98 protein-coding genes and 1 riboswitch (2 of these 99 running past the window's edge) are annotated in these 115,093 nt (G+C 72.5%); of the genes, 34 read left to right on the top strand and 64 right to left on the bottom strand.

What is annotated here, in order from left to right:
- Together FH608_RS18210 and FH608_RS18205 are read left to right on the top strand one after the other, a co-directional pair.
- On the top strand, positions 1-1,195 hold the 3' portion of the coding sequence (locus tag FH608_RS18210) for a geranylgeranyl reductase family protein (protein WP_139631718.1). Its footprint begins 1,016 nt before the window's first position; only the last 1,195 of its 2,211 coding nucleotides appear in the window; its start codon lies beyond the left edge, outside the window; its stop codon occupies positions 1,193-1,195.
- Positions 1,196-1,309: 114 nt separating this feature from the next.
- On the top strand, positions 1,310-2,974 hold the full coding sequence (locus tag FH608_RS18205; protein WP_193318483.1) for a glycosyltransferase family 2 protein: 1,665 nt from the start codon (positions 1,310-1,312) through the stop codon (positions 2,972-2,974).
- Positions 2,975-3,005: 31 nt separating this feature from the next.
- Here the strand turns inward: FH608_RS18205 and FH608_RS18200 are convergent, their stop codons facing one another.
- From FH608_RS18200 to FH608_RS18180, 5 genes are all read right to left on the bottom strand, one after another.
- The gene (locus tag FH608_RS18200) at positions 3,006-4,241 is read right to left on the bottom strand and encodes a cytochrome P450 family protein (RefSeq protein ID WP_139631717.1); all 1,236 of its coding nucleotides are present in this window, start codon (positions 4,239-4,241) and stop codon (positions 3,006-3,008) included.
- 118 nt (positions 4,242-4,359) lie between these two features.
- The gene (gene thiC / locus FH608_RS18195) at positions 4,360-5,850 is read right to left on the bottom strand and encodes a phosphomethylpyrimidine synthase ThiC (RefSeq protein WP_139631716.1); all 1,491 of its coding nucleotides are present in this window, start codon (positions 5,848-5,850) and stop codon (positions 4,360-4,362) included.
- Positions 5,843-5,955, bottom strand: a riboswitch (TPP riboswitch). Its footprint overlaps the gene before it by 8 nt.
- A 72-nt stretch (positions 5,956-6,027) precedes the next feature.
- On the bottom strand, positions 6,028-6,858 hold the full coding sequence (locus FH608_RS18190; RefSeq protein ID WP_139631715.1) for a carbohydrate deacetylase: 831 nt from the start codon (positions 6,856-6,858) through the stop codon (positions 6,028-6,030).
- Positions 6,855-8,228 carry an MFS transporter gene (locus FH608_RS18185; protein ID WP_139631714.1) on the bottom strand — a complete coding sequence of 458 codons (1,374 nt, stop codon included), beginning with the start codon at positions 8,226-8,228 and terminating at the stop codon, positions 6,855-6,857. The genes FH608_RS18190 and FH608_RS18185 overlap by 4 nt, the downstream gene beginning before the upstream one ends.
- Positions 8,229-8,379: 151 nt before the next feature.
- Positions 8,380-8,847 (bottom strand): MarR family winged helix-turn-helix transcriptional regulator, encoded by a 468-nt coding sequence (locus FH608_RS18180; RefSeq protein ID WP_139631713.1) that lies wholly within the window; start codon positions 8,845-8,847, stop codon positions 8,380-8,382.
- A gap of 80 nt (positions 8,848-8,927) precedes the next feature.
- Between FH608_RS18180 and wrbA the strand changes: the two genes are divergently transcribed.
- From wrbA to FH608_RS18165, 3 genes are all read left to right on the top strand, one after another.
- Positions 8,928-9,662 (top strand): NAD(P)H:quinone oxidoreductase, encoded by a 735-nt coding sequence (gene wrbA / locus FH608_RS18175; RefSeq protein WP_139631712.1) that lies wholly within the window; start codon positions 8,928-8,930, stop codon positions 9,660-9,662.
- Positions 9,659-11,146, top strand: a complete 1,488-nt coding sequence (locus tag FH608_RS18170) for an MFS transporter (RefSeq protein ID WP_139631711.1) — start codon at positions 9,659-9,661, stop codon at positions 11,144-11,146. The genes wrbA and FH608_RS18170 overlap by 4 nt, the downstream gene beginning before the upstream one ends.
- Before the next feature lie 77 nt (positions 11,147-11,223).
- Entirely contained in the window at positions 11,224-11,628 is a 405-nt protein-coding gene (locus tag FH608_RS18165) for a type II toxin-antitoxin system VapC family toxin (protein WP_139631710.1), read from the top strand.
- Between the two features lie 31 nt (positions 11,629-11,659).
- On the opposite strand, the gene FH608_RS18160 is transcribed toward FH608_RS18165, so the two are convergent.
- From FH608_RS18160 to FH608_RS18105, 12 genes are all read right to left on the bottom strand, one after another.
- Positions 11,660-12,004, bottom strand: a complete 345-nt coding sequence (locus tag FH608_RS18160; protein ID WP_226899654.1) for a hypothetical protein — start codon at positions 12,002-12,004, stop codon at positions 11,660-11,662.
- 38 nt (positions 12,005-12,042) lie between these two features.
- Positions 12,043-13,716, bottom strand: a complete 1,674-nt coding sequence (locus FH608_RS18155; protein WP_193318482.1) for a sodium:solute symporter family protein — start codon at positions 13,714-13,716, stop codon at positions 12,043-12,045.
- A gap of 87 nt (positions 13,717-13,803) precedes the next feature.
- Entirely contained in the window at positions 13,804-14,049 is a 246-nt protein-coding gene (locus FH608_RS18150) for a hypothetical protein (protein ID WP_139631708.1), read from the bottom strand.
- The gene (locus tag FH608_RS18145) at positions 14,046-14,837 is read right to left on the bottom strand and encodes a class I SAM-dependent methyltransferase (RefSeq protein WP_193318481.1); all 792 of its coding nucleotides are present in this window, start codon (positions 14,835-14,837) and stop codon (positions 14,046-14,048) included. The genes FH608_RS18150 and FH608_RS18145 overlap by 4 nt, the downstream gene beginning before the upstream one ends.
- A 348-nt stretch (positions 14,838-15,185) precedes the next feature.
- Positions 15,186-15,938 carry an SDR family oxidoreductase gene (locus FH608_RS18140; protein WP_139631706.1) on the bottom strand — a complete coding sequence of 251 codons (753 nt, stop codon included), beginning with the start codon at positions 15,936-15,938 and terminating at the stop codon, positions 15,186-15,188.
- Positions 15,939-16,129: 191 nt separating this feature from the next.
- Entirely contained in the window at positions 16,130-17,860 is a 1,731-nt protein-coding gene (locus FH608_RS18135) for an L-aspartate oxidase (protein ID WP_139631705.1), read from the bottom strand.
- A gap of 94 nt (positions 17,861-17,954) precedes the next feature.
- Positions 17,955-18,287 (bottom strand): WhiB family transcriptional regulator, encoded by a 333-nt coding sequence (locus FH608_RS18130; RefSeq protein ID WP_139631704.1) that lies wholly within the window; start codon positions 18,285-18,287, stop codon positions 17,955-17,957.
- A 2-nt stretch (positions 18,288-18,289) separates the two neighbouring features.
- Positions 18,290-18,568, bottom strand: a complete 279-nt coding sequence (locus FH608_RS18125) for a hypothetical protein (protein WP_139631703.1) — start codon at positions 18,566-18,568, stop codon at positions 18,290-18,292.
- Between the two features lie 146 nt (positions 18,569-18,714).
- Entirely contained in the window at positions 18,715-19,434 is a 720-nt protein-coding gene (locus FH608_RS18120) for an alpha/beta fold hydrolase (RefSeq protein WP_139631702.1), read from the bottom strand.
- A complete protein-coding gene (locus FH608_RS18115) occupies positions 19,431-20,393 on the bottom strand; it encodes an alpha/beta hydrolase (RefSeq protein ID WP_139631701.1) in 963 nt (320 codons plus the stop codon). The genes FH608_RS18120 and FH608_RS18115 overlap by 4 nt, the downstream gene beginning before the upstream one ends.
- Positions 20,394-20,606: 213 nt before the next feature.
- Positions 20,607-23,495 carry a helix-turn-helix transcriptional regulator gene (locus tag FH608_RS18110; RefSeq protein WP_226899653.1) on the bottom strand — a complete coding sequence of 963 codons (2,889 nt, stop codon included), beginning with the start codon at positions 23,493-23,495 and terminating at the stop codon, positions 20,607-20,609.
- A 110-nt stretch (positions 23,496-23,605) separates the two neighbouring features.
- A complete protein-coding gene (locus FH608_RS18105) occupies positions 23,606-26,374 on the bottom strand; it encodes a helix-turn-helix transcriptional regulator (RefSeq protein WP_139631700.1) in 2,769 nt (922 codons plus the stop codon).
- A 215-nt stretch (positions 26,375-26,589) separates the two neighbouring features.
- Here FH608_RS18105 and FH608_RS18100 point away from each other — a divergent pair, with 215 nt between their 5' ends.
- From FH608_RS18100 to FH608_RS18080, 5 genes are read left to right on the top strand one after another with little or no spacing between them, the layout of a single operon-like run.
- Positions 26,590-27,963 carry an amino acid permease gene (locus FH608_RS18100; protein WP_139631699.1) on the top strand — a complete coding sequence of 458 codons (1,374 nt, stop codon included), beginning with the start codon at positions 26,590-26,592 and terminating at the stop codon, positions 27,961-27,963.
- A complete protein-coding gene (locus tag FH608_RS18095; protein ID WP_139631698.1) occupies positions 27,960-29,216 on the top strand; it encodes an arginine deiminase in 1,257 nt (418 codons plus the stop codon). The genes FH608_RS18100 and FH608_RS18095 overlap by 4 nt, the downstream gene beginning before the upstream one ends.
- Positions 29,213-30,199: an ornithine carbamoyltransferase gene (gene argF, locus FH608_RS18090; protein WP_139631697.1), complete on the top strand. Its 987-nt coding sequence runs from the start codon at positions 29,213-29,215 to the stop codon at positions 30,197-30,199. The genes FH608_RS18095 and argF overlap by 4 nt, the downstream gene beginning before the upstream one ends.
- 1 nt (position 30,200) lies before the next feature.
- The gene (locus tag FH608_RS18085; protein WP_139631696.1) at positions 30,201-31,214 is read left to right on the top strand and encodes a carbamate kinase; all 1,014 of its coding nucleotides are present in this window, start codon (positions 30,201-30,203) and stop codon (positions 31,212-31,214) included.
- A gap of 52 nt (positions 31,215-31,266) precedes the next feature.
- Positions 31,267-31,986 (top strand): sigma factor, encoded by a 720-nt coding sequence (locus tag FH608_RS18080; protein WP_139631938.1) that lies wholly within the window; start codon positions 31,267-31,269, stop codon positions 31,984-31,986.
- Positions 31,987-31,995: 9 nt separating this feature from the next.
- Here FH608_RS18080 and yicI read toward each other — a convergent pair whose 3' ends face one another.
- From yicI to FH608_RS18060, 4 genes are all read right to left on the bottom strand, one after another.
- Positions 31,996-34,236 (bottom strand): alpha-xylosidase, encoded by a 2,241-nt coding sequence (gene yicI / locus FH608_RS18075; RefSeq protein WP_139631695.1) that lies wholly within the window; start codon positions 34,234-34,236, stop codon positions 31,996-31,998.
- A 16-nt stretch (positions 34,237-34,252) separates the two neighbouring features.
- A complete protein-coding gene (locus tag FH608_RS18070) occupies positions 34,253-35,119 on the bottom strand; it encodes a carbohydrate ABC transporter permease (protein WP_139631694.1) in 867 nt (288 codons plus the stop codon).
- Complete coding sequence (locus tag FH608_RS18065; RefSeq protein WP_139631693.1) at positions 35,116-36,051, bottom strand: carbohydrate ABC transporter permease; 936 nt, start codon at positions 36,049-36,051, stop codon at positions 35,116-35,118. The genes FH608_RS18070 and FH608_RS18065 overlap by 4 nt, the downstream gene beginning before the upstream one ends.
- A 69-nt stretch (positions 36,052-36,120) precedes the next feature.
- Entirely contained in the window at positions 36,121-37,476 is a 1,356-nt protein-coding gene (locus FH608_RS18060; RefSeq protein WP_139631692.1) for an ABC transporter substrate-binding protein, read from the bottom strand.
- Positions 37,477-37,615: 139 nt separating this feature from the next.
- Between FH608_RS18060 and FH608_RS18055 the strand changes: the two genes are divergently transcribed.
- Positions 37,616-39,316, top strand: a complete 1,701-nt coding sequence (locus tag FH608_RS18055) for a glycoside hydrolase family 43 protein (RefSeq protein ID WP_139631691.1) — start codon at positions 37,616-37,618, stop codon at positions 39,314-39,316.
- A 90-nt stretch (positions 39,317-39,406) separates the two neighbouring features.
- Here the strand turns inward: FH608_RS18055 and FH608_RS18050 are convergent, their stop codons facing one another.
- Positions 39,407-40,426: a LacI family DNA-binding transcriptional regulator gene (locus FH608_RS18050; protein ID WP_139631690.1), complete on the bottom strand. Its 1,020-nt coding sequence runs from the start codon at positions 40,424-40,426 to the stop codon at positions 39,407-39,409.
- 219 nt (positions 40,427-40,645) lie between these two features.
- Here FH608_RS18050 and FH608_RS18045 point away from each other — a divergent pair, with 219 nt between their 5' ends.
- Complete coding sequence (locus FH608_RS18045) at positions 40,646-41,647, top strand: pirin family protein (protein ID WP_139631689.1); 1,002 nt, start codon at positions 40,646-40,648, stop codon at positions 41,645-41,647.
- A 52-nt stretch (positions 41,648-41,699) separates the two neighbouring features.
- Here the strand turns inward: FH608_RS18045 and FH608_RS18040 are convergent, their stop codons facing one another.
- The 5 genes from FH608_RS18040 to FH608_RS51530 are packed head-to-tail and all read right to left on the bottom strand — an operon-like array spanning position 41,700 to position 43,601.
- A complete protein-coding gene (locus FH608_RS18040) occupies positions 41,700-42,230 on the bottom strand; it encodes a hypothetical protein (protein WP_139631688.1) in 531 nt (176 codons plus the stop codon).
- 45 nt (positions 42,231-42,275) lie between these two features.
- The gene (locus FH608_RS18035; RefSeq protein ID WP_139631687.1) at positions 42,276-42,800 is read right to left on the bottom strand and encodes a MauE/DoxX family redox-associated membrane protein; all 525 of its coding nucleotides are present in this window, start codon (positions 42,798-42,800) and stop codon (positions 42,276-42,278) included.
- A gap of 9 nt (positions 42,801-42,809) precedes the next feature.
- Positions 42,810-43,208 (bottom strand): S26 family signal peptidase, encoded by a 399-nt coding sequence (locus FH608_RS18030; RefSeq protein ID WP_226899652.1) that lies wholly within the window; start codon positions 43,206-43,208, stop codon positions 42,810-42,812.
- A 33-nt stretch (positions 43,209-43,241) separates the two neighbouring features.
- Positions 43,242-43,388 (bottom strand): hypothetical protein, encoded by a 147-nt coding sequence (locus tag FH608_RS51535; protein WP_153261918.1) that lies wholly within the window; start codon positions 43,386-43,388, stop codon positions 43,242-43,244.
- A gap of 39 nt (positions 43,389-43,427) precedes the next feature.
- Positions 43,428-43,601, bottom strand: a complete 174-nt coding sequence (locus FH608_RS51530) for a hypothetical protein (protein ID WP_153261917.1) — start codon at positions 43,599-43,601, stop codon at positions 43,428-43,430.
- 133 nt (positions 43,602-43,734) lie between these two features.
- On the opposite strand from FH608_RS51530, the gene FH608_RS18025 reads away from it, so the two are divergent.
- Complete coding sequence (locus FH608_RS18025) at positions 43,735-46,464, top strand: AfsR/SARP family transcriptional regulator (RefSeq protein ID WP_139631686.1); 2,730 nt, start codon at positions 43,735-43,737, stop codon at positions 46,462-46,464.
- Here FH608_RS18025 and FH608_RS18020 read toward each other — a convergent pair.
- On the bottom strand, positions 46,455-47,363 hold the full coding sequence (locus FH608_RS18020; protein WP_139631685.1) for a hypothetical protein: 909 nt from the start codon (positions 47,361-47,363) through the stop codon (positions 46,455-46,457). The genes FH608_RS18025 and FH608_RS18020 overlap by 10 nt on opposite strands.
- A gap of 187 nt (positions 47,364-47,550) precedes the next feature.
- Between FH608_RS18020 and FH608_RS18015 the strand changes: the two genes are divergently transcribed.
- Positions 47,551-48,768 carry a threonine synthase gene (locus FH608_RS18015; RefSeq protein ID WP_139631684.1) on the top strand — a complete coding sequence of 406 codons (1,218 nt, stop codon included), beginning with the start codon at positions 47,551-47,553 and terminating at the stop codon, positions 48,766-48,768.
- 27 nt (positions 48,769-48,795) lie between these two features.
- On the opposite strand, the gene FH608_RS18010 is transcribed toward FH608_RS18015, so the two are convergent.
- The 3 genes from FH608_RS18010 to FH608_RS18000 are packed head-to-tail and all read right to left on the bottom strand — an operon-like array spanning position 48,796 to position 51,049.
- Positions 48,796-49,032, bottom strand: a complete 237-nt coding sequence (locus FH608_RS18010) for an SPW repeat domain-containing protein (RefSeq protein ID WP_139631683.1) — start codon at positions 49,030-49,032, stop codon at positions 48,796-48,798.
- The gene (locus FH608_RS18005; RefSeq protein WP_139631682.1) at positions 49,029-49,370 is read right to left on the bottom strand and encodes a hypothetical protein; all 342 of its coding nucleotides are present in this window, start codon (positions 49,368-49,370) and stop codon (positions 49,029-49,031) included. The genes FH608_RS18010 and FH608_RS18005 overlap by 4 nt, the downstream gene beginning before the upstream one ends.
- Positions 49,367-51,049: an MDR family MFS transporter gene (locus tag FH608_RS18000; protein WP_153261913.1), complete on the bottom strand. Its 1,683-nt coding sequence runs from the start codon at positions 51,047-51,049 to the stop codon at positions 49,367-49,369. The genes FH608_RS18005 and FH608_RS18000 overlap by 4 nt, the downstream gene beginning before the upstream one ends.
- A 203-nt stretch (positions 51,050-51,252) precedes the next feature.
- Between FH608_RS18000 and FH608_RS17995 the strand changes: the two genes are divergently transcribed.
- Positions 51,253-52,035 (top strand): glycerophosphodiester phosphodiesterase, encoded by a 783-nt coding sequence (locus tag FH608_RS17995; protein ID WP_226899651.1) that lies wholly within the window; start codon positions 51,253-51,255, stop codon positions 52,033-52,035.
- Between the two features lie 12 nt (positions 52,036-52,047).
- On the opposite strand, the gene FH608_RS17990 is transcribed toward FH608_RS17995, so the two are convergent.
- The 5 genes from FH608_RS17990 to FH608_RS17970 all read right to left on the bottom strand — a co-directional run bounded on the left by FH608_RS17990 (position 52,048) and on the right by FH608_RS17970 (position 54,999).
- The gene (locus FH608_RS17990; protein ID WP_139631680.1) at positions 52,048-52,407 is read right to left on the bottom strand and encodes a PRC-barrel domain containing protein; all 360 of its coding nucleotides are present in this window, start codon (positions 52,405-52,407) and stop codon (positions 52,048-52,050) included.
- Complete coding sequence (locus tag FH608_RS51525; RefSeq protein WP_153261911.1) at positions 52,394-52,771, bottom strand: hypothetical protein; 378 nt, start codon at positions 52,769-52,771, stop codon at positions 52,394-52,396. The genes FH608_RS17990 and FH608_RS51525 overlap by 14 nt, the downstream gene beginning before the upstream one ends.
- Positions 52,768-53,997 carry an NRAMP family divalent metal transporter gene (locus FH608_RS17980; RefSeq protein ID WP_139631679.1) on the bottom strand — a complete coding sequence of 410 codons (1,230 nt, stop codon included), beginning with the start codon at positions 53,995-53,997 and terminating at the stop codon, positions 52,768-52,770. Before FH608_RS17980 ends, FH608_RS51525 begins: the two co-directional genes overlap by 4 nt.
- Positions 53,994-54,425, bottom strand: coding sequence for a hypothetical protein (locus tag FH608_RS17975; protein ID WP_139631678.1), 432 nt, complete (start codon positions 54,423-54,425; stop codon positions 53,994-53,996). The genes FH608_RS17980 and FH608_RS17975 overlap by 4 nt, the downstream gene beginning before the upstream one ends.
- A gap of 148 nt (positions 54,426-54,573) precedes the next feature.
- Complete coding sequence (locus tag FH608_RS17970; RefSeq protein WP_139631677.1) at positions 54,574-54,999, bottom strand: MarR family winged helix-turn-helix transcriptional regulator; 426 nt, start codon at positions 54,997-54,999, stop codon at positions 54,574-54,576.
- 108 nt (positions 55,000-55,107) lie between these two features.
- Here FH608_RS17970 and FH608_RS17965 point away from each other — a divergent pair, with 108 nt between their 5' ends.
- Together FH608_RS17965 and FH608_RS17960 are read left to right on the top strand one after the other, a co-directional pair.
- Positions 55,108-56,022: an MBL fold metallo-hydrolase gene (locus FH608_RS17965; protein ID WP_193318480.1), complete on the top strand. Its 915-nt coding sequence runs from the start codon at positions 55,108-55,110 to the stop codon at positions 56,020-56,022.
- 9 nt (positions 56,023-56,031) lie between these two features.
- Positions 56,032-56,838 (top strand): IclR family transcriptional regulator, encoded by an 807-nt coding sequence (locus tag FH608_RS17960; protein ID WP_139631676.1) that lies wholly within the window; start codon positions 56,032-56,034, stop codon positions 56,836-56,838.
- Positions 56,839-56,842: 4 nt separating this feature from the next.
- Here FH608_RS17960 and FH608_RS17955 read toward each other — a convergent pair whose 3' ends face one another.
- From FH608_RS17955 to FH608_RS17930, 6 genes are all read right to left on the bottom strand, one after another.
- Positions 56,843-58,474 (bottom strand): FAD-dependent monooxygenase, encoded by a 1,632-nt coding sequence (locus tag FH608_RS17955; RefSeq protein WP_139631675.1) that lies wholly within the window; start codon positions 58,472-58,474, stop codon positions 56,843-56,845.
- Positions 58,471-59,304 (bottom strand): fumarylacetoacetate hydrolase family protein, encoded by an 834-nt coding sequence (locus tag FH608_RS17950; RefSeq protein WP_139631674.1) that lies wholly within the window; start codon positions 59,302-59,304, stop codon positions 58,471-58,473. The genes FH608_RS17955 and FH608_RS17950 overlap by 4 nt, the downstream gene beginning before the upstream one ends.
- Positions 59,301-60,206 carry a dioxygenase family protein gene (locus tag FH608_RS17945; RefSeq protein ID WP_139631673.1) on the bottom strand — a complete coding sequence of 302 codons (906 nt, stop codon included), beginning with the start codon at positions 60,204-60,206 and terminating at the stop codon, positions 59,301-59,303. Before FH608_RS17945 ends, FH608_RS17950 begins: the two co-directional genes overlap by 4 nt.
- Positions 60,207-60,383: 177 nt before the next feature.
- Positions 60,384-62,396, bottom strand: a complete 2,013-nt coding sequence (locus FH608_RS17940; protein WP_139631672.1) for a GxGYxYP domain-containing protein — start codon at positions 62,394-62,396, stop codon at positions 60,384-60,386.
- Between the two features lie 151 nt (positions 62,397-62,547).
- On the bottom strand, positions 62,548-63,327 hold the full coding sequence (locus tag FH608_RS17935; RefSeq protein ID WP_226899650.1) for a sugar isomerase domain-containing protein: 780 nt from the start codon (positions 63,325-63,327) through the stop codon (positions 62,548-62,550).
- An 86-nt stretch (positions 63,328-63,413) separates the two neighbouring features.
- The gene (locus FH608_RS17930) at positions 63,414-63,986 is read right to left on the bottom strand and encodes a hypothetical protein (RefSeq protein ID WP_139631671.1); all 573 of its coding nucleotides are present in this window, start codon (positions 63,984-63,986) and stop codon (positions 63,414-63,416) included.
- A gap of 559 nt (positions 63,987-64,545) precedes the next feature.
- On the opposite strand from FH608_RS17930, the gene FH608_RS17925 reads away from it, so the two are divergent.
- The gene (locus FH608_RS17925; protein ID WP_226899649.1) at positions 64,546-65,937 is read left to right on the top strand and encodes an APC family permease; all 1,392 of its coding nucleotides are present in this window, start codon (positions 64,546-64,548) and stop codon (positions 65,935-65,937) included.
- Between the two features lie 82 nt (positions 65,938-66,019).
- Here the strand turns inward: FH608_RS17925 and FH608_RS17920 are convergent, their stop codons facing one another.
- Positions 66,020-67,441 carry a PI-PLC domain-containing protein gene (locus FH608_RS17920; RefSeq protein WP_139631670.1) on the bottom strand — a complete coding sequence of 474 codons (1,422 nt, stop codon included), beginning with the start codon at positions 67,439-67,441 and terminating at the stop codon, positions 66,020-66,022.
- Between the two features lie 218 nt (positions 67,442-67,659).
- Between FH608_RS17920 and FH608_RS17915 the strand changes: the two genes are divergently transcribed.
- Positions 67,660-69,519, top strand: a complete 1,860-nt coding sequence (locus FH608_RS17915; protein WP_193318479.1) for an adenylyl cyclase — start codon at positions 67,660-67,662, stop codon at positions 69,517-69,519.
- A 134-nt stretch (positions 69,520-69,653) separates the two neighbouring features.
- Here FH608_RS17915 and FH608_RS17910 read toward each other — a convergent pair whose 3' ends face one another.
- Together FH608_RS17910 and FH608_RS17905 are read right to left on the bottom strand one after the other, a co-directional pair.
- Positions 69,654-70,421, bottom strand: a complete 768-nt coding sequence (locus tag FH608_RS17910) for a methyltransferase domain-containing protein (RefSeq protein ID WP_139631669.1) — start codon at positions 70,419-70,421, stop codon at positions 69,654-69,656.
- A gap of 105 nt (positions 70,422-70,526) precedes the next feature.
- Positions 70,527-71,123 (bottom strand): TetR/AcrR family transcriptional regulator, encoded by a 597-nt coding sequence (locus FH608_RS17905; RefSeq protein ID WP_139631668.1) that lies wholly within the window; start codon positions 71,121-71,123, stop codon positions 70,527-70,529.
- A 113-nt stretch (positions 71,124-71,236) separates the two neighbouring features.
- Between FH608_RS17905 and FH608_RS17900 the strand changes: the two genes are divergently transcribed.
- Positions 71,237-72,439, top strand: coding sequence for a cytochrome P450 (locus FH608_RS17900; RefSeq protein ID WP_139631667.1), 1,203 nt, complete (start codon positions 71,237-71,239; stop codon positions 72,437-72,439).
- Here FH608_RS17900 and FH608_RS17895 read toward each other — a convergent pair.
- From FH608_RS17895 to FH608_RS51520, 6 genes are all read right to left on the bottom strand, one after another.
- A complete protein-coding gene (locus tag FH608_RS17895) occupies positions 72,429-72,710 on the bottom strand; it encodes an FAD-dependent monooxygenase (RefSeq protein ID WP_317135567.1) in 282 nt (93 codons plus the stop codon). The genes FH608_RS17900 and FH608_RS17895 overlap by 11 nt on opposite strands.
- A 167-nt stretch (positions 72,711-72,877) precedes the next feature.
- Positions 72,878-74,830 carry an ABC transporter ATP-binding protein gene (locus tag FH608_RS17890; protein ID WP_139631666.1) on the bottom strand — a complete coding sequence of 651 codons (1,953 nt, stop codon included), beginning with the start codon at positions 74,828-74,830 and terminating at the stop codon, positions 72,878-72,880.
- A complete protein-coding gene (locus tag FH608_RS17885; RefSeq protein ID WP_193318478.1) occupies positions 74,827-76,563 on the bottom strand; it encodes an ABC transporter ATP-binding protein in 1,737 nt (578 codons plus the stop codon). The genes FH608_RS17890 and FH608_RS17885 overlap by 4 nt, the downstream gene beginning before the upstream one ends.
- Positions 76,563-77,159 carry a TetR/AcrR family transcriptional regulator gene (locus FH608_RS17880; RefSeq protein ID WP_226899648.1) on the bottom strand — a complete coding sequence of 199 codons (597 nt, stop codon included), beginning with the start codon at positions 77,157-77,159 and terminating at the stop codon, positions 76,563-76,565. Before FH608_RS17880 ends, FH608_RS17885 begins: the two co-directional genes overlap by 1 nt.
- 80 nt (positions 77,160-77,239) lie before the next feature.
- Positions 77,240-77,590, bottom strand: coding sequence for an ArsR/SmtB family transcription factor (locus tag FH608_RS17875; protein ID WP_139631664.1), 351 nt, complete (start codon positions 77,588-77,590; stop codon positions 77,240-77,242).
- Positions 77,591-77,687: 97 nt separating this feature from the next.
- Positions 77,688-77,996, bottom strand: a complete 309-nt coding sequence (locus tag FH608_RS51520; RefSeq protein ID WP_193318477.1) for a hypothetical protein — start codon at positions 77,994-77,996, stop codon at positions 77,688-77,690.
- A gap of 25 nt (positions 77,997-78,021) precedes the next feature.
- Between FH608_RS51520 and FH608_RS17865 the strand changes: the two genes are divergently transcribed.
- From FH608_RS17865 to FH608_RS17840, 6 genes are read left to right on the top strand one after another with little or no spacing between them, the layout of a single operon-like run.
- Positions 78,022-78,504, top strand: a complete 483-nt coding sequence (locus tag FH608_RS17865; protein WP_139631662.1) for an NADH-quinone oxidoreductase subunit B family protein — start codon at positions 78,022-78,024, stop codon at positions 78,502-78,504.
- On the top strand, positions 78,501-80,510 hold the full coding sequence (locus FH608_RS17860; RefSeq protein WP_139631661.1) for a proton-conducting transporter transmembrane domain-containing protein: 2,010 nt from the start codon (positions 78,501-78,503) through the stop codon (positions 80,508-80,510). Before FH608_RS17865 ends, FH608_RS17860 begins: the two co-directional genes overlap by 4 nt.
- Positions 80,507-81,451: a respiratory chain complex I subunit 1 family protein gene (locus FH608_RS17855; RefSeq protein WP_226899647.1), complete on the top strand. Its 945-nt coding sequence runs from the start codon at positions 80,507-80,509 to the stop codon at positions 81,449-81,451. Before FH608_RS17860 ends, FH608_RS17855 begins: the two co-directional genes overlap by 4 nt.
- A gap of 39 nt (positions 81,452-81,490) precedes the next feature.
- Positions 81,491-82,150 carry a hypothetical protein gene (locus tag FH608_RS17850; RefSeq protein ID WP_139631659.1) on the top strand — a complete coding sequence of 220 codons (660 nt, stop codon included), beginning with the start codon at positions 81,491-81,493 and terminating at the stop codon, positions 82,148-82,150.
- Entirely contained in the window at positions 82,150-83,598 is a 1,449-nt protein-coding gene (locus FH608_RS17845; RefSeq protein WP_139631658.1) for a proton-conducting transporter transmembrane domain-containing protein, read from the top strand. Before FH608_RS17850 ends, FH608_RS17845 begins: the two co-directional genes overlap by 1 nt.
- Complete coding sequence (locus FH608_RS17840; RefSeq protein WP_139631657.1) at positions 83,595-85,061, top strand: hydrogenase large subunit; 1,467 nt, start codon at positions 83,595-83,597, stop codon at positions 85,059-85,061. The genes FH608_RS17845 and FH608_RS17840 overlap by 4 nt, the downstream gene beginning before the upstream one ends.
- A gap of 204 nt (positions 85,062-85,265) precedes the next feature.
- On the opposite strand, the gene FH608_RS17835 is transcribed toward FH608_RS17840, so the two are convergent.
- The 3 genes from FH608_RS17835 to FH608_RS17825 form a co-directional block, all read right to left on the bottom strand.
- Positions 85,266-88,622, bottom strand: coding sequence for a glycosyl hydrolase family 95 catalytic domain-containing protein (locus FH608_RS17835; protein ID WP_139631656.1), 3,357 nt, complete (start codon positions 88,620-88,622; stop codon positions 85,266-85,268).
- A gap of 198 nt (positions 88,623-88,820) precedes the next feature.
- Positions 88,821-91,568, bottom strand: a complete 2,748-nt coding sequence (locus tag FH608_RS17830; protein WP_139631655.1) for a heparinase II/III family protein — start codon at positions 91,566-91,568, stop codon at positions 88,821-88,823.
- Positions 91,569-91,624: 56 nt separating this feature from the next.
- Positions 91,625-92,197: an LmbU family transcriptional regulator gene (locus tag FH608_RS17825; protein ID WP_226899646.1), complete on the bottom strand. Its 573-nt coding sequence runs from the start codon at positions 92,195-92,197 to the stop codon at positions 91,625-91,627.
- A 505-nt stretch (positions 92,198-92,702) separates the two neighbouring features.
- On the opposite strand from FH608_RS17825, the gene FH608_RS17820 reads away from it, so the two are divergent.
- The 3 genes from FH608_RS17820 to FH608_RS17810 all read left to right on the top strand — a co-directional run bounded on the left by FH608_RS17820 (position 92,703) and on the right by FH608_RS17810 (position 99,603).
- On the top strand, positions 92,703-96,581 hold the full coding sequence (locus tag FH608_RS17820) for a hypothetical protein (RefSeq protein ID WP_139631654.1): 3,879 nt from the start codon (positions 92,703-92,705) through the stop codon (positions 96,579-96,581).
- 27 nt (positions 96,582-96,608) lie between these two features.
- Positions 96,609-96,848 carry a hypothetical protein gene (locus FH608_RS17815; RefSeq protein WP_139631653.1) on the top strand — a complete coding sequence of 80 codons (240 nt, stop codon included), beginning with the start codon at positions 96,609-96,611 and terminating at the stop codon, positions 96,846-96,848.
- Positions 96,849-97,044: 196 nt separating this feature from the next.
- The gene (locus tag FH608_RS17810; RefSeq protein ID WP_193318475.1) at positions 97,045-99,603 is read left to right on the top strand and encodes an FG-GAP-like repeat-containing protein; all 2,559 of its coding nucleotides are present in this window, start codon (positions 97,045-97,047) and stop codon (positions 99,601-99,603) included.
- A gap of 122 nt (positions 99,604-99,725) precedes the next feature.
- Here the strand turns inward: FH608_RS17810 and FH608_RS51515 are convergent, their stop codons facing one another.
- On the bottom strand, positions 99,726-99,893 hold the full coding sequence (locus tag FH608_RS51515) for an HIT family protein (protein ID WP_193318474.1): 168 nt from the start codon (positions 99,891-99,893) through the stop codon (positions 99,726-99,728).
- 47 nt (positions 99,894-99,940) lie between these two features.
- Here FH608_RS51515 and FH608_RS17805 point away from each other — a divergent pair, with 47 nt between their 5' ends.
- On the top strand, positions 99,941-100,921 hold the full coding sequence (locus FH608_RS17805) for a serine hydrolase domain-containing protein (protein WP_139631651.1): 981 nt from the start codon (positions 99,941-99,943) through the stop codon (positions 100,919-100,921).
- Between the two features lie 5 nt (positions 100,922-100,926).
- Here the strand turns inward: FH608_RS17805 and FH608_RS17800 are convergent, their stop codons facing one another.
- From FH608_RS17800 to FH608_RS17790, 3 genes are all read right to left on the bottom strand, one after another.
- Positions 100,927-102,273 (bottom strand): TrkH family potassium uptake protein, encoded by a 1,347-nt coding sequence (locus FH608_RS17800; protein WP_139631928.1) that lies wholly within the window; start codon positions 102,271-102,273, stop codon positions 100,927-100,929.
- Positions 102,274-102,412: 139 nt separating this feature from the next.
- A complete protein-coding gene (qcrB, locus tag FH608_RS17795) occupies positions 102,413-104,059 on the bottom strand; it encodes a cytochrome bc1 complex cytochrome b subunit (protein WP_394367686.1) in 1,647 nt (548 codons plus the stop codon).
- 95 nt (positions 104,060-104,154) lie between these two features.
- Positions 104,155-105,105 (bottom strand): DMT family transporter, encoded by a 951-nt coding sequence (locus FH608_RS17790; RefSeq protein WP_449867011.1) that lies wholly within the window; start codon positions 105,103-105,105, stop codon positions 104,155-104,157.
- A 167-nt stretch (positions 105,106-105,272) separates the two neighbouring features.
- On the opposite strand from FH608_RS17790, the gene FH608_RS17785 reads away from it, so the two are divergent.
- Positions 105,273-105,599, top strand: a complete 327-nt coding sequence (locus FH608_RS17785) for a hypothetical protein (protein WP_139631648.1) — start codon at positions 105,273-105,275, stop codon at positions 105,597-105,599.
- A gap of 5 nt (positions 105,600-105,604) precedes the next feature.
- Here the strand turns inward: FH608_RS17785 and FH608_RS17780 are convergent, their stop codons facing one another.
- The 4 genes from FH608_RS17780 to FH608_RS17765 form a co-directional block, all read right to left on the bottom strand.
- A complete protein-coding gene (locus FH608_RS17780) occupies positions 105,605-107,041 on the bottom strand; it encodes an MFS transporter (protein ID WP_139631647.1) in 1,437 nt (478 codons plus the stop codon).
- 75 nt (positions 107,042-107,116) lie between these two features.
- A complete protein-coding gene (locus tag FH608_RS17775) occupies positions 107,117-107,596 on the bottom strand; it encodes a MarR family winged helix-turn-helix transcriptional regulator (protein WP_139631646.1) in 480 nt (159 codons plus the stop codon).
- 83 nt (positions 107,597-107,679) lie between these two features.
- On the bottom strand, positions 107,680-110,451 hold the full coding sequence (locus FH608_RS17770; RefSeq protein WP_139631645.1) for an FAD-binding and (Fe-S)-binding domain-containing protein: 2,772 nt from the start codon (positions 110,449-110,451) through the stop codon (positions 107,680-107,682).
- Positions 110,452-110,594: 143 nt separating this feature from the next.
- The gene (locus FH608_RS17765) at positions 110,595-111,227 is read right to left on the bottom strand and encodes a TetR/AcrR family transcriptional regulator (RefSeq protein WP_139631644.1); all 633 of its coding nucleotides are present in this window, start codon (positions 111,225-111,227) and stop codon (positions 110,595-110,597) included.
- A gap of 129 nt (positions 111,228-111,356) precedes the next feature.
- Here FH608_RS17765 and FH608_RS17760 point away from each other — a divergent pair, with 129 nt between their 5' ends.
- Genes FH608_RS17760 through FH608_RS17750 form a run of 3 tightly spaced genes read left to right on the top strand, consistent with a single transcriptional unit; the run spans position 111,357 to position 113,981 of the window.
- Complete coding sequence (locus tag FH608_RS17760; protein ID WP_226899645.1) at positions 111,357-112,520, top strand: NAD(P)/FAD-dependent oxidoreductase; 1,164 nt, start codon at positions 111,357-111,359, stop codon at positions 112,518-112,520.
- Positions 112,521-112,557: 37 nt separating this feature from the next.
- On the top strand, positions 112,558-113,766 hold the full coding sequence (locus FH608_RS17755) for a cytochrome P450 (RefSeq protein ID WP_139631642.1): 1,209 nt from the start codon (positions 112,558-112,560) through the stop codon (positions 113,764-113,766).
- A gap of 14 nt (positions 113,767-113,780) precedes the next feature.
- Positions 113,781-113,981, top strand: a complete 201-nt coding sequence (locus tag FH608_RS17750) for a ferredoxin (RefSeq protein WP_139631641.1) — start codon at positions 113,781-113,783, stop codon at positions 113,979-113,981.
- A gap of 114 nt (positions 113,982-114,095) precedes the next feature.
- On the opposite strand, the gene FH608_RS17745 is transcribed toward FH608_RS17750, so the two are convergent.
- Both FH608_RS17745 and FH608_RS17740 read right to left on the bottom strand, forming a co-directional pair.
- Positions 114,096-114,980 carry a 2-hydroxy-3-oxopropionate reductase gene (locus FH608_RS17745; protein ID WP_139631640.1) on the bottom strand — a complete coding sequence of 295 codons (885 nt, stop codon included), beginning with the start codon at positions 114,978-114,980 and terminating at the stop codon, positions 114,096-114,098.
- On the bottom strand, positions 114,977-115,093 hold the final stretch of the coding sequence (locus FH608_RS17740) for a hydroxypyruvate isomerase family protein (protein ID WP_139631639.1). It continues 705 nt past the right edge of the window; only the last 117 of its 822 coding nucleotides appear in the window; its start codon lies off the right edge, out of view; it ends in the stop codon at positions 114,977-114,979. Before FH608_RS17740 ends, FH608_RS17745 begins: the two co-directional genes overlap by 4 nt.

Below are 115,093 nucleotides of genomic sequence, written 5' to 3'. Positions count from 1 at the left end.
CTTCCAGGGCTACTTCGAGACCGGGCAGCACGCGGCCGAGCGGCACCGCCTGGTCTGGCACGTGCTCGACGACACCTTCGACAGCGAACGCCCCATCTACGCCCTCGTCCGGCGGGCGGCGCTGGCGCCCGAGGGCATGGCGGGCTTCGGGTCGTCCGGCGTGCTGACCGACGCCCGCCCGCTCCTCGACCCGGCCGTGGGCGTGGGGGCGGAGCTGGTCGAGGTGGGCGAGCTGCTGGCCGAGACCATGCGTCCCGACTGGCCGTTCCTGACCCGGCTGCCCGCGCTGTCGTCGGGCTCGTTCCAGCTGTCGGTCAGGCCGGCGCTGATGGTGCTGCTGGCCGCCCGGTTCGGCGACTGGAGGCGTCCCGAGCTGACCTCGCTCGCGGCCGCGGTCGAGCTGGCGGGCCTGGCCGGGCTGGCGCAGTCGGGGGTGCCCGACCGGCCCTCCGACGAGGGCCGGCCGAACTGGGGCACGATGTTCGCCGTGCTCGTCTCCGACGTCATGCTCGCGCGTGCGCTGGGGCTCTGCGCGGACGGCGACCTGGTGCCGGAGCTGGCGCGGATCGTCGAGGAGGCGTGTACGTCGCGGATGCGCGAGCTGCGGGCCGGTCGCTTTCCCTCTCCCGGCGACCGGCTCGCGCTCATGGGGCGTACCGGACCTGCCGCGCTGTTCGCGGCGGCGGGCGAGCTGGGCGCCCGCGTCTCGGGCGCCGACGAGGCGGTGGCCGCCGCGCTGGGCGACGCCGGCCGGGGCCTCGGCCTCTGCCTCCAGCTCGCCGACGACGTCGCGCGGCTGCTCGGCGGCACGGACCGGCTGGGCAGGGACGCGCGGGCGGACCTGGAGGAGGAGATCACCAGCTACCCGCTGCTGCTGGCCCTGCGCGAGGACCCGGAACTGGCACGGCTGCTCGCCCGCGCGGATTCGAGCGCGGACGAGCTGGTACGGCGCTGCGCCCGCACGGGCATGGCCGCCGAGGTCGCGGAACGCGCGCGGCGCCTCGCCGATGAGGCGTCGGCCGGCCTGGCGACGCTCGCGGACGGGCCCGCGACGCGCTCGCTGGCCGCGCTGCTGACCCATGCCGCCTCGCGGGTCGAGCGGGAGGTCCTCATGGGTGCCCGTACGGGCGACGGCTCGCCCCGGGTGCCCCCGGCCCGGGTCACCACGAGAACCTTTTCTGCGGGAAAGCTGTAAAGTCTGAGCTGCGCAAATGCCGACTTTGTGAGTCAGAACACAGCTTTTTCCCAGGTAAGCGTCCTAAACTCGGCGCTCGCACAGATCCGGGCCGATACCCAGGGAGCCGCCAGCATGTCCGCCGAACCTGCCGTCGAGCGTGTGGAGGAGGCCGAGGACGGCGTGCGCCGGGTGCGCGGCAACGATTACCGCATGCTGCGTCCGCCGGAGCGGTTCACGCCCGAGCTGCGCGTCAGCGTGATCGTCCCGGCCTACGGCGCGCAGGACAAGCTGGACCTGGTGCTGCAGGCGCTGGCGCGGCAGACGTACCCGGCCGAGCTGACCGAGATCATCGTCGTGGACAACGGCAGCACGCCGCCCCTGCGGCTGCCCGAGGGCACGGCCGCCCGCCTGGTCGTGTGCGAGCAGCCGGGACGGGCCCCCGCCCGCAACGCCGGGCTCGGCGAGGCCACCGGCGACGTCATCCACTGGCTGGACTCCGACGTGGTGCTCACGCCCGGCGCGATCGAGGCGCACATGCGCTGGCACCACACCGCCCCTTACCTGTCCGTCACGGGATACATCCGCTTCACGAGCGCCCCGCTGCCCGCCGTCCTGCCGGACGACCTGGAGGCGGCGTTCGAACCGGCCCAGCCGCACGCCTGGCTGGTCGGCCTGGTGGAGCGGACGGACGGGCTCACGAACAACCCGATACGGCCGTTCAGCCTGCACGTCGGCGGCGCCACCTCCGTCAGCGCCCGCCTGGTCCGGGCCGCCGGCCCCATGGACGACGACCTGATCGTCGGCCAGGACACCGAGATGGGCTACCGGCTCTACCAGGCGGGCGCGGTGTTCGTGCCCGAGCCCCAGGCCCGCGCCTACCACCTCGGCCCGACCATGCGCATGCGCGACCAGCAGCGCATCGACCGGGTCAGCCACGCCTTCGTCGCCGACCGCATCCCCGCCTACCAGTGGCTGCGCACGCATCCGACCCGGCAGTGGAAGGTGCCGAACGTCACCGCCGTCCTGGACGGCACCGCGGGGTACGAGACCGTCCGCGCCGGCGTGGACGCGCTGCTCGCCTCGACCGTCACGGACCTGTCCGTCGTTCTGGTCGGTCCCTGGGACACCCTCGACCGCGACCGCCGCGCCCCGCTGAAGGACCCGAATCTCGACCTGGTGCTGGTGCACGGTCACTACGAGCACGAGAGCCGGGTGCACCTGGCGACCACGGAGGAGGTGCACCCGTCCGTCCCCTTCGTGCTGCGGCTGCCCCCGGGCCGGGTGCCCGGCGAGGACAGCCTGGCCAGGCTGCTGGCCCTGGCCCGCGCCGAGGGGCTCGGCCTGATCGAGGTGCTGCCGGCGGAGGCGCCCGAAGGGGCGGTCCCGGCCAGGCTCGAACGCGCCTCCTCCTTCGCCCGCGCCCGGCTCGTCGCCCGGCCCGGCGAGCCGCTCGACGACGCCGTGGCCGAGGTGTCCGGGGTGCGGCGGGTCGTCGCGGAGGAGTACGGGTTCGGCGACGAGCCGGGCGAGCTCCTCGGGCGGCGGGCCGCGTACAAGGCCAGGGTCCAGGCCCAGGCGGACGCGGCCCGGCTGGCGAAGGAGGCCGAGCGGCTGCGCGGCCAGGTCGCCAAGTGGCGGGACGAGGCGGCCCGCTGGCGCAAGAGCACCGTGGAGCTGCGCCGCGAGGTCGGCACGCTGCGCCGGCAACTGCGCGCGGCCCAGCGCCCCCAGGAGGGCGTGCGCGCCGTCCTGGCCCGCCGGATGAAGCGGGTCCTGACCGGGCGGACGCGCGGCTGACCGTTCGCCGGGCGGCACACGCCCGTGACGGTCAGGCGGCCTCGACGGGGCGCAGGCGCACGGGGAGTTCCTGGTGGCCGTTGCTGATGAGGGTGGGCACCGGCCGCAGCGTGCCGGGCGCCGCCGCGAGCGAGATGTCCGGGAAGCGCTCGAAGAGCCGGCTCAAGGCCTCCACGACCTCGAGGCGGGCCAGGGGCGCGCCGAGGCAGTAGTGCACGCCGTAGCCGAACGCCAGGTGGTCCTTGACCGCGCGGGTGACGTCGAAGGTGTCCGAGTCCGGCCCGTGCCAGTCCGGGTGGCGGTTGGCGGCCCCGTACGCGGCGAGAATGGGCTCCCCCGCGCCGATGACCTGCCCGTCGGGCAGCTTGATGTCGGTGACGGCGAAGCGCAGCGGCAGATATTTGATGGCGGGCTCGTGGCGCAGGGTCTCCTCCACCACGTCCTCCCAGGTGGCCCGGCCCGTCCGGACGAGGCGGAGCTGGTCAGGGGAGGTCAGCATCGCGAAGACGGCCTGGTCGATGACGTTGACGGTGGTCTCGTACCCGGCGTTGATCATCAGGATCAGCGTGTCGCGCAGCTCGTCGTCGGTGAAGCCGCCGCCGTCCGACTCCTCGTCGCGGGCCGCGATGAGCAGGGACGTCATGTCGTCGCCGGGACGGGCGCGCTTGGTGGCGATCAGCTGGTCGGTCCTCTCGAAGAGGCGCGCGGTGTTGGCCTGGGCCTCCTCGGGCGTCAGCGTGCTGTCGAAGACCCGGTCGACGATCTGCCGGAAATCGTCCCGCTGGTCCTCCGGCACGCCCATCAGGTGGCCGATCACGGTGATGGGCAGCGGGTAGGCGAGCCGCTCGCGCAGGTCCACCACCTGGCCGGCGGGCACCGCGGCGAGGCCGTCGAGCAGCTCGGTCACCACGGACCGGATGACCGGCCTCAGCCTGGCGATGCGGCGGGCGCCGAACGCGGGTGCCACCATCCGCCGTAACCTGCGGTGGTCGGCGCCGTACGCGGTGAGCATGCTCTGCACCTCGATCCACAGGGCGAGCGGCCACGTGCGGATCGTCTCCTTGAAGTCGGGGTAGTGCGTGCGGCCGTCCTTGGAGACGTCGGGGCCGGTGAGCATGCTCTTGAGCAGGGCGGGGTCGGAGACCGCCCAGGCGCGCAGGCCGAGGATGTCCACGGGGGTGGCCGGGCCGCGAGCCCGCAGCGCCCGGTACTCCGCGTGCCGGTCGGCGCCGGTGGGATCGATGACGAACGGGACGGGCTCGGACATGTGTCGCCTCCTTCGGGTCGCGGCAGCGCGGCGGGCGCGCGGCCACCGTGTGCGGATACACACGGTGGACCGGGCAGCCCTGGCCACATGTGACAGAAGGCCGGCTGTGACGTGGATCTCATCCGAGCGCGCGCAGGTCGTGGCTGATCCGCATGGAGCAGAACTTCGGCCCGCACATCGAGCAGAAGTGCGCCGACTTGGCGGGTTCGGCGGGCAGGGTCTCGTCGTGGTAGGACCGGGCCGTGACGGGATCGAGCGACAGGTCGAACTGGTCCTCCCAGCGGAACTCGAACCGCGCGTCCGACAGCGCGTCGTCCCACGCCTGAGCCTGCGGGTGCCCCTTGGCGAGGTCCGCCGCGTGGGCGGCGATCTTGTACGTGATCACGCCCGTCTTGACGTCGTTCCTGTCGGGCAGGCCGAGGTGCTCCTTGGGCGTGACGTAGCAGAGCATGGCGGTGCCGTACCAGCCGATCATGGCCGCGCCGATGGCCGAGGTGATGTGGTCGTAGCCGGGCGCGATGTCCGTCACCAGCGGGCCGAGCGTGTAGAACGGCGCGTCGTCGCAGAGCTCCCGCTGCAGGTCCACGTTCTCCTTGATCTTGTGCATGGGTACGTGGCCGGGGCCCTCGATCATGACCTGGACGTCGTGCGCCCGGGCGATCCCGGCCAGCTCCCCCAGCGTGCGCAGCTCGGCGAACTGGGCCTCGTCGTTGGCGTCCGCGATCGACCCGGGGCGCAGCCCGTCGCCCAGCGAGTACGACACGTCGTAGCGGGCCAGCAGCTCGCACATCTCGTCGAAGTGCTCGTACAGGAAGCTCTCGCGGCGGTGCGCCAGGCACCAGGCGGCCATGATGGAGCCGCCGCGCGAGACGATGCCCGTCTTGCGGCGGGTGGTGAGCGGCACGTGCGCCAGCCGCACCCCGGCGTGCACGGTCACGTAGTCGACGCCCTGCTCGCACTGCTCGACCAGGGTGTCGCGGTAGACCTCCCACGACAGCGCTTCGGGGCGGCCTTTCACCTTCTCCAGCGCCTGGTAGATGGGCACGGTCCCGACCGGCACCGGCGAGTTGCGGATGATCCACTCGCGGGTCTCGTGGATGTCGTCACCGGTGGACAGGTCCATGATCGTGTCGGCGCCCCAGCGGGTCGCCCAGGTCATCTTCTCGACCTCCTCCTCGATGGAGGAGGTCACGGCCGAGTTGCCGATGTTGGCGTTGATCTTCACGAGGAAGTTCCGGCCGATGATCATGGGTTCCGACTCGGGGTGGTTGACGTTCGCCGGGATGATGGCCCGGCCGGCCGCGACCTCCTGCCGCACGAACTCGGCGGTGACGCCCTCGCGCACCGCCACGAACTCCATCTCCTTGGTGATCAGCCCCTTCCTGGCGCAGGCGACCTGCGTCACCGGCTGCCCGGCCGCCCGGCGCCCGGCGATCCACGCCTCGCGCAGGTGCGGCAGGCCCCGCCGCACGTCGGTCTCCACGGCCGGGTCGGTGTACGGGCCCGAGGTGTCGTACAGGCTCACCTCCGTGCCGTCCGACAGCCTGATCCCGCGCATCGGCACCCGCAGGTCACCCGTGTAGATCTTGGAAAAGCGCGCGCCACTCATCGCGCAAACTCCCTTCGCCGGCATTACCCGGAGCAGGTTCTGGCGGTCGGCGGCTGTCAGCCGTCCTCTCAGCCCGGTCCGCACCGGGCTCCCGCGTTGGACGGCGAAGATCGTACCCCGACCGGACCTTGCCCCAAACATGGCGATTCGTTCCGGATGCGGCGCTCGTTCCCGGGCCTAGGCCCACCAGCCTCCGGCGAGCTCGACGCCCTCGCTCTCCAGGGCGCGGTGCCAGACCGGATCCCGCAGCAGCCGCGTCTCCCAGGTGCGGACGACGCCGTCAGGCCCCGTGACCGCGTCCTCGCGGGACGGGTGCAGGAACAGCTCGCTCGTGCCCTCGGGGAGGGCGGCGAGCCGGCGCAGGTAGTCGTCGCGCAGCTGCTCGTACGTGCCGAGGTCGCGTGCGGTGCGGCGGTTGGTCGCGATGGTCCGCGGGAGGGACACGCCGAGCGCGTCGGCGAGGGCGACCGCCTGCTCGTGCGCCGCGGCGAGCGGCGGCGGGAGCGGCCCGCCGAAGTACGGCTCCGGATCGCGCGGCAGGCGGAAGGCGAGGCCGTGGCGGGCGCACCACTCGAGCGCCTCGGCCAGCCACGACCTGCCGTGCAGGCCGTAGAGGGTGCCGGCGTGGGAGTCGGCCGCCACGGGCGCGGGCCCCCGCTCGCGCATCCAGCGCAGCTGCGCGTCAGCCTCGCGTACGACGTCCCGCGCCTCGCCGCGGGCTCCGAGCGCGAACGGGTCGTCGCTGAGCGTCCCGTCCGGATCGACGAGGCTCGCCGCGCCGTCGAGCGGCCGCCAGCGCGGCAGCCCGCCCTCGCTGGTGAGGGTCACGTGCAGCCGTGGTACGACGCCGAGCTTCCAGACCTGGCCCGCGGCGCGCTCGGCGTCCGGGGAGACGCAGATGAGCGTGGTGGCCGTGACATGTCCCTCGGCGAGCAGCGCGGCGATGACGTCGTTCGTGCCGGGTTCCCGGCCGAGGTCGTCGGCCGTGATCACGACGCGGCGGGTCATCGGGGGTGCTCCACGGCGGACTCCTCCACGGGGTCGGGGGGCGGTTCACTCGCCTCGGGCGGCGTCTCGATCGGCACCGAGACGAGCCGCGCCCCGATCGCGCCGATCGCCGTCAGCACGAACGGGTACACGCATAAGTAGACCCGGAACGCGAACCCCGGGTCGGCGCCGGGGTCGTCGCCCGAGTTGTAGCCGAAGAACACGCCCAGCGAGGTGAGAGCGAGCCCGGTCACGATCCCGTTGAGCCGGCCGAAGAAGCCGAACGCGGACAGGAAGAGCCCCTCGCGGTGCTCGCCGTTGCGTGCCGCGTCGGCGTCCAGCACGCGGGCGACGATGAGGTCGTTGGTCGCGAGCATGCCCGACCACCCGGCGCCGACGAGCACGCCCGCGGCGATCGCGGTGACGAGGTCCACGGCGAAGAACAGCGCCGCGAAGCCGGCGGCGAGGACCGCGAAGGCGAGCCGCCAGGTCCACAGGGCTCCGCGGCGCGCGACGACGCGCGTCCACGCCACGAGGCCGCCCGCCGAGACGAGGATGACGATGCCCTGGAGGTAGAGCGCGTTCCCGACCGGGAGCCCGAGCGAGTAGCGGACGTACAGCTGGATGCCGGAGAGCACGAGCGCCATGGCGATCCCGTAGCAGGCGCCGGTGAGCCCGACCGTCCAGAACATCGGGTTGCGCACGATCGACCACACGCTCGGCAGCAGCCGCGGCCGCTCGCGCGTGGAGTAGCGGGGGCTCTCGCGCGCGCCGAGCGCCATGAACACGATCACGACGAGGGCGACCGCGCCGTAGATGATCGCCGTGGTCCTGAAGCCCTGGGTGGACTCCTCGGTGCCGAACACCTGCGTCGTGAGCAGCGGGGTGACCGCGAGCGAGATCACCAGCGCCACGAGCTGGAAACCCTGGCGCAGGCTGTTGGCCACGGCGCGGTCGCGCTCCCGCGGGTAGAGCTCGGGGAGCAGCGCGCCGTAGTTGGCGTTGAGCATCGAGTCGAACGCCTCGCACAGGATCGCGAACACCGCGAACCAGAGCAGCAGCCCCATGCCCCGCAGCGAGGCCGGCGCGGAGAAGAACGCGATCATGCAGGCCGCCAGCATCGGCGCGCCGACCAGCAGCCACGGCCGCCGGCGGCCGAACCGGGTTCTGGTGCGGTCGGAGAGGTGGCCGAGCAGCGGGTTGTCGAGCGCGTCGATGACCGCGTAGATCGCCATGACCGCGCCGTACGCGCGTACGTCGAGCCCGAGGATGTCGACGTAGAAGAGGATCATCGATCCCTTGATCATGTTGATCGGGATGGAGGTGCCGAACATCCCGATGGCGTAGCGCCACGCGGGGGTCCGCCCGGGGGCCGTACCGGACTGGGGCACGCGATCACCTTCCCTGCTGGAGCCGGCCCGGCGCGTGGTCCGCCGTCGCGGGCATGTGCACCATTGTGAGGCTTCCTCACGCTCCGCCGGAACGGCCGTAGCCGTACTCGCCCGGGCCTTCAACGCCCGGGCGGGCTGCCGCGCGCCCGCGTCACGCGGGGGCGCGGCGGCCGTGCGAGGGGCGGGGCTGCCTGGTGTCCACGTTGCCGGCCAGGGTCCGGAGGACGCCGGGCAGGTCCCCCACGGTCTGGGCCGGCAGGCCGGTCACGGTCTCCTCCGCCAGCGTGCACCACAGCTGCTTGACCTGGTCGGCCAGCGCCCTGCCGCTGTCGGTGAGCTCGACGACGCTGGCGCGCCTGTCGGAGGGCGCGGGCGTGCGGGTGATGTGGCCGGAGGCTTCGAGCTTGCGGGTCATGAGCGTGACGCTGGGCGGCTCGCAGCCGATCGCCTCGCTGATCTGGGCCTGGATCATCGGGCCGGTCCTGGCGAGCTCCAGCAGGAGCACCTCCTGGCCGGGGTGCAGACCGAGCGGGGCCAGCAGCGCCGCGGCCCTGGCCCGGTGGCGCAGGCTCAGGAGGCGGATGGCCTGGTTGACGGCGTCGGCTTGCTCGAAGTCCACGGGCTGCTCCTTGACATATTAGTTATGTGCATAATATTTATCCGGATAACTAATCCTACACCGACATCGAGGGGTCCGACATGACCGTGAAGGTCGCCGTCATCTACTACAGCGCGACAGGCAGCGTCCACGCGCTCGCCCAGGCCGTCGCCGAGGGAGCCACCTCGGCCGGCGCCACCGTACGGCTGCGGCGGGTCGCCGAACTGGCGCCCGACAGTGACATCGCCGGGAACCCGCGGTGGCGGCGGCACGCCGACGCCACCGCGTCGATCGCCGAGGCCACGGTCGAGGACCTGGCGTGGGCGGACGCGTTCGCGTTCGGCACGCCGACCCGGTTCGGCGCGCCGGCGGCGCAGCTCAAGCAGTTCATCGACCAGGCCGTCGGGCTGTGGCGGGAGGGCGGGCTGGCCGACAAGCCGGTGACGGCCTTCACCTCGGCGTACAACCGGCACGGCGGCAACGAGGCCACGATCCTGTCGCTGGCCAACGTCTTCTACCACTGGGGGTCGCTGATCGTCCCGCCCGGTTTCACCGACCCGGCCGTGTACGCCGCCGGCGGCAACCCCTACGGCGCGTCGTTCGTGAGCGGCGAGGCACCCGGCGACGGCCCCGACGCCGCGACGCTGGAGGCGGCCCGGTACCAGGGACGGCGGCTGGCCGAGATCACGATCCAGCTGCGGGGGAACGGCCGCGTCACCGATGACGCGGCGAACGGTGCGGCCGCAACCGTCTCCCGGGCGGCGGCGGACGGCGTCAACGGAACCACCTCATCGCAGGTGGCGGAGAGCGGCCGGCTGGCGGGGAGGGCGTCATGACGGCCACCGGCACCGCGGCCCGGCGGGCCAGGCCGCACGCCGGCCCCGGCTGGATGGTCATGGCGCTCGCGTGCGCCGCCCAGTTCATGGTGATCCTGGACGCGTCCATCGTGAACGTCGCCCTGCCCTCGGTCCGCGAGGACCTCGGCTTCACCTCCACCGGCCTGGCGTGGGTGGTGAACGGCTACCTGCTCACGTTCGCTGGCCTCATGCTGCTGGGCGGGCGCGCCGCCGACCTGTTCGGCCCGCGCCGGATGCTGGCCGCGGGGCTGCTGCTGTTCTCCGCCTCCAGCCTGGCCGGCGGCCTGGCGACCGCCCCGGAGGTGCTGGTTGCGGCGCGCGTCGCGCAGGGCGTCGGAGCCGCCATGATGGCCCCGGCGACGCTGGCCGTGATCAACATCTCCTTCACCGAGCCGAAGGCGCGCGCGAAGGCGTTCGGCGCGTGGTCGGCCTCGGGCGGCGTCGGCGGGATGGCCGGCGCGGTCGCGGGCGGCGCCATCACCACCGGCCTGTCGTGGCGGTGGGTGTTCCTCATCAACGTGCCGATCGGCGCGGTGCTGATCGCGGTGGCCCTGCTGTCACTGGCCGGCGCGCGGACCGGCCGGCGGGAACCGCTCGACCTCACCGGCGCCGTCACCGGGACGGCCGGGCTCGCCGCGCTGATCTACGGGGTCATGCAGAGCGCCGATCACAGCTGGACGTCCGTGCCGGTCGCCGGTCCCGTCGTGGCGGGCCTGCTCCTGCTCGTCACCTTCACCCTGATCGAGGCGCGTTTCGCCACCCGGCCGATGGTGCCGCTGCGGCTGTTCAGGATCCGGGGGGTGGCCGCCGGCAACGGCACGCTCGTCCTGTTCGGCGGGATCACCATCGCGATGTGGTACTTCACGTCGCTCTTCCTGCAGAACGTCCTGGGCTTCAGCGCCCTCCAGGCCGGTCTCGGGCAGACACCGGCGGCCGTCACGTTCGCGGTGGTCGCGCGGTGGGCCGCCACCCTGCTGCCGCGAACCGGGGTGCGCCCGCTCATGCTGGCCGGCAGCGCCTGCTTCCTGGCCGGTTTCGGCTGGCTCGCCCAGGCCGGCGCCGGCAGCGGCTACGTCACGGGCGTGCTCGGCCCCACCCTGCTCGTCGCGGCCGGGATCGGGCTGGTCTTCCCCACCCTCATGGCCGCCGCGACCGCCGGCGTCCCCGAAGGCGACGCGGGGACCGTCGGCGGCCTCGCCAACACCGCCGGCCAGGTGGGCGGGTCTGTAGGGCTGGCGGTGCTGGCGACGGCCGCCGGCGGCCGGGCCGCGTCGGAGGCGGGCGGCGGCTCCCTGGACGCCGCGCTCGCCGCGGGCGCCAAGGCCGCATCGGAGGCCGCCGGGGCTCCCCCGGCCGCCGCCGCCCTCGCCGCCGGCTACGACCTGGTCTTCCTCATCGCGGCCGGGCTGGGCGTGGCGATCGCGGCGGCCAGCCTGCTGCTGCCGCGCCACCGACGCGACTGACGCCCCGTGCCCATCCGCGCTCGCTGCCCGCGCGTACGACCCGCGCCACGGGGGCGGTTCTGTGGAAGGGTGCTCGCATGACACGCTTCGTCATCGACGCTCCGGTGGCCATCCGGCTCGCGGCCGACCGCTCGGAGATCCCGGCGGGCCACGCACTGCTCGCCCCGACGCTGATGCGATCGCAGGCACTGGCGCTCCTGTACGGCTCCGTCCGCCGGGGCGAGACCGACGAGCGCGCGGCGAAGAAGATCCTGGACGGCATTCGCGCGCTGCGCGTCCGGCTGCTCGGCGACCGGGTGCTCCAGGCCGTCGCCTGGGAGGTGGCCGGCACGCTCGGCTGGCCGGACACGTACAAGGCGGAGTACATCGCGCTGACCCGGCTGCAGGCGGACGCGCTGGTGACGTTCGACGACGAGCTGGCCGGGGCGGCGGGCACGCTGGTCACGACCGCGTCCCTGGCCGACGTCCTCCGATCGTCATGATCCGCGAGCTCGCCAGGTGACGCCCCGGGGATCATGCCGATCCGGTGGCGTCGGTCTTCTCCGCGGGCTCCGCGGGCGCTTCGACGATCACCGGGTTCAGGCGTACGGAGACCGCGAAGGCGGCGGCGACGACCACCATGCCGAGGCCGGCCCACAGGTTGGCGTTCACGTCGCCGGTCTTGGCCCGGTCCGCCGCCGTGTCCACGACCAGACCCATGGTGATCAGCACGATGCCGTAGAAACCGATGAGCCCTCCGATGACGACGCGGATGTCGAAGGCCCCGGCCTTGCGCCTGCCGGTGGCGGGCGCCGCACCGGGCTCGCCGTCGTCCTCGCCCGCGCCGCCGTACCGGCTCCTGGTGGGTTGTTCGTTCATGTCTCGGCTCCTAACCAGCGTCAGCGAAAGAACGGTGATCAGCGGAAGATCAGGTTGAGCGCGGTGACGAGCACCAGGGAGATGCCCGCGAGCTTGACCGGCGCCCGGTACCAGGGCAGCCGGCTCGCCGACGGGTCGGTGCGCCGTGCCTTGGGCGTCTCCGAGAAGACGAGCCCGCCCAGCTCGCTCGCCGGCTTGGGCGCGGTCACCACGCTGACCAGGATGCTCACCACGATGTCGACGACGAACGCTGTTCCGGCGGACACGAACGCCGTTCCCTGCCCTGGCAGGTTGATGGCGCCCATCTCGTTCAGAACCCACACGGCGACCGCGCCCAGCGTCCCGGACACCAGTCCCACCCAGCCCGCGGTCGCGGTCATCCGCTTCCACAGGATGCCGAGGATGAAGGTGGCGAACAGCGGGGCGTTGAAGAAGCCGAACAGGGTCTGCAGGTAGGTCATCAGGTTGCCGTAGCCGGCGGCGATGAACGCGGTGCCGACGGCCAGGAGCGTCGCGCCGACCGTGGCCCAGCGGCCCACCTTCAGGTAGTAGCCGTCGGAGCGGCCCTTCTTCACGTACTGCTGCCACAGGTCGTAGCTGAAGACGGTGTTGAAGGCGGAGATGTTGGCCGCCATGCCGGCCATGAACGCGGCGAGCAGGCCCGCCAGCGCGACGCCCAGCAGCCCGTTGGGCAGCACGTCGCGCATGAGCAGGAGGATCGAGTCGTTGTACGTCACCCCCGCGGCCTGGTCGCCGGCCTTGAGCCGCCCCACCTCGGGCACCAGCACCCCGGCGATCATGCCGGGGATCACCACGACGAACGGGATGAACATCTTCGGGAACGAGGCGATGACGGGCGCGCTGCGCGCCGCCGACATGGAGTGGGTGGCCATGGCGCGCTGGACCTCGACGAAGTTCGTGGTCCAGTAACCGAAGGAGAGCACGAAGCCCAGGCCGAAGACGATGCCGATGACGGACAGGACCGGGCTGTCGAATCCGGCCAGCTCGCTGCCCGGCCACGTCTTGAGCTGCTCGGCGCCGCCGCCCACGGCCGCCCCCACCTTGGCGATCAGCCCGTCGACACCGCCGACGCGGTGCAGCCCGATGAGGGTGAGCGGCAGCAGCGCGGCGAGGATGACGAAGAACTGCAGGACCTCGTTGTAGATGGCCGCGGACAGCCCGCCGAGGGTGATGTAGCTGAGGACGATCGCGGCGGCGAGGAGCAGGGCCACCCACAGCGGCCAGCCGAGCAGGCCGTTGACCACCGTGGCCAGCAGGAAGAGGTTGATCCCCGCGATGAGCACCTGGGCGAGCGCGAAGGTGATCGCGTTCACCAGGTGGGCGCCGGGGCCGAAGCGGCGGCGCATGAACTCGGGGACGCTGCGCACCTTGGACCCGTAGTAGAAGGGCATCATCACGATGCCGAGGAAGAGCATCGCCGGGACGGCGCCGATCCAGTAGTAGTGCATGGTCGGCATGCCGTACTCGGCGCCGTTGGCCGACATGCCGATCACCTCGACGGCGCCGAGGTTGGCCGAGATGAAGGCCAGCCCGGTGATCCAGGCGGGCAGCGACCGCCCCGACAGGAAGAAGTCGAGACTGCTGGATACCCTCCGGCGCGCGGCCCATCCGACCAGCAGGACCACGGCGAAGTAGACGAAGATCAGCCCATAGTCGACGATGGTGGCGCCGATCCTCAATGGGGTGTCCACGGGGATTGTTCCTTTCCGGTCAGATGGTGCGCTGCGCCGACAGGACGCAGGCGTGGGTAAGGCGGCGCCCGCGCCGGGCACGGCTTCCTATTCGCGTCCAGCGTCGGTGTCCCGATCACCGCGACGGACGTCTTCCTCCAGCACCTCGACCGCGTCGAGCAGCCCCCGCAGGCCGACCTCCTCGCGCTCGGCGTCCGTCGGGTCGAACAGCCAGTCGGTGACCGGCAGGTTCGGATCTTCCTCCGCGTGGCTCGCCCGGGCGCGGGTCAGCTCGACCTCGACCTCGACCTCGAGCTCGTACAGCGTCTCTTCTTCGCCGTTCGGAGTGGTCATCTTTCCTCCATGCGTGGGTTGAGTGGGTGACCGGCGGGCCGGCTGACGGCGTGGACCAGCCGCACGGTGATCTGGTCGGCGGCGAACAGGCGGGTGAAGCGCTCCCCCTGGTGCGCCGCCAGCGCGTAGGCGGGGTCGGCCCGGTGGCGGGTCGCGACGACTGCGGCGACCTGCTCGGCCCGTCGCGACCAGGACAGCGGCGCCTGGCTGGTCTGCTCGGTCTGCTCGACGACCTCGAACCCGGCACCGGCGAGCAGCGCGAGGAGTTCCCGCTGCGTCGGGAAGTGGTTGCCGTCCGGGGCCGGAAGGAGCTGCGGTCCTCGGGCGACGACCACCAGGAGTCCCAGCGAGGCGCCGGGCCTGAGCACCCGGTGGATCTCGCTGAGCACCGTGGCCTTGTCCTGTACGGTGCACAGCATCCCCAGGCACCAGGCGGCGTCGGCCGAACCCGTACGGAGCGGGATCCGCCGGCCGTCCCCCGCGATGACCGGCAGTCCGAACAGCCGGGTGGCGGCCCGGCACGCGGTGGGCATCGGTTCGAGCAGGATCGGCCGGACTCCGAACCGCTCGGCCGCCCAGGCCGCCGGGCCGCCGGCTCCGGCACCCACGTCCAGCAGCCTGACTCCCGGGGACAGGTCGCACGCCTCCGCCAGCCAGGCCAGTGCGGCGGGGCTCGCGCTGCCGCGGCAGGCGGCCGGTATGGCGTGCCGCTCCCCGAGCTGCTCGACGGCGTCCGCGGTCCACCCGGCGACGTCGTCGAACTCGGCGACCATCGCCGATGCGGTCACAACAGAAACTCCTGTCCAGTCCATGGTGCTGCGCGGCCCGCCGGTCGCTCCGCGATGACCGGCCCCCGCCCAGGCCCGTCCACGACGCCCGCCGTTCCGGAGCCCAGGACCGCTCAGAGATCCGGCGTGCGCTCAGAGGTCTCGGCATGCGCTCGGAGGTCCGGAACGCACTCGGAGGCCCGGCACAGGGGACCAGGCCCGGCACAGGGGACGGAGGCTGGCGCAGGAAGCCAGGGCAGGAGCCCAGGTCCGGCGCAGGAAGCCAGGGCAGGAGACCAGGGCCGGCGCCAGGGCGGGCGAAGGGTGTGGCGGTCCTTGCGCCGCACGGAGGACCACCACTGTGCCGGCCTACTGGCCGGAGGCGGCCAGCCAGTCGCGGTAGCTGATCTTGCCGAGCGTGGCGGCGCCCTCGTCCGGCACCAGCGTGCGCTCACCGGGAACGCTGCCGAAGTAGCGCGCCTGCGGGTCGGTGACGACCTCGCGGGGGTCGTTCCAGGCGGCAAGGGCCTGGCGGAAGAACTCGTCCATCTGGTACACCTCCGGCCCGGCCACCTCGACCCGGCCGTTCAGCGGCTTCCCCGCCGCGGCGCGGCTGACGGCCTCGGCGACTTCCTCGCCGGCGATGGGCTGGAAGCGCACCGGCGCGACGTGCACCTTGCCGTCGACCATGCCGTCGTCCGCGATGCCGCGGGCGAACTCGAAGAACTGCGTCGCGTGCACGAGCGTGAACGGGATGCCGGACTTCTCGATCAGCTGCTCCTGCACGATCTTCGCCGCGAAGTAGCCGTTCTCCGGCAGCTTCTCGGTCCCCACGATCGACAGCGCGACGTGGTGGCCGACGCCGGCCTTGGCCTCGGCCGCCAGCAGGTTGCCGGTGGAGGTCTTGAAGAAGTTCATCACCGCTTCACGCTCGAACGACGGGGAGTTCGACACGTCCACCACCACGGAGGCGCCGGCCAGCACCTCGTCCAGCCCCTCGCCGGTCAGCGTGTTGACACCGGTGTTCGGGGAGGCCGGGACCGCCTCGTGCCCGTGGTCCGTCAGCTTCTTCACCACCTTCGACCCGATCAGACCGGTCCCGCCGATTACCACGATCTTCATGACGTGCCTTCCTCGTTCGCCGGGGTGCTTGGTCACCCCGGTCGCCAGCTAAGACAGGGCAGCTCCGGGCTTTGTGACAGCTGCCGCGAAATTCTTGTCGTCCAGGCCCGCGTCAAGGACGGCGAGCCTCCCGGACACCGGACGATCGGGTGGCCGCCCCCGCCGGTGACAGGAACGGGGACGGTGACGGGCTACTCGACGAGCTTCCCGTCGCTCGAGACCTCGCGCATGAGCGCCGCGATCTCGGCCGGTATCGGCGGGATGGCCTCCCGCTCCACCGCCCCCGGCCCCGACCACACGAAGTTGACCTGCAGCGCGGGGTCGAGCTCGGGGTGGTCGGAGCGGTTGTGGCAGCCGCGCGTCTCGCGCCGCTCCAGCGCCGTCTCGATCGTCGCGCGGGCGGCCAGCGCCGCCGACTTGAGGTCGAACGCGTGCGCCAGGTCCTGGAAGCCGGCGATGTCCGGGTGCACGCCGGCGTTCTCCACGCGCGCCTCCACCGCGTCGAGCTCGGCGAGTCCCTTCAGCAGGCCGTCCTCGTCGCGCACCACGCCGGCGTGCTCGGTCATGACGTCGCGCAGGGCCCGCTGCAGCGCCCGTACGTTCTCGGGGCCGTCGGCGGCGAGGAGCCCGTCGACCTCGGCCCGCGCCTCGTCGAGCGCCTCGGCCGAGCGGCGCTGGGCGTCCAGGCCCGCGGAGTACTCGGCCGCCGCCTGCCCGGTGATGCGGCCGAAGACGAGGAGTTCGATGAGGGAGTTGCCGCCGAGGCGGTTGGCGCCGTGCAGGCCGCTGGCCGCCTCGCCGATCGCGTACAGGCCGTCGACGTCCGTGCCGTGGTCCTCCGAGCGCACCCAGACCCCGCCCATCGAGTAGTGCGCGGTCGGCGCGATCTCGATCGGCTCCTTGGTGATGTCGAGCATCTGCAGTTCCAGGAGCGTCTGGTAGACGCGGGGCAGCCGCGTCATGATCGTTTTACGCGGCAGGTGCGACACGTCCAGCCAGACGCCGCCGTTCGGGGTCCCGCGGCCCTGCTTGATCTCCGTGTACGCGGCCAGCGCGACGCGGTCACGGGTGGACAGTTCCATCCGCTCCGGGTCGTACCGCGACATGAACCGCTCCCCCACCGCGTTGCGCAGGATCCCTCCCTCGCCCCGCGCCGCCTCCGAGACGAGGGTGCCGGCGGCGTTCTCCGGCGCGATGAGGCCGGACGGGTGGAACTGCACCAGTTCGGGGTCGCGGATCCGGCAGCCCGCGAGGACGGCCAGGCGGAAGGAGTCGCCGGTGTTCTCGTCGCGCCGGGAGGAGGTGCGCCGCCAGATCCGCGTGTGCCCGCCGGCGGCCAGGATCACCGCGTCGGCGTGGATGACGTAGCGGCTGCCGTCCACCATGTCGAACCCGTACGCGCCGAAGACCGCGTTGTCGCGGACGAGGATGCGCGTGACGTACACGGTGTCGAGGATGGGGACGTCGAGCTGCGCCGCCCGGTTGATCAGGGTGCGCTGGATCTCGAGCCCGGTGTAGTCACCGGCGTACGCGGTGCGCCGGTAGGTGTGGGCGCCGAAGAAGCGCTGCGAGATCCGGCCGTCCTGCTCCCGGGCGAACGGCATGCCGTAGCGTTCGAGGTCCTCGATGCCGCGCGCGGCCCCTTCGGTGACGATACGCACCGTTTCGGGGTTGGCGAGGAGGTAGCTCTCCTTGAGGGTGTCCGCGGCGTGCTGCTGCCAGCTGTCCTCGGGGTCCATCGTGGCGAGCGCCGCGTTGATGCCTCCGGCGGCGAGCGAGGTGTGGGCGTCCGCCTTCGGCCGCTTGCCCACCGCGAGGACGTCGACCCCGCGCTCGGCGAGCTCGATGGCGGCCCGCAATCCGCCTCCTCCTGTGCCGATGACCAGGACGGATGTGGCGATCCGGTGTTCCGGCGAATGCATGATGCTCCTTTGCCCGCATCGACGAAAGCCATTCCGGAAGCCAAGACCGGCCGGCGGCGCAGTTTGTGACACCCGCCCCGGTCCTGCGCCCCGGTCAGGCGGTCGCCTGGCGCAGGCGCGCGCGAATCCGGCGGCGCTCGTCCGGGGTGGTGCCGCCCCAGATGCCGTCCGGCTCGCCGGTGCGCAGGGCCCAGGCGAGGCAGGCCGGCTGTACGGGACACGTCCGGCAGATGCGCTGCGCGCGTGCCTGGTCGCCGGACCGGCTGGGGTGGTCGTCCCAGGTGAACGGGAAGAACAGCGCGGGGTCGGCGTCCCGGCAGGCGGCGCGGGCCGCCCAGCGCACGGGTGGCCGGGGGTCGTGGGTCTGCGGGGCCTCATGGGTCTGGTGGGCCCGACGCGTGCTCTGGTGGGTCTGCTGGATGGTCATGATCACCGCCTGGTGAACGATGGTGCGTGGGTCGGCAGGGGGCGCCCGCTCCCGGCGCCGGGCGGCTGGAACGAGGGGCTGCTCTCCAGCTCGGTGATCGCGGCCAGGATGCCGCGCAGCCCGACCCGCTCGCGCTCGCTCTCGGCGGGATCGAGCAGCCACTCGGTGATCGGTAAGTCACCGGTGTGCTGCGCCTGGCTCACCTCGGCCATGGCCAGCGCGAGCCCCACCACGACCTTGAGCTCGTGCAGGACGTTGTTCTCACCGGTCGGATCGCTCATCTTTCCTCCGGGGGTGCTGACGTGGATGGGGGCCCTCGCCTCACCGAGGCGAACGGGGGCGAAACGGGGGTAAGGGGTGGCGAGCGGGGGCGGCCTGCCCGGCCCGCCGCGGCACCGGAAGCGGGGCCGGGGCGGGCGCGGGAGCGTCATCCCCGCACGTGGTCGACGGCGTCGAGGACGGCGGCGGCCACGGCGTCGGGCTGCGAGGCCGCGAGCGCGTGCGAGGCGCCCGCGACCTCGCGGGTCCCGCGCGAGCCGGCGCGCTCGGCCATGAACCGGAGCGCGGCGGCCGGGATGTTGAGGTCGCGTTCCCCGTGGACGAACCAGGACGGCGTGCCGCGCCAGCCCGGCTCGTCCGCCGTCAGGGCGTCGGTCAGGGCCCGCTCGGTCACCGGCCGCTGGGTCGCCGCCATCAGCGCGGCCTCCCCGGCGTCGAGGTCGGCGCAGAACTGGTGGTGGAACTTGTCCGCGGCGATCCGGAACTCGTTCCCGCCGGTGGCGACCGGGTACGCCTCCAGCGCGGTGGCGAGCGAGCTGCCCTCGAACTTGGCGGACAGCAGGAACGCGTTCTCGCCGGTGTCAGGGGCGAAGGCGGCGACGTAGACCAGGGCGCGCACGGCCGGGTTGCCGGCCGCGGCCTGGGTGATCACCATGCCGCCGTAGGAGTGGCCGACCAGGACGACGGGCCGGCCGAGGCCGGCGATCACGTCGCGCACGTAGGCGGCGTCGCCCTCCACGCTGCGCAGCGGGTTGGCGGCGGCGACGGCGTGCAGCTGGTTGCTGTGCAGGCGCTGGATGACCCGGTTCCAGCTCGCGGACTCCGCGAAGGCGCCGTGGACCAGGACGATGGCGGGCTGCTCGCTCATGAGCGTACCTTTCCGGTGTTGAGTGCGAACGTGAGGACGTCGATGGCCTGGGCGGTGGCGGCGCGCGCGGCCCGGGTGTCGCGGAGCGGGTTGAGCATCATGAAGTCGTGCAGCGTGCCGTTGTAGCGGACGCTCGTGGTGGGCACCCCCGCCTCGGTCAGCTTGCGCGCGTACGCCTCGCCCTCGTCGCGCAGCACGTCGCTCTCGTCGACGATGACGAACGCGGGCGGCAGCCCGGCGAGGTCCTCCAGGCCGGCGCGGAGCGGCGAGGCGGTGATCTCGGCGCGCTGGGCGGGGTCGGTGGTGTAGGCGTCCCAGAACCACGCCATCGCCTTGGCGGTCAGGTACGGGCCGTCGGCGAACTCGCGGTAGCTGTCGGTGTCCTGGGCGGCGTCGGTGACCGGGTAGTACAGCGACTGGTGCACGAAACGCACGTCTCCGCGCCACTTGGCGAGGATGGTCAGCGCGGCGGTCATGTTGCCGCCCACCGAGTCGCCCGCCACGGCCAGGCGGGAGGCGTCCAGGCCCTCCTCGGCGCCGTGCCGGGTGATCCACTGGGCGGTCGCGTACGCCTGCTCGATCGCCACCGGGTAGCGCGCCTCGGGCGAGCGGTCGTACTCCACGAAGACGACCGCCGCGCTCGCCCCGACGGCGAGTTCGCGGACCAGCCGGTCGTGCGTGCCGGCGTTGCCCAGCACCCAGCCGCCGCCGTGGACGTACAGGACCGCGGGCAGCGCGCCGGAGGCCCCGGCGGGCTTGACGATCCGCACCCGCACGTCGCCGACGCCGGCCGACACCGTGATCCACTTCTCGTCCACCTCGGGCATGTCGACCGGGGCGGCCTGGAGGTCGTCGAGCACCTTGCGGGCGCCGTCGGTTCCCAGCTCGTACAGGAACGGGGGCTTGGAGGTCGCCTCGGCGAGCTCACGCGCCGCCGGCTCCAGAATGTTCATGCTCATGCAGATATCTCCTTTTCCCAGATGGTGCTCGGTCCGGACCTCGCCGACGCCCGCGTCGCGTCGTCCGCGCGGGCCTTCGGACCGGTGATGTGCTGATCGGCGGGAGACACCTCATCCCGCTACGAAGCACTCTGCCGGGAGGAGGCGCCGGTCGTACCCGGGTGACCCACGGGGCGCACCCCGGGGGGTGGCCCGGGGGTGGCCCGGGGGTGGCTACGCCCTGCTGCCGGCGCCCTGCAGCTGCCTGCGGGAGGTGACGCCGAGCTTGCCGAAGATGTTGCGCAGGTGCCATTCGACCGTGCGCGGGCTGATGAAGATCCGGGTGCCGATCTCCGGGTTGGTCAGGCCCTCGCGGACCAGCCGGACGATCTGGGCCTCCTGCGCGGTGAGCTCGCCGCTGGTCTCGACGGTGCGCCTGCGGGCCTGCTCGCCGGTGGCCAGCAGCTCGCGCTCCGCCCGCTCGGCGAACGCCTCCATGCCCATCGCGGTGAACGCTTCATGGGCGGTGCGCAGCTGCTCGCGGGCGTCGCGCTGGCGGCGCTCGCGGCGCAGCCACTCGCCGTAGACCAGGTGGGCGCGGGCCAGCTCGCCCCGGATCGCGGTACGGCCGAGCCGGTCGATCGCCTCGCGGTAGTGCGCTTCGGCGGCCGGGTCCGCGCTGACCAGGGCCCGCGAGCGCGCCTCGATGCCCCGTGCCCAGTCCGTGCCGCTCGGCCCGGTCAGCCGGCGGAGCCGGCGGAAGGCGTCGGCGGCACGCTCCGGCTCGCCGCTCCTGACGGCCGCCTCGACGTACTCCGCCAGCGCCCAGCCCACCGCGGCGCTGGTGTCCCGGTGCGGGTGATCGGCGGCGTCGGCCGCGGCGGACAGGGCGTCCTCGTACCGGCCGAGGCTGTTGCCGAGCAGCGCCTTCGTCCACCCCCCGACGATCAGCGCGCTGCCCTCGCCCCGGCGGACCGCCTCCGCGACCACCGTCTTCATCAGCCCGGCGTGGTCGGCCTCGTGGCCCCGCCAGGCGGCCACGGTCAGGGCGCCGTAGGCCGGGCACGGGATCCCGACGGCCTCCGAGACCGTCCTCACCTCCTCGACCAGCGAGGCGGCCGTGGTGAGCTCGCCCGCGAAGGCGTCCACGGCGATGCGGGTCGTCAGGGCCAGGGGCAGCGCCGTGGCCTGGTCGCTCTCCCTGGCGAGCCGGAGGTGCCGGGTGGCGAGCAGGTCCCAGGTCTCGCCGTCCCACGACGTCGCGGCCGACGTGCCGGCGAGCCAGAGCCAGTCCAGCCCCTCGTCCGAGGGGAGGTCGTCGGCCCGGAAGGCGGCCAGCGCCGGCTTGAGTCTCGGCACCCCGGCGGCGTGGCCCTCGCCGATCAGCGCGGTCAGGCCGTCCAGCAGCAGGTCCGCGGGGCGGGCGGGCCCCGCGGGCGGGGGCACGGACCGCGCGGCCTCGGCCGCTTCGAGCTGGCCGCAGCCGGTGGCTTGGGGGCCGGCGAACAGCGCGGCGCTGATCGCCTCCAGGTACGCCTCGCGGGCCAGCGGCACGTCGTGCGGTTCGAGCTGCTGGGCGGCCTTGAGCAGCAGGGCGGGGGCGTCAGCGCCGCGGTCCGTGGCGAAGGCGATCTGGGCGCGCAGCAGGTCGGCCCGGCCGCGCCGCGACCGGTCGAGCGGGCTCGCCTCCGCGATGGACAGCAGCCTCAGCGCGGCGCTGGGCGTGCCGGCGTGGTGGGCCGCACGCGCGGCGGCCAGCGCGCGCTCCTGGCGGCGGGCCGGATCGGGGGTCAGCTCGACCGCCCGCGCCAGGAACGCCGCCGCTGCCGCCAGCCCGCCCCTGGCCCGTGCCCGGTCGGCGGACCGCTCCAGCTGCGCGGCGACGTCCTCGGCCGGGCCGCGGGTGCCCTGTGCCGCGTGCCAGGCGCGGCGGTCGGGATCGGCCCGCGGATCGGTGGCCTCGGCCAGCGCCCGGTGCGCGCGGCACCGCTCCTCCGGCGAGGCCGCCCAGTACACGGCCGAACGCACCAGCGGGTGCGGGAAACGTACCTGATGGTCGATCTGCACCAGCCCGGCGGCGATGGCGGGCGTCGCGGCCTCGATGCCGACGGACAGCCGGTCGGCCGCCCGCCACAGCAGGCCCGGCTCGCCGCCCGGCTCGGCCGCCGCCACCAGCAGCAACCGCCGCGTCTGCGGCGGCAGCGCCAGGAGCCGCCGCTGGTAGACCTGCTGGATCCGGCCCGTCAGGGCGCGTGAGCCCGGCAGGCCGAACCCGCCCGCGAGGTCGATCGGGGTGCGGTCCTTCGGCAGCTCCAGCAGCGCGAGCGGGTTGCCGCGCGTTTCTGCGACGATCCGGTCGAGCACCCGCTCGTCCCACGGCCCGGGGAGCACGGAGCGCAGCAGCTCCCGCGCGGCGTCGTCCGGCAGGCCGGTCACCGCCAGCTCCGGCAGGCCGGTCACCGCCGGCTCCTGCGGGCCCGCCGGCTCCGACGCCTCGTCCGGCACCCGGGCGGCGAAGACGATCGCCACCGACTCGGCCCGCAGGCGGCGCGCCGCGAACGCCAGGGCCTGCACGGACGCCCGGTCGAGCCACTGCACGTCATCCACCAGGCACAGCAGCGGCTGGTCCCGGGCCGCCTCGGCCAGCAGGCCGAGCGTGGCCAGGCCGACGCGGAAGTGGTCGGGCACCTGATCCGCGCTCAGCCCGAAGGCCGCGTGCAGCGCGCCGCGCTGCGGCGGGGCGAGGCGCGCGAGGCCGTCGGCCATCGACGCGCACAGCTGGTGCAGCCCGGCGAAGACCAGCTCCATCTCGGGCTGCACGCCCGCGATGCGGCACACGCGGAACTCCCGTGCCCGCTCGGCCAGGTGGTCGAGCAGCGCCGTCTTGCCCACTCCGGCCTCGCCGCGCAGGACCAGCGCGCGGCTCCCACCGCGCCTGACGGCGTCGAGCAGCTCGTCGAGCTGCTCGTACTCGGCGCGACGCCCCCGCAACATCGCCGTCACCGGCCGTCGCGCCGGGGGGAGGGCGCCGCTGTTCCCCACCTCGTCGCGGGCCAGGCTGAGGCCCGCGGGGTCACGGTCCGTCTCCGGCGACAGGTCGTCCTCATGATCCGCCTCTTTCACCACGAATCGGATGTGTTCCGAGGCTTGGACCGGGCGGGCCCCCGATCTGTGACACGTTCGTGCTGGTACGGGAGGCTCCGCGGAGGGCGACCGTCACCGGTCGCGGGCGATCAGGCCGTGGCCGCCGTGCCTTTCAGCAGCGTGGTGCGGATCTGCTTGCGAGAGGCGATGCCGAGCTTCGCGAACACCTTCCTTAAATGCCATTCCACCGTGTGCGGGCTGATGAAAAGCTGGGCCCCGATCTCGGGGTTCGTCAGCCCGTCGCCTGCCAGGCGCGCGATCTGCGCCTCCTGGGCGGTCAGCGTGGTGCCCACGTCGGCCGGGCGCTTGCGGATCGTCTCGCCGGTGGCCTGGAGCTCGCGCCGGGCGCGTTCGGCGAACGCCTCGACCCCGATCTGGCTGAGCGTCTCGTAAGCGACGCCGAGCTGCTCGCGCGCGTCCACGCGGCGGTTCTCCCTGCGCAGCCACTCGCCGTAGAGCAGGCGGGCGCGGGCGTACGTGATCACGACCCTCGTACGGCCGAGCCGCTCGACCGCCTCGCGGTAGAGAGCCTCGGCGGCCGGTCCCTCGCTCACCTGGGCGCGCACGGCCGCCGACATGCCGAGCGCGTAGTCGCCGCCGGCGGACTGGGCCAGCTCGTCCAGCCGCCGGGCCACCTCGGCCGCCCGCGCCTGCCGGCCGCTCCGGGCGGCGGCCTCGACGAGCTCGACCATGGACCTGATGGCGAGGCCGAGCTCCTGCGGGTTCTCGTAGCCCTGCTCGGCGGCGACGTACGCCTCCTCGTAGCGGCCGAGGCCGTTGCAGAGCACCGCGGTCGCCCACTGGGTGGCGGTCATCACCTTGCCCTCGCCCCGCAGGACGGTGTCGCGGGTGACCGTGTCGATCGCCTGGCGCGCCGAGGCCTCGCGGCCCCTCCACGGCTCGATCACCATGGTCACGTACTGGGGGATGAAGCGGCTGCCGGTCGCCTCGCCGATCGCCGCCGCCTCGGCGGCCAGCGAGTCGGCGACGGTCAGCTCGCCGGCGAGGACCTGGGCCGACACGTGCAGGAGGATCGCCGACGGCAGCACCGACAGCGCGCCCATCTCGCGGGCCAGGTCGATCAGCCTCGCCGAGAGCGTCATGTAGGCGTCGAAGTCCCAGGTGTTGAAGGCCATGCGGCTGGCGAGCGGGAGCCAGCCGAGGCCCTCCTCCCGGGTGAGGTCCTCGGTGCGGAAGGCCGCCAGGGCCTGCCGCACCATCGGCAGGCCCGCCGCGAAATCTTCGGCGGTCATCAGGGCCAGGCCGTTCACGAGCAGATCGTCGCGGGCCGGCGGGGGTCCCGGTGGCGCGGCGAGTGCCGCCTGCGCGACGTCCAGCAGCTGGACGCCGCTCGACACGCGGCCGGCGGTGAGGGCCGCGTAGAGCGCGTCGCGGTACGTCTCGCGGGCCAGCGCGGGATCCAGCGGCTCCAGCCGTTCGGCCGCCTTGAGCAGCAGCGGCAGGGCGGTGCGGGCGCTTCTGGACGCGAGCACGATCTGGCCGCGCAGCAGGTCGGCCCGGGCGAGCTCGCGTTCGTCGAGGGGGCTGAGCTCGGCGGCGTCGAGCAGCTCCAGCGCGGCGTCGTATCCCCCGGCCTGGTGCTTGGCGCGGGCCGCGGCCAGCGCCCTGGAGCCCCGGCGGGCGGGATCGGGGGTCAGCTCGGCCGCCCGTTCCAGGAAGGCCGCGGCCGCCGCGACGCCGCCGCGCGCCTGCGCCCGGTCGGCGCAGCGCGCCAGCTCGGCGGCCACCGCCTCGTCCGGGCCGGCGGTCGCGTTGGCCAGATGCCAGGCCCGGCGCTCGGGGTCGGCCCGCGGGTCGGTCGCGTCGGCCAGCGCGCGGTGCACGCTCTGCCGGTCCTCCGGGGCCGCCACGCGGTAGGCGGCCGAGCGCACGAGGGGGTGGCGGAAGCGCACCCGGGTCCCGATGGTGATCAGGCCCACGGCCTCCGCCGGGGCCGCGGCGCCCGCGTCGATGCCCAGCAGCTCCGCTGCCCTGGTCAGCAGAGTCACATCGCCGACCGGCTCGGACGCCGCGATGAGCAGCAGCCGCTGCGTCGCGGCCGGCAGCGACCGGACGCGACGCAGGAAGCTCTGCTCGATCTGGTTCGCCAGCGGGCGCGCGTCGGGCCGCCCGAACCCGCCGGCCAGCTCCGCCGGCGTCAATCCGCGCGGCAGCTCCAGCAGCGCGAGCGGGTTGCCCTGCGCCTCGGCCACGATCCGGTCCCTGACCCGCTCGTCCAGCCGCCCGGGGGTCACGGAGTCCAGCAGGGCGCGGGCGTCGCTGTCGCTCAGCCGCCCCACCTCCAGCGTGGGCAGCCCCGTCAGCTCGGCTTCGAGGTGGGACTCGCGTACCGCGAGCACCAGCCCGATCGGCTCGGCGAGCAGGCGGCGCGCGACGAACGCGAGGGTCTGCGCGGAGACCCGGTCCAGCCACTGGGCGTCGTCGATGAGGCAGACCAGCGGCTCCTTCTCGGCCACGTCGGCGAGCAGGCTGAGCACCGCGAGCCCGACCAGGAAGCGGTCCGGCGCGCTGCCCGCGCTCAGGCCGAACGCGGTGCCGAGCGCGTCGCGCTGCGGCTCCGGCAGGCGGCCGAGGTGGTCGAGGAACGGGGCGCAGAGCTGGTGCAGCCCGCCGAAGGCCAGCTCCATCTCGGACTCCACGCCCGCCGCCCGGGCGATCCGGCAGCCGGACGCGCCGGCGCGCACGTGCTCCAGCAGCGCCGTCTTGCCGATGCCGGACTCGCCCCGCAGCACCAGGACCGAGCTGTGACCGTCCTGAACCGTCGCCACGAGCTGGTCCAGCGTCTCGCACTCGGGCTGCCGGCCGCGTAGTTGCGGACCGGGATCCCTGCTCGCCATGACATCGCCCCCGCCGACCGTGTTCGCGCAGGCCATCCGTGCCGCTGGGCGTCCGAATGGCGCTCTGTTCTGCGTAGGCACGAAGCGTACCGCACGGTTCGGTTGGTGGGCGAAGCACGTCACGGGGTCGCTTGATCCCCCTGTCACGGATGCGGGTGGCCGCGCGGTCCCAGTGGCGGAACCGATCTGATTTTTCGTGGTGAGAGAGGTGGATCATGGTGATTGCTGGTCGCCACGGCCCCCCGGCGCAGGCCGGAGCCGAGCCGGGCGAGGGCCGTTTCGGGCTCGGTACGGCGTCGGCGCTGGTGGTCGGCTCGGTCATCGGGACCGGGGTGTTCGCCCTGCCGTCGGCCCTGGCGGTGTTCGGCCCGATCTCGCTGGTGGCGTTCGTGCTGGTCACGATCGGCGCGATCGCGCTGGCGCTGACGTTCCGCGCGCTCGCGGTGCGACTGCCGGGAGCGGGCGGCCCGTACGTGTACGCCCGCGACGCGTTCGGCGAGTTCGCCGGATTCCTCATCGCCTGGAGCTACTGGATCACCGCGTGGGCGGGGAACGCGGCGATCGTCGTGGCGTGGGTGGGCTATGTCGAGGTGTTCTGGAACACCGGCCACGAGACCGGCTGGTCGATCGCCATCGCGCTGGCCGGGCTGCTGCTGCCGGCGCTGGTCAACCTGCTGGGACTGCGGAGCTTCGCCGCGTTCCAGGTCGTCACGACCGTCCTGAAGTTCGTCCCGCTGCTGTTCATGGCCACGGTCGGCCTGCTGTTCATCGACACGGCGAACTTCGGCGCGTTCAACGCGAGCGGGACGTCCTGGGTCGGCGCGATCAGCGCCGCCGGCGCCATCGCCCTGTTCAGCTACCTGGGCATCGAGACGGCGTCGGTCGCCGCGGCCCGGGTCAGGGACCCGCGGCGCAACGTCGGCCGGGCCACCGTGCTGGGCACCCTGGCCTGCGCCGGCGTCTACATCCTCGGCACCATCACCGTCTTCGGCACCGTGGCGCACGACGATCTCGTCGCCTCCACCGCCCCCTTCACCGACTCGGCCAACGCCATCTTCGGCGGCCAGTGGGCGGGGGCCACGGTCGCCGTCGCGGCCGTCGTGTCCGGTTTCGGGGCGCTGGTGGGCTGGACGCTGATCGTGGCCGAGATGCCCCGGGCGGCGGCGCGGGACGGGCTGTTCCCCGCCTCGTTCGCCCGGCAGAGCCGCGCCGGGGTCCCCGCGTACGGGATCGTCGTCTCGACCCTGCTGGCCGCGGGGCTCACCGTCGTCAGCTACACCAGCTTCGAGCAGGTGTTCACCACCGTCGTGCTGCTGTCGGTGCTCACCTCGGTCGTGCCGTACCTGCTGTCCGCCGCCGCGCAGCTGTACTGGCTGCGCACCGACGGCAGGCGGCCACGGGCCCGGCGCCTGGCCCGCGACGTCACCGTCTCGGCGCTGGCGCTCGCGTTCGGGTTCTGGGCGCTGGCCGGCAGCGGCTACCCGGCCGTCTACTACGGGACGTTCTGCCTGCTGCTCGGCGTGCCGGTGTACGTGTGGGTCAAGGCCAGGCGAGGCGTGTACGGCGAGACCCCGGCGGTGGCGCGATGACCACGAGCCAGGACGTCACCCTGAAGGTCGGCATCCATTCCGAGATCGGCCGCCTGCGCGAGGTCGTCGTGCACCGGCCAGGGGCCGAGCTGGACCGGCTGACCCCCGACAACGCCGCCCAGCTGCTGTTCGACGACGTGCTCTGGGCCGACCGGGCCCGCCGCGAGCACGACGCGTTCGCCGACGTGCTGCGGGCCCACGGCGTGCGGGTGCACCTGTTCGCCGACCTGCTGGCGCAGGCGCTCGCGACGGACGCCGGCCGCCGCTTCGCCGTTACCCGCGTGTGCACCGACCACCGGTTCGGGCCGGCCCTGGCCAGGGAACTGCGGGCGCTGTTCATGGACACCGACCCGGTCGTGCTGGCGGGCTACCTGATCGGCGGGCTCCTGAAGTCGGACGTCCGCCTGCCCGGCCGGGACAGCGTGGCCTGGCAGAGCCTCGGCGACGACGACTTCCTGCTCACCCCGCTGCCCAACACGCTGTTCCAGCGCGACAACGCGGCCTGGATCGGGCGGAGCGTCGCGGTCAACCCGATGGCCAAGCCGGCCCGCGGCCGGGAGTCGATCAACACCCGGACCGTCTACCGGCACCACCCGCTGTTCGCCGGCGCCGACTTCGTGACCGTCTACGGCGACGACGACCTCGACCACACCCCCGCCACGCTGGAGGGCGGCGACATCCACGTCATCGCCGACGGCGTGGTCATGGTCGGGATGGGCGAGCGGACCACGCCGATGGGCGTGGAGATGCTGGCCAGGCGGCTGTTCTCGGGCGGCCACGCCCGCCGCGTGCTGGCCGTCGAGCTGCCCAAGGCCCGCTCGACGATGCACCTGGACACCGTGCTGACGATGGTCGACGTCGCCACCTTCGTCGCCTACCCCTATTTCGACCAGGCCGCGACCCGGGTCTGGCTGCTCACCCCCGACGGCCGCGTCCGGCCCGGGACGGGGCTGACCATCGGGCTGCGCGAGGCGATCGAGGACGACGGCGTCCGCGTCCTCACCGCGGCCGGCGACCGGCGCGAGGCCGAGCGCGAGCAGTGGAACGACGCCGACAACTTCCTGGCGATCTCTCCCGGGGTGGTCCTCGGCTACGAGCGCAACACCGCGACCAACGCCATGCTGGCCGACCACGGCCTCGAGGTGATCCCGCTGGCCGGCGGCGAGCTCGGCCGCGGGCGCGGCGGCGCGCGCTGCATGACCTGCCCCGTCCTGCGGGAACCCGTATCCCCCTCCCCCAAGGAGCCGTCATGACCCACTCGCTGCTCACCGTCACCGACCTCGGCCGCGAGGGCTTTCGGGAGATGCTCTACCGCGCCTCGGCGCTCAAGGAGGCCAAGCGTGCCGGGCGCGAGCGCCCCACGCTGACCGGCCGCAACATCGCCCTGGTGTTCGAGAAGAACTCCACCCGCACCCGATGCGCGTTCGAGGTGGCCGCCCACGACCAGGGCGCCCACGTCACCTACCTGGGGCCGTCGGGCTCGCACCTGGGCCGTGAGGAGAGCGTCGCGGACACCGCGCGGGTGCTGGGCGCCATGTACGACGGGATCGAGTTCCGCGGGTTCGGCCAGGAGACCGTCGAGGAGCTGGCCCGGCACGCCGGCGTACCGGTCTGGAACGGGCTCACCGACGAGTGGCACCCCACCCAGATGCTCGCCGACGTCATGACCATGCGCGAGCACCACGCCGGCGACCTGGAGGCGATCAGCTGCTGCTTCACCGGCGACGGGCGCGGCAACATCGCCCGGTCGCTGCTCATCACCGGGGCCATGCTCGGCATGGACGTGCGGATCGCCGCGCCCCGGGAGCTGAGCCCGCCCGAGACGCTGGTGAAGGAGGCCGAGCGCATGGCGGCGGCCAGCGGCGCCCGGGTGACGGTCACCGACGACCTGGCGGAGGCGCTCAACGGGGCCGCGTTCGTCTACACCGACGTGTGGGTCAGTATGGGCGAGCCCGACGCCGAGTGGGACCGGCGCGTCCCGCTGCTCACGCCCTACCGGGTCACGTCGGAGGTGATGGCCGCCACGAACCGTCCCGACACGCGGTTCCTGCACTGCCTCCCGGCCGTGCACGACACCACCACCGAGCTCGGCGAGCGGATCCACCAGCGCTACGGGCTCGCCGGGGCCGAGGTCACCGACGAGGTGTTCGGCTCGGCCGCCTCCGTGGTCTTCCAGCAGGCGGAGAACCGGCTGCACACCATCAAGGCGCTGCTCGTCGCCGCGCTGGGAGAGTGACGTGCTGCTGGTCGTCGCCCTAGGGGGCAACGCCCTGCTCGAACGCGGCGAGCGCCCCGACGCGGGCGTGCAGCGGCGGCACGTGCGCGCCGCGGCCCGCGCGCTGGCGCCGCTCGCCGCCGAGCACACGCTGGTGCTCTGCCACGGCAACGGGCCGCAGATCGGGCTGCTGGCCGTCGAGAGCGAGAACGACCCGGCCCTGGCCCACCCGTTCCCGCTCGACACGCTCGGCGCCCAGACGCAGGGCATGATCGGGTACTGGCTGGCGCAGGAGCTGGGCAACGCGGGCATCGCCCGGCCGGCCGTCACGATCGTCACGCGGACCGAGGTCGGCGCGGACGACCCGGCGTTCCGCTCCCCCACGAAGTTCGTCGGCCGCGGCTACCAGGAGCTGGAGGCCCGGCGGCTGGCGCGGGAGCACGGGTGGGCCGTCGCCAGGGACGGCCTGGCCTGGCGGCGGGTCGTCGCGTCCCCGGAGCCCCGACGGGTCCTCGAGCTGCCCACCATCCGGCAGCTCGTGGCCGGCGGCACGACGGTGATCTGCGGCGGCGGGGGCGGCGTGCCCGTCCTCGCCCGGGACGGCGGGCGCTTCGAGGGCGCGCAGGCCGTGGTCGACAAGGACCTCACGGCGGCGCTGCTGGCGATCGAGCTGGGGGCCGACCGGCTCGTGGTGCTCACCGACGTGGACGCCGTACGGCGCGACTTCGGCACCCCTCAGGAGCGGCCGCTGTCCACGGTGGACGCCGACGAGCTGCGCGCCATGCGCTTCCCGGCCGGGTCGATGGGGCCGAAGGTCGACGCCTGCGTCAGGTTCGTCACGGCGACCGGGCGACCGGCGGCGATCGGGGCGCTGCGGGACGCTCCCGCGGTGCTCGCCGCCAGGGCCGGGACGACCGTCACGGCGCCACCCGGGCCAGGGACACCCCGGGCCCCTGGGGTGCCGGCGACCCGGGGACCAGGGTACGGGCCACGCATTTCCCAGGGCGCGATGGAGGGGTCGGCGGAGCGACCGTAATGCCAGGTGGCATCGCCGGATGCCGGGGGTGAACGGAGCCAAGACCGTGACCATGAATGTGCTGGAACCGTACGGGGACCATACGACGCCGACCAGTCCGACGGACGACCGGTCGGCGGGCGAGTTGGACGCGGCCTCGGTGTTCGTCACCACTAGGCCCCGGCTCTTCTCCATCGCGCTCCGCGTCCTGGAGGACGTGGGCGAGGCCGAGGACGTGGTGCAGGAGGCGTGGCTGCGCTGGGCCCGCGCCGACCGCTCCGACGTCCTCAGCCCGCCCGCGTTCCTCGCGCTGACCACCACCAGGCTCGCGATCAACGTCACGCAGTCCGCCCGGAGGCGCCGCGAGACGTCCGCCGGCCCCTGGCTGCCCGAGACGGTCGACCGCGCCATCGGGCCCGAGACGGCGGCCGAGCAGCACGACGCGGTGGACGCGGCGGTACGGCTGCTGCTGGAGAGGCTGACGCCCGCCGAACGCGCCGCGTACATGCTCCGCAAGGCGTTCGACTACCCGTACCGGCGGATCTCCGAGATCCTGCACCTGGGCACGGACCACACGCGGCAGCTCGTGCGGCGCGCCCACGAGCGCCTGGCCACCGAGCGGCGCCGGCCGGTGGACACCGCCGCGCACCGGCGCCTCGTGCGGACCTTCCTCGCGGCGGCGGAGACCGGCGACCTCGCCGAGCTGGAGGAGCTCCTCGCCGCCGACGTCGCCAGGTCCGCCTCGGGCCGCCGGCGCCCGTCCTGCGATCAGCCGATGTCACGGACCGCCTGACCTGATCGGTCAGGCGAGCTCGTACGTCCAGCCCGAGGCGCTGGAGGAGATCGACACCTCGCCGCCGGAGCGCCTGACGGTGAACACCGCGGGCCCGCCGGGGCCCGTGACGGTGAGCGCGGTCTCGCCGTCCGCGCCCGGGTACACGCGCAGGGTCAGGCCGTCGAGGTGGTCGTAGTCGGGCCGGTCGTCCCGGGCGCCGATGGGCAGCACGGCGCCCTCGCGCACGTAGATCGGCATCGAGGTGTAGCCGTGCCGCTCGGTGCGCCAGCGCCCGCCCGCGACGCGCTCGCCCGTCAGGTAGTTCGTCCACGTGCCCTCGGGCAGGTAGACCTCGACCGTGCCGTCAGGGGTGAGGACGGGGGCGACGAGCAGGTCGGGGCCGAGCATGTACTGGGTGTCGAGGTAGGTGGCGTTGCGGTCGCCGGGGAACTCCATCGCCATGGGCCGCATGACGGGCGTCCCGGTCCGGTGCGCCTCGACGCCCGCCTGGAACAGGTACGGCATCAGGCGGAGCTTGAGCTTGGTGAACAGCCGGGTCACCTCGACCGCCTCCTCGTCGAAGGCCCAGGGCACCCGGTAGGAGGACGAGCCGTGCAGCCGCGAGTGGGAGGACATCAGCCCGAAGGCGACCCAGCGCTTGAAGACGCCGGGGTCCGGGGTGCCCTCGAAGCCGCCGATGTCGTGGCTCCAGAACGAGAAGCCGGAGAAGGCCGCCGACAGGCCGCCGCGCAGCACCTCCGCCATGGACTCGTAGGACGACCCGCAGTCGCCGCCCCAGTGCACGGGCAGCCGCTGGCCGCCGGCGGTCGCCGACCGCGCGAACAGCACCGCCTCGCCCCGGCCGCGCCGCTCCTCCAGCACCTCGAACACGGCCGCGTTGTAGAGGTGGGTGTAGAGGTTGTGCATCCGTTCGGGCGCGGACCCGTCGAAGTAGGCGACGTCGAGCGGGACGCGCTCGCCGAAGTCCGTCTTGAACGCGTCCACCCCCTGGTCCAGCAGGGCGCGCAGCTTCGACTGGAACCACCGGGTCGCGTCCGGGTTCGTGAAGTCGACCAGCCCCATGCCGGCCTGCCACAGGTCCCACTGCCAGACCGGCCCGTCCGGCCGCCTGAGGAGGAAGCCCCGCTCGGCGGCCTCGGCGAACAGCGGCGAGCGCTGGCCGATGTACGGGTTGATCCACACGCAGACGCGCAGATCCCTGGCGTGCAGGCGGGCCAGCATGCCCTCGGGGTCGGGGAAGACGCGCGGGTCCCACTGGAAGTCGCACCAGTTGAACTCGCGCATCCAGAAGCAGTCGAAGTGGAAGACCGACAGCGGCAGGTCGCGCTCGGCCATGCCGTCGATGAACGCGGTCACCGTCCGCTCGTCGTAGTCGGTGGTGAACGAGGTCGACAGCCACAGGCCGTACGACCACGCGGGCAGGCGGGCCGGGCGGCCGGTGAGCGCGGTGTAGCGTTCGAGGATCTGCTTGGGGGACGGCCCGTAGATCACGAAGTATTCGAGGCTCTCCCCGGCGACCGAGAACTGGACCCGCTGGACCGCCTCCGACCCGACCTCGAACGACACGTGGCCGGGGTGGTTGACGAAGACGCCGTAGCCGCGGTTGGTCAGGTAGAAGGGCACGTTCTTGTACGCCTGCTCGGAGGAGGTCCCGCCGTCGGCGTTCCAGATCTCCACCGTCTGGCCGTTCTTGACCAGCGGTCCGAAGCGCTCGCCCAGCCCGTAGACCACCTCCCCCACGCCGAGCGCGAGCTGCTGGGCGAGGTGGACGGGCGACCGCTCGGTTCCGGCCGGCCCCTGGTCGACCTGCGCGTCGGCGGCGAGCCGGAAGTACCCGATGGACTTGTGGCCGCTGGAGGTCAGCGGGCGGCCGTCGCCGTGAAAGGACAGGTTCCACGGCGCTCCGGGCGCGACGGTCGCGCTCAGCGAGCCGCTGGTGAGCGTCGTCCCGTTCGCGCCGTCCGCCTTGACGGCGCCGTGGCCGTCCTCGGCGCCGACCAGCTCGAAACCGCGCTCCTCGCCGCCGCCCACGTGGTGGTCGACACGGACGCGGATCACGTTCTCCAGCGGCGACGACAGCTTGAGCGAGAGCACGGGCCGGTTGAGCGTGTCGCCCCGGCGCCGGATGACGGCGGTCGGCGCGGTGACGCCGATCTCGCCCTCCCCGGTGACGACGTCGTACGCCTCGGCCGCGTACAGCGCGGTGACGCCGGGACGCAGCTGCCAGAGCCCGTCGGTGAACTTCATTCGGTGCGGATCCCTTTCAGGCTTTGAGCCCGCCGGCGAGCAGGTCGGCGCGCCAGAAGCGCTGCAGGACCAGCACGAGGACGATCAGCGGGATGACGGAGACGGCCGAGCCCATGATGACCAGCGGGTACAGGTCGGCGTCCCCCGCCCCCTTGCCCAGGAACGTGTACAGGCCGAGGGTGATCGGATATTTGTCCTGGTCGGAGAGCATGATGAAGGGCAGCAGGAAGTTGTTCCAGATGCCGACGAACTGCAGCAGGAAGACCGTGACCAGCCCCTGCGTCATCATGGGCAGCACGATGCTGCCGAAGATGCGGACCTCGCCGGCGCCGTCCAGGCGGGCCGCCTCCAGGGTGCTCTGCGGCACGGCCGCGGCCGCGAAGACCCGGCACAGGAAGATGCCGAACGGGTTGATGATCACCGGCAGCAGCACCGACCAGTGGGTTCCGGCCAGGCCGACGGCGGCCAGCAGGAGATACTGCGGGACGGCCAGCACGATGCCGGGCACGAGCACGCCGGCCAGGATCACCGAGAAGAGGACCTGGCGCCCGCGGAAGCGGAACTTGGCCAGGGCGTAGCCGGCCATGGCCGACACCAGGGTCGACAGGACCGCGCCGAGGCCGGCGTACAGGAGCGAGTTGAGCCCCCACTGCCAGAACTGGCCGCCGCCGTAGGCGCCGAGGTTCGCGAGGTTGTCGAACAGGCCGCTGCCGGGCGCGAAGGAGAACGTGGTGAACAGCTCGCGCGGGGACTTGGACGACGCGATGACCACCCAGGCCACGGGGGTCAGGCAGTACAGCGCGCCGAGCAGCAGCACGATCAGCGCCAGCCGCGGCCGGGGCCGGGCGTCCGGGCGGCGGCGGTGATGGGCGGCGGCGGTCATGCGTTGTCCCCGAAGGTCCGGCGCTGGAAGAAGCGCAGCAGGAGCAGCGAGATGACGAGGATGCCCAGGGCCAGCACGACGGAGGCGGCGGCGGCCCCGCCCAGGTTGTCGTTCATGAACGCCTCCTGGTAGATCTTCATCAGCGGCACCCAGGTGGCGCTGATGGTGTTCGACATCGGGCGCAGCGTGGCGGGCTCGCTGTAGAGCTGCAGGGTGCCGATCACGGAGAACAGGCCGGTGAGCACGAGCGCCGGGGCGACCAGCGGGATCTTGATCCGCCAGGCGATCTGCAGCTCGCTTGCCCCGTCGATGCGCGCGGCCTCGTAGATGGAGGCGGGGATGGCCCGCAGCGACGTGAAGATGATGATCATGTTGAAGCCGACGCCCGACCACAGCGCGATGTTGGCCAGCGAGAAGTAGAGGGCGGGGAAGCCGAAGAAGTCCAGCGGCCCCGCGCCGAGCCGCTCGGCCAGGTAGGTGATCGGGCTGGTGCTGGGCAGGTAGAGGAAGCCCCACAGGAGGCTGGCGATCACGCCGGGCACCGCGTACGGCAGGAAGATCGCCGTACGGGCGAACCCGCGCGCCCGCACCCTCGGGGTGTCGAGCAGCAGCGCGAACAGCAACGCCAGGCCCAGCACGCTGGGGATGGCGATGACGCCGTAGAGCAGGACCCGGCCGAGCCCGGCGACGTACCCGGGGTCGGTCAGGGCGCTGAGGTAGTTGTCGAGGCCGACGAAGGTCTGTACGCGCCGCCCGAACGCGCCCCCGCCCTCGATGCGGAAGCCGCGGAAGCTCAGGTAGATCGCGTACCCGATCGGGATGATCAGGAACAGGGTGAACAGGACGATCGCGGGCGTGGCGAACAGCCACGGGGTGGCGACGGCGCGGACGCGCGTTCGCCTTCCGGAGGATGGGGCGGAGGTGGCGGGCATGAGCGGTCCAGGGATCGAGTCGAGGGGCCGGCGAGGCGGCGGCCCGGCCGGTGGCCGGGCCCGCGGCGCCTACTTGGCGACGGTGTAGCCGGCCTTCTCCAGGTCGGCGACCACGGCCTGCTGCGTGGCCTTGTACACCTCGCGGAAGGAGGTCCTGTCGAGCGCGGCCTTGTTGAGCGCGTCGCCGAACGCGGTCTGCGCCACGTTCACGTTGGGCCCCCAGGTCACGGGGATGGTGGTGTTCTTGATCACCTGATCGGTGATCGTGTAGAAGTCCTTCTGCTGCGGCATGAGCTGCGGCGGCTCGTGCGACAGGGTCGCCTGGCGGCCGGCGTTGCCGCCGGGGAAGAGGTCGAGGGAGAGCAGCAGCTTGGAGCCCTCGTCGGAGGCGCCGAGCCAGGCGGCGAAGGCGGCGGCCTCCTTGGGGTGCTTCGACTTGGCCGGCACCAGGTACGTGGAGCCGCCCATGAACGGGACCGCGGGGTCGCCGGGCGTCCACTGCGGCAGCGGCGCCGACTCCCACTTGCCGGCGGTGTCGGGCGCCACCGAGTACAGGACGCTGGGCGCCCACGCGGCGGCGGCCCAGCTGAGGATCTCACCCTTGTTGACCTTGGCGTTCCACTCGGGCGTGAGCAGCGGCTCGACCTTGACGAGGTCCCGCTTCACGAGGTCCTCCCAGTAGTCGGCGGTCTTGAGCGAGGCCTCGCTGTCGATGCCGACCTTCCACGCCTTGCCGTCGTTGCTCCACCACTGCGCGCCGGCCTGGGCGGCCTGCGCGGCGAAGAACTCGAACTCCCGCGCGGCGAAGCTGGCGATGTAGGCGTCGGGGTTCTTCTCGCGGATCTTCTCGGCCGCCTCGGCGTACTCCGCCCAGGTGGTGGGGACCTTGACGCCGTACTTGTCGAACAGGTCCTTGCGGTAGGTGAGCATCATCGGCCCGATGTCCTGCGGCACGCCGTACACCTGGTCGTTGAACGTGGTCAGCGCCCAGATGTTGGGATCGACGTTGCCCTTGACGGACGCCACGTCGGCGGTGATCTCCTTGACGGCGCCCGAGACCACCAGGGCGGGCAGGCCGCGGTACTCCACCTGCACCACGTCGGGGGTGTCGCCCGCCTTGTCGGCGGCCAGCAGCTTGGAGGAGGTGTCGGCGGTCCCGCCGACCTCCGAGAGCTTGACGGTGACGTTCGGGTGCTCCTGGTGGTACTTGTCGACGATCGCCTTGGCCTCCGGGTCGCTCCCCTTGAGGCTCCAGGTCCAGAACTCCAGCGTGACCGGCCCGCCGGCGGTCGCGGTGTCCGCGGAGGGGGTGTCCTCGGACGAGCAGGCGGCCAGGGACGCCGCCAGGGTCAGCGCCAGTACGGCGGCGCTCGCCGCGCCCCGGCGCCGGCGGCGTCGGGGCGGGGGGAAGGTCGGTGGGGTCATGACGATCTCCTCGGCAAGGTGGTGCAGGGTCGGCGGGTATGCCGGGTCGTGCGCTGGGATCTAACCTGATGTTAACGTTGTCATGCTGTCAAGCCCCTAGCTTGTCACAGAGCCGACACGACCTTTGGAGCCCGCCCCCGTGCCCACCTTCCGCAACCCGGTCCTGCCCGGCTGCCATCCGGACCCGTCGGTGTGCCGGGTCGGCGAGGACTTCTACCTGGTCACCTCGTCCTTTGCCTACCATCCGGGCATCCCGCTCTTCCACAGCCGTGACCTGGTGCGATGGACCCAGCTCACGCACGTGCTGGACCGGCCGGGGCTCCCGCTCGACGGGCTCGACACCTCCGACGGCATCTGGGCGCCGACCATCCGCCACCACGACGGCACGTTCTACGTGGTCTCCACGCTCGCCAGGAACCGGCGGGGCGAGCTCACGTTCGTCGTCACCGCCGACGACCCGGCCGGGCCGTGGTCGGACCCCGTTCCGCTGGAGGCCGAAGGCATCGATCCGTCGCTCTTCTTCGACGACGACGGCCGCTGCTGGCTCACCGCCTGCCGCGACGCGCCCGAAGACGGGCCCGGGGAGCTGTGGATGCGGGAGCTCGACCTGGACCGGCTCAAGCTCGTCGGCCCCACCCACGTGCTGTGGCGCGGCGCCGTACGCGGGGCGTGGGTGGAGGCGCCGCACCTGTACAAGCGGGACGGCGTCTACCACCTGATCGCGGCGGAGGGCGGGACCGAGAGCAACCACAGCGTCACCGCGGCCCGCGCCGGCGCCGTCACCGGCCCCTACGTCACCGACCCGCGCAGCCCTCTGCTCACGCACCGGCACCGCGACCCGGGCGAGCCCATCCAGAACGTCGGGCACGTCGACCTGGTGGACACTCCTGACGGCGAGACCTGGGCGGTCGCGCTCGGGGTGCGGCCGATCGAGGGCACCCACACGCTGGGCCGGGAGGTCTTCCTGGTCCCCGTCACGTGGAGCGCCCGGGGACCCGTCTTCGCCCCGGAGTCTGGCGGCGTCCGCCTGTCGGAACGCCTCCCGTCGATCGCCTCGGAACACCCGGTCTCCTCCGGACCGCCGGTCACCTCGGAACTCCCGATCTCCTCCGGACCGCCGATCGCCCCCGAACCTGCGCTCGCCTCGGAGCTGCCGGTCGCCTCCGGACCGCCAGTCGCTCCCGGACCGCCGATCACCCCCGAACCGTCGAACACCTCCGAGTGGCCGGACGACTCCGGGACCGCAGGGCGGACGAGCTTCGACCCGCCGGGCCTGGAGTGGCACAGCCTGCGCGGCCCGGTCGGGGATCGCGTCCGTCCCTCCTCCTCAGGGACGGGGCTCACCATCGACCTGGGTCCCGAGCCGCTCAGCTCCACCGGCGTGCCGTCCTTCGTCGCACGCCGCCAGCAGCACGTCCGCTTCCACGCGCGGGCCCGGATCGCCTTCGCCGCAACGCACCCGTCGGAGGAGGCCGGGCTGGCCGTCTTCCAGAACCAGGACCACCACGCCACGCTCGCCCTCACCGTGGACGCGGACGGGAGGCCGCAGGTCGTGCTGACGGTGCGGGAGGCGGGCACGAGCACCCGTCTGGCGTCCGCGCCGGTGACGGGCGGCGAGGCGGTGCTGCTGGCGGTCGAGGCCGACGAGACCGGGTACGCCTTCCGCTGCTCGGACGGCACCCAATGGATCAGCCTGGGCACCATAGAGCGGAGCTTGTTCAGCAGCGAGCGGGCGGGCGGGTTCGTGGGGGTCCGGCTGGGCCTCTACGGCACGAGCAACGGCCGGCCCAGCGAGGGCCGCGCCCACGTCCACTGGTTCGACTACGACCCCGCCTGCTGACCTCCGCCCGCCGGGGCGGTGCCCGCGCAGCCTCGCGAGCAGGGCGTGGCCCTGCCCGTCACGCCCGCGAGCAGGGCGATGCGGAGCCCGTCACGCCCGCGAGCGCGGCGGTGCGGTGCTGCGGCGGACCACGAGCTCGGGGGCGATCCGCTCGCTGGAGGCGGGCTCGCCCCGCAGCATCCCCAGCAACTGCTCGACCGAGCGAGCCCCCAGGCTCACGAAGTCCTGCCGGACCGTGGTGAGCGCGGGCACCAGGTAGGCCGCCCCGGCGATGTCGTCGAACCCGACGAGCGAGACGTCCCCGGGCACCTTGACGCCGAGCTCGGCGAAGGCCGCCAGCACCCCCATGGCCATCTGGTCGTTGCCGGCGAAGATCGCCGTCGGCAGCTCGCGGTCACGCCGGGTGGTGAGGTAGTGCGCCAGCCGGTAGCCGCTGTTGCCGGTGAAGTCGCCCTCGAGCTCCTCCCCGTGGGCGTCGGGCACGCCGGCCATCGCGGCCTGCCAGCCCTTGACGCGGGCGCGGGCGTCGAACGTCCGCAGCGCCCCCGTCAGGTGGACGATGTGCCGGTGCCCCAGCTCCAGCAGGTGGTCTACGGCCAGGCGCGCGCCGTACTCCTGGTCGAGCTCCACGAACCCCAGATCGGGGTTGGGCACGTTGCCGGACATGACGACCGTCATGGGCACGCCGGTGACGATGCCGGCCAGGGCGTCCACCACCATCGGCCGGTCGCCGATGACGGCTATGCCCTCGACCGCCTGGTCGGTGAGCCGCTGCAGCGTCTCGGCCAGGTCCCTGGTCGTGCCGCCCTGCCAGCTCGCCAGGTTGGCCCAGTATCCGGCGCGCTGCGCCGCGGTCTGCACGCCGCGCAGGATGCGCGCCAGCTCGTACAGCTCGTCACCGGCGAGCACCACGCCGATCGTGGAGGATCGGCGGCTCTTGAGGGCGCGGGCAACGCTGTTACGGCGGTAGCCGAGCTTCTCGATGGCGGCCTCGACGCGCGCCCGCGTCTCCGGCCGGACCGAAGGGTGGTCGTTGAGAACGCGGGACACGGTGACGTGCGAGACGCCGGCTTCGCGCGCCACATCCACCATGCCTGGTGCCCGGTTCATGCCCTTCGCTTCCCAGCCGCCACCGCGGCGAACCCGCCTGCCGGTGCATCTCGATGGTCCCACGCCGGCCGGCGCTCAGGAAGCGAGCGCCCGCGCGGCAGACAGATCGTATCCGCTCATGACGGTGCGAGCGGAAGGCCGCGTTCGGGAGGGGGCCCTGCGTCACCCGGTGCCCGACTCGTTGATGATGTAACTGGATTGCGAGGGGAGAGGGTCTCGATGAGCAACGTGGAAGCCGAGCCGGTCGAAATGAGGAGCGGGGAGCCGGTGGACGGGGTCCGGCCCGCGGAGGCCTCCCCGGTCGACGTGCTCACGGCGCGGAACGTACCGCTGGGCGGCCCCCGGGCGATGTCCGTACGGCGGACGCTGCCGCAGCGGGCCAGGACGCTGATCGGTGCCTGGTGCTTCGCCGATCACTACGGCCCGGACGACGTCGCCCGCACGGGCGGCATGAACGTCGCCCCGCACCCGCACACCGGCCTGCAGACGGTGAGCTGGCTGTTCACCGGCGAGATCGAGCACCGCGACAGCCTCGGCAGCCACGCCTTCGTCCGGCCCGGCGAGCTGAACCTCATGACGGGCGGCCGCGGCATCAGCCACTCGGAGGTGTCCACCGCGCGCACCACCGTCCTGCACGGCGTCCAGCTGTGGGTGGCGCTGCCCGGCGAGCACCGTGACGCCGGGCGCGACTTCCAGCACTACGTGCCCGAGCCCGTGCGGATCGACGGGGCGGAGATCAGGGTGTTCCTGGGCTCGCTCGCCGGAGCCGCCTCCCCGGTGCGGACCTTCACGCCGCTGCTGGGTGCCGAGATCGTCCTCGGACCGCGTACGGAGATCGCGCTCGCCGTGGACCCCGCCTTCGAGCACGGCGTGCTCCTGGACAGCGGGCACGTCCGCGTGGCCGGCGCCCCGCTGCGCCCGGCGGAACTCGGCTATGTGCGGCCCGGCCTCGACACTCTGGAGCTCGCGAACGACTCCGACGGCCCGGCTCGGGCGCTCCTGCTCGGCGGCACGCCGTTCGAGGAGGAGATCGTGATGTGGTGGAACTTCATCGGCCGCACGCATGAGGACATCGTCCGGGCGCGGGCGGACTGGGAGGCCGCCTCCGACCGCTTCGGCGCCGTGGAGGGCTATCCGGGTGACCGCCTCGCCGCGCCCGCCCTGCCCAACGCCACCATCAAGCCCCGCGGGAACCCCCCGCGTCCCGCCCCGCCGCTATGACACCGCACGAACCGATCGAGGCCGCCGGGCCCGGTGGGTTGTCCCGGTCGCCTCAGCCGCCGGGCCCGGTGGGCTGGATCGGGGCGCCGTCGCCGTTCTCGGGCAGGTCGCCGCGCTCGACCGGGCTCGGCGGAGGGGCGGGCGTCCCGTCGCCGACGGCCGGCCGGGCGCCCTCCGCCGCCTTCTTCAGTACGGCCCGGTCCACCTGCCCGGCCGGGCAGATCAGCCGCACGTAGTGGTCGGGCCGCACCGCGGCGTACTCCTGCCGGCCCTCGTGCTCGGTGTACCAGCCGTCGCCGTCCCGCTCGCACGTGCCGGCGCACGTGTACGGCCCGCGATCGACCCGCATCTCGACCTGCTTGCCGTCGGGAGCGGTGTAGACGGCGCCGAACCCCTCCTCGTTGACCCCGCCCACCGACTGCTCGGCCAGCTCGTATCCGGGCAGGTCCACCACGTAGATGAGGTCGGGCGCCACGCCCTGCCGGGTGGCCTGGTCGATCACGGCCTGGCTCAGCGCCGAGCCGGAGCCGCAGCCGGACAGCACGACCAGGGCCAGCAGCGCGAGCAACGAACGTAGGGACATGCGCCCAGTGTGCCGCGCGCAGGCGTCATCCAGGTCACGCTGAGCTCAGGGCGTCCTGACCAGCGCCACCAGGTCGTCCCACCGCGCCATGAGCAGCCCGAGAACGGCTCCGAAGACCCCGGCGACCGCGCTGAGCGCCAGGTCGAAGGAGCCGTTGACGAGGGATCCCGCCAGGCCGAGCAGGGCCGCCGCGAGCAGGATCGCGTTGCGTACCAGGTGCGGGACGCCGATCGGCGTCCTGGAGGGGCCGAAGCAGTGGCACGGCACCGCGGCGCCCCTGCGGGTGACCGCGCGGATGGCCAGGGCGAAGCAGCCGAGCAGCCCCGCCGCCAGCGCGAATCCCGCCGTCCCCGCCCAGCGCAGCGGAACGAGGACGAGGACGATCACCGCGGTCTCCGCCACGGTGACGGCCACGGCGGCCGCCGGCACGGCCGCCTTGTCGATCACGGCCATCTCCCTGATCGACTCGACGAACCCGTCCCAGGCTCCGCGGCCGGAGACCTTGCCCGCCAGCGCGAGCGCGAACAGCGTGGCCAGCAGCAGCCTGCCGGCCACCTCGACGTACTGCATGATCGGCCCCTATTCGACGCGTGGAGGCACGGACCCGATGACCGCCACCACGGAGGAGGCGGGCAGCAGGCCGAAGTGCCGGGAGTCCATGCTGCGGTGCGGGTTGTCGCCGAGGACGGCGATCCAGCCCTCGGGGACGAGACCGTCGCCCAGCACGGCGGGCAGCGGCTCGCCTCCGCAGGCGGCCAGCCGCTTGACCAGCAGCGACGGGTCGGCGCCGGGATTGCGCACGACCACGACGTCGCCGGTCGCGCCGGCGGCGCGCCGGGCCAGCAGCCGCTGTCCCGCGTGCAGCGTCGGTTCCATGCTGACGCCCACGACCGTGACCGCGACGAACCGCCTGCGCAGCCACACCAGCGCGGCGACCGTGCCGGCCACGCCCAGCGCGATCCCCATCACGTATCTCATCCGGCGCCCCTCGTACGGGTGAGGGCGGTCCGCTCAGCCACGCGCGGCCGCCGGCCCGCCGTCCGGGCCGTCCGCCCCGACCGGCTCGCGCACCTCGACACCCTCCGGGGCCGTCTCGCTGGGCTGGAGCGCGTGGACCATCACGACCTCCTCGTCGCGAGGACGGAGGGCTGGGTCCACGCCGGGAGCCCAGCCCGTGACCATGTCAGCGTCCGGCGCCTAGCAGGGCGACCAGCCGTTGCACCTGGTGCCGCTGGTGTAGGTGCAGCACCTGCGGACGTAGCACACGTGGTCTTCCTGCTTGTAGTAGTCCGTGCAGCTGTACGCCGCCGCCTTCACCTGGGGAACCAGCCGTGCGACGAGACGGTCACCGAGCTTGTGGAACACCTGCATGAAAGTCCTCGCTTCTGAGAAACGATCCCTGTCCCCCGCAGCCTGACCCGGACGTCTCAGTGATTTCTCAGTGCTTTCTCAATACGCTGACAAACCGGGAGGAGCCAGCCTCTTTTCATTAGGCTTGAGGATCATGATGATTCGGTTGCTCGGACCTGTGGAGCTGGAGCGCGCGGATCAGACCAGACCTGTACGGCCCCCGCAGGCCGCGCTCGCCCTCGCCGCGCTCGCCTGGGAGGCCGGCCGGGTCGTTCCCGTCGAGACGCTGCTGGCCCGGATCTGGGGCGAGCGGATCCCGTCCGGCGCCCGGAACACGCTGTACACGCTCATCACCCACCTCCGCCGTGACGTGCTCGGCGACGACGGCGACGTGCTGCACCGGACCGGCGGCTACCTGCTCGACGTGGACGAGTCCGCCGTGGACCTGGCGCGGTTCCGGCACCTCGCCGAGCGGGCGGCTGCCGCGGAGGATCCCGGGCCGCCGCTGAGCGAGGCGCTGGCCCTGTGGCGCGGCGACCCGCTGACGGGGCTGCCGGGCGAATGGGCCGAGCGGGCCCGGCGGCGCCTGTGCGACGAGCGCAAGGAGATCGTGCTGCGCTGGGCGCGTACGGTGACCGCCGGCGACCCGGCGGCCGCGGTGGCGGCGCTGTCGCCGCTGGCGGAGGATTATCCGCTGGACGAGCTGGTGGCCGCCGCCCTGATCGAGGCGCTCCACGCGTGGGGGCGCACGGCCGAGGCGCTGGCCTGCTTCGCCGGCGTGCGCCGCACGCTCGCCGAGGAGCTGGGCGTCGAACCCGGTACGGCGCTGCGCCGCGTCCATCGCATGCTGCTGCGGGACGGCGAGACGGCCGAGCCCGAGCGCCCGGTCCCCGCGCAGCTGCCCGGCCACCTCGAATGCTTCGTCGGCCGCAAGGCCGAGCTGGACCGGCTGGCCGCCACCGCCGCCGTCTGCGTGATCTCGGGACCACCGGGAGTGGGCAAGTCCTCGCTGGCGCTGCACTGGGCCCACCAGCACCGCGACGACTTCCCCGGCGGGCAGCTCCACGCCCACCTCGGCACCCTCGACCCCGCCGACGGCTCCGCGGTGCTGCCCCGCTTCCTCGGCGCGCTCGGCGTCGCGGAGACGCGGATACCGTCGGGGGTGGAGGCGCAGGTCGGGCTCTACCGCAGCCTGCTGGCCGGTCGGCGGGTGCTCGTCATGCTGGACGACGCGCGCGGCGCCGACCAGGTCGCCCCGCTCCTGGCCACCGCGCCCGGCTGCCTGACGATGATCACCAGCCGCACCGAGCTGCCGTCGCTGTCGGTCACCGCGGGCGCGTCCCTGCTGCACCTGGACGTCCTCTCCGGCCAGGACGCCCACCGCCTGCTGGCCGCCAGGGTCGGCGAGACGCGCCTGGCGGCCGACCCCGAGGCCGCCGAGCTGATCATCGACAGGTGCGGCCGCCTGCCGCTGGCCCTGTCGATCGTGGCGGCGCGGATGGTACGGCGGGCCGACCTGCCGCTCGCCGGGATCGCCGCCGACCTGGAACGGGCGGAGACGGATCTGGAGCCGTTCGCCGACACCGACCCCGCGATCGACCTGCGCGTCGTGTTCGGCCGCTCCTACCGCGACCTGCCCGACGAGGCGGCCCGGCTCTTCCGCCGTCTCGGCAGGCAGGCCGGCCCGGACCTCCCGCTGCGCGCGGTCGCGAGCCTGGCCGCCCTGCCCGTGGAGCGCACGCGGAAGCTGATCGACCACCTCGACCGCGCCAACCTCGTCGAGCTGTCGTCCCTGTCCGCCCTCTCCCCCCACAGCCGCCTGGGCCTGCACGACCTGCTCCGCGCGTACGCCGCCGAGCAGGCCCGCGCCACCGACAGCCGCACTGTCCGGCGGGCCGCCACACGTCGCCTGCTGGACTACTACGTGCACTCGGCCTGCGCGGCCAGCGCCGCCTGCTACCCCCACCGCGAGCGCGTCAAGCCGGACCGGCGCGCCCGTGGCGTCACCGTGGAGCGCTTCGCCGGGCGGGCGGAGGCCCTGCGCTGGTACGCCGCCGAGTCGGTGGCGCTGCCCGCGATGGTGGCGGAGGCGGCCGAGGCCGGGCTGGACCGGCACGCCTGGCACCTGGCCTGGGGGTTCGCCGAGTTCATGCAGCGCACCGGCCCCTGGGAGGAGATCCTGCGCGTCCAGGCGGTGGCACTGGACGCCGCCACGCGGCTCGGCGACCGCGTCGCGCAGGCCTGCTGCCACAGCGGCCTCGCACGCGCCGGCGCCAAGCTCGGTCACGACCAGGAGGCGGTCGCGCACTTCGACCGGGCCATCGAGCTCCACCGCGACCTCGACGAACCCGTCCTGGAGGCGCACCTGCACCTCGGGCTGACCGTCCCGGTCAGCCGGGTGCGGCCCGGCGAGGAGCTCGGCCACGCGCTGCGCGCCCTGGAGCTCTTCCAGCAGGGCGGCGACGCCATCGGCGAGGCGCGGGCGCTGAACAACGCCGGCTGGTGGCGGGCCCAGATCGGGGAGTACGGCCAGGCGCTCGCCGACTGCACGCACGCGCAGCGCCTCCTGGCCGACCTCGGCTACGCCCAGGGCGAGGGGCACGCCTGGGACAGCATCGCGTACGTGCTGGACGCCATGGGGGACCACGCGCGGGCGGTGACCTGCTACGAGCGGGCCGCCGAGCTGTTCAAGGAGTGCGGCGACCCGTACCCCGCCGCGGAGACGCTGGTCCGGCTCGGACGGACGCACGCCGCGGCGGGGAACACGGCGGCCGCGCTGGACGCCTGGGAGCGGGCCGCGCAGTGCTACGACGCGCTCGGGGACACGAAGGCGCAGGCCGTACGCGCCCGGCGCGCGGCCTTGAGCGACCCTGCTCAGGGGTAGCCATGTCGCGCGAGCGTCCTGCGGTAGTGCCGCAGCACGGCCAGCAGGATCGCGACGCCCGCGACCACGGCCAGCCCGTGCTCGGCCAGGGCCACCGCACGATACTCGTACGGCCGGTACACCCCGGGCAGCACCAGCCACGCCAGCTTCCACGCCCCCCACGCGAACAGCGACCCGGAGGCGACGAAACCGGCGGACACGGGCAGCCACAGCGGCACCCGCCGGCCGCTCCCGCGGCTGAGCACCCACCCGCTCCAGCACGCCAGCGCCGCGCACAGCGCGTTGTTGCCGGCGAGCAGCCGCGCGTTGGTGTCCCACCCCGCCGCGCCCGCCAGGTCCAGCCCGGCCGTACCGCCCGCCGCCCAGAACGACCACAGCACGGCCAGCGCCGCCGCCGGGACCAGGAGCCAGCCGCGGCCGGGCCCGGCATCGCGCGGGTCCACCCGCCCCGCGAACGCCCGCGGCCACCGCTCCGCCAGGTAGAGCGGCAGGGCCACGACCAGCCCCACCGCCATCCCGGCGAACCCGATCGTGATGAACACCCCCTCCCACGCCGGCCTGGCCGCGTCGTCAGCCCCCTGGCCGGGCTGGAGCAGGGTGCTGAGCAGCATGTACGGCAGCAGGGACACGAGGAAGCCGCTGCCGAGCCAGGCGGCGGCCAGCACCAGCCGGCCCGGCAGCCGCAGCCCCCACCGCTGCCCCAGGGCCAGCCCGAGGGCGATCCCGGTCAGGGCCATGACGACCGTGACCAGGTTGAGCATCACCCAGCCGGTGGTGCCGTCACGGACCTCCAGCACGACCCATACGATCTTGACCAGCAGGTAGAGCGCCATCGACCCCGCAGCCGCGAAGGCGGCCGCGCGGCGCAGCACGGTGCGGTTGTTGACATCGGCAGGCATACCCCCGAGCCTCCCGCCCCCGCCCCTGCCCGCACCTCCCCGCCAAGTGGGATGCCCCTCCCCCGCCAGGGGGAGGCGGCCGCCCGCAGGCCGGAAGTGCTGGGCGCATAACGTACGAACTGCGGGCGAAACGGCGGAGGTCGGGGAGTCCGCGGTGAAGGCCGGTGCCGGACGTAAGGGAGCCTGCGTGAGTTTCAGCCATTTGTCCCACCTGGAATGCGGCCGTTGCGGAGCCGTGCACGACAGCGAGCGGCCGCAGAACCTCTGCGTGACCTGCGGTTCGCCGCTGCTCGCCCGCTACGACCTCGCCGCGGTCCGTTCCGCGCTGAGCCCGGACGACCTCGCCCGGCGCTCGCCCGACCTGTGGCGCTACCACGAGCTGCTGCCGGTCCGCGACCCGCGGGCGGTGACGACGCTCGGCGAGGGGATGACGCCGTTGCTGCCGATGGCGCGCTACGGCGAGCGCATCGGCCTGCCCCGGCTGCTGATGAAGGACGAGGGGCTGATCCCCACCGGCTCGTTCAAGGCCCGGGGCGCCGCGGTCGGCGTGTCGCGGGCGGCCGAGCTGGGGGTCAAGCGGCTGGCGATGCCGACCAACGGCAATGCCGGCGCCGCCTGGTCGCTCTACGGCGCCCGGGCCGGGCTGACCGCCACGATCGTCATGCCCGTGGACGCGCCGGAGATCACCCGGCGGGAGTGCGTCGCGTCGGGCACGGACCTCTACCTGGTCGACGGCCTGATCAGTGACGCGGGCCGGATCGTCGGGGAGCTGGTCGCGGCTTCGGACGGCGCGGTGTTCGACGCCTCGACGCTGAAGGAGCCGTACCGGATCGAGGGCAAGAAGACCATGGGCATCGAGATCGCCGAGCAGCTCGGCTGGCGGACGCCCGACGTGATCCTCTACCCGACCGGCGGCGGCGTGGGCCTGATCGGGATCCACAAGGCCCTGGACGAGCTGCGCCAGCTGGGCTGGATCTCGGGCCCGCCGCCGCGGCTGGTCGCGGTCCAGGCGGAGGGGTGCGCGCCGATCGTGCGGGCGTTCGAGCGGGGCGAGCGGGAGAGCCGGCCTTGGGACGGAGCCCGTACGGTGGCGTTCGGCATCAACGTGCCCAAGCCGCTCGGCGACTTCCTCATCCTCCAGGCGCTGGCCGAGACGTCGGGGACCGCGGTCGCGGTCACCGACGCCGAGCTGCTGGCCGAGCTGCGGGAGGTCGCGACGCTGGAGGGCGCCTTCGTCTGCCCGGAGGGCGCGGCGGCCTTCGCCGCGGCCCGCAAGCTGCGCGCGTCGGGCTGGATCGGCGCGGACGAGCAGGTGGTGGTGCTGAACACCGGCGCGGGCCTGAAGTATCCGGGCACGGTCCCGGTGGACGCGCCGGTCCTGCCGGTGGACGCCCACCTCACCTGACCGACGGCGAAGGGCCGAGCGGCTGTCTCAGGGCTCGTCGCCGCCCGGCGAGCCGCGGTAGAGGTCGGCGACCTGCCCGGCCAGGGCGGTGAAGAAGCCGGCGAAGCCCAGGACGGCCAGCGCCGCGCCGACGATCACGTCGTTGGTGGTGGCGGCCGTCCACGGCGCGCTCACCGGCTGCTGCCCGGTGACGAAGGGCGCGGCGACCAGCCAGGCGCCGGCCAGGAAGACGAGCGCCAGGCCGGCCATGCCGAGTTTCCTCACGCCCGCACCTCCCCTTGTCCGGCCTGGTCGGCGGCGAGCGCGGCGACCAGGGGCTTGAGCAGGGCGTGCAGCTCCTCGACCGAGGGCACGGCCGGGTGCTCGGGAGCGGCGGGCGGGCGGCGCGGGGCCAGCACCCCGTCGTCGCGCAGCCGGGCGCGCCAGGAGGCGGCCCAGGCCGCTGCCGTGACGAGGGCGATCAGGCAGACGCCCGCTCCCGTCGCGAGGTCGATCGTACGGGGATCGCCCTCGTGACCCAGCGCGAACGGGGCCAGCAATAACCACCCTCCGGCGACCAGCGCGGCGGCCGAGGTGACGAGTCCGGCGAGGTGACGGATCATGGGTTTCCTTTCGACTGGATGGCGGCCAGCAGCAGCCTGCCGGCCAGCGGCCGGAGCACCTGGCGCGCGGCGCTCCTCGCCCGCGCGCGCTCGTCGCCCGCCTGTTCCGCCGGGACGAGCGCGGAGGCGGCGGCGACGAGCCGGGGCGAGGCGTCGCGCTCGATGCGTTCGGCCAGCCAGGTGAGCGCCACCCCGGCCAGGGCCAGGACGAGCGGCGGCAGCGGTGGTTCGGCGGCGCCGCGCAGCGGGACCTCGCGCAGCACGAGCGCCAGCAGCAGGCTGAGCACGGCGAACGGCACGGCCCACAGGTAGACCGCCTGCACGGCGTCGGTGAACGCCTCCAGCAGGCGGTGCAGCTCCGCGGGCGGGATCCGTTCCAGCACCGCGGGGTCCGCGGGCACGGTGCGCACCCCGGCGCTTTCGAGCGAGCGCGCCTGCACGGTGCCGAACAGGGCGGTGCCCATCGCGCCGCCCAGCGTGCGGAAGAACGCGATCGCGCTGGAGGCGACGCCGATGTCGCCCCGGCGTACGGCGTTCTGGGCGACGATCAGCGGGACCTGGATGAACAGGCCCATCCCCAGCCCGACCACCACGGTGCAGGCCAGGAGGACCGGCATGGAGGTGTCGGCCTCGACCCGGCTCAGCAGCCAGAGCCCGGCCGCCAGCACCGTGGCACCCGCGATGGGGTGGATCTTGTAGCGCCCGGTGCGGGACACGAGCCGGCCGGAGAAGGTGGAGGCGACGATGATGCCGATGGTGAGAGGGACCAGGGCGAGGCCGGAGCCGGTGGCGCTCTCGCCCTTGACGATCTGCAGGTAGCCGGGCAGGTAGACGACGGCGCCGAACATGGCGACGCCGCTCAGCAGGGCCAGGCCGGAGGAGACGGCGACCAGCGGGTCGCCCATCAGCCGCGGCGGCAGGATCGGCTCCGACGCCCGATGCTCCCAGGCCACGAACGCGGCGGCCAGCACCAGCCCGGCCCCCGCGAGGCCGGCGATCTGCGGCGAGGCCCAGTCGTAGGTCTGGCCTCCCCACACGGTGACGAGGAGCACGCAGCAGACGGCCGCGACGAGCAGCGCCGCGCCGAGGTAGTCGATGCGGTGCGACAGCCGCCGGGCCGGCACGCGCAGCGCGACGGCGATGACCGCCATGGCGACCACCCCGAGGGGGAGGTTGATCCAGAAGATCCAGCGCCAGCTCGCGTGATCGGTGAAGAACCCGCCCACCAGCGGCCCGGCGACGCTGGCCAGGCCGAAGACGCCGCCGAACATGCCCTGGTAGCGGCCGATCTCCCGGGGCGGCACCACGTCGGCGATGACCGCCATGGCCAGCGCCATCAGCCCGCCCCCGCCCAGCCCCTGCACCCCGCGGAAGGCGATCAGCTGGGCCATGTCCTGGGCGACGCCGCAGAGCACCGAACCGACCAGGAAGATGACGATCGCGCTCAGGAAGATCCGCTTGCGGCCGTAGAGGTCGGAGAGCTTCCCGTAGAGCGGGGTGCCCGCCGTCGAGGCCAGCAGGTACGCGGTGACCACCCACGACAGGTGGTCGATGCCGCCCAGCTCGCCGACGATGCGCGGCAGCGCGGTGGCCACGATCATCTGGTCCAGCGCCGCGAGCAGCATGGCGAGCACCAGGCCCGTCATCACCAGACGGACCTGACCCCTGGTCAAGCTCACCGGACCCCTCCCCTTACGACTACGTAAGTCTCCCATGACGACTACGCACAGCGACGAAGACCTTACGGAGAGATGCGGGGCGATGCAGGGAGAACCCACATATTGGAGCTCCGATCAACCCAACCGGCCGCGAGCGCTCGCGTGCGGGGCCCGGACGAGATGTGGCACAGTACGGTGCAAACAAGATCGGAAGGTATTACACCGTGACAGTTCCCCTCGCCGCGTTGATGCTGACCTCCTTACTCGCCGCCCCCTCCGCCGCCCTTCCCGCGTGCCCGCAGATCTTCGCGCACGGCGGCTACCCCACCGGCGCCAACGCGTGGGAGCGGGACCAGGTGCGCCAGCCCAACAACCCCAAGGCCATCCGCCAGTACAAGTCCTGGGGCGCGTCCGGGGTCGAGGCCGACCTGCAGCTCACCAAGAACGGCACCAAGGCCGTCATGTGGCACAACACCTCGACCTGGGGGTTGACAGGGACGAAGAAGCCCGTCACGGAGATCTGGTGGGCGGCCGGCTCCACCGCGCTCAAGGGCCGGACCATCACGCGCGGCCCGTTCAAGGGCGAGACCGTCCACACCTTCCGCGAGTGGCTGGCCGCGATGAAGTCGGCCGGCATGGTGGGGCTGGTCGAGATCAAGACGGAGGCGCGGCAGTCGCTGCTCAGCTCCACTGCCTCGATCAGGACGCGGGCGTGGGCCGAGGTGCTCGACCCCGTCAAGGAGCGCTACCGGTCGCAGGAGATCATCCTGTACTCCCACGACAGCGCGATCGCCGCCGAGCTGCGGAAGCGGGTCAGCGCCGCCGGCATGACGCGGGTGCTGAGCGGCGGTCCCATCTGGCCCGAGGTCACCAAGTGGGAGGAGCCGCCTCCCTCGTGGAAGCTGAACGAGAACGCGTGGAAGTCGGCGCTCCAGAGCGGCGCCAAGCGGGTGGCCACCGACTACACGTCCCAGTTCAGCACCTGGCTCAAGGGCAGGTGCCAGTGACCGGAGGCGGGATCACGGGCCGCCTTCCCGGTAAAGCCAGCTGACGGCCGGCAGCCGGTCCTTCGTCACCCGGAGCACGATGTCCTGGCCGTCGATGCCGCCGACCTGCTCCCAGGTGACGTAGCGGGTGTTCCGGTGCAGGGCCCGCAGCACCTTCCTGACCAGCCAGGGGCCCTTGACGGCCGGGCCGCGCTCGTACCCGAACAGCCGCCCGGTGTGGCGGGTCACGACGATGAGCCCGGCCACCCGGAAGGCGTGCTGGACCTGCCGGAGCATCGGCCCGTCCTGGACCAGCCGCACGTCGGCGACCTGCCCGACGACCTCGCCGGCGCTGTCGACGACGGGCCGGGCGATGAGGTCACTCATTCTCATGCCGGGCTCCCGGGATGGGTTCGACGAGGTGGGTGCGGACCCAGTGCTCGAGGGCGGGCGGTTCGAGGTCGCCGCCGACGTGCACCGCGCCGGCGATGCGGCTGACGTGCTCCATGGGGATGCGCGGCGGCGCCGTGGCGCCGAGCAGCCGCGCCGCGCCCGCCATGAGCCTGCCGAGCACCCCGCCCACGCGTGGCCCGAGCGCGAGCGGGCCCATCAGGATCGCGGTGACGTACGGGCGGCCGTCGTCGTCGAGGGCCAGCTCCAGGTCGTCCACCTTGCACACGAGGCGGCCGTCGCGGGCGCGCACCACCTGCCGGTCGAGCAGGTGCAGCTGGGCGTGCACGACGCGGGCCGCGGTCATTGGCCCGCCTTCGTGGCCAGCATGAGCGGGATGGCCGCGATCGACACGACGATAAGAAGGATCATGAAAGCCGTCCCCAGGGTGTTGGAGAACCTGCCGTTGACCTTGTCCTGCATGTAGTCGCGATCGTTGGCGATCAGGAGGACCGGCAGGTACGTCAGCGGCAGCGCCGCCGCCGCGAACACCAGCGAGTACTCCGTCACCATGATCGGATCGATGGTGGTCAGGACGAGCGCGGTCGCCACGATCACCACCACGAGGATCGTGGCGTGGAAGCGGGCCGCCTCGCGCGGGCGTACGAACTTGCCCCACTGCCAGCCGAAGTACTGGCTCAGGCTGTAGCCGGACGACAGCGCGACCTCCAGGGTCGCGCCGAAGGTGGCCGCGAAGACGCCCAGGATCACCAGGGCGAGCCCCACCTGCCCGGCCCCGAGCGCGACGGGCAGCACCATCTGGCCCAGGCTGTCCACCTGCACGTGCGCCGGCAGGAACACCGTGGCCGCGCACGCGGCGATGGCCAGCGACAGCAGCCCGCCGAGCGGGAAGCCGACCAGGACGTTCGCCCGCGCGACCGACAGGTCACGACGGGTCCACTTCTCCTCCACGCCGCCGGAGGAGAAGAAGAACACCTCGTACGGCGTCATCGCCCCGCCCAGCAGCGCGATCGCGTAGTAGAAGTAGGTCGGCAGCCCCTCGTCCCGAGGCGGCGCGGGGCGGGTGGCCTGCTCCCACAGCTGCCCCCAGTCCGGGCCCAGCTGCCATAAAGCGACGATGAAGATCACCAGGGCCAGCCCGGCCAGCCCGAAGACCCGCTCCAGCGTCTCGAACTTCACCCGCCACATCACCAGCCAGGCCGCGAACGCCACGGCCGGCACCCACACCAGGTAGTCGACGCCGGTCGCCAGCTCCAGGGCCAGCGCCGCGCCGCCGATCTCGGCCGCCACCGTCAGCGCCAGGATGAGGAACGACGCGCCCAGGTTCACCAGGCCGGCCCTGGGGCCGAGCCGCTCGCGCACCAGGTCGAACACGGCGCGCCGGGACACCGCCGCGATCCGGCCCGACATCTCCGCGAACACGCAGATGCCGAGCACGCCCAGCAGCACCACCCACGCCAGCGACATCCCGAACCGCGAGCCCACCAGGGCGTTGGCGACGAGGTCCCCGATGTCCACGAACCCGCCGATGGCGGTCAGGATGCCCAGCGTGATGCCCAGGAACTTCTTCATCCGTGCTCTTCCTGGAACCGCCGCAGGGTCCGGCCCAGGCCGGCCAGCTCGCGTACCGCGCCGGCCGGATCCGCCACCCGGTCGCGCCTGACCTCCGTCAGCAGCCCGGCCACCGCCTTCTCGGCCCGCTCGGTGACCTCCAGCAGCCGCTCCCCCAGCCGCCGCGCCCGCTCCGACGGCGGCTGCACCCCGCCGAACTGGTCGTTGACGCCCTGCACCTGCTCGGCCGCGCCGGTCAGCAGCACTTTCAGGTACGGCCGGGTCAGCCGCCCGTCACCGCCGACCGCCAGCCGTACGGCCTCGACCGCCGAGCCGACCGCCTCCGCCGACTCGGCCGCCTTCAGCTCGTAGTCGCGGTCGTTCCACGCCGGGCTGGAGCATCCCGCCACCAGCGCCACGGCCAGCCCGGCCGCCCATCGTCGCCTCATGTGCGCCGCCGCAGCAGCACGTACGCGAGGCCGCCGAGTAAGGCGAGATACTGCGCCCAAGCCACCAGCAGGACAAGCCCTTCGTCCATCATGACCATGAACTGCCCGGGCCGGACGCGGTCAGTCGCCCGTGGCGGGGCGGGAGCGGTCAGGGGGTGACGGCGCGGGACAGGAGCCGCTGCAGGAGGCCCTGCTCCTCGGAGGAGAGCGGGGCCAGCGGGGAGTCCTCGGAGAGCAGGGTGAGGAGGCGTTCGCGCTGCTCGGCGCCCTTGGCGGTCAGGACGAGCTGCTTGGCGCGGCGGCTGGTGGGGTGGGGGTGGCGTTCGAGGTAGCCCTGCTCTTCCAGGCGGTCGGCGACGAAGGTGGCGTTGGACGGCTCGCAGCTCATCCGCTCGGCGAGCTCGCGCAGGGTCATGGGACGGGACAGCTCGCGGAGCGCGACGCCCTGCGACGCCGTGAGACCGAGGGTGGCCGCGCGGACCCGGAGGTGCGCCTCGATCTGCTTGGCCAGGCCGTTGACCAGGCCGCAGAGCTGCCGGTCGGCCTGAGCCTGCGTCTCGCGCTCGTCGATCATGCCTCCATTCTACTCCAGCTCGAACATTTGCAATTAGAATGATTGCAGTTGTAATGTCCTGCCGGTGCCGCCGGACCGGCGGCGTCCCCTGAGTGCGAGGCAGGCATCGTGACCACTGATTTCGACCGCGCGCGGCTGAGCCGCGCGCCGCTCGCCCGTTCGCTCCGGCTGGGCGACCTGACCGTCACCTACGTCCCGGACGGGCTCGTACGGCTCAAGCCGCGCGGCTGGCTTCCCGCCGCCACCGCCGCCGACTGGGCCGCCCACCGCGAGCACCTCGACGAGGACGGCTTCCTGGTCGCCGGCATCGGCGGGCTGCTCGTGGAGCGCGGCGACCGCGCCCTCCTGATCGACACCGGTTTCGGGCCCGAGTCCCTTCCCGACGACCCGGCCAACCCCTTCATCGGCCGGTTGTACGGCGGCGACCTGCTCGACAACCTGCGGCTGCTCGGCCGGGAGCCACGCCGGATCGAGACCGTCGCCATCACCCACCTGCACACCGACCACCTGGGCTGGGCCTGGAGCCCCGCGCCCGGCACCGGCGCACCGCCGTTCGCGCACGCCGCCCACGTCGTCGCGGCGCCCGAATGGGAACGGCGTGACCTGGCCGTCGAGGGCGGGGCGAGCGAGGAACGCCTGGCCGTCTTCGCGCCCCGGGTGCGTACGGCCGAGGACGGCGAGGAGATCTTCCCCGGCGTCCGGGTCTCGTACGCGGCCGGGCACACCATCGGCCACACCACCTACGTCATCACCGGCGGCGATCGGCGGCTCATCGCGTTCGGCGACGCCCTGCACGCCCCGATCCAGGTCGGCCGTCCCGAATGGTCCTGCGGAATCGACCACGACCCCGCCGAGTCCGCCGTGCACCGCCGCCGCCTGGTGGAGGAGCTGGGCCGGCCCGGCACCATCGGCTACGGCAACCACTTCGCCGACGTGGTCTTCGGCCACGCCGAGCCGGGCCCCGGCGGCCGGTTCCGCTGGGTCCCCGTCGCCTCCCAGGTGCCCGCGGGCCTTTCGGCATAATGCCGATCGATGAAACGCGAGCTCGGTGCCCAGGCAGGTCCGGCGGCGCGGGGGCGGCGTCCCGCGCACGGTGAGCCGGTCGTGGATCGCGCGCTGTCCCTGCTCGCCGTCTTCGACGAGCACCGGCGCTGGCTCACCCTCGGCGAGCTGAGCCGGCTCAGCGGCATCCCGACGAGCTCGGCGTTGCGGCTGGCCTCGCGCCTGGTGGCGTGGGGCGCGCTGGAGCGCGCGGAGGACGGGCGCTACTGCGTGGGGCTGCGCCTGCTGGAGGTCGCCTCGCTGGCCCCGCGCGGTCACGGGCTGCGGCAGGTGGCGCTGCCGTACATGACCGACCTCGCGTCCGTGACGCGGCAGCACGTGCTGCTCGGCGTGCGTGACGGGCTGCGGGCGACGCTGGTGGAGCGGCTGTCCGGGCACGCGGCGACCCCGGTGGCCTACCGCATCGGCGGGCACGTGCCGCTGCACTCCACGGGGATCGGCTGGGTGCTGCTGGCGTTCGCGCCCCAGGACGTACAGGAGGAGCTGCTGTCCCGGCCCGTCAACCGCGAGCCGGACAACCGGCCCATCGCACCGGCGGCGTTGCGGCGCGCGCTGGCGACGGTCCGGAGGGAGCGGCTGGCGATCTTCCGCCGCCGGGACGCCGAGCCGCTGGTGTCGGTGGCCGCCCCGATCTGCGGGGCGGGCGACGAGGTCGTGGCCGCCGTGAGCGTGCTGCTGCCCGAGCGGGCCGCCCAGCCGCGCCGCCTGGCGCTGGCGGTGCAGACGGCGGCCCAGGGCATCTCCCGCGAACTGGGCGCGACCCCGACCCCGGTGTGACCCCTCAGCGTCCTGCCGCGGCCCGGCCGGGCTCGGACCGTGCCGGTTCGCCGATCACCTGGGCCAGGAGCCCGTCGGGGTCCTCGACGCGGTCGCCGCGCCAGGCGATGTGCTGGTCGGGCCGGACGAGGACGAGATCGGCGCCGTACCGGGGACGCAGGAGGGGCGGCCCGGCGAGATCCACCACCTCCAGCGGCACCGACCGCCGGGCGGCGGCGCCGGACAGGGCCGTGCCGTCGGCCTCGGGCGCCAGCCGCAGCAGGGTGAAGCCGTCGCCGAGCAGGTCGTAGATCGAGCGCCCGTCCGGCAGCCAGGCGTGCGGCAGCCGGGCCCCGGGATGGCCGGACGGCGTGAAGGTCTCCAGCACCGGCGCGGGCAGCGGGAGGCCGTCGGGGACGACGGCGGGCGAGTCGCGGTAGTCGTAGCCGAGGACGAGGCCGAGACTGTGGAACTCGCTGTTCTTGACCCGCAGCCGCCGTGCGAGGTCGGCCCGGAACGCCGTCCCGGCCTCGTCCTCGCCGTCGAGCAGGCCGTCGGCGAACGACGGCGCGAGGAACGCCTCCTGGCCGGCAGCCGCGTCGATGGTGCGCTCGGCGACGGGACGGCGTTCCGGCTCGTAGGTGTCCAGCAGGGAGGCCGGAGCCCAGCCCCGCAGCACGGCCGCCAGCTTCCAGCCGATGTTGACGGCGTCGCCGACGCAGGTGTTGAAGCCGTGCCCACCCCACGGCGGGTTGAGGTGCGCCGTGTCGCCGACCAGGAACACCCGCTGCCCCCGGTAGCGGTCGGCGAGCAGCATGCGGGCCGACCACGGGTCGGTGGCCAGCACGGTGACGTCGATGTCGGCGCCGACCAGGACGCGGACGAGCTTGGCGGGGTCGGCGGCATCGGGGTCGTCGATGCCCTGCGCGATCGCCCACCAGGTGCCGTCGAGGTCGAGCCGGCCCATCAGCCCGCCGACCTCGGCGCCGATGACCCAGTAGTGCACGCCGGTGGCGCAGAGCGGTTCGCTTTCCAGCGCGGGCGCGCGGAAGGTGATGCTGATGTTGGGCAGCGCGCCCGAGGATCCCTCGTAGCGCGCGCCGATGGCGGCCCGGCTGACGCCGGCCGCGCCGTCGGCGCCCAGCAGGTACTGGGCGCTCATCTCGTGGCGGGCGCCGTCCGGGGCTTCGAGGGTGGCGCGCACCTCGTCGGGGCCGTCCTCGATCGCCGTGACCCGCCACCCCATCAGCAGCCGTACGGCGGGCAGCCGGGCCGCCGCGTCGCGCAGCACCCGCTCGACCACCGGCTGGGCCACCTGCTGTCCCGGCTCCGCGTACTCCTCCCGCCGGTCCACCGTGAGCCCGAACGCCCCGCGGAAGCGGGTGATCTCGTGCCCGAACAGCCCCGTGCAGAAGACGACGTCCTGCGCGTAGCTCACCGGCAGCGAGCTGGCCGCGCGCAGCTCCTCGGCCAGCCCCCAGCGCCGCAGGTGCTCCATCGTGCGGATGCTGGTCGTCTTGGCCCGTGGCCGCAGCGGGTCGAGCGTCGTGCGCGGCTCGACGACCGTCACCTCGATGCCGCGCCGGCCCAGCTCGATCGCCGCGGCCAGGCCGCTGGGACCGCCACCGGCGATCAGCACCGGGACCCGGCCGCTCATGACCGCTCCCCGGCGGACACGATGGGGGTGCGCAGCACGCCGAGCCGGTCGACCTCGACCTCGACGACGTCGCCCGGCCGCAGGAAGCGGGGCGGGGTGCGGACGTAACCGACGCCCTCGGGGGTGCCGGTGGCGATCACGTCTCCCGGCTCCAGGGTCAGGACGCGGCTGATCCGGGACAGCAGCTCGCCGACGCCGAAGATCATGTCGCGGGTGTTGCCGTCCTGGACGGTCTCGCCGTTGACCCGGGTGCGTACGGCCAGCCCGTCCGCCAGGTCGCCGGCCTCGTCCGCGGTGACGAGCGGGCCGATCGGGCCGCTGCGGTCGGCGTTCTTGCCGAGGGTCCACTGCGAGGTGAGCTTCTGCGCGACCCGCGCGGTGAGATCGTTGAACGCGGCGTACCCCAGGACGCCGCCCGCGGCCGTCTCCTCGTCCACGTCGGCCAGCCGCCGCCCGACGACGACGGCGACCTCGCCCTCCCAGTCCAGCCCCGGCTCGCCGGGCGGGACCGGCACCGGCGTGCCGCTGACCGACAGCGACGCCACCCAGCGGCCGAAGATCGTCGGATGCTCGGGCGGCGTGAAACCGCCTTCGGCGGCGTGTGCCCGGTAGTTCAGCCCGACGCAGATGACCCGGGCGGACGGCGGCACGGGCGGCGCGAGCTCGGCCTCCGCCGCGGGCCGCGATCCGGTCTCGATCAGGCGCGCCTTCGGCAGCCACCCGTCGAGGTCGGCGTAGAACTCGCCCACCTCGGCGACGGGGGTCAGCCGGTCGCCGACCTGCACGGCGACGTCGACGCGCCGGCCGCTGCGAACGCCCACGAGTTTCACGCGCTCTCCCCCAGCCGAACGAGCCGGACGTCGAAGACGAAGTCGGCGAACGGGGCATCGACGCCCAGGCGCGCGGCGCGTGCCGGGTCGTGGTCGGTCAGGGGGGTCACGATGAGCTCCTCTTTCACGGCGAACGCGGCGTCCGAGCCCAGGTACTCGTCCCCGGCGACGAAGACGTGCGTCGTCACGGGCCGGTGGCCTGGGGCCTCGACACGATAGTGGATGTGGGCCGGGCGCATCGGATGCCGCCCGAGCGCGTGCAGCAGGCCGCCCACCGGGCCGTCGGTCGGCACGGGATAGCTGGACGGCACGACGCTGCGGAACCAGTAGCCGCCGTCCTGGTCCGTGGTGAACAGGCCGCGCAGGTTGCCCGCCTCCTGCGCCGGGTCCTGGCTGTCGTAGTGGCCGGCGTCGTCGGCCTGCCAGATGTCGACGGTGGCGCCCGCGATCGGGTTGCCGTCGGTGTCGCTGACCCGGCCGCGCACGACCATCACCTGCCCGCGTTCCCGCTCGGGGCCGGTGGCGATCCACGCGCCGTTCTCGCGCGGCGGTGCGGCGGCGTGGAACGGGCCCTCCACGGACGACGGCGTGGCGCCGGCCGGGCCCGCGTGGTTGACGTCGTCCACCGCCGAGGTCAGCCCGAGCATGTCGGACAGCAGGATGAACTCGTTGCGCTGCGGGGTGCAGGTCTGCCCCGTCCGCACCAGGAAGTCGATCCCGGCGAGCCACTCGGCCTCGGTGGGCCGCGTCTCGCGCACGAACGCGTGCAGGTGGCCGACCAGGGAGGTGATCAGGTCGCCGAGCCGGGGGTCCTTGCTGTCGACCTTGCCGAGGACGTCGGCCAGCAGGGCGTCCAGCCGATCGTCGAGCTCTCCTGGCCGGTCGGAGCGCTTGTGGGTCATCGGTCTCCTGTGCGTCGGGGCAGCGTGGCGGCGCCGTACGGCTGTGGCGGGGACGGCGCCGCACGGCGCGAAGGCCGTGACGCCGACCTTACCGATCATCGAGGACGCCGATCGCACGGTCCAGGCCCATGCCATTGAGCGGAACGGCGACCCCGGCACGCGGATCCCGCGCACGCGTCAGGACGCGAGGCGCTCCCGCAGCAGGGCGAAGAACGTGTCGCCGCGGACGATCTCGAACGGGTCCCCCAGGAGGCCGGCGAGCTCGGCGATGTCGGCCGGCGTCCAGTTCCAGGCGTTGACCGCGCCGGCGATGAACAGCGGCTCGCTCCCGTCCCACCCCTCGATCCGCCGCACCAGCGTGTCGCGGTACTCCCGCGCCCTGCCCTGCGGCGAGAGATTGCCGATCACGGGCAGGCCCGCCGGGTCGATCAGCAGGTCGCCGGTCTCCCACGACTGGATGAGGCCGCGAACGGGGGTGTCGCACCGGTACGCGGCGGCGACGCGCTCGTCGAAGGCCACCCAGCCGTCGCCCTCCGGCTTGCGGTGGTTGTAGGCGTAGGCGATGTCCATGCCGGTGCGGCGCAGGAAACGCCCGGTGAGCTCGGTGTACGCGCGCAGCGCCGCCGCCGGCCACGACCCCGGGTAGGTGTAACCGGCGCCGGACGGGCCGGCGATGAGCAGGTCGTTGGCGGTGGCCGTGCGCTGGTAGTAGGCCAGCAGCGCGGGCCCGATCTCGGCCAGCAGCGGGCTGACCGTCCAGTTGACCGGCACGCCGCCGCGCGCGGGGTCGTCCCAGATCTCGCGCATCCGGCGCTGGCAGTACTGGATGTTGTCGCCCTCGCCGACCGTGAGCGTAAGGTGGACGCGGTCGCGCAACCGGGCCGGCGGCCGCCGGCGCACCTGGTCGGAGATCCGGGCGCGGACCCCGGCGTGGACGGTGGCGTTCATGTAGTAGTCGGCGGGGACCACCTCGACGCCGTGCTGGGAGGCGCGGTCCACGCCGCCCCACTCGCCGGCCACGTCGTTGGAGAACCAGCCCGCGTACGGCGTGGCGGGCTCGACCCGGCCGAAGATCTCGTCGAGCAGCTCCCCGGTCGCGCCGCTGGGCGGCAGCCAGAACACCATGGCCCTGGTCGCCACCACGTAGTCCCGGAAGTAGGGGAACGGCTCGACCCGCGTGGGCGCGGTGGTGGTGGCGGTGACCAGGTACTGGTTCCACAGGTCGACCTCGACGAGCAGTTGCCGGGCGCCCTCGGGGGCGGTGAAGCGGTAGACGAAGTAGTTGCCGCCGTCGGCGAAGCGGTTGGCGTCGCCGCCGATGGCGGAGTTGAGGCCGTCGAACAGGTAGGGGGCCTCGGCGTCCGTGCCGGGGGTGAACGCCGCGATCTGCGTCCCGTCGGCGCTCACCTTCACCGAGCCGACCGACGCGCCCCAGCCGTCGTCGCCGAGCGAGTCCTGGAAGCGCAGGTAGACGCCGTCCTGGGCGGTCGCCAGCTCCTGGCTCAGGTCGAACGTGCGCACCGCCCGGTTGGAGGAGTCGCGGACGCGCTCGGTCTCCCGCGCGATCTCGCGCCATTGAACGCCGTCCACCCGCACGGTCCTGGTGGGCGGCAGCCCGGCGAGCAGCGTGTGCGTGCACCGGGGGAACAGGTGGTCGAGCTGCCAGCGGTACGTGGCCAGGACGTCGGCGGGGTCGAACCGGCCGCGCAGGTCCACGACGGTACGCAGGCCGTGCGCGGCGGCCTGCTCGGCGGTGGCGGCGACGGCGTTCTCCAGCCCGGCCAGCGTGGTGGCGACGTTGACCGAGTCTGGGACCCCGGGATCGTGCAGGATCGCGCCGCGCACCTCGGAGCGGTACCGGGCCACCAGGTCGAGGGGGCGGTCGTGGCGGGTGACGGCCGCGCCGGTGCTGGACAGCCAGCGCTCGTCGTGGCCAGCGGCGTCGTAGCCGAAGTAGAGGCGCGGGCGGCGGCGGTTGACGACGCCCTGGAGGGTGGTCAGGAGCAGCTGGTCGTCGCCGTGGAGGGTGCTGACGTCGGCGACGTCGAGGTGGGCGGGACGGCCGAAGTTCGGCAGGAGGGGGGCGGCGGGGCGGGTTCTCGCGGCGGCGGGGTCATGGAGGGTGAGGCCGAGGCCGCCGGCCGCGAGGACCACGCCGTTCGCCCGGAGGAAACTGCGTCGTGACACCATCAACGATCTCCGCTCCTCGTGGGGGGACAAGGATTGACACCGCTGTCAAATCTCCCCGAACGTAACAACATGACGTGATGTTGTCCATGGTGTAAAAGCCGCCCGGCAGGCGGTCAGCTGAGGGAGCCGCGTTACCGGGGCAGTGCGCCGGTCAGAGCCATCGGACGCGCCCGCGGAAGCGGTCGAGGAACAGCCCGTTGCGCTCGTCGCCGTCCGGCGCGTTCCCGCTGCGCCAGATCTCGGGGACCGTGCCGCGCTCGGCCAGGTCGGCGATCGCCGCGGCCATGACCGCGTTGAGCGCGTACGCGTTGGCGAACGTCGAGATCGCGCCGACCCGCTCCGGAACCCCCTCGATCTCCAGGACGGCGTCACCCACCGGCACCTTCGTGTCGATGTGCACGTCGACGAGGTCGTGCAGGTTGCGCTTGGTGGGGTGCCTGGCCGGGTGGCCGGGCTCGGTCCGCTCGGCGTGCTCCCTGGAGGAGACGCCGATCACGGTGACGCCGCGCTCGCGGGCGGTCAGCGCGGCGTCGATGAGCGCGGCGTTGATGCCGTAGGCGTTGACCAGGATGAGCAGGTCACCCGCGCCGAGCCGGTTGTCCTCGATGACGACGCGGCCGTAGCCGGGGGTGCGCTCCATGGCCATCGAGCGCAGCGCGCCGCCCGACAGCAGCGTGCCCTCGTCGAGGATCGCGCTGACGTTGACCAGGCCGCCGGCGCGGAAGAACACCTCCTGCGCGGCGAGGTTGGAGTGCCCTCCCGGGCCGTAGACGTAGATCAGCCGGTCGGTCCCGTGCCGGGTGAGGTGGCCGGCGATGAGCGCCGCCGCCTCCTCCACGGCGCCGGCCTCCTCGGCCTCGATCCTGCCGATCAGGCTCACGACCTGCTCGGCGTACGCCCGCATGAGCGGCGCGTGCCGTCCGTTCCGCACCCGAAAGGCTCCTCATGACCGATGAAATCGATTGCAGGCATTCAAGACCACGGCCGGACCCCGGTCAAGGGGCCGGCCGGCCTCCGCTAGAGCAAGGTGATGTTCTTCTTCTGGCTGATCGGCACCACGCCCTTGGGCAAGGTGTCATAACTCCTGTTCGCGCCGGCGCCGCCGCTGCTCACCTCTCCGGTTCCCAAGGCCGCCGCGGCGGCCGGGTTCGCGTCGAAGAGAAACAGCCTGAAGGCGGACCGGTCCTTCGCGTCGTGGCCGACGTGCAGCGGCCCGCAATCGACGGACTCCTCGACGACCGAGCACATGGCGGCCTGGATGATCCAGGGACCGCCCGCCTCGTTCTGGTAGCCCAACCAGAGAGAGTGGCCATCGGAAACAGGCCTGTTCAGCTTGATGTCGACGCGCTCGCCTCGCTTGAACTTCTGCCCGTCCGCGGGCGCCTGGATCTCGGCCACGGGTGCGGGCCTGCCGGCGATGAGCTGCCACTGTGCCACGGCCGCGGAGGAGAGGCACAGCACGAAGATGGTGCCCACCAGCACCAGGCGCGCTTTCGTGGTCCACTTCTTCCTGATGGGCGGGACCTGATTCACGAGATAGCCGATGAGGGCCGCGACAATGGCGCCCAGTGCGTAGAGAACGACGGTCATGTGTCCCCCTCCGTCCATGCGCGGGCGCGGCGGTGAAACCGCCGCACCCGGGCGGGCCGATAGCGCGATGTCGCTTACCACCCCCGTGGCACCCTTCGGTGCGCCATTCAGCGCCGCGCTGCCGGGAATGCTGACACGCCGGCCTGGCGCCCGACCAGGTAAAAGGCCACACAACAGGTACGGCACGGACCTTCCCACCCCCCGGCGGCCCGCCGGTCGAGGAGCGCTGCCATCTCCGCGACCACCTCCCGAACCGCCGGGCTCCACCAGTCCGGCCCTCAGGGAGGCGGGCCGTGGCGGGCACGAGCAACCGGGCCAGGACGGGCGCGAGCAAGCGGGCCAGGACGGGCGCGAGCAAGCGGGGCCGCGCCGGCCGTGATCACGTTCACCGCTGGCTCTGCGTGACGACGTCTTCACGGATGACAGGGCGAGACCGTATCGTGTCAGGATGAAGGTCGAGATCACTTGGCCGCCCTGGCGGGCGGGAGCCGGTCCACCCGCGATCCCGTAGTCCCATCCCATCGCAGCCCCCGCGGCTGACGCACGAGGAGGAACCCCCGTGGCTCAGATCAGTCCCTCCAGTCCGGCCGAGACCGGCGACACCGGCCAGCCCAGCCTGAAACGGGTGATGGGGCCGGGCCTGTTGCTGCTGTTCATCGTCGGCGACATTCTCGGCACCGGTGTCTACGCGCTGACCGGCCAGGTCGCCGGTGAGGTGGGCGGCGCCGCGTGGCTGCCCTTCGCCATCGCGTTCGTGGTCGCGCTGATCACGGCGTGCTCCTACCTGGAGCTGGTCACGAAATATCCGGAGGCGGCGGGCGCTGCCCTGTACGTCCACAAGGCCTTCGGCAAGCATTTCCTGACCTTCCTGGTGTGCTTCGCCGTGATGTGCTCGGGCATCACCTCGGCCTCGGCGGCCTCGCGGGCCTTCGCCGCCAACCTGGCCACCGGCCTCGGCCTCGACGCCGGCAACGGCCTCATCCTGGTGATCGCCCTGCTCTTCATGCTCCTGGTCCTGGCCGTCAACCTGCGGGGCGTCGGCGAGAGCGTCAAGATCAACGTCGTGCTCACCGCGATCGAGCTGTCGGGCCTGCTCCTCGTCATCGTGGCCGGCCTCTACTTCATCTTCGGCGGCCAGGCCGACTTCTCCCGCGTCGTCGCGTTCGAGACCCCTTCCGACAAGAGCGTCTTCCTGGCGATCAGCGCCGCGACGTCCTTGGCCTTCTTCGCCATGGTCGGCTTCGAGGACTCCGTCAACATGGCGGAGGAGACCAAGAACCCGACCCGCATCTTCCCCCGCATGATGTTCACCGGGATCGGGATCACCGGGCTGATCTACGTGCTCGTGTCCATCTGCGCCGTCGCCGTGGTGCCGGTCGGGCAGCTCGCCGAGAGCGAGACCCCCCTGGTGGTGGTCGTCGAGACCGCCGCTCCCGGCATCCCCATCGGCGACCTGCTGCCGTTCATCTCGATGTTCGCCGTCGCCAACTCCGCCCTGATCAACATGCTGATGGCCAGCCGGCTCCTGTACGGGATGAGCAAGCAGGGCGTGCTGCCGCCCTTCCTGGCGAAGGTGAACCACGCCCGGCGCACGCCGCACGCGGCAATCGTGTTCACCACCGCCATCGCCATCGGTCTCATCACGTTCCTGTCACTCGATCCCGACAGCCCGGTCCTGGCGCTGCTGGGCGGCACGACGTCACTGCTCCTGCTCGCGGTCTTCGCGCTCGTCAACGTGGCCGTCCTGGTCCTGCGCAGGGATCAGACGGGCGTGGAGCACTTCAACGCGGGCCGCGTCCTGCCCGTGGTGGGCACGGTCACGTGCCTCTACCTCGTGCTGCCGTGGTCCTCCGGACGACCGTCCGGCCAGTACGAGATCGCGGGCGTGCTGCTCGCGATCGGCGTGGTCCTCTGGGCGGTGACCTGGCTGTCCCACAAAAACAGGGCCTGACACCCTGTCCCACCGGAACAGGGACTGACCAGGCTCGCCCGCCCGCACCACGGGCGCTCGCCGGTGGTGCGGGCGCCCGTGCTCACTCGATGGCGCCGGCCTGGGCGAGGAGGTCCTGGTACCACGCGGCGTACGGGCGGTTGGTCGCCGGGTAGGTGACCATCGGGTCGGTGGCCTGGCCGGCCGAGTCGAAGTCCCAGCCGCGCGCGAGCCGGCCCGCCTGCCGGGCCGCCGTGAGGAACGCGGACTCTCCGGCGGGCGCCGCGTAGAACAGCGCGCCCTGCTGGAGTTCGGCGCTGTCACCCTTCTGGAACTCGTCGAAGGCGACCTGCTGGTAGCGGATGCGGTCGCCGGCGTGCCGGTCGGTGTCGACCCGCAGCGTCCGGGACGGCGTCGGGCCGTCGGCGCCGTTCCACACGTGTACGCGGGCGGTGCCGCTGGTGGAGGTGGCCTTGTCGTAGCGGGCGTCGGAGGTCTTGCCGTGCCCGCCCCAGGAGACCGTCATCGCGCCGGCGTCCAGCACGCCCTCCCAGTCCCAGTTCTGGCTGTTGCTCTGACTGCGGTGGATCTCGCGCAGCCGGGTGCCCGCAGCGTCGGTGAACCTGATCGTCGGCAGGATGCCGTCGTCGTACCGGCGGCTGGGCGACCAGGTGATCTCGCCGTCGGCGCCGAGGCGGCCCACGTGGTACCAGAGCGTGCTCTCGTTCTCGGACTGGTGGACCTCCACCAGGTCGCCGTTGTCGTTCAGCGCGACGGCCGGCGTGACGCCGGTGTCGTACCTGCCGTGGCGCAGCCACGTCACGCGGCCGTCGGCGCCGTACGTGCCGGTCCAGTACCAGAGCGTGCCGGAGCCCGAGTCGTGCACCTCCACGACCTGGCCGCGGCCGTTGATCGCGATGGCCGGGTTGTCGCCGATGTCGCGCTTGTAGAGGGTGCGGCTCTGGCCGTTGCCGGAGAGCAGCGCGAGCACCCGGCCGCGCAGGGCGTCCACCGAGGGCGAACTGGCCGGGTAGTCCTCGGCCCGTAACAGCCGCGCGCCGAAGACGGAGGTGAGTTCCTGGTTGAGCGCGGCCAGGTTGCCCGCGGCGTACGAGGGGTTGTCGGTCAGGTCGTCCTTGATGTCGAGCGCGACGACGATCGGCGCGGCGGCGGGGTGTCCCGCGGACCAGGTGTCGATCACGTCGAGCCAGTCGCGCAGCCGGTTGGAGGCGGGGTTGCCCGCGTGGTCGACCAGGTCGCCCGGGGAGTCGTGGCCGATGGAGTAGTCGTGCGCGCTGGCGTAGCCGTTGTCGTGGATGTCGAGCTCGATGAAGCGGACGCCGTGGTCGAGCTGGTAGGTGATCGAGTTCTTGGCGCCGTCCACGTTGCCGGAGTAGCTGTTGTGCGTGGCGCGGAAGATCGCCGAGGGTAACGGCGGGTCCGCCGATGCCTCGGCGGTGCCGCTGACCAGCAGCGCGGACGCGGTGACGGCGAGCACGGACAGGACGGCTCTCGAACGGGGCATCGTCTGATCCTCACGCTAGGGGGGATCATCTCAGGAAATACGATCAAGCGCGGCCGGCCAACCCCTGTCGGGACGATTGCGATCCGGCCGCGCACGCGGTAGAACCGTACGTGCGAGAGAGCGCTCTCTCGGCGGTCTCGCGAATCGCCGGCCGCACGTCGGGGGTCCTGTCCTGTGTCCACGGATCGCTGCGCACGCAGCGGAAAGGACGTACCGCATTGACGACCCAGCCTCCCGCGGGCGGCACGAGGAAGATCGGCCGGCTGTGCGCGATCGGGCTCGTGCTGGCGACCGCCGTCATGACGGCGGGCACGCCCGCCGTCGCCGCCTCGCCCGCCCACCGCTTACCCGACCTCGGGCCGAACGTCACCGTGTTCGATCCGGGCATGCCGGTCGCCGACATCCAGGCCACCCTCGACGCGGCGCACGCCGCCCAGGTGGACGCCGAGATGGGCACCGCGCGCCACGCCTACCTCTTCAGGCCCGGCACGTACGGCACCGCCGAGCAGCCGCTCCAGATCGAGGTCGGCTACTACACCGAGATCGCCGGCCTCGGCGCCTCCCCCACCGACGTCGTCATCAACGGCAAGGTCGAGGTCTACAACCGCTGCCTGGAGGACGGCGGGACCGCCAACTGCCTCGCGCTCGTGAACTTCTGGCGCACGCTGTCCAACCTGTCGATCAACGTCAACGCGGCCGGCCAGGACGGCTGCCGGGCGTCGGCGAACATCTGGGCCGTCTCGCAGGCGGTGTCGATGCGCCGCATCGACATCACCGGCGGCAACCTGTCGTTGATGGACTACTGCACCGCCGGCCCGCAGTACGCCAGCGGCGGCTTCATCGCCGACTCCAGGCTGCCGACGGTCACCAACGGATCGCAGCAGCAGTGGCTGACCCGCGACAGCGAGATCGCCGGCTGGTCGAACGGGGTGTGGAACCAGGTCTTCTCGGGCGTCGCCGGAGCGCCGGACGAGAGCGGTTTCCCGAACCCGCCGTACACGACGCTCGACACCACTCCCGTCAGCCGCGAGAAGCCCTACCTGTTCGCCGACGCGCGGGGCGGGCTCAACGTCCGCGTGCCCTCCGCCCGGAAGAACGCGCGCGGCATCACGTGGGCGGACGGCATGACGCCCGGCCGCACGCTGCCGCTCAGGGACTTCTTCGTCGCCAGGCCGTCGGACCCGGTGCGGGTCATCAACAGCCAGCTCGCGCGGGGCAAGCACCTGCTGCTCACCCCCGGCGTGTACGACATCGCGCGGAGCATCGAGGTCAGGCGCCCGAACACGGTCGTGCTCGGCCTCGGGCACGCCACCCTCACCGCCGTCCACGGCTCGACCCCGCTCGACGTCGCCGACGTGCCCGGCGTCGTCGTCGCCGGAGTGACGGTCGACGCGGGCACCGACAAGTCGCCGGTCCTGCTCAGGGTCGGCAAGAGGCACGGGCACCGCTGGAGCTCGGCGAGCAACCCGACCACGCTGTCCGACGTGTACTTCCGCGTCGGCGGGCCGCACGTCGGCAGGACGGACACCGCGCTCGAGGTCAACAGCGACCACGTGCTCATCGACCACGCCTGGGTGTGGCGCGCCGACCACGGGGTGGAGGGCCTCACCGACACCGAGCGCTGGAACACCAACCTGGGCCGCAACGGCGCCGTCATCAACGGCGACCACGTGACCGCGACCGGGCTGTTCGTCGAGCACTTCCAGCAGTACAACACCGTGTGGAACGGCGACGACGGCACCACGATCCTCTACCAGAACGAGCTGCCGTACGACCCGCCGACGCAGGCCGACTGGATGAACGGCGACGTCGAAGGCTGGGCGGGCTACAAGGTCGGCGACCGGGTGAGGACGCACCGGCTGTACGGCGGCGGGGTCTACGTCTTCAACCAGAACAATCCGGAGATCCACACCGAGAACGGGTTCGAGGTGCCGGAGGCGCCGGGTGTCAGGCTGCACCACATCATGACCGTCAACCTCAGTGCCGGGACGATCGATCACGTCGTCAACGGCGTCGGCGACGCCGCCGACACCACCAAGGTCGGCGCGCCGGTGTACGTCGCGGACCACCCGGCCTGAGCGCCAGCCCCGGGCTCAGGCAGCCCGAGCCCGGGGTCAGCGGTCCGAGCCCGGGCTCAGGCAGCCCGGGCCAGGGTCAACCGCCCGAGCCCGGGTCAAAGGCCTGAGCCCGGGTCAACGGCCTCAGTCCGAGGTCAGCGCGGGTCCCGGGGCAGCCGGGCCGAGGTCACGAAGATCGGCAGGGCCAGGAACATGCGGCCGGTCCTGGCCCGCTCGGCCTGCTCGGCGACCCAGGCGGCCTCCTGCCCGGCGGTGATGGCACCGCCGGCGCGGGCGGCCGCGGCGAACCCCGTGAGCATGGGCAGCATCGTCCCGTCGGTGAACACGCCCGTGTGGACCTCCACCTCGACCTCCTCGAACCCGGCGTCGAGCAGCAGGTTGCGGGAGCGCCGGGCGGCCCGGGGGTTCGGCACCTGGTCCGCGCGGGCGTGCACGACGGTACGGGTGAGCGCCGGATCGTCGGAGTCGACGACGATGGTGTCCCAGTCCTGCCCGGCCAGCACGATCCGCCCGCCGGGCGCCAGCACCCGCGCGGCCTCCGCCAGCGCCTTCTCCGGCTCGGCGAGGTCGTGGAAGACCTTGTCGGCCCGGTAGCCGGCCACCGCGCCGTCCTCCAGCGGCAGGTCGCAGGCGTCGCCGACGCGGAGGTCCGCCTCCGGCCAGCGGTGGCGGGCCACGGCGATCATCTCCTCGCCGAGGTCCACGCCGACCGCCCGTGCGCCCCGTCCGGCCAGCTCGGCCACCGCCCGCCCGGCGCCGCAGCCCACGTCCACCACCCCGGCCCCGGCCGGCAGGGCGAGCAACTGGTAGGTGCGGGCCCGCAGGGCGGCGGCGCCGGGCAGCGCCTCGGCCACGTCGAGCCTGCGGATGAGCGATTCCCTGTCGTCAGATGTCTTGGACATGGCGCCCAGGATGCGACTTCAAGCGGACTTGAAGTCAAGCCGGGCACGACTCCCGATGCCCGGCCGGGAAGCACCGTCATCGCACGACCGCGCCCTCCTGGACCGTCACGCCTGTCCGCGGCCGTCCTCGCGGTAGAGAGCGATCAGCAGCGGCCGGGTCAGGGCGGCCATCTCGGCGGGCGAGCTGGGGCATCCGTGCTGGAGCCAGTCGGTGGCGACGCCGATGAGCGCCCCGGCCGTGAACGCGGCGGGCACGTCGTGCGGCACGGGCGCCGTGTAGTCGGTGGGCGCCTCGTGGCCCGTGGCGGCCCGGCGCGCGCCGACGTAGGCGGCGACGGTGGCGCGGCGGCGCACGTGGTCGACCACGCGGGCGCTCCCCTGCGGCCCGAGCACGCCGCGGTAGAGGCCGGCGTGCTCGTCGAGGTGGGCGAAGAACGCCAGCAAGGAGTCGGCGGCCGCGTGGGCGCCGTCGCAGGTGCCGGGGTCGGGGATGGCCTCGATCAGGTCGTCGATCATCGCGGTGCAGGCCGCCTCGGCCAGCTCGTGCACGTCGCGGTAGTGGTCGTAGAACGTGGAGCGGCTCACCCCGGCGCGTTCGGCGACGTCGGCGACGCTGATCCGGGACAGCTCGCGATCCTGGACGAGGTCGATCAGGGTGCTCTGCAGGGCCGCCTGCGTGCGGCGCACCCGGGGGTCGCCCATGTCGCTCTTTCTCTCTCTGGTCAGGGCCACAGTTCAGTGTACTGAACCGTACATCTGTAGGTTAGCCTGCATATGTAGGGAAGTTGGAAATGGCATGCTGATTGGGGACATACGTGACCACTGACTCCGCTGAGACGCTCCAGCTCACCCGGACCTGCCCGTACGCGCCGCCCGAGCAGCACCTTCGCCTCCTGCGCGAGCAGCCGGTCACGAAGGTCACGCTGCCGGGAGGTTCGGCCGCCTGGGTCGCCGCCCGCTACCAGGACATCCGCACGGTCCTGAGCGACCCGCGCTTCAGCGCGAACCGACGCCATCCCAACGCGCCGAGGCTGAACGGCGAGATGGACCCGGGCCAGTCGCCGCTGCCGAAGATGATGCTGGAGATGGACCCGCCCGAGCACGGTCCGGTGCGCCGCGCGGTGATCGGGGAGTTCACGGTCCGGCGGATGGCGGCGCTGCGGCCGCGCATCCAGCAGATCGTGGACGAGCACATCGACGCCATGCTGGACGGGCCGCGCCCCGTCGACCTGGTGCGGGCGCTGGCGCTGCCGGTTCCCTCGCTGGTGATCTGCGAGCTGCTCGGAGTGCCGTACGACGACCATGACTTCTTCCAGACGAACTCCGCGCAGCTGCTCGACCACGCCGTCACGGCGCAGGAGCGGCAGCACGCGGCCCTAGAGCTGGTCATCTACCTGGACAAGCTGGTCACGGCCAAGGAGGAGAACCCCGGCGACGACCTCCTCGGCCGCCAGGTGATCAAGCAGCGCGAGAGCGGCCAGGAGGACCACGGCGCGCTGCTCAGCCTGGCGTTCCTGCTGCTGCTCGCCGGGCACGAGACCACGGCCAACATGATCTCGCTGGGCACGTACATGATGCTGCGCAACCCTGACGCGCTGGCCGCGCTGCGCGAGGACCCCGCCAGGACGCCGGGCGCCGTGGAGGAGCTGCTGCGCCACTTCACCATCGCCGAGTTCGCGATGATGCGGATCGCCACCGAGGACGTGGAACTCGGCGGAACCGTCATCCCGGCGGGGGAAGGCGTGCTCATGCTGGCCAACGCCGGCAACCGCGACCCCGAGGTGTTCCAGGACGCCGAGGCGTTCGACATCGAGCGCGACGCCCGCAGCCACCTGGCGTTCGGCTACGGCCCGCACCAGTGCCTGGGCCAGAACCTCGCCCGCGTGGAGCTGGAGATCGTCTTCGACACGCTGTTCCGGCGGATCCCCGGCCTGCGACCGGCCGTCCCGGACGAGCAGCTCGCGTTCAAGGACAACGCCACCGTGTACGGCATGCACGAGCTGCCCGTCACCTGGTGACGGCCGGCGCTACGACGCGGGCGGTGCGCGCGGTCCGGTCCGACTCGTACTCCTCGAGTGCCAGGTCCCGTTCGCCGAGCCGTTCGGCGTGCCCGGCGAGGGCGTGGGCGTCCTCGCCGGCCTGGCAGGCGCCCTGCGCGAGGTACTGCAGCATCGGGTGCGCGGCGTCGCCCGTCAGCACCATGCGACCGGCCACCCAGCGCGTGATGGGCGGCCGGTCGTACATGGCCCAGCGGCGGTGGCGCCACAGCGACGCCAGGCCCTCGCGCACCTGCGGTCAGGCCCCGGCGAACGCCGCCTCCAGCGCGTACGCCGTGGCGAGGCCGCCGATCCCACCACCTGCGACGATCACGTCCACAGGCTCCATCCCCTTGTCCCTCCGCCGGCCGCGAAGATCGTCTCTGCCATGTTCGAGAGCCTGCACCTCGACCGGCCTGGCTAGTCCACCTCCGCCACGGCCTGGGCGAACTGGGCGGAGTAGAGCCGGGCGTAGGCGCCGTCCGCCGCCAGCAGCGACTCGTGCGTGCCCTGCTCGACGATCTGCCCGTTCTCCATGACGAGGATCAGGCTGGCGTCGCGGATCGTGGACAGCCGGTGGGCGATGACGAAGCTCGTGCGCCCCTCGCGCAGCGTGCTCATCGCCCGCTGGATGAGCACCTCGGTCCTGGTGTCGACCGAGCTGGTGGCCTCGTCCAGGATGAGGATCGCCGGCTCGGACAGGAACGCCCGGGCGATCGTGATGAGCTGCTTCTCGCCCGCGCTGACCGTCGCGCCCTCCTCGTCGATCACCGTGTCGTAGCCGTCGGGCAGCGTGTGCGCGATGCGGTCGACGTGGGCGGCCTCCGCGGCGGCCTCGATGCGCTCGCGGGTGGCGCCCTCGGATCCGTAGCCGATGTTCTCGGCGATCGTGCCGCCGAACAGCCAGGTGTCCTGCAGCACCATGCCGATGTTGCCCCGCAGCTCCTCCCTGGACATCTCGGCGATGTCGACGCCGTCGAGCGTGATGCGCCCGCCGGTCACCTCGTAGAAGCGCATGATGAGGTTGACCAGCGTCGTCTTGCCCGCTCCTGTGGGGCCGACGATGGCCACGGTCTGGCCGGGCTCGACGGTCAGGGACAGGTCCTCGATCAGCGGCCGGTCCTCGGCGTAGCGGAAGGAGACGTGCTCGAACGCCACCCGCCCCCTGACCTGGCCGGGCCGGGCCGGCTCGGTCGGCTCGGGCGACTGCTCGGTGGCCTCCAGCAGCTCGAAGACCCGCTCGGCGGAGGCGACGCCCGACTGCACGAGGTTCGCCATGCCGGCCACCTGGGTCAGCGGCTGGCTGAACTGTCGGGAGTACTGGATGAACGCCTGCACGTCGCCCAGCGAGATCGAGCCAGACGCCACCTTGAGCCCGCCCACGACGGCGACCAGCACGTAGTTGAGGTTGCCGATGAACATCATCGCCGGCTGCATCATCCCGGAGATGAACTGGGCGCGGAAGCTGGAGGTGAACAGGGCGTCGTTGTGCTCGGTGAAGGTCTCGGCGGCCTCCTTGCGCCTGCCGAACACGCTGACCAGGGTGTGCCCGCCGTACATCTCCTCGATGTGGCCGTTGAGCTTGCCGGTCGACGACCACTGCTTGATGAACTGCGGCTGCGAGCGCTTGCCGACGACCGCGGTGACGTAGACCGACAGCGGCACCGTGACCAGCGCGATGAGCGCCAGGAGCGGCGAGATCCAGAACATCATCACCAGCACCGCCACCACCGTCAGCAGCGACGAGATGAGCTGGCTCATCGTCTGCTGGAGCGTCTGGGCGATGTTGTCGGTGTCGTTGGTGGCGCGGCTGAGGATCTCACCGCGCGGCTGGCCGTCGAAGTAGCTCAGCGGCAGCCGCGCCAGCTTGGCCTCGATCCGCTCGCGCAGCCGGAACGCGGCCCGCTGCACGACGATCGTGGTCAGCTGGAACTGCACGATGCCGAGCAGCGCCGCCAGCACGTAGATGGCCAGCACCCAGCCCAGCACCTGGGCCAGCGCGGTGAAGTCGATGCCCTGGCCGGGCACGACGCTCATCGACGAGACCATGTCGGCGTACGTGGTCTCGCCCCGGGCGCGCAGGCCCGCCACGGCCTGCTCCTTGGTGACGCCCGCGGGCAGCTGGGCGCCGATGATGCCGGAGAAGATCAGGTCGGTGGCGTGGCCGAGGATCTTGGGACCGGTCACGGTCAGCGCGACGCTGGCCGTGCCGAGCGCCAGGACGACGGTCAGCAGGGCGCGCTCGGGGTGCAGCAGCCGCACCAGGCGGCGCAGCGTGCCGCCGAAGTCGAGCGCCTTCTCGGCGGGGCCGCCCATCATCCTGCCGGGCCCGAAGCCGGGCTGGGGGCGGCGCGCGGGAGCCTGGGTCGTCATGCCGCGGCCTCCTGTTCGGTGAGCTGGGACAGGACGATCTCGCGGTACGTCGGGCAGGTCGTCATGAGCTCGGCGTGGTCGCCGCTGCCCACCACGCGGCCCTCGTCGAGCACGAGGATGCGGTCGGCGTCGCGGATGGTGTTGACCCGCTGGGCCACGATCACCATGGTGGCGTCGGTGATCTCCTCGGCCAGCGCGGCCCGCAGCCGGGCGTCGGTGGCGTAGTCGAGGGCCGAGAACGAGTCGTCGAACAGGTAGATCTCGGGCCGGTGCACCAGGGCCCTGGCGATGGCCAGGCGCTGGCGCTGGCCGCCGGAGACGTTCGTGCCGCCCTGGGAGATGGGCTCCTCCAGGCCGCCGGGCATCGCCTCGACGAACTCGCGGGCCTGGGCCACCTCGAGCGCGCGCCACAGCTCCTCGTCGGTGGCGTCCGGCCGGCCGTACCTCAGGTTGGAGGCGACGGTGCCGGAGAAGAGGTAGGGCGCCTGCGGGACGAGGCCGACCGCGCGGGAGAGCGCGGCCGGGTCGAGGTCGCGGACGTCGACGCCGTCGACCAGCACCTCGCCGCCGGTCGCGTCGAACAGGCGCGGGATGAGGTTGAGCAGCGTCGTCTTGCCGCTGCCCGTGCTGCCGATGATCGCGGTGGTCCGGCCGGGCCGCGCGACGAAGCTCACGTCGGACAGCACCGGCTCCTCGGCGCCCGGGTAGCGGAAGTCCACGGAGCGCAGCTCCAGCTCGCCGATGTGTCTCTCCGGGGTGACCGGGTCGGCCGGCGGGTGGACGGTGGGCTCGGTGTCGAGCACCTCCTCGATGCGCTCGGCGCAGACCTCGGCGCGCGGGATCATCATGAACATGAACATCGCCATCATCACCGACATGAGGATCTGCATCAGGTAGGAGATGACCGCGGTCAGCGCGCCCACCTGCATGGTCCCGTCGGCGATGCGGTCGCCGCCGAACCACACCACGGCGACGCTGGACACGTTCACCACCAGCATGACCGAGGGGAACATCAGCGCCATCAGCCGCCCGACCCGCAGCGACACGTCGGTCAGCTGGTCGTTGGCCACGCCGAAGCGCTCGCGCTCGTGCTTGTCGCGCACGAACGCCCTGATGACCCGGATGCCGGTGATCTGCTCGCGCAGCACCTGGTTGATGCGGTCGATGCGCTCCTGCATCGTGCGGAAGAGCGGGCGCATCCGCATCACGATCAGGCCCACGATGACGATCATCACGGGCAGCACGACGACCAGCAGCGACGACAGCGCCGTGTCCTGGCGCAGCGCCAGCACGATCCCGCCGACGCACATGATCGGCGCCGTCACCATCATGGTGAACGTCATCAGCACGAGCAGCTGGATCTGCTGCACGTCGTTGGTGGTGCGGGTGATCAGGGACGGCGGGCCGAACCTGTTGACCTCCTGGGCGGAGAAGTCCTGCACCCGGTGGAAGATCGCGGCCCGCAGGTCCCTGCCCAGGGCCATCGACGTGCGGGCGCCGTAGTAGACGGCCACGATCGAGCAGACGATCTGGATGAGCGTCACGCCGAGCATGACTAAGCCGACGCGCATGATGTAACCGGTGTCGCCCTTGACGACGCCACCGTCGATGATGTCGGCGTTGAGTGTGGGGAGATAGAGCGTGGCCAGGGTCTGCACGAACTGGAAGAGGACGACGAGCGTTATCTCTTTCCCGTACGGCCTGAGCTGGACCCGCAGAAGTCGGAGCAGCATCAAGAGGGACTTTCTGTCGAAGGAGTGGGGGAGGGCCGCACCAGCAGCCCGTCGAGCAGGACGGAGACGATCTCCTCGTCGTCCATGTCCCCGAACTCGCCGCCATGGCCGAATCCGCGGTGCACGCTCACCGCGACCAGCATGAGCAGCAGTTGTGCCGTGGCCTCGGGGGAACGCCGGAGCCGGTCGCGGTCGGGCTCGATCAGGGCTGCCAGCCCGCCCGCGATGCTGTGCCTGCTCTTCACCATGTGCTCGTGGAACTCGGCGTCGTCGCCCATGAGCTTTCCTGGCGCGCCGACGAGGTTGGCGTTGGCCTGCATGCCCTTCCGCATCAGCGTGACGGCCTTGACCAGCCGGGCGCGCAGTTCGACGTGCGTGCCGATGGCGGCCAGCGCGTCGACCGCCCGCTGCGGGTCGAACGCGCTCATGAGCGCGGCCCGCAGCAGTGAGGCCTTGTCAGGGAAGACGCCGAATATCGTGCCCTCGGCCACGCCCGCGGCCTCGGCTATCTGGCGTGTGCTCACCGCGGTGCCGTATTCGCGCAGCAGGGGGATCGTCGCGGCGATGAGCGCGGCACGGCGGTCTTCCGGTGCCATGGCCGGCACCCTTCGCCTCCGGTTGGTCATGCGGAGACTCTAATGAGCGAGTACTCACTCGTTCAACTGATTATTGGCCGTCACGAGGCTTCGCGGTCCGCCTCGTCGGCCGCCCGCAGCTCGCTGAGGAGCTCGTTCTGCCCGGAGATCTTCTCGGTCAGCAGGACGCGCGCCGCGCGCAGCAGGTCGGCGACGCGCCCCCCGGCCAGCGCGTAGACGACGGTCGCGCCGTCGCGCCGCGCGCTGACCATGCCCGAGCGGCGCAGCACGGCCAGGTGCTGCGACAGCCCGGTCGGTTCGACCTCGATCGCGGCGAGGAGCTCGCGCACCGGCATCGGCCCGTCCTGCAGCAACTCCAGCACGCGGATCCGTACCGGGTGGCCCAGCAGCCGGAACAGCTCGGCCTTGGCCTGATACAGCGGCACCGACATCACAAACCCACCATATCCAGCCGTGCGGCCGGCGTCGGGTCAGCGCTCGGAGGGAGATCGCTTGCGATTTTGCTGGGTCCAACACTTGAAGAATTCTTCAAGAGGCGACATCATGTCTTCGCTGCGTCAGGGACGATCGGGGGCGGATGTGGGAGATTTCGCGGGAGGCGTGCGCAGCCGGGTGCGCCACGGGCGCGAAGCCCTGCGTGCCGCCCAGGAGTCCGGCGATCAGCACGGCGCGCACGTCCTCGCGGCCGACCTGGAGGAGATGCTCCGCCTGGCCGCCGAGCACGGCGTCGCCGTCGACGGTGACGGTGACGGTGACGGTGACGGTGACGGTGACGGTGACGGTGACGGCGGGGAGCCTCTTCCCCCGTCCGCTCCCCCCTCCCCCGGCCGACGGCATGAAGGGTGAGGCGGGAGATCCGGCGATGGGGCTGTGGCGGAAGATCATGAGGACGGGGCGGGTGGCCGAGCCCGCTCCGGCGCGGGTGCCGGGCGAGGCACCCTCGAAGGCGGCCGAGCTGGCCGGCTCGGTGCAGATCAGGCACGTCGACGCCGGGTCCTGCAACGGCTGCGAGGTGGAGATCTCCTCGGCGTTCGGCCCGGTGTACGACGCCGAGCGGTACGGCGCCCGGATGGTGGCCTCGCCCCGGCACGCTGACGCGCTGCTGGTGACGGGGCCCGTGACGCGCAACATGGAGATGGCGCTGCGCCGCGCCTATGACGCGGTCCCCGAGCCACGCCTGGTGATCGCGCTGGGTGACTGCGCGCGCGACTGCGGGGTGTTCGCCGGAGCCTACGGGGTGGCCGGTGCGGTGAGCGACGTGGTGCCCGTGGACGTGGAGGTGCCGGGCTGCCCTCCTGAGCCTGAGGCGATCGTGGCGGCGGTGCGGCGGCTGACCGGCCGATGAACCTGGTCGGCACCCTGTTCGTGGCGTCGCTGTCGTGCTGCGCGCTGGCCGCCGCGGCGGCCCTGACGGCACCGGCCAAGGCTCGGCTGTGGCTGGCCGGCCTGTGCACGGCGGCGGCGGGCGCCTGCGGGGCGGCGGCGGGCGTGGCGGCCCTCGCCGGGCAGAGCTGGTCCGCCTGGCTGCCCGGCCTGCTGCCGCTGGCCGGGGCGCGGCTGGCGCTCGACCCCTTGAGCGGGGCGTTCGTCGTGGTCACCGGGACAGTGGCGGTGTGCGCGGCCATCCACGGCATCGGCTACTGCCGGCACGGCCTGGACGGCCGGGTCTTCCAGGCCGTGCTGCCGGTGTTCGTGGCGTCCATGCTGCTGGTTCCGGCGGCGGCGAGCGTGAGCACGTTCCTGCTCGCCTGGGAGCTGATGGCGGTGTCGTCGCTGCTGCTCGTGCTGGCCGAGCACCGGCGGAACACCTCGGTGCGCCGGGCCGGGCTGTGGTACGCGGTCATGACGCACCTCGGCCTGGTGGCGATCCTGGTGGGGCTGGTGGCGTTCGCGGCCGGGGCCGGCGGCGAGAGCTTCGCGCAGTTGCGCGAGGCCGGCCTGCCGCCCGCGGTGAAGACGGTGGTGTTCCTGACGACGCTGGCCGGGTTCGCCTCGAAGGCGGGCATCGTGCCGCTGCACGTGTGGCTGCCGCGCGCGCATCCGGAGGCGCCCAGCCATGTGTCGGCGCTGATGAGCGCGGCGATGGTGAACATGGGCGCGTACGGCGTGGTCCGGGTCGGGCTGGACCTGCTGCACGGCGGGCCGGCCTGGTGGTGGCTGCTGGTGCTGGCGGCGGGCGCGGTGTCGGCGCTGTACGGCATCCTGCAGGCGGCCGTCTCCTCCGACCTGAAACGCCTGCTCGGCTACTCCACGACGGAGAACCTGGGCCTGGTGATGGTCGGGGTGGGCGCGGCGGGTTTCCTCGCCGCCACCGGGATTCCCGTCCTGGCGACGCTGGCGCTGGCCGCGGCGTTGCTGCACGTCGTCAATCACGCCGCGTTCAAGACGACACTGTTCCTGTCGGCGGGGTCGGTCCTGTACGCGACGGGCGTACGGGATCTGGACGCGCTGGGCGGGCTGCGCGACCGGATGCCGTACACCACGGCGCTGTTCGCCGCCGGCGCGCTGTGCGCCTCGGCGTTGCCGCCCGGCAACGCCTTCGTCAGCGAGTGGCTGCTGCTGCAGAGCCTGATCCACGCCGTGCCCGGCTCCGGGGTGGCGGGCGCGGTCACGATGCCGCTCGCGGTCGGGATGATCGCGCTGTCCGCGGGGCTCGCCGTCGCCACCTTCGTCAAGGCGTTCGGGGTGGGCTTCCTGGCCCGGCCGCGCAGCGCGGAGGCCGGGAGGGCTGAAGAGGTCCCGCCGGTGATGCTGGGCGGGACGGCGCTCGCGGTGGCGTGCTGCGTGGCCCTGGCGGTGGCGCCGACCGTGGTGGTGCCGGCGCTCGGCCGGGCCGTGGCGGTGGTGTTCCCGGGACGCGACGTGGTGAGCGGGGAGCTGACGCTGCGGCTCGCGGGCGTCTCCGGAGTGGTCTCGCCCCTGCTGATCGCCGTCGCCCTGCTGGTGAGCGTCATGGCGGTGCTGGTCCTGGTACGGGTGGCGGCGACGCGGCGGGCCCGGCGCGCCGCCAGGCTCTGGGACTGCGGCGCCGGGCCCATGTCGGCGCGGATGGAGTACACCGCGACGTCGTTCGCCGAGCCGTTGCAGCGGGTCTTCGACAACGTGCTCGCCCCGGAGAGCGATGTGGACGTCACCCCGATGAAGGAGTCGGCCTACCTGGTGGAGCGGGTCCGCTTCCACGCCCGGGTGCCTGATCGGATCGAGCACAGGCTCTACGACCCGCTGATCGCCGCGGCCGCGGCCGTCGGGCGGCGGGCGCGCGTCCTCGCCACCGGCAGCGTGCACCGCTACCTCGGCTACGGCTTCTGGGCGCTGGCCGGCGCGCTGGTCGTCCTGGTGGTGCTGTGGTGACGGGCGCGCTGGGAACCGGGCTGCAGGTGATCGCCGTCGCCCTCGGCTCGCCGCTGCTCGTCGGGGTGATGCGGCAGGTCAGGGCCCGGCTGGAAGGACGCGCCGGCCCCGGGATCGGGCAGCCGTGGCGGGACCTGCGCAAGCTGCTGCGCAAGGAGCCGATCGCGGCGCACGGCACGGGCTGGCCCTTCCGGGCCGCGCCCCTGCTCGTGGCGGGTACGGCCCTGGTCGTGGCCGCGGTCGTGCCGCTGGTGACGACGGTCTCGCCGCTGGACGGCGTCGCCGACCTGTTCGCGGTGACCGCGCTGCTGGCCCTGGGGTCGGTGGCGCTCGCGCTGGGCGCCCTGGACACGGGGACGGCGTTCGGCGGGATGGGCGCCAGCCGGGAGATGGCCGTGCTGGCGCTGGTCGAGCCGACGATCCTGGTGTCGGTGTTCGCGCTGTCGATCAGGGTCGGCTCCACCAGCCTGGGGCAGATCGTCACCGCGACGGTGGAGGATCCCCTGGCGGTGGTCTCCCCGGCGAGCGTGCTGGCCGCGGTCGCGCTGGCCATCGTCACGATCGCGGAGACCGGCAGGATCCCGGTGGACAACCCGGCCACGCACCTCGAACTGACCATGATCCATGAGGCGATGGTGCTGGAGTACGCCGGCCCTGACCTGGCGCTGGTCGAATGGGCGTCGGCGATGCGGCTGTCGATCTTCCTTGGCCTGCTGTCCAGCCTGTTCTTCCCCGTGGGGATCGCCACGGCGGGCGCGGGAGTGCTCGCGGTGCTGCTGTCGGTGCTCGTACTCGTCGGGAAGGTGGCGATCCTCGGTGTGCTGCTGGCCGCGGGCGAGGTGTTCATGGCCAAGTTGCGGCTGTTCCGCGTGCCGGAGCTGCTCGCCGGGTCGTTCCTGCTGGCGCTGCTGGCCGTCGCCGCCTCCTTCTTCCTGGCGTGACCATGACTTCCTCCACGAACATGACCTCCTGGCGTGCCCATGACTGACGCGACCTTCGTCCAGCTGCTCGACCTGGCCTGCGGGGCCTTCCTGCTGACGGCCGTGCTGGTGCTGTGGCGGCGCGAGCTGGCGGCGATCGTGTGGCTGTTCGCGCTGCAGGGCATCGCCCTGACCGCGCTGATCGTCGTGCTCGGCGCCCGGCAGGGCGATGTCGAGCTGATCCTGATCGGTCTCGGAGTGGGCGCGCTGCGGGCCGGGCTGCTGCCCTACCTGATGCGGCGCGCGCTGGTCGCGGGCGGCGGGGGCCGCGAGACGCAGCCCCTGGTCAACGTGGCGACGTCGCTGCTGGTGGCGGCGGTGCTGGCGATGCTCGCCTACGCGCTCTCCCAGCCTCTGGTACGGCTGTCGCCCACCCCGGCGACGCAGGCCGTGCCGGTCGCGCTGACCGTACTGCTGATCGGGTTCTTCCTCCTGGTGACCCGGCGGCGGGCCCTGTCGCAGCTGGTGGGCTTCCTGCTGATGGACAACGCCATCACCGCCGCCGCCTTCCTGACCACCAGCGGCGTCCCGCTCGTCGTCGAGCTCGGGATCTCCCTGGACGTCCTGCTGGCCGTGCTGGTCCTGCAGGTGCTGACCACCCGGATGCGGGCCGCGTTCGGCGGCACCGACCTCGACGAGCTGCGGGAGTTGCACGACTGATGGGGAGCCTGCTGGTGATCGGCCCGCTCGCGGTGCCCGTGGCCGCCGCGTGCGCGTACGCCGTGCTCGGCTGGAACCGGGCCACCGCGTGGCTGGGCGCGCTGTCCGCGGCCGGGGTGCTGGCCTGCGCCGTCGCGCTGGCCGCCACGGGCGGGGGCGACGCGCTCGGAGGGCAGCTCACCGGTGACGCGCTGAGCGCCTACATGCTCCTGGTGATCGGCGCGGTCGCGCTGCTGGCGATGCTCGCCGGCCCCGCCTACCTGGCGGCGGAGCTCGCCGCCGGGCGCACCGGCCCCCGCGCGATGCGCCGCTACGGGGTGCTGACGCAGTCGTTCATCGCCGCCATGGCGCTGGCGGTCCTCGCCTCCAGCCTGGGCCTGCTGTGGGTCGCCATCGAGGCGACCACCATCGTGACCGCCTTCCTGGTCGGGCACCGGCGCACCCGCGAGGCCACCGAGGCCGCGTGGAAATACGTGGTCATCTGCTCGGTCGGCATCGCCCTCGCCCTCCTCGGCATCGTCATGCTCCACTACGCCGGCACGCACGCCGGCGTGACGTCCCTGGGCTGGGCGGAGCTGACCGCGCACGCGGACCGCCTCGATCCCGGCGTGACGCGCATCGCGGTCGTGCTGCTCGTGCTCGGGTTCGGCACCAAGGCGGGGCTGGCGCCGATGCACGCCTGGCTGCCCGACGCGCACAGCCAGGCCCCGGCGCCGGTGTCGGCGCTGATGTCGGGGGTGCTGCTGTCGGTGGCGTTCTACGCCGTGCTGCGGACCAAGGTCATCGCCGACGCGGCGCTCGGCGCCGGTTTCGCCCGCACGCTGCTCGTCATCGTCGCGCTGGCCTCCTTGGCCGTGGCCGCGCTGCTGCTGCTCGGCCAGCGCGACTACAAGCGGCTGCTGGCCTACTCCAGCATCGAGCACATGGGCCTGCTCGCGCTCGGCGCGGCCGTCGGCGGCGCCCTCGCCCTGGCGGCCGTCCTGCTGCACATCCTCGGGCACGGGCTCGGCAAGTCCGTGCTGTTCCTGTCGGCGGGCCGGCTGCACCAGGCCGTGGGCAGCAGCCGGATGGACGCGGTCCGCGGCCTGACGGCCAGGGCGCCGCTGCTCGGCGGGACGTTCGGGCTCGGCCTGCTGGCCCTGCTCGGCCTGCCCCCGTTCAGCCTGTTCGCCAGCGAGCTCGGCATCGCGCGCGCGGGCTTCGCCGCCGGGCTGGGCTGGGCGATCGCGCCGGCCCTGCTGCTGATGCTGGTCATCGTCGCCGCCGTCTGCCGGCACGCCGGGAGGATGCTGCTGGGCGACTCGCCCGACGGCGCCGTCGCCACGCCGTACAGCGTGGCCGTCCCGCTGGTCGCGGGCCTGGCGGCCTGCGCCGCCCTGGGCATCGCCACGGGCCCGCTCCACTCCTTGCTGCGGGCCGCCGCCACCATCGCCGGAGCCGCCCCATGAGCGTCCGCACGATCTCGGACATCACCCCCTCCGAGCTGCCGGACCGGGCCGCGGAGCTGCTGGCCGGCGGCCACCGGCTGGCGCTCGTGTCCGCCGGCCGGCTGGAGCGCGGCTACTCCCTCGCCTACCTGTTCGTCGCGGGCCGTCCGGACCGCCGCGCCGAGCTCCGCCTGCGCCTGCCCGCGGAGCAGCCGTCCGTGCCGAGCCTGGCCCGCCTGTCCTTCCCCGCGGGCCGGTTCGAGCGGGAGATCCGCGACCTGTACGGGATCACCCCGCTCGACCACCCGCTCCCCCGGCGCCTCGTACGCCATCACCACTGGCCGCGCGGCTGGTACCCGATGGGGGCCGACGCCGGCGCCCCGCCCTCCTTCGGCGACCCCGAGGGGCCCTACCCGTTCGTCACCGTCGAGGGGCAGGGCGTCTACGAGATCCCCGTCGGCCCCGTCCACGCCGGACTCATCGAGCCGGGGCACTTCCGCTTCTCCGTGGTCGGCGAGACCATCATCAAGCTCAAAGCCCGGCTCTGGTTCGTGCACAAGGGCATCGAGAAGCTCTTCGAGAGCCGCGAACCCGCCGACGGGCTGGAGCTGGCCGAGCGCGTCAGCGGCGACACCTCCGTCGGCCACGCGCTCGCCTACTGCCTGGCCGTCGAAGAGGCCACCGCCACGCCGGTGAGCGAGCCGGACCAGCGGGCCCGCGCCGTGCTGCTGGAGCTCGAACGCCTCTACAACCACGTCACCGATCTCGGCGCGCTCTGCAACGACGTCGCCTTCAGCGTCCTGCACGCGCAGACCGGCCGGATCCGCGAGCAGCTCCTGCGCATCAACGCCGAGGTCACCGGGCACCGGCTGCTGCGCGGCGCGGTACGCCCCGGCGGCACCCGGCTGCTGCGGCCTCCCGACCCCGACCGCCTGCGCGCCATCGGCGCCGACGTCCGGGAGATCGTCGACATCGCCCTCGGCCACACCGTCGTCGCCGACCGCTTCACCGGCACCGCCGTGCTCCCCCTCGACGCCGCCCGCGACCTCGGCACGCTCGGCTACGTGGCCAGGGCCAGCGGCGTGGACGGCGACGCCCGCCGTGACCACCCCTTCATCGGCATCGGCGACTTCACCCCGGCTCTCCGTACGGGCGGAGACGTCCTGGCCCGCTTCCAGATCCGCGCCGAGGAGATCGCCGCCTCGATCGCCCTGATCGACCGCCTGGTCGGCGGGGCCGCCACGGAGGTCCCGCCCCCGGCCGGACCGTCGTCGTCAGGCGTCGGGCTGGTCGAGGGCTGGCGCGGCACGATCGCGCACCGCGTCGAGCTCGCGCCCGATGCCACGCTCAGGCGCGTGAAGATCGTCGACCCGTCCTTCCTCAACTGGCCGGCCCTGCCGGTGGCGCTCACCAGCGCGATCGTCCCCGACTTTCCTCTCGTCAACAAGAGCTTCAACCTCTCCTACGCCGGCAACGACCTGTGACGACCCGCGGCGTCCCGCCGTGATCCGGCGGCCGGGTGTGCCCGTGAACGCCCCGTCCTTGGCACGCCGGCCTCGGTGGCGCCCGGAAGCCGTGAGACCCGGGCGCCAGGGAGTCCCGAGTGCTGGAGAGGCCCGGACGCTGGAGAGACCCGGAGGCCGGGGAGGCGCGGACGTCACCGCCTGCCTCCCCGGCGCTCCGCGAGGTCAGAAGGCGAGCTGCCGCCAGTCCCCGACCTCGTCCGCGGACAGCGTCCTGGCGAAGATGGCCGCCCGGTCCACCGAGCCGGTCATCCGCTGGCCGCCGCCCTGGTCGGCGCCGAAGCGCAGCGGCCTGGACGCGCAGCCCGTGATGCCGTCGGCGGTGACCTGCGCGGTGGCCTTGCGCTCGCCGTCCACGTAGAGGGTGACCGTGCCGCTCCTGTCCAGGGTGACCACCAGGTCGATCCAGCGGCCCGCGGGCAGGGTGTGGTTGACGGTCACGTTCACGCCCGCGCCGATGAAGCGCAGGTTGCCGCTCGGCGTCACGTCGAGCAGCACGCCGTCGGTGCCGGGGTCGCCGGACGGCTGCGAGTCGAACAGCCGCCGGTAGCCGGTGCCGGCGATCTTGACCTCGGCCGCGAACGTGGCCTCGGGCAGCAGGCCGAGCGTGGTGTTCCCGGTGGTCAGGAAGGTGCTGCCGTCGAGCACCAGCCCGCTGCCGGACGGCGCGGTGGCGTCGTAGGAGGCGGTGCCGCCGGTGACGGTGGCGTCGCGGCCGTTGCCGGAGGTGTCGGCGACGGTACCGCCTTCCTTCGGGTCCCAGGCGACCAGCACCGAGCCGGGGTCGGGCGAGGCGCACGGCAGCAGGCCGAGCACGGCGGTGGCCGCGCCCTTCCAGGAGTCGCCGGTGACCGAGGCGGCGAGCACCGCGCGACGCGAGCCGTCGGCCGGTCCCGGGGTGACGGTGAAGGTCACGCCGCGCGAGCTGCCTGGCGCCACGCCCGCCACGTGGCGGGTCTGCGGCTCGACGGTCCAGCCCTGCGGCACGGTGAGCGACACGTCCGAGGCGGGCACCGCCCGGCGGCGGGTGGCGGTGACCGTCACCCGGGCCTCGAACGGGGTGCCGGGCATGGCGGAGGCGGGCGCCTCCAGCGTGACGGCCGCCTCGTTCTGGATCGTGTACGCCTTGCCGGCGCGGGCGTTCCAGCTCAGCACGTCACCGTCGCGGTGGGCGCCGATCTCGTGGCCCCGCTCGTCGTAGACGCGGTAGCGGCCGGCCACGAACGGCGCGCCGACCTTGATCTGGCCGGTCCCGCCCGGGTGCACGGTGACGGTGTCGGGTGCGCCGTCCTTCCAGGTGGCGTCCACGGTCACGTCGCCGCGGGCGCGCAGGCCGGACACCGAGCCGTCCTTCCAGGCGGACGGCAGCGCGGGCAGCACCCGTACGACGTCGTGCTGGCTCTGCACGAGCATCTCGGCGATGCCGGAGGTGGCGCCGAAGTTGCCGTCGATCTGGAACGGCGGGTGCGTGTCCCACAGGTTGTCCAGCGTGGACGCCTTCAACTGCTCGCTGAGCATCTTGTGGGCGTGGTCGCCGTCCAGCAGCCGGGCCCAGAAGTTGATCTTCCAGGCCTTCGACCAGCCGGTGCCGCCGTCGCCGCGCGCGGCCAGCGAGACCTTGGCCGCCTCGGCCTCCGGGGTGCCCGGGGTGATCTGGTTGCCGGGGTGCAGGGCGTACAGGTGGGAGACGTGCCGGTGGGTGTCGGTCCTGGAGTCCCAGTCGCTCTTCCACTCCTGCAGCTGGCCCCAGGAGCCGATCCGCAGGCCGGGGTCGAGCTTGGCCAGCGCGGCGCTCACCTCGGCCCGGAAGCCCTCGTCCACGCCGAGCTTCTCGGCCGCGGCCAGGGCGTTGGTGAGCACCTCGCGGACGATCTGCTGCGACATCGACGCGCCGGCGGAGAAGTCGCCGTGCTCGGGCGAGTAGCTCGGGGAGACGACGAGCGTGCCGTCACGCGGGTCGGTGTGCAGGAAGTCCAGCCAGAACTCCGCCGCGCCCTTGATCACCGGGTAGGCGGTCTCCCGCAGGTAGTCCACGTCGCCGCTGAAGCGGTAGCTGTCGTACAGGTGCTGGGTGGTCCAGGCGGCGGCCTCCGGGAACCAGAACGAGCTGCCGTAGTCGTGCAGGCCGGTGAAGCCGAACGGGTTGGTCTCGTTGTTGACGACCCAGCCGCGCGCGCCGTAGATCTCCTGGGCGGTCTCACGGCCGGGCGCGACCATGGCCGCGATGTAGCGGTCGTACGGTTCGGTGGTCTCGTGCAGGTTGGTCTGCTCGGCGAGCCAGTAGTTCATCTGCAGGTTGATGTTGACGTGGTAGTCGGCCGACCAGGGCGGGCTGGTGGAGTTGTTCCACACGCCCTGGAGGTTGGCCGGGAGGATGTCGTTCTCGCGGGAGGAGGAGATCAGCAGGTAGCGGCCGTAGGCGAAGAACATCGCCTCCAGCGCCCGGTCGTCGGCGGAGGCGCCGCCGGTGTACTTCCCGCGCAGCTCGTCGGTGGGGACCTTCGGCGTGCTCTGGCCGAGGTCCAGCTTCACCCGGTCGAACAGCTCGCGGTAGTCGGCGACGTGCGCGGCCCGCAGGTCGTCGTAGCTCCTGGCGGCGGCCGCGTCCACCGCGGCGGTGACCTCGGCATGCGGGTCCTCGCCCCGGTAGGTCGGGTAGGTGTCGGCGTAGTCGGTGCCGGCCGACAGGACGAACACGGCGCTGTCGGCGCCGCTGACGGTGATCCGGTCGCCCGCGTCGGTACGCGTGCCGCCCTCCGTGACCACCTGCACCTGCGCCTCGAAGGTCATCTTGTTGTCGCGCAGCTGCCCGCGGATGGTGAGCCGCCCGCCGGAGGCCGTGACGGTCTGGTCGTCGCGCGGCGAGGTGTGCCGGAGCGTGAACGACACCTTGCCGGGCTGGTCCGCCGAGAGCCGCCCGACGATCACGTTGCCGGGGTTGCTGGCGAAGTACTCGCGCGCGTACGTGACGCCGCCGGCGGTGTAGCCGACCCTGGCCACGGCCTCGCGCAGGCTCAGCTCGCGCCGGTAGCCCGTCGGGTCGTCGGGGGCGTCGGCCAGGTCGAGGTGGAGGTCGCCGAAGGTCTGGTAGGCGCCGAACCCGGTCTTGGGCTGGCCCAGCCTGGCCACCACGTCGCCGGTGGACATCTTGCCGTCGCGGTCGATCTGCTGCTGGACCTCGGCGATGGCGTTCGGGCGCGGGGTCTTCCAGTTGCCGAAGTCGTAGCCGCTGTGCCCGGGACCGCCGGTCCACAGCGTCTTCTCGTTGAACTGGATCTGCTCGGAGGCCAGGCCGCCGAACACCTTCGCGCCCAGCGGGCCGTTGCCGATGGGCAGGGCCTGGGTCTCCCAGTCGGTGGCCGGTTCGTCGTACCACAGGGTCAGGTCATCGGGTGTCTGCACTGCACTCGTCTCTGGATCGGGCGCCGCCTGAGCGGGAGTGGCCACCGCCAGGGTGCCGATGAACAGGGATAACGCGGCGAGCAGGGTGGTGCTGCGGCGCCGGCGTGGGGGGTTGATCACTGATTCCTCCGATCACAAGTGACCTTCACCAGGAAATAGCACCGAAACGCCGTGACAACAAGGGGTGGCATCGGATGTTTTCCGGGCGGCCATGGGTCACATGTCGCTTGACCGGCGAAAGAAGCGCGATTGGTCCGATGTATTCTGGACGATCAGGACGTTGTGCCCGCCCGCCGCCCGGAGTCGCCTGTGGAGGTGTCAGGCGGCCGCGTAGATGAGCGTGCCCGCGCGTTCGAAGGGAACGACCACACCGTTGAGGATCACCTTGGCGGCTTCCGGCGCCGCGATCGCGATGGCCTCGGCCGGGTCGGTGCTCGCGGTCAGCCCGCTGCCATCGATCCGTACGGTGCCGTCCCCGTCGAAGGTCACGGCCAGCTCCTTGACCGCGGCCGGCGCCTTGACCAGGGTCGTGCCGGCGCGTTCGATCGACGAGCCGTCGACCATCACGATCGATCCCGCGTCGGCGTAGAGCAGCTTGCCGTCGAAGGTGTAGGGCCCGAACGTGCGCGACGCCTTCGTGGTCCAGGACTTGTAGTAGACGCCCGCGCCGCCGTTCAGGCTCAGGGCTGTCGCCTTGTGGGACGGGGTGGCGCCGACGGGGAGCCGTTCCACCGTCACCGAGGTGTCGGCCGCGCCCCTGGACGGCACCAGGAGGGTGTCGAAGGTCGTCCGGCCGGCGGCCCGCTTGACGTAGGAGGCGTACTTCGCGTTCTCCACGGAGTAGAACCGCGGCGCGTGGTAGCCGTCGAGCAGGTGGGAGGAGACCTGGGCAGGATCGGCGGGGACGATCGTGAGGTTCGCGCCCGTCGCGAAGGCGGTGGCCGTGGCCTCGGTCCCGGAGCGCATCGAGGGATCAGCGTCGGCCGCGAAGTGCCAGTTCTGCTCGTAGCGGTGCGTGGCGGCGTCCACCGGCTTGAGCCGGTCGGAGACCACCCACAGGCCCGAGTGCAGCGACAGGACGGACCGCTCGTGAACGGCGCCCGCGGAGCTCGCGGTGTTCGCGCCGATCAGGTCGAAGACGGGGTTGGCGATCAGGTGCGAGATGCCGCCGTCCGCGGTCGAGGTCTGTGGCCTGTCGTCGATCTCGATCGTGTTGTGCGCCTCCGTGGTACGCCGCAGCCACTCCGCGCGGGGGTCCTCACTGTAGGTGAAGGTGCCCATGTCGGGCAGGAGCGGCCGGCCGTACGCGTAGGCGGTGATCGCCAGCTCGTCCGGGTGGCTGTGGTTGCCGCGGTCGGCGTTGAGCCGGAGGTGGGAGTCGTCGGCGGTCCAGCCGGAGCGGGAGATCGCGACCCGGGTGTCCGGGTAGAGCACGGAGGTGTGCGCCGGCTTCTCGCCCGACCTTCCGGAGGTGCCGACGTGGACGAGTTCGGGGTCGTCGAGCAGCTCGCCCAGCTCTCTGAGGGTGCTGCGCAGGTCGAGGGAGTCGCTGTCGCCGTAGGCGGGGCCGTAGCCGCTGGGGTAGCTCTGGTCCATGAGGAAGCGCCCCAGCTGCCGCAGCTTGGCGGTGGCGGTGAACGGGATGCCGTTGCGCCGCATGAAGGCGACGGCGTCCACGTACTGACGGAGGTAGCCCCGCAGGTAGGCGTCCGTGGACTCCCTGTAGCCGCCGTCGGCGTAGGTGGAGTCGTCGAGCTGGGCCGAGAGGAAGCCGGCGGCGTCGGCGCGCCACGCGGGCGCGGCGCGGAACTCCGGGAAGTAGACGGCGGCGTGCAGCAGCATGATCTTCTGTGACTGCATCTTGTTCGGCGTGCCGTTGACGTTCACCTGCAGGTACAGGCCAGCCCGGTTCATCGTCTTGAGGATCGCGGTGTTGGCCTCGGGGGTCAGCGACGGGCTCCTGCGCAGGATCTCGTAGGCCGCGATCCAGTTCTGCAGGCGGCGCGCGGCGTGCAGGTTGCCCGGGTAGGAGCCGGCGCCCTGGTCGTCGTCGTAGGTGTCGGCGTCCTCGATGAAGTCGGTCATCAGGTCGATGAGCGTGCGGGCGTGCCGCTCGTCGCCGGTCTTCTGGTACTCCAGGGCCAGCGGGCCGGCGAAGGAGAAGCGGGGGAGCTGGTAGAGGTACTCCTTGTCGGCGCCGGCGGGCAGCTTCCAGTCGAAGCCGCCGGGGTCGCCCTCCCAGGAGAAGGTGTTCTGCACGGTGGTGGACCAGGTGCGGGTGGCCTCGTCGAAGGTCTCGGCGTTGCCGTACAGCATGATGTCCTTCGCGGTGTCGGCCTGGCCGGTCAGCGTCAGCTCCGCCTTCTTCACGTCCGTGACGCCGCCGAGGTCGAACCGCAGGTACGCCTTGCGCGTCTCGCCGGTGAACGGCCCCGCGCCCTGGTCGCTGACCTGCATGAAGTACTTGGTGCCGTACACGTTGTCCGGGTGGGCCGCCCAGATGTAGGTGTCGTGCGTGGGGATGAGGGTCCGCACCGAGCCGTCGGCCAGGGTCAGCCGGAGGGTGGGCTTGCCCGACCCCTTGCTCCTGCTGTTGACGAGGGCGATGACCGCGTCCTTGTACCGGCTCATCAGGAAGAATCCGGCCTTGCCGCTGGTGATGCTGCTGGTGACGTCGGCCGTGACGGTCTTCTCCCCCGGGCCGAAGGTGAGCGTCGTGATGTAGGCCTCGCCCGATCCCAGCGTCCAGATGTGGCTGGGCGTCAGCTCGACCGCTCCCGGCCAGGTCGTCTGCGAGAAGGCGCCGGCCTCGATGGCGGGGCGCGCGCGGTAGTGGTCGAGCAGCCGCTGCTCGGCCAGCGCGTAGTCGCCCGCCTTCACCGCGCTCTCCACGGGCTTCAGGCCCTCCCGCGCGTAGTCCAGCCGCGGCCCCACCGTCCAGCCGCCCGCGCTCCACCTTCCGAAGAAGCCCGCGCCCGACAGCGCGCCCGCGGCGGCCGGAGGGCCCGGCACCAGGAATGCGGCGACAAGGACCAGGACGGCGAGCCGCCACCACGAGCGAGACATGCGCGCCAAGGTAGCGGCGCGCGGTATGTCCCGGGTATGTCAGCGCCCGATGATCCTCATTCGCCGTCACCATGACCCGCCGCATGGTCCAGGGCCTGTGCGATCCATTCCGGCAGGGGCACGGACGCGACCTCGGCGGCCGCCTTCCACCGCTGTTCCCGCTCGAAGGAGACGTGGACGGTGAGGGAGACCGTGATGGGCGCGGAACCGGGAGTGCGCGCCCGGCTCGCCTGGATCTCCCTGCGTAATCTGCTCTGGGGCCAGCGTTCCTCCTCCGCGCGCGCCAGCCATCGCTCCTGTTCGTCCTCGGAAAGGGCGGCGACCTGAGCGTGGTGTTGCAGGCTCAGCGTGTCCCGTCGACGGGACATCGGGACGTTCCGAGCGACCCACGCGTAGTTGCGCAGCGTCTTGTACGACAGATTGGTCTGGGAGACGGCCAGCCGGTACCGATCCGGAAAACTCTCCTCGCCGTAGACGAGCCAATCCCCCAGCCACCACGAGGAGGAGTCGCCGATCACACCCAACTGGTCGCCGATTTTTTCCCACGCGTCGAACGGCAGGCCCGCGGGGAGTGAAAGGCCGAGCCTTCCGGCCCGGATGGAAGGCTCGAGTCCGAGCCTGTTCGACAACGATTCTCCGCGTGATCCGCTGCGATTCCGTGAGGGAAGTGAAGTCGTATTGAACATTGTTCTCCGGCGTGACGATCAGGAGAGGGCACAGAACCGTTCCGGCCAATCGAGGCGGGTACGGAACAAGGCTAGACAGGCACGGTATGTTTGCGGTATGTCGCCAGGCTTCACCTGGTCAAGGCGTTGCGGGACGGGCTCCTGACGCTTCCCATGACCTCATTGACGAACTCACCGATCTCGTCTCCACGGCCATTTCCACCGCGCCGGAAACCGTCGCCGCCCGCCTATGTGACCGCGTTCGGGGTTGCCCGTGACTCGAGCACCGTGTGATACTCCGCGGTGCTGAATGGACGGTGATCAGATTCGCCTCTTCAGCGCTCCCGGTGCATGAATTCGAGCGGTGACGGAGGCTGCGGTGCGGCTGCATGTGCGTGCGTGGAAACCGGTCAGGAATGGATTAGCGAGTCCTGGTGCGGCGCGCCGGAAGGCGACGATCGCGGCATTCGTGGTCCTGGTTCTGCTGGGCAACCTGCTGCGGGTGACGCCGGCACATGCCGAGGAGTCGGTCGTCCCTGATCGGTCCCATGTGGTGGCGGCCTGGCAACAGGGCGGTCCGCTGGTGCGGGCAGCGGCTGAGGCGGCGCTGCTGGGCTCGGACGATCAGGTCAGCGCGTTCCTGGCCGAAGGATGGCTCCAGGCCCAGCGTCAGGACGAGCGGGACAGTCTCGCGAGCGTCATCAGCAACGGCGGTCCCGCCTTACGCGCGAAGGCTCAGGCCGCCCTGGCCGCCGACGCGGCAGGTGATCAGAGCGCGATCGCCACGTTCCTGGAGAGCGGATGGCAGGGCCCGTCGGACATCGACGCGCGGGTGTCGGTGAACCAGCTGATGAGCGCCGGCGGCGAGGAGGTCAAGCAGGCGGCGCAGGCCGTGCTGGACTCCGGAGACGCCCAGGAGATGCGGGAGTTCCTGGAGTCCGGCTGGCAGGTGGAGTGGAACACCGACCAGCGGCTGCGGGTCAACCAGGCCATGGCCACCGGTGGCCCGAACGTCCGCACCGCGGCCCAGAAGGCGCTGGACGCGGATACGCCGGAAGCGCTGGAGGCATTCCTCGTCTACGGCTGGGCGGTGGCGTCGGCGCGGGACGAGGAGACCGCGACGCTGGAAGGCCTGCTCGGCCAGGCGAAGGCGGCGGGCGAACTGGCGAAGCAGGAGACCGCCAACGCCACCGGCGAGGCCGACCGCGCCAGGGACGCCGCAGCCGCGGCGCGCAAGTCCGCGGAGGAGGCCGCCACCGCGACCGAGGCCGCGCGGGACAACATGGCCGAAGCGAAGGCGCAGGCCAAGCGGGCGGCGACCGCGGCGCAGAAGGCGGCCAAGGCGGCGCAGGTGGCCGTCCGGGCTGCGGCAGCGGCGAACCGGGCGGCCCGTGCCGCTGCCACCGCGGCGGCACGGGCGGCGCAGATGGCGTCGAAGGCCGATCAGAAGGCCGCCGAAGCTTATCGGGCGGCTGCCGAGGCGTCCGTGGATGCCGACAGGGCGGATGTCGCACGACAGGCGGCGCAGGCGGCCAACGCGATCGCCCAGGAGACGCGGGACTTCGCCGCCGTGGCGGACGCGGCAGGCAGGGCGCTGGACAACGGCAATAAGGCCATCGCATCCGCCTCGGCCGCGGCCGAGCATGCCCTGGCGGCGGCGGTCGCCAATGACGAAGCGGTCAGGTACGCCAACGCCGCCGGTGCGGAGGCCAACGAGGCGGTCGCCGCGGCGGCGAGGGCACGGGCCAACGCCGAGCGAGCCGTCCAGGCGGCACGGGCGGCCGAGAAGTACCTCGGGGTGGCCATCGACGCCGCGTACAAGGCGCGGGACGCCGCCAACCGGGCAGCAGCCAACGCCGAGGCCGCGGCGACCGCGGCCCTCGATGCCGCGGAACACGCCGGCGAGGCCGCGGAGGCGGCGCAACGGGCCACCGAGCATGCCAACGACGCCATCACGGCCGCGCAGGAGGCAGTGAAGACCGCGGAGCAGGCGGCAGCGGTGTACGAGGCGGCGCGCACCGCCGACGCCGAGCGGCTGGCGGTGGCCCGGGACGAGGGGTTGGAGACCGCCCGTGCCGCCAGCGTCGAGTACGAGGAGCAGCAACGCGTCGCAGACTGGGACGTCGACCAGGCCGCCAAACGCGATGCGGAAACCAACAGGCTCATCGCCGTGGCGCTGGACCCGGCCACCGAGCGTGCCGCCGCGGTGAAGGCCGCCCGCGGGGTCGCACTGAACCTGGCCGGCGGCCAGGGCGCCTGGACCAAGCAGGCGGCGCTGGCCGCGCTGGGCAGCGCCGACGATCTCGTGCTGGAGTTCGTCCGCACCGGTGTCCCCAGCGCCGTGGCACAGGACAACCGCGTCGCGGTGACGAACCTGGGGGTGTCCGAGAACTCCGCTCTCGCGACGGCGGCCAAGACCGCGCTGGCAGGCAACGACCAGACGATCGCGACCTTCCTACGCACGCAGAACTATCCCGGCCGCTACAGCGCGGACCGGCTGAAGGTCAACCAGATCCTGTCCGCGGCCGAAGAGGCCGGCGACGTCGTGCTTGCGGAGCGGGCGCAGCAGGCCCTCGACGCCGAGACGCTGCAGGCGTTGCGGGACTTCCTGGACTCCGGCCAGTACACCGCGGCGGTCATCGGCGAGCGGGTGCGGGTCAACCAGATCCTGGCCAGTGAGGACAGCGGTCCTGAGGTGAAGGCGGCCGCGCAGATCGCCTTGGAAGGCCCGGCTCCGGGTGTGCGGCAGTTCCTCACCACCGGCCAGTACGTCGCGGCCGAGCGGGACCATGAAAGCGCGATCCACCTCGCCGTGGTCGCCGGCCTGATCGAGAAGATCCACGAGGTCGCCGAGACGGCCGTGCAGAACGCGCTGGAGGCGCAGAGCGTGGCCGCCCGCGCCCGCGACGACGCCGCGCAGGCCGCGTCTTACGCCCAGCAGGCGCTGGGCTCGGCGCAGCAAGCCGCCAAGCATGCCCAGCAGGCCGGCGAGTACGCCGGCCAAGCCGCCGCCTCGGCGAGCAAGGCCGCGGCCGCGGTCAAGACCGCCCGCGGGGCGGCCACCCGGGCCAAGGACTCGGCGCGCAGCGCCATCCGGTCGGCCACCTGGGCGATCGCCTCCCACCAGATGGCCGTCGACGCCGCCAATCGGGCCACCAACGCGGCCCGCGTCGCCTACAAGGAAGCCCTCAGAGCCGGCGACAACGCCAAGGCCGCCACCGCGGCGGCCAACGAAGCCTACGAGACCTATGCGTATGCCGCCGGCGTGAAGATCGCCGAATGCGAATTCCAGTACACCAGCGATCAGTACAGCAGGCTGGAGGACGCTTACGGCCTGGAAGAGGACGGCTTCTATCGCGACTGCGTCTCCAACGTCATCGGGAACCCGGAGGAGCTGGCCGCACGGGCATACATCAACTCCGCCTTCTGTGACCTGTATCCGCAGGACAGCCAGGACTACGAGAACTGCATCAACTCCACCTTGGACCCTGCGTTCGAAGGAACGCAGCGACTCTTCGTCACCTTCCAGGCGCTCAGGTACGGGGCCACGTTCTTCTTCCTCGGATTCGCGCCCGCCGCGGTCGGATGTGTCCTCAGCCGGGTCTGCGGCGCGGTGCTCAGCATCGGTGAAGTAGGCCTGGAAATATACCGCTTCGCCAAGGGCGACCAATCACTGAGCAAGACGCTGCTCAACCTCGGCACGATTGCTCTCGAATCGCTGGTGACCGCCGGTATCGGCAAGCTGATCAGCGTCGGATTCCGGGCTCTCAGGAACGCCTACACGGCTGCCAGAACCGGCTCGGACGCCGTCTCGGAAATCCGCATAGGCCTGACCAGGAGCAAGGAACAACTGGTCCTCGCGCACGTCCGGGCGATGGAGGCGAGCCTGCACACCGCCGGCAACTACACCGCTCCCAGAAGCACCGCCTTCTTCTGGTCCGGCCGTAGCCCGACAGGAAACGATTCATTCGTGTACGCCGGACCCGGCGAAGCCGCCGAGATCGCGAGGGAGAAGAACGGCACCACGCTCGAGACGCTCATGGACACCCACGGAATTCCACAGGCGACCTGGGGCAGCACGGACATGGATTGGGATCCCGCAGAGGTGCCGTGGGACGCCATCAAGGACCAGGTGGACGCCGCGTGGAGGCAGGTGTCGCTCGCCTATGCCAGAAATGCCTCCGGCGAGGTCCGAGTAGTTCTGGGAGAAAGCGTGCTCCCGACCAGCGTCTGGAAGACCGTGGAATGTTTCGAGCTGCTGGACAACGCCAATGTCACCAAGATCATCGTCATCGACCTGCTCACCAGGAAGGAGAAGAGGGTAATCTCGGACCGCTCCCAGTGCTAGCGGGGCCGGCGTCATTGTCCTGGTCAGATGAATTTCACGATCAGCGAAGAATGGAAAGAGCGAATCGTCTACCGGGAAGACGGCGCGAGCTTCACCTTCGACTGCGGCTGGGGCGTCCGCCCCCATGTCGTCTACGTACCATCCGCTGAATACTGGCCGCGGGTGACACCGGCCTGGATGCACGGCCGGCGGGACGAGATCCTCGGCCGCCTCCGCGATTATGTCGGCGCACGCTACGTCATTGAGGAGTTCTGCGAGGAGCAGTGAAGGGGGCCCGGCAATCTCCGGAAACGGGTGGGCCGGGCCCGAATTGTGCTGGGAATGTGAACGGGACTTCCGCGTGACGCTTTCTCCGCGGATGGCACTCGCCACAGTTCTTGACGTGTTTCACGGACGGTGGCCACCGTCCGCGCACGGATCCCGCCCCGCGATCCGTGACAGGCATCACCGGAGGTTTGTGACTATGAATTCACCATCACGCTGGGCGGCGCTGGGCGTCGCGGCGGCGATGGCAGCGTCCTTGTCGGTATTTGCCGGGCCGGCGCCGGCCGGCGCGTCCGCGATCTCCGTTCCGTCGCTGGTGGACAGCGGTCTCTACCCCTATCCCGGTGCGGCGGAGATCTTAGAGGCTCAGAACGTCAGGCTGATCTCCGGCGACGGCCACATCGTGCTGGCCGACTGCACCACGCCGGCACAGGGTGAGATCGGCCTGCTGAAGGTCTGGACCACTGATGAGGCCATCGGCTCTGACGGAATCGGCCGGCTCTGCTTCCAGGTGAAGGCATCCTCCGGCGTGCTGAATCTCGAAGTTCCGGGCGTGTACGAGATCCGCGGCGACGGCCAGAGCGAGGGCGCCGGTCACGAGGTGACCGCGGAGCTGCGCAGCGACGACGGCGAAGAGCTCACCGTCGAGGTGGATCCGAACGGCAGCACTCCGGTGGGCCTGGGCGCGGACCCGAACGCGTCGCCGACCATGCTGCTGCAACTGCGTACCGGCACCGGCCCCGCGCCGGTCACCGGCGAGCAGGCGGCGGTCGGCAGGCTCGCCGCCGCCGGCCGGGAGTGCACCGTGACGCTGGTCGCGCCACGCTGGGCGCTCGGCGCCGCGAGCTGTCTGGCCGCCGACCCGAGCCAACCCCAGTCGGCCGAGGGCCCACCGGCCGGCGAGACCCATGTCGTGTTCCCCGGAAAGGCGGCCACCAAGGTCGACTGGCTGAGCCCGCGCCCCGGACGCGACGTGGTTCTCGCCCGGCTGGCCGGCCCGGTCGAAGGGATCGCTCCGATCGCGCTGGCCACCGCCGCACCCACCGGTGTCGAGCTGTCCGCCGTCGGCTACAGCCGCGCCGGCATGACGGCCACCGATTGGACCACCGACCAGCAGGACGGCGCGCAGGTCACCTTCACGGCCGCCACCGCCACAACGCTGACCGCCGAAGCCGGGCCGCTCGTGTGCAGCGGGATGGCCGGGGCGCCCGTCCTCGACGGCGGCAAGGTCGCCGCCGTGCTCAGTCAGGCGGGCCAGGCCGGATGCCCCGGCACCGACGGGAGCGGCAGCGCCCTCACCGCCGCCCGCACCGACGATCTCGCGACCTGGGCCAACGCCATCACCACCAGCACGGCGGACCACACCTGGGCCCTGGCCGACCTGCCCGCCACCGCCACGTCGGGCACCGCCGTCACCGCCAGCGCCGACAGCGCCTTCACCGGAACCGGTCTCCCGCTGACCGCCACCACCGGCGTGACGTGGAAGACCGGCGACTCCTTCAGCCCGGCCGTCGAACTCGACGGCGTCACCGGATCCCTTGCGGCCGACGGCCCCGCCGTCGCCACCGACGCCGACTTCAGCCTCAGTGTCCGGGCCAAACCCGCCGCCGGCGACTCCGCCGCCTCGGCCGTTTCCGACGCCGACACCGTTCTGTCCCAGGACGGCGTCAACACCGCCGGCTTCAAGCTCTGGGTCGAAGCCGGATCCTGGCACTTCGCCATGAGCCGGTCCGACGTGGCCGCTCCCGCCTGGGACACCGTCTCCGCACCCGCGGGCAGCGCTCCGGCAGGTGTGTGGTCGCAGGTCACCGTGACGTACAAAGCCTCCATCGGCACCGTGATCCTCTGGGTCAACGGACGGAATGTCGCCAGCGTCCGCCACACCGAGAAGTGGAAGGCCACCGGCGCGCTGCGTGTGGGCGCGCACAGGACCAGCGCCACAAGGATCGGCGACCACTTCGACGGCATGCTCTCCACCGTCCAGACGTGGAATGGCCTCTCGCTGACGCCCGAGCTGAACGATCACGACATCGACGGCGACGGCCGTAACGACGTCGTCATCACCGACGGAAACGGCGACCTGTGGATGTATCCGAACCAGGGCGGCTCGGGACTGAACACGGTCAGCGTCAGCAACCGGGTCAAGATCGGCACCGGGTGGGGCTCCCTGACCTGGGTCGTCACCGACTGGGACGCCGACGGTCTGGCCGACGTCGTCATGCATGGCTCGGACGGCGTCCTATGGATGTACCCCAACCAGAACGGGCGTCCGTCCTACGGCAACAGGAAGAAGATCGGCACCGGCTGGGACCAGTACGTCCTCGCCGCCGGCAACGCCGACAGCAGCCCCCACGCCGACCTGTTCAGCGTCAAGAACAGCACCGGCGAGCTGTGGTACTACCCCGACGGGGGCAGCAGGATCCGGATCGGCAGGAGCGGCTGGACCGACTACCGCCTCTTCCCCGCCGATTTCGACAGCGACGACCGAACCGATGTCATGGCCATCGACAGATCAGGCGAGCTCTGGTTCTACGCCAACACGAGCCAGAGCGGCGTCGACCTCGCCGAGCGCACGCAGTCCGGCACCGGCTGGAGCACCTACAAGGCCACGGCCATGGATCTGAGCGGTGACGGCAAGGCCGACCTGGTCGCCATGGACAGCCAGGGCACGCTCTGGGTCTATCCCGGCAAGGGCGACGGCCGCCTGGCCGCCCGCTACCAGATCGGCGTCAACTGGAGGATCAACGCCATCGGCTGACACGCGCGATCTCGGTGGGCCGGACGCCGGCGTCCGGCCCACCGTTTCGCGATCACCACGCCGCGCCGTGCCGCGAATCGGCAGGCTGAGCATGAGGAGCCCGGTCGTCGCACCACCAGGGCCTACGGAGAACGCCATCCCAGCCGGCCCCGGTCAGAGGTGCGGGCTGAGGCGCTCATCAGGTGCCGCTCCTCCTCCGGGGCCACGTCCAGGATCGTCGGGCGGTGGGCGACCGGGATCACCAGCACGTGCCCCAGCCCACGCTGCCGCGCGGCTGCCGTCCACGCCAAGCAACTCAGGTTGACTATCAGCGATTTAGTCAACTACGGTTGCTTATATGCGATCCATTTCCGACATTCAGTCCGCGCTCGACCGGGCCGTGGCCGACGGGGGCGTTCCCGGCATCGTGGCCGAGCTTCAGGACGGCGAGGCGGAGCCGTGGTTCGGCACGGCAGGGGTGGCCGACACGGCGACCGGACGGGCGCGCCGGCCGGGCGAGCACTTCCGCATCGGCAGCTTCACCAAGGCGTTCACCGGCACGGTCGTCCTGCTGCTCGCGGCCGAGGGCAGGCTGAGCCTGGACGACACGGTGGCCGCGTGGCTGCCCGGCGTGGTGGAGGAGCACCTCGGCGGCGACGGGACCGGGATCACGGTCAGGCGGCTGCTCAACCACACCAGCGGGCTGCCCGACGCCTTCCCCGGCCAGGAGCCCCCGAGTCCCGAGAAGCCGGGCGAGCGGTTCATCTACTCCAAGGTCAACTACAACCTGGTGGGGATGATCGTCGAGCAAGTCACGGGCTCGACGCTGGCCGAGGAGATCGACCGCCGCCTCGCCCGGCCGCTGGGCCTGGCGGGCACGTACCTGCCGGGCACCGACAACACGCTCCGCGAGCCGCACGCCCGGCACTACTCGAAGGCCGACGCGTTCGGCGCTCCCGTGGAGGTCCACGACGTGACGGACGCCGACCTGAGCTGGGCCGGGGCCGCGGGCGGCATGGTATCGACGACCTTTGACCTGCACCGGTTCCTGCGCGATCTGCTGGGCGGGCGGCTGCTGGCGCCGGCCCAGCAGGAGGAGATGTTCACGACCGTCCCGACGCGCGACTGGGTCCCGGACACGAGGTACGGCCTCGGCGTCTACGCCCAGACGCTTCCGTCAGGGGCCACGCTCTGGGGCGGCGGCGGTTACATCCAGGGCTCGGTGACGTACGCCATGGGCGACCGGCAGGGCACCAGCACGCTCGTGAGCAACCTGAACGGCGACTGGAACGACTTCCTGGAGACCTTCACCGATCTGTACGACGGCCCGGCTGGCTGACCCGCTCAGCCGACGATGACGCTCTGTTCGGGCAGCTCGTAGTGGCGGGTGCGCTGCTTGAGCGCGAGCGCGGAGCCCAGGGTGAGCGGGCCGGTCCGGCCGACGAACATCAGCAGGACCAGCAGAAGCTGCCCGGCGGTTCCGGTGTCGGCGGTGATGCCGGTGGACAGGCCGGCCGTGCCGAAGGCCGAGACCACCTCGAAGAGCACCCGGTCCAGGTTGTGCGGGGTGAACACCAGCATCAGGTAGGTCGACACCGCGACCAGCCCCACGCTGATGACCGCGAGGGAGATGGCCTGGCGCTGCGCCTGCTCGGACAGCCGCCGGCGGCCGACGTTGACCTGCGGCTCCCCGCGCAGCTCGGCCCAGATGACGAAGGCCAGCAGGCCGAACGTGGTCACCTTGATGCCACCGGCCGTCCCGGCACTGCCGCCGCCGACGAACATCAGGACGTCGGTGGCCAGCCAACTGGACGGGTGCATCTGGGAGATGTCCAGGCTGTTGAAGCCGGCCGTACGCGGCATCACGGCGGTGAAGAAGGCGGCCAGGAACTTGCCAGGATCGTCGAGCGCGCCCAGGGTTCTCAGGTTGTGCCACTCGGTGCCGAGGAAGACCAGGGTGCCGGCGACCAGCAGCACGGCGGTCACGGCCACGGTGACGCGGGTGAGCATCGACCACCGGCGCGGCTGCCGCCAGGTTTTCAGCAGCTCGAACACCACCGGGAAGCCCAGCCCGCCCACGATGACCGCGAGCGCGATCGCCAGGCAGATCCACGGGTCGCCCACGAACCGGACCAGGTTGTCCGGCCACAGGGCGAAGCCGGCGTTGTTGAAGGACGAGATCGCGTGGAACACGCCGAGGTAGAGGGCCCGCCCGAACGGCTCGCCGTACCCCAGCAGGAACCGGGCGGTCAGCACCGTCGCCACGGCCGCCTCGCAGGCGAGGCTGAACAGGACCACCTTGCCGACGACCACGCGCACGTCGGCCATGCTGAGCGTCTTGGTCTCGGCCTGGGCGAGGATCCTCACGCGTAAGCCGATCCGGCCGGAGACCAGGACCGTGAAGACGGTGGCCAGGGTCATGATGCCGAGCCCGCCCACCTGGATCAGGCCCGCGATCACCACCTCGCCGAAGGCCGACCAGTGTCCCGCGGTGTCCACCACCACCAGCCCGGTGACGCAGACGGCCGACGTCGCGGTGAACAGCGCCGCCAGCCAGCCCGCGGACTCGCCCGAGGTGGTGGCGACCGGCAGGGCGAGCAGCAGGCTGCCGAGCAGCACGGCGGCGCCGAAGCCGAGGACGACGACCTGCGTGGGATGCTGGAAGCGGGAGAGCAGCGAGCCGCGCGCCATGATGCCGTCTCTCCTCGCCCCGCCCGGCGCCCTCCTGTCGCGGCGCACCGGCGCTCAACATAACAGGCCCGCCGCCGAGCCTCCCCAGGCGGTCTCCCGCCCACGCGGCCGGCCCTTTCGCACGCCTTCCCGGACGCGCCTATCCGCTCGGCTCGGTCTCCCGCTCGGGGGCGGCCTCGCCGTCGCCGCCGTGGGGCTCGTGCTCGATGGGCACCATGGCCTCGCCGTACGTCCTGCTCATTCGCGTCCTGAGCCGCCCCAGCGGCCCGCGGGCCCGCACCGGGGGCACCTCCTCCCCCGGTTCCGGCGCGGTCAGCATCGCGATGGCCTCCCTGCCCTCCACGTGGGCCTCGATGTCGTCGGCCGCGGGCGCGTGCAGCTCGATGTACTCGCCGTGGCCGAGGCGTTTGATGACGCCCGTCTCCACCCCGTGGCCGATCATCCCGGCGTCCCGGCGCTGCAGGCCCAGGCAGATCTTGTACGTGACGATGTACGCGATGAGCGGGCCGACGAAGATCGCGACCCGGCCGAACCAGGTGGTGGCGTACAGGGAGATCTGGAAGTTGGCGGAGATCACGTCGTTGGCGCCCAGCAGGAGGAGCACGACGTAGAAGGTGATGGCCGCCACGCCGATCGAGGTGCGGTGCGGGTTGTTGCGCGGGCGGTCGGCGATGTGGTGCTCGCGCCGGTCGCCGGTGATCCACTGTTCGAGGAACGGGTAGAGCACCAGGCCCACGAGGATGATGCCGAGGGGGATGAAGGCCGGGATGAAGACGTTCAGCGGCCAGGTGAAGCCCAAGGCGTTGAGCTCCAGGGACGGCATGATCCTCAGCGCGCCCTCCATGAAGCCGAGGTACCAGTCGGGCTGGGAGCCGGCCGAGATGTCCGCCGGCGTGTACGGGCCGTACAACCAGACCGGGTTGATCTGCGCGAAGGTGGCGAGCCCCGCCACGACGGCCAGCGTGAACAGGAAGTAGGCGCCCGACTTGGCCATGAAGGACGGCAGGAACGGCCCGCCCACCACGTTCATGTTGGTACGTCCCTTGCCGGGCATCTGCGTATGCTTCTGCACCCACATGAGCACCAGATGGGCGGAGATGAGCGCCAGCAGGATGCCCGGGATCAGCAGTATGTGCAGCGCGTAGAACCGGGTGATCACGTCGTCGCCCGGATACTCCCCGCCGAAGAGGAAGAACGACAGGAAGGTGCCGACCAGCGGGATCGACAGCAACACGCCCTGGGCGATCCGCAGCCCGGCGCCGGACAGCAGGTCGTCGGGGAGCGAGTAGCCGGTCAGCCCCTCGGCCAGCGACAGCGCCAGCAGCGTGATGCCGATCAGCCAGTTGATCTCGCGGGGTTTGCGGTAGGCGCCGGTGAAGAAGACGCGGAGCATGTGCACCATGAGCCCGGCCACGAAGAGCAGGGCCGCCCAGTGGTGGATCTGCCGCATCAGCAGCCCGCCGCGCACCTCGAAGCTGATCTCCATGGTCGAGGCGTACGCGCCGGACATCTCCACGCCGAGCAGCGGCGCGTAGGGCCCGCTGTACGTGACCTCCTGCATGCTGGGCTTGAACCAGAACGTCAGGAACGTCCCGGTCAGCAGCAGGATGACGAACGAGTACAGCGCGATCTCGCCGAGCAGGAACGACCAGTGGTCGGGAAAGATCTTGCGCAGGTTCCGCTTGGCGAATCCCGCCGCGCCCAGGCGGTCGTCCAGGTACCGGCTGGGACCGGCGATCACCTTCGGCACGGCGGCCCGGCGGGGCCTTTTTGGCACAATGCTCACGGCGGCCCTCTTGCCCGCAAAAGTGACCGTCATAAAGAAGTGGCGTCCCAAGTTTGTCCCATGTCAGGGCACCCGAGCCTGCCGGGGAGCGCCTGTCAGGGCACGTCGCCGCCTCGCCGATCGCCGCCGTCCGGCCTCTGGAGGCTGCCCTCCGGCGGCTTGGCCAGGAACGGGGAGCGGCCGAGGATGGCGATGCCCGCCACCATCGCGATCAGCCCGGCCACGACGCCCGCGAGCCCCACGGGATCGACCCGCAGGCGCTCGCTGGAGATCGCCACGCCGAGCACGATCCCGCTGATCGGCTCGGCCGCCGTGGTGGCCGGCAACGAGATCTGGAGCGGGGCGGCGTCGAACGCGCTCTGGTTGAGCAGCAGCCCCACCACGGCGACGCAGGGCACCATGTACAGCTGCCACGTCGCGAACACGTTCAGCCCGTCCTCCAGGGTGAGCAGCGAGCTGCGGGTCAGCACGTCCTGGAACCCGTAGAGCACCCCGGCGGCGGCGGCCAGCGACATCGCCTTGATCTTCAGCGAGCGCCGCATGCCGAACGCGACCAGCCCGGCCGCGAGGATGATCGCCGGCACCGCCGCGAGCCACTGCGGGGAGGTCGGCGACGGGTGGTCGCCGCCGTGCGGCTGCCCGGCGATCAGGAACAGCGCCACTCCCCCGCTCACCAGCACGGCGCCGAGCTGGAGCAGGCGGCCGAACTGCTCCTTGTAGATCACGTGGGCGGCGGTCAGGGCGAACAGCAGGTTCGTCGCGAGCAGCGGTGTCACCACCGACACGTCCGCCTGCCCCAGGGCGATGGCGCCGAGGATCTGGCCGCAGAACATCAGCCCGATCCCGCCCAGCCACAGTGGCATGCGGATGAGTCGCAGCAGCAGCCGAGGGTGCAGGATCTCCTCGAGCGGCTCCCGGTAGGCGGCGTGCTGCTGGGCGACGAAACCTAGCCCCAGCAGGCACGCCCCTGCCAGGGTGATCGCGATGACCATCAATGGCGACTCTTTCCGATGCCCGGCCTGCGCGGTTGGGTTTCGGCCCGGCAGCTATCCGTTTCGTCCTCCCCCGAAAACCTCACCGCGTAACTGACCTGCGCTGTCACGCCGATCGGGGGCCGTACGTATCGCCGCGGCCCGTCAGGGTAACGGTCGGTGAGGGCGATCGGCCGGGAGGACGATCACAGACCGGTCGCACCACGAGAAAGGTCTGTCCGATGACCACGAACGTGAAAGTCAGAGCGCTGATCACGCTCCTGCCGCCCGAGGAGGGCGGGCTGTCGCACCAGCTGCCCAGCCGCACGCGGTCCCTGATCGTCCGGGGACGTCACCAGGAAGGGCACGAGGTCCACAGCCGGCCGTTCCCGGCGGCGATCAGCACGGAGGACGAGCAGCCGCTGCGGCCCGGCGACAAGGACCACATCGTGTCCATGCTGATCCACGACGACGCGGCGGTCGACTACCTCCGCCCGGGTGAGGGCTTCCAGCTCTGGTACGGGCACGAGGTCGGCAGCGGTGTCGTCTCCCGGCGCCTGTTCGTCTGAGATCGTCAAGGAGTGGCGGCCAGGGCGTCCGCCTCGTCCCCGGCCGGTGCGGGAGCGGCGGGGCGGCGCAGCACGGCGAGGCTGACGACGAGGGCGGCGGCGAGCAGCCCGGCCGCGACGGCGAACGCCAGCCGGTAGCCGCCCGTCAGCGCCGCAGCCTCGGAGGCCCCGGCCGCGAGCAGGGTGCCGGTGCGCGAGGCCGCCAGCGTGGACAGCACGGCGACGCCGAGCGCCATGCCGATCTGCTGGGTGGTGTTGAACAGCCCGGACGCGAGCCCGGCGTCGTCGGCCCTGGCGCCCGACATGCCCAGCGCGGCCAGCGCGGGGAGCACCAGGCCGCCGCCCGCGATCAGCAGCATCACGGGGAGCAGGTCGGTGACGTAGGACGCCTGCACGGGCACCCTCGTGAGCCAGCCCATCGCGGCCAGCAGCAGCGCCAGGCCGGCCACCAGGACGGCGCGCTCGCCGAAGCGGGTGTTGAGGCGGGCGGAGACGAACAGCGACAGCCCGCCGATGAGCACGGCGGCGGGCAGCATCGCCAGCCCGGTCGCGAGGGCGCCGTACTGGAGGACCTTCTGCATGTAGAGGGCGACGATGATCTGGAACGCGAACATGGCCGAGAGCGCCAGCATCTGCACCAGGTTGGCGCCGGAGACGTTGCGCGAGCGGAGGACGCGCAGGGGCATGAGCGGCGTGCGGGCCCTGGTCTGGCGGACGAAGAAGGCGGCCAGCAGGGCGGCGGAGACGGCACCGAGGCCCAGGGTGTGGCCGGCCAGCCAGCCGTACTCCTCGATCTTGACGACGGTGTAGATGCCGAGCATCAGTCCGGCGGTCACCAGCGCGGCGCCGAGCACGTCGGCGCCCGAGGCGAGGCCGAGGCCCCGGTCGGCGGGGAGCGCCCGGAGCGCCAGCGCGACGGTGGCCAGGCCGATGGGCACGTTGATGAAGAAGATCCAGTGCCAGCTGAGCGCGTCGGTGAGCACGCCGCCCAGCACCTGGCCGATCGAGGCACCGGCGGCGCCGGTGAAGCTGAAGACGCCGATGGCCTTCGCCCGCTCCCCCGGACCGGTGAACAGCGTCACGAGGATGCCGAGCACCACCGCCGAGGCCATCGCGCTGCCCATCCCCTGCAGGAAGCGGGCGGCGATCAGCAGGCCCGGCCCGGTCGCCGCGCCGGCGAGCAGCGAGGCGGCGGTGAAGACGGCGTTGCCCGCCAGGAACATGGCCCTGCGGCCGATGAGGTCGCCCAGCCGTCCGGCCAGCAGCAGCAGCCCGCCGAACGCGATCAGGTAGGCGTTGACGGTCCAGCTCAGCCCGGCGGGGGTGAAGCCGAGGTCGCGCTGGATCGCGGGCATGGCCACGGTCACGATGCTGCCGTCGAGGATCGTCATGAGGCTCGCGGCCGACAGCACGGCGAGCGCGAGGCGTGGGGAATGAGACATACCGGTTTCTCCCGTTCAGAGGCGAACAGGAGAGACCTTAACAGATAGTTTTGTTGCAGACTATCTACTTCGGCCCTACTGGCGGGGCCGGCGAGGCGCCTGCGGGGCTTCCACGGGGGTCGACAGGTGGCCCTCGACCAGGCGGCGCATCGCCCTGAGCAGCACCTCGCGCTCGTCGCCGGGCAGCGATTCGAGGGCGGCGCGGTGCACGCCGTCGACGATCTCCTGGCTGCGGTGGGCCACCTCCCTGCCCTTCTCGGTGACGGCGATGATCCTGGCGCGGCGGTCGGTGCTGGACGGGCGGCGCTCGGCCAGGCCCGCCTTCTCCAGGGCGTCGACCGTGACCACCATCGTGGTCTTGTCCATGTCGCCGAGCTCCGCGAGCTGGATCTGCGTGCGCTCCTCCTCCAGGGCGTGCACGAGCACGCAGTGCATGCGGGCGGTCAGCCCGATCTCCGCCAGCGCGGCCGTCATCTGGGTGCGCAGCACGTGGCCGGTGCGGTCGAGGAAGTACGACAGGTCGGGCTCCGCGCGCGAGGGCGCCATGGCGGTCATGACTCCCAGTCTAGTTTCGTTGCGGATTATCTGCTTCTCCGGCCGCGGGCGTGACCGTTGTGAGATGCCGCGCGACGCCGCCCTTACGCGGTGACCTGGTCGAGGAGTTCGAGCAGGTGGTGGTACGGCTCGCCGGTGGCCCTGGTCAGGCCCAGCTCGCAGGTGCGGTTGACCGAGGCGTGGGCGGCGAAGCCCCCGGCGGCCACCGAGGCGGCCTCGGCGCGGGTGGCCGAGGCGGTCAGCTCGGGATGGAGCAGCCCGCGGTCCCCGGCGAACGCGCAGCACTGCCAGCCGTCCGGAACGACCACCCGCTCGGCGACCGCCTCGGCGATCCGGGTGATGGCGGCGTCCAGGCCGAGCCGGGTGGACGAGCAGGTGGGGTGCAGGGCGAGGGACGGCAGGCGGCGCCGGACGGTCAGGCGGGGCAGGATGTGCTCGGCGGTGTAGGCCACCGCGTCGACCACCTGCACGTCCAGGCGGTGGAAGCCCTCGGTGCAGGAGGCGGCGTCGCTGACGACCGGGAGGCGGCCGCCGTCCGTGGCCTCGGCGACCGCGTCGCGGACGCGCAGGCCCATGGCCTCGTACCCGTCGGTGTAGCCCTTCGACGACCAGGGAGTGCCGCAGCACAGGCCCCCGATGCCCTCGGGGACGCGCAGGCGCAGGCCCGCGCGCTCGGCCAGCCGCCGGAGGGCGCTCATGACGCCCGGTCCGCCCTCGGCGGGCGCGAACAGGGTGTTCAGGCAGGACGGCAGGTAGACGGCGTCGGCGTCGCCCGCGGGGGACGGGCGGCGGCGGGTCCCGCCGCGGGGCAGGTCGCGGCTCCACCCCGGCACGGCCTCGGGACCGGCGACGGCGCGGGAGGCGCGGCTGGCCCCCTCGGCGAGCCCGGCCGGGGCCGCCGCGGCGGCGTCCAGGGCGAGGTTCATGGCGCGGGTGACGCCGTCCCAGTGACCGGCGGCCGCCTTCCAGCCCTTGCGCGCCAGGCGGCCGTGGCGCTCGGCGCGCAGGCGCTTGGTCAGGTCGCCGGTGTTGATGAGGACGGGGCAGGCGGTGGCGCACATGCCGTCCACGGCGCAGGTGTCGACGGCGTCGTAGCCGTACTCCTCCTCCAGCCGCTGTGCGAGCGCGTGGTCGCCGGCCCGGCGGGCGGCGGCCATCTCGCGGCGCAGCACGATGCGCTGGCGCGGGGTGGTGGTCAGGTCGCGGCTGGGGCAGACCGGCTCGCAGTAGCCGCACTCCACGCACCGGTCGACCTCGGGCTCGACGGTCACGACGCTCTTGAGGTCGCGCAGGTGCGCGTCCTCGGCGTCGGTGAGGACGACGCCGGGATTCAGCGTGCCCTTGGGGTCGCACAGGCGCTTGACCTCGCGCATCACCTCGTACAGCTCGTCGCCGTACTGGCGGCGCACGAACGGCGCCATGACCCGGCCCGTCCCGTGCTCGGCCTTGAGCGTGCCGCCCCGGCCGAGCACGGCCTCGACCATGTCCTCGGTGAAGTCGGCGTAGCGCTCCAGGTCCGTCTCGAAGCGCTCGTTCAGCATGAAGTGCAGGTTGCCGTCCTTGGCGTGGCCGAAGATGACGCTGCGCTCGTAGCGGTGCTTGGCGAACAGGGCCGTCAGGTCGTCGCAGAGGTCGGCCAGCGCCGGCACGGGGACGGCGACGTCCTCCAGCAGGGCGGTGGTGCCGCTGGGCCGGGCTCCGGCGACGGAGGCGTACAGGCCCTTGCGGATGTGCCACAGCGCCGCCCGGCCCGCGCCGTCCCTGCTGAGGCGGGCCGGCGCGGCCAGCGGCAGCGACGGGAACAGCTCCTCGGCGGCGCGCTCGCGAGCGCCGAGCGGGTCCGCGTCCGGCTCCTGCCACTCGACCAGCAGCGCGGCGTGCTCGGCGACGGTGAGCGTGCGCAGCACGTCGTCGGCCTTGGGGTCGGTCTGGGCCACCCGCAGGGACTCGGCGTCCAGCAGCTCGACGGCGGCGGGCTCGGCGGCGACCAGGCCGGGCATCGCGGCCATCGCCTGGCGCAGGGTGGGGAAGACGAGCAGGCCGGTGGCGGCGAGCGGGTGTACGGGGACCGTGCGCAGCACCGCCTCGGCGACGAAGCCGAGCGTGCCCTCGCTGCCGATCACCAGGTGGGCGAGGATCTGGGCGGGCAAGTCGTGGTCGAGGAAGCTGTTGAGGCCGTAGCCCATGGTGTTCTTGAGCGAGAACTGGGCGGTGACGCGCCGCACCGAGTCCGGATTTTTCCGGACTCGGTCGCGCAGCCTCAGCAGCCCTTCGGCGAGGTCCGGCTCCAGCGCGCGCAGCCGCTCGTCCGCGTCGGGGGCGCCGGTGTCGAGGACGGTGCCGCTGGGCAGCACCAGGGTCATGGACTCCAGGGTCCGGTACGTGTTGGCGTGCGTGCCGCACGTCATGCCGCTGGAGTTGTTGGCGACGACCCCGCCGATCGTGCACGCCGCCTCGCTGGCCGGGTCGGGGCCCAGCCGGCGGCCGTAGCGCGCGAGCCGGGCGTTGACCTGCCGCAGCACCGCGCCGGGCTGCACCCGTACGCGTGCCCCGTCGTCGAGCACCTCGATGGAGCGGAAGTGACGGCGGGTGTCGACCAGCAGGTGCTCGCTCACGCCCTGGCCGCTCAGGCTGGTGCCGCCGGAGCGGAAGGTGAGCGGGAGGCCGGTGCGCAGCAGCGCCGCCACCTGCTCGGCGCTCTCGGGCACGAGGACGGCCTGCGGGGTGAGGAGGTAGTGCGAGGCGTCGTGGGCCATGCCGAGCCGGTCGCTCACCCGGGTCCGGGCGATGCCGGGCACGGCGGCCTCCACCGCGGCCAGGACGGTGGGATCGCCCTCGGGCAGCGATTCGTACACGTTTCCGAAGGTTATGGCACCTTTTCGGAAAAGGAAAGTTGGCGGTGGCGGGCCCGCCCGTACCGGCGAGTGATGCTCAGCGCATGACGGCGACAGGGGGCGTGGGGGGAGCCGCGCTTGACGGCGGCGCGGAGCTGGGCGGGTCAGCGCATGACGGCGGCGTGGAGGGCGCTGAACAGGGGCCAGGTCAGGGCGGCCATCTCGGCCGGCGAGCGGGGGCAGCCGCGCGTGAGCCACTCGGTGGCCACGCCGATGAGCGCCCCCGCGGTGAACGCGGCGGGCACGTCGAGGTCGTCCTCGCGGTCCGCGCCTCCCTCCGCCCCCGCCTGCGGCGGCTCGCCGGCGGCCTGGCGGACGCGCTCGCGCACGGCCACGCTGACGCGGCGGCGGATGTGGTCGGCCACGCGCGGGCTGCCCTGCGGCCCGAGCAGGCTGCGGTAGAGCCCGCCGTGCTCGGCGAGGGCGGCGAAGAACTCCGCCAGCGACTGGGTCACCTCGTCCGTCGGGTCGGCGGTGCCGGGGCCGGGGGACGGCAGGGATCTGATCAGCCGGTCGATCATCGCCGTGCAGGCGGCCTCGGCCAGCTCGTGGACGTCGCGGTAGTGGTCGTAGAAGGCCGAGCGGCTCACCCCGGCGCGCTCGGCCACGTCGGACACGCTGATCCTGGACAGCTCGCGCTCCTCCACGAGCTCGAGCAGGGCCCGGGCCAGCGTCGCGTGGGTGCGGCGGACCCGCCGGTCACCGGATGAGGTGTTGCTGTCTTTCGTCGTGGCCACGTCCGTCAGTTTACCTTCTTCTTACACATGTCAGTTATCTTGCAGATGTAGGCTAACGTGAGATGGCGCGACGACCGAAAGGATCATGCTGATGCCCGTATGTGCAGCCGTCCGGCTGGGCGGCGCCCGGTGACCCCGCCGGGGAGCATCGTCATCGTCGGTGCGTCGGCCGCCGGGCTGAGCACGGCCGAGGCGCTGCGCCGGCTCGGCTACGAGGGGCGGCTCACGCTGCTGGACGCCGAGCCCCACCAGCCCTACGACCGGCCGCCCCTGTCGAAGCAGGTCCTGGCCGGCGCCTGGGAGCCGGCCCGCGCCCAGCTGCGCGGCCAGACCCAGCTCGACGCGCTGGGCGCCGAGTTCGCGCAGGGCGAGCCCGCCGTGGCGCTGGACGCGGCGGAGCGGTCCGTCACCACCGCCTCCGGCCGGGTGCTGCGCGCCGACGCCGTGGTCATCGCCACCGGCCTGACCCCGTGCCGGCTGCCCGGCCAGGACGGGCCGGCGGGCGTCCACGTGCTGCGCGGCCTGGACGACGCGCTCACCCTGCGCGCCCACCTGACCGCCGCGCGGCGGCTCGTGGTCGTGGGCGAGGGCGTGCTGGGCACCGAGGTCGCCGCCACCGCCCGCACCATGGGCCTGGACGTCACCCTCGCCGGGATGGGCGGCACCCTGCTGGGCGCCCAGCTCGGCGAGGTGATCGGCGGCGAGCTCGCCAGGAAGCACGCCGAGCGCGGGGTCCGCCTGCGGCTCGGCGTCACCGTCGACGAGCTGACCGGCGCGGACGGGCGCGTCACGGGAGTGCGGCTGGCCACCGGCGAGCTGCTGCCCGCCGACGCGGTCGTGGTGGCCGTCGGGGCACGCCCCGCGACCGGCTGGCTGGCCGGCAGCGGGCTGCGGCTCGGCGACGGGGTGGAGTGCGACTCGCGCTGCCGCGCGGCCGAGGGCGTCTACGCCGTCGGGGACGTGGCGTCGTGGGAGCACGAGGGGTACGGCAGGCGGCTACGCCTGGAGAACCGCACCAACGCCACCGAGCAGGCCCAGGTGGTCGCGGCCAACCTGCTCGGCGCCGATCGCCCGTACACGCCGATTCCCTACTTCTGGACCGACCAGTACGACGTCAAGATCCAGGCCCACGGCCTGCCCTCACCGGCCGCCGAGCTGAGCGTGGCCGAGGGCGACCCGGCGGAGCAGCGCTTCGCCGCCCTCTACCGCGAGGACGGCCGGGTCACCGGCGTGCTCGGCTGGAACATGCCCAAACAGGCCCGCCTCCTGCGCCAGCAGGCACTCGCGAACTAGACATGACCGTGCTTTTTCCCTTCACAAGGAGCTGCGAATGAGTATCGACGAGCAGGTGCTGCCCTACCCGATCCCCAACGACGCGGCGCTCGACCCGCCTCCGGAGTGGGCCGAGCTGCGCGGCACGTGCCCGGTGGCGCACGTGGAGCTGCCCAGCGGCGACCGGGCGCGGCTGCTGACCCGGTACGACGACGTCAAGCTGGTGCTGGCCGACCCGCGCTTCACCCGCCAGCTCACCGCCCCCGACGCGGCGCGGCTGACGACCGACGGCGGCGTGTTCAACAGCGAGATGGCGCAGTTCATCCCCGACGGCGGCGAGGGGCACCAGCACTGGCGGCGCCTGGTCGGCAAGTGGTTCACCGCCAAGCGCATGGCGGCCCTGCGGCCCGGGATGGCCCAGATCGCCGACGACCTCATCGACGATCTGATCGAGCGCGGCGCGCCGGGCGACCTGAGGGCCGGGCTGGGCTTCCCGCTGCCGGTCTACGTGATCTGCGACATGCTCGGCGTGCCAGCCGCCGACCGGGACCGGTTCTCGTACTGGTCCGACACGCTGCTCAACCTCACCCGCTACTCCAAGGAGGAGATCGAGGCCGCGCAGCTCGCGTTCTTCGAGTACATGTCCGGCCACGTCGCCGCCAAGCGGGAGCGGCCGGGCGACGACCTGCTGAGCGAGCTGATCGCGGCCGGCGGCGCCGAGGACGGCGGCCTGACCGACATGCAGATCCTCGTCACCGGCATGGCGCTGCTGGTCGCCGGGCACGAGACCACCGCCAACATGATCGGCAAGATGGTCGCGATGCTGCTGGCCGACCGGTCCCGCTGGGAGCGGCTGCTGGCCGACCCCTCGCTGATCCGCACCACGGTGGAGGAGTCGCTGCGCCTCGACGCCAACTCCGGCTTCGGCCTGCCCCGCTACCTGCCCGTGGAGGCCGAGGTCGGCGGCACGGTGCTGCCCAAGGGCACCACCGTGGTCTGCAGCATGGCCGCCGCCAACCGCGACGAGAACGCCTTCGAGGCCGCCGACCGGTTCGACCAGACGCGCAGCCCCAACGCGCACCTGTCGTTCGGCGCCGGGGCCCACTCCTGCCTGGGCCAGGCGCTGGCCCGCACCGAGCTGCAGGTCGTGCTCGAGGTGCTGCTGCGCAGGCTTCCCGGCCTGGAGCTGGCCGTGCCCGTGGCGGAGCTGGAGCGGGTGGAGGGGCTGGCCGTCGGCGGCCTGCGCACCCTGCCGGTCCGTTGGTGAAGGAAGGAGCCGAGATGAAGATCACCGTCGACGAGGACAAGTGCTGCGGCGCCGGCAACTGCGTGCTGATCGCGCCGGAGGTGTTCGACCAGCGCGACGAGGACGGCATCGTCGTCCTGCTGCGGTCCGAGCCGGGGGCCGAGGAGCGCGCCGCGGTCCTGGAGGCGGCGGCCGTGTGCCCCGCCGCCGCCATCGAGGTGCACGAAGAGGCATGACCTCCCCGCGCGGGCCCGGCTCGCCGCCGATGGGGTGCCGTACAAAGGCGTCCAAAGGTAGCGAGCCGCGAGGAGCATGATCAACCGCTCGCGGGCGCGTCCCCGAGGGCGGGGCTAGGGCCGGTCGGAGCCCGAGAGGCGTTCGACGACGCGCAGGAGCGCCGAGTGGTCGAGCGCGCCGTCGCCCGAGGCGTTGGCCGAGGCCACGAGCTGGGCGACCAGCGCCCCGACCGGGAGCACGACGCCGGCCTCGCGGGCGGCCGAGGTCACGATGCCCATGTCCTTGTCGTGCAGCGCGATGCGGAAGCCGGGCTCGAAGGAGTGGCCGAGCAGGTTGGCCCGCTTCTGCGCCAGCACCGCCGAGCCGGCCAGGCCGCCGCCGAGCACGTCGAGCGCCGCCTCCAGGTCCACCCCGTACGCCCGCAGGAACACCACCGCCTCGGCCAGCGCCTCGATGGTGGCGGCGACGACGAGCTGGTTGGCGGCCTTGACCGTCTGGCCGGCGCCGCTCGGCCCCACGTGGATCACGGTCCTGCCGAGCGCGTCGAACACCGGCCGGGCGGCCGCGAAATCGGCGGGCTCCCCGCCCACCATGATGGACAGGGCCGCGTTCCTCGCGCCCGCCTCGCCGCCCGACACGGGAGCGTCGAGGTAGCGCAGCCCCCGGCCGGCCGCCTCGGCGGCCAGGTCGCGGGTGACGTCGGGGCGGATCGTGGAGAAGTCGATGACCAGCGTGCCCGGGGCGGCGTGGGCGAACACGCCGTCGTCGCCGGTCAGCACGTGCTGGACGTCGGGCGAGTCGGGGACCATGAGCGCCACGATCTCGGCGCCGGTCACGGCGTCGGCGACCGACTCCGCCGCCCGGCCCCCGGCGTCGGCGAGGGGCCGGGCCTTCTCCGGCGACCGGTTGTAGCCGCTCACGGTGTGCCCGGCCTTGACCAGGTTGATCGCCATGGGGCTGCCCATGATGCCGAGCCCGATGAAGGCGATGGTGGTCACGTTGGTCCTCCTTCGCGGGCGGCCCGCTGCCCGGGTGGGAGCCAGCTGAAGGCGTCCGGCCCCTCAGCGCGGTACTCAAGCCCGACATATCCGTCGTATCCGGCAGCGTGCAC

The sequence above is a fragment of the Nonomuraea phyllanthi genome (assembly GCF_006334985.2).
Classification (GTDB): domain Bacteria; phylum Actinomycetota; class Actinomycetes; order Streptosporangiales; family Streptosporangiaceae; genus Nonomuraea; species Nonomuraea phyllanthi.
The sequence above is the reverse complement of the archived record's forward strand: the minus strand, read 5'-3'. Positions and strand labels throughout refer to the sequence as shown.

Coding starts and splice junctions, on each gene's coding strand:
- FH608_RS51520 (WP_193318477.1), bottom strand. CDS start 77,996: ATGCCGTCGGCCGGGGGAGGGGGGAGCGGACGGGGGAAGAGGCTCCCC.
- FH608_RS18105 (WP_139631700.1), bottom strand. CDS start 26,374: ATGGCGAGCAGGGATCCCGGTCCGCAACTACGCGGCCGGCAGCCCGAG.
- FH608_RS18080 (WP_139631938.1), top strand. CDS start 31,267: ATGAATGTGCTGGAACCGTACGGGGACCATACGACGCCGACCAGTCCG.
- FH608_RS17970 (WP_139631677.1), bottom strand. CDS start 54,999: ATGATCGACGAGCGCGAGACGCAGGCTCAGGCCGACCGGCAGCTCTGC.
- FH608_RS17860 (WP_139631661.1), top strand. CDS start 78,501: ATGAACCTGGTCGGCACCCTGTTCGTGGCGTCGCTGTCGTGCTGCGCG.
- FH608_RS17810 (WP_193318475.1), top strand. CDS start 97,045: ATGAATTCACCATCACGCTGGGCGGCGCTGGGCGTCGCGGCGGCGATG.
- FH608_RS17880 (WP_226899648.1), bottom strand. CDS start 77,159: ATGGCACCGGAAGACCGCCGTGCCGCGCTCATCGCCGCGACGATCCCC.
- FH608_RS18115 (WP_139631701.1), bottom strand. CDS start 20,393: ATGAGCATGAACATTCTGGAGCCGGCGGCGCGTGAGCTCGCCGAGGCG.
- FH608_RS17815 (WP_139631653.1), top strand. CDS start 96,609: ATGAATTTCACGATCAGCGAAGAATGGAAAGAGCGAATCGTCTACCGG.
- FH608_RS51525 (WP_153261911.1), bottom strand. CDS start 52,771: ATGACCGCGGCCCGCGTCGTGCACGCCCAGCTGCACCTGCTCGACCGG.
- FH608_RS18135 (WP_139631705.1), bottom strand. CDS start 17,860: ATGCATTCGCCGGAACACCGGATCGCCACATCCGTCCTGGTCATCGGC.
- FH608_RS17885 (WP_193318478.1), bottom strand. CDS start 76,563: ATGCTGCTCCGACTTCTGCGGGTCCAGCTCAGGCCGTACGGGAAAGAG.
- FH608_RS18025 (WP_139631686.1), top strand. CDS start 43,735: ATGATGATTCGGTTGCTCGGACCTGTGGAGCTGGAGCGCGCGGATCAG.
- FH608_RS18030 (WP_226899652.1), bottom strand. CDS start 43,208: ATGAGATACGTGATGGGGATCGCGCTGGGCGTGGCCGGCACGGTCGCC.
- FH608_RS18050 (WP_139631690.1), bottom strand. CDS start 40,426: ATGAACCGGGCACCAGGCATGGTGGATGTGGCGCGCGAAGCCGGCGTC.
- FH608_RS17960 (WP_139631676.1), top strand. CDS start 56,032: ATGAAACGCGAGCTCGGTGCCCAGGCAGGTCCGGCGGCGCGGGGGCGG.
- FH608_RS17840 (WP_139631657.1), top strand. CDS start 83,595: ATGAGCGTCCGCACGATCTCGGACATCACCCCCTCCGAGCTGCCGGAC.
- FH608_RS18190 (WP_139631715.1), bottom strand. CDS start 6,858: ATGACCCGCCGCGTCGTGATCACGGCCGACGACCTCGGCCGGGAACCC.
- FH608_RS18035 (WP_139631687.1), bottom strand. CDS start 42,800: ATGCAGTACGTCGAGGTGGCCGGCAGGCTGCTGCTGGCCACGCTGTTC.
- FH608_RS17830 (WP_139631655.1), bottom strand. CDS start 91,568: ATGTCTCGCTCGTGGTGGCGGCTCGCCGTCCTGGTCCTTGTCGCCGCA.
- FH608_RS17875 (WP_139631664.1), bottom strand. CDS start 77,590: ATGTCGGTGCCGCTGTATCAGGCCAAGGCCGAGCTGTTCCGGCTGCTG.
- FH608_RS17800 (WP_139631928.1), bottom strand. CDS start 102,273: ATGGCGCGCGGCTCGCTGCTCTCCCGCTTCCAGCATCCCACGCAGGTC.
- FH608_RS17780 (WP_139631647.1), bottom strand. CDS start 107,041: ATGTCTCATTCCCCACGCCTCGCGCTCGCCGTGCTGTCGGCCGCGAGC.
- FH608_RS18170 (WP_139631711.1), top strand. CDS start 9,659: ATGACGGCCACCGGCACCGCGGCCCGGCGGGCCAGGCCGCACGCCGGC.
- FH608_RS17805 (WP_139631651.1), top strand. CDS start 99,941: ATGCGATCCATTTCCGACATTCAGTCCGCGCTCGACCGGGCCGTGGCC.
- FH608_RS17930 (WP_139631671.1), bottom strand. CDS start 63,986: ATGACCGTCGTTCTCTACGCACTGGGCGCCATTGTCGCGGCCCTCATC.
- FH608_RS18125 (WP_139631703.1), bottom strand. CDS start 18,568: ATGAGCGATCCGACCGGTGAGAACAACGTCCTGCACGAGCTCAAGGTC.
- FH608_RS18040 (WP_139631688.1), bottom strand. CDS start 42,230: ATGTCCCTACGTTCGTTGCTCGCGCTGCTGGCCCTGGTCGTGCTGTCC.
- FH608_RS18020 (WP_139631685.1), bottom strand. CDS start 47,363: ATGCCTGCCGATGTCAACAACCGCACCGTGCTGCGCCGCGCGGCCGCC.
- FH608_RS18100 (WP_139631699.1), top strand. CDS start 26,590: ATGGTGATTGCTGGTCGCCACGGCCCCCCGGCGCAGGCCGGAGCCGAG.
- FH608_RS18070 (WP_139631694.1), bottom strand. CDS start 35,119: ATGACCGCCGCCGCCCATCACCGCCGCCGCCCGGACGCCCGGCCCCGG.
- FH608_RS17755 (WP_139631642.1), top strand. CDS start 112,558: ATGAGTATCGACGAGCAGGTGCTGCCCTACCCGATCCCCAACGACGCG.
- FH608_RS18045 (WP_139631689.1), top strand. CDS start 40,646: ATGAGCAACGTGGAAGCCGAGCCGGTCGAAATGAGGAGCGGGGAGCCG.
- FH608_RS17955 (WP_139631675.1), bottom strand. CDS start 58,474: ATGAGCGGCCGGGTCCCGGTGCTGATCGCCGGTGGCGGTCCCAGCGGC.
- FH608_RS18065 (WP_139631693.1), bottom strand. CDS start 36,051: ATGCCCGCCACCTCCGCCCCATCCTCCGGAAGGCGAACGCGCGTCCGC.
- FH608_RS17890 (WP_139631666.1), bottom strand. CDS start 74,830: ATGACGACCCAGGCTCCCGCGCGCCGCCCCCAGCCCGGCTTCGGGCCC.
- FH608_RS18150 (WP_139631708.1), bottom strand. CDS start 14,049: ATGACCACTCCGAACGGCGAAGAAGAGACGCTGTACGAGCTCGAGGTC.
- FH608_RS17775 (WP_139631646.1), bottom strand. CDS start 107,596: ATGACCGCCATGGCGCCCTCGCGCGCGGAGCCCGACCTGTCGTACTTC.
- FH608_RS17945 (WP_139631673.1), bottom strand. CDS start 60,206: ATGACCCACAAGCGCTCCGACCGGCCAGGAGAGCTCGACGATCGGCTG.
- FH608_RS17850 (WP_139631659.1), top strand. CDS start 81,491: ATGACTGACGCGACCTTCGTCCAGCTGCTCGACCTGGCCTGCGGGGCC.
- FH608_RS18120 (WP_139631702.1), bottom strand. CDS start 19,434: ATGAGCGAGCAGCCCGCCATCGTCCTGGTCCACGGCGCCTTCGCGGAG.
- FH608_RS18060 (WP_139631692.1), bottom strand. CDS start 37,476: ATGACCCCACCGACCTTCCCCCCGCCCCGACGCCGCCGGCGCCGGGGC.
- FH608_RS17785 (WP_139631648.1), top strand. CDS start 105,273: ATGACCACGAACGTGAAAGTCAGAGCGCTGATCACGCTCCTGCCGCCC.
- FH608_RS18165 (WP_139631710.1), top strand. CDS start 11,224: ATGACACGCTTCGTCATCGACGCTCCGGTGGCCATCCGGCTCGCGGCC.
- FH608_RS17910 (WP_139631669.1), bottom strand. CDS start 70,421: ATGTCCAAGACATCTGACGACAGGGAATCGCTCATCCGCAGGCTCGAC.
- FH608_RS17980 (WP_139631679.1), bottom strand. CDS start 53,997: ATGAAGAAGTTCCTGGGCATCACGCTGGGCATCCTGACCGCCATCGGC.
- yicI (WP_139631695.1), bottom strand. CDS start 34,236: ATGAAGTTCACCGACGGGCTCTGGCAGCTGCGTCCCGGCGTCACCGCG.
- FH608_RS18140 (WP_139631706.1), bottom strand. CDS start 15,938: ATGAAGATCGTGGTAATCGGCGGGACCGGTCTGATCGGGTCGAAGGTG.
- FH608_RS17940 (WP_139631672.1), bottom strand. CDS start 62,396: ATGGTGTCACGACGCAGTTTCCTCCGGGCGAACGGCGTGGTCCTCGCG.
- FH608_RS51530 (WP_153261917.1), bottom strand. CDS start 43,601: ATGCAGGTGTTCCACAAGCTCGGTGACCGTCTCGTCGCACGGCTGGTT.
- FH608_RS17865 (WP_139631662.1), top strand. CDS start 78,022: ATGGGGCTGTGGCGGAAGATCATGAGGACGGGGCGGGTGGCCGAGCCC.
- FH608_RS18130 (WP_139631704.1), bottom strand. CDS start 18,287: ATGACCATCCAGCAGACCCACCAGAGCACGCGTCGGGCCCACCAGACC.
- argF (WP_139631697.1), top strand. CDS start 29,213: ATGACCCACTCGCTGCTCACCGTCACCGACCTCGGCCGCGAGGGCTTT.
- FH608_RS18200 (WP_139631717.1), bottom strand. CDS start 4,241: ATGTCCGAGCCCGTCCCGTTCGTCATCGATCCCACCGGCGCCGACCGG.
- FH608_RS17905 (WP_139631668.1), bottom strand. CDS start 71,123: ATGGGCGACCCCCGGGTGCGCCGCACGCAGGCGGCCCTGCAGAGCACC.
- FH608_RS17990 (WP_139631680.1), bottom strand. CDS start 52,407: ATGAGAATGAGTGACCTCATCGCCCGGCCCGTCGTCGACAGCGCCGGC.
- FH608_RS17975 (WP_139631678.1), bottom strand. CDS start 54,425: ATGAGGCGACGATGGGCGGCCGGGCTGGCCGTGGCGCTGGTGGCGGGA.
- FH608_RS18205 (WP_193318483.1), top strand. CDS start 1,310: ATGTCCGCCGAACCTGCCGTCGAGCGTGTGGAGGAGGCCGAGGACGGC.
- wrbA (WP_139631712.1), top strand. CDS start 8,928: ATGACCGTGAAGGTCGCCGTCATCTACTACAGCGCGACAGGCAGCGTC.
- FH608_RS17845 (WP_139631658.1), top strand. CDS start 82,150: ATGGGGAGCCTGCTGGTGATCGGCCCGCTCGCGGTGCCCGTGGCCGCC.
- thiC (WP_139631716.1), bottom strand. CDS start 5,850: ATGAGTGGCGCGCGCTTTTCCAAGATCTACACGGGTGACCTGCGGGTG.
- FH608_RS18005 (WP_139631682.1), bottom strand. CDS start 49,370: ATGATCCGTCACCTCGCCGGACTCGTCACCTCGGCCGCCGCGCTGGTC.
- FH608_RS18095 (WP_139631698.1), top strand. CDS start 27,960: ATGACCACGAGCCAGGACGTCACCCTGAAGGTCGGCATCCATTCCGAG.
- FH608_RS17750 (WP_139631641.1), top strand. CDS start 113,781: ATGAAGATCACCGTCGACGAGGACAAGTGCTGCGGCGCCGGCAACTGC.
- FH608_RS17920 (WP_139631670.1), bottom strand. CDS start 67,441: ATGCCCCGTTCGAGAGCCGTCCTGTCCGTGCTCGCCGTCACCGCGTCC.
- FH608_RS18160 (WP_226899654.1), bottom strand. CDS start 12,004: ATGAACGAACAACCCACCAGGAGCCGGTACGGCGGCGCGGGCGAGGAC.